Annotated in this window: 105 protein-coding genes and 3 pseudogenes (2 of these 108 cut by a window edge); 50 read left to right on the forward strand and 58 right to left on the reverse strand. The window is 62.0% G+C overall.

Going from position 1 to position 112,890, the window contains the following annotated elements:
* The 7 genes from B9N88_RS03935 to B9N88_RS03965 all read right to left on the reverse strand — a co-directional run.
* On the reverse strand, positions 1-131 hold the 5' end (the start) of the coding sequence (locus B9N88_RS03935) for an ABC transporter ATP-binding protein (RefSeq protein WP_027603401.1). The gene continues 625 nt to the left of window position 1, outside the view; 131 of the gene's 756 nt are visible here — the first part of the coding sequence; its start codon is at positions 129-131; its stop codon lies off the left edge, out of view.
* Positions 125-1,171 (reverse strand): FecCD family ABC transporter permease, encoded by a 1,047-nt coding sequence (locus tag B9N88_RS03940; protein ID WP_027603402.1) that lies wholly within the window; start codon positions 1,169-1,171, stop codon positions 125-127. Before B9N88_RS03940 ends, B9N88_RS03935 begins: the two co-directional genes overlap by 7 nt.
* Positions 1,168-2,322, reverse strand: a complete 1,155-nt coding sequence (locus B9N88_RS03945) for an ABC transporter substrate-binding protein (protein WP_027603403.1) — start codon at positions 2,320-2,322, stop codon at positions 1,168-1,170. Before B9N88_RS03945 ends, B9N88_RS03940 begins: the two co-directional genes overlap by 4 nt.
* A gap of 64 nt (positions 2,323-2,386) precedes the next feature.
* A complete protein-coding gene (locus B9N88_RS03950) occupies positions 2,387-4,801 on the reverse strand; it encodes a TonB-dependent receptor (RefSeq protein ID WP_027603404.1) in 2,415 nt (804 codons plus the stop codon).
* Positions 4,802-4,901: 100 nt separating this feature from the next.
* Positions 4,902-5,879 (reverse strand): FecR domain-containing protein, encoded by a 978-nt coding sequence (locus B9N88_RS03955; RefSeq protein WP_027603405.1) that lies wholly within the window; start codon positions 5,877-5,879, stop codon positions 4,902-4,904.
* Positions 5,880-6,395, reverse strand: a complete 516-nt coding sequence (locus B9N88_RS03960; protein WP_027603406.1) for a sigma-70 family RNA polymerase sigma factor — start codon at positions 6,393-6,395, stop codon at positions 5,880-5,882. It lies immediately after the preceding gene.
* A gap of 117 nt (positions 6,396-6,512) precedes the next feature.
* Complete coding sequence (locus B9N88_RS03965) at positions 6,513-7,742, reverse strand: MFS transporter (protein WP_027603407.1); 1,230 nt, start codon at positions 7,740-7,742, stop codon at positions 6,513-6,515.
* Positions 7,743-7,917: 175 nt separating this feature from the next.
* On the opposite strand from B9N88_RS03965, the gene B9N88_RS03970 reads away from it, so the two are divergent.
* Positions 7,918-10,116, forward strand: coding sequence for a TonB-dependent receptor (locus tag B9N88_RS03970; RefSeq protein ID WP_027603408.1), 2,199 nt, complete (start codon positions 7,918-7,920; stop codon positions 10,114-10,116).
* A 165-nt stretch (positions 10,117-10,281) separates the two neighbouring features.
* Here B9N88_RS03970 and B9N88_RS03975 read toward each other — a convergent pair whose 3' ends face one another.
* Positions 10,282-11,130 carry an SDR family oxidoreductase gene (locus tag B9N88_RS03975; protein WP_027603409.1) on the reverse strand — a complete coding sequence of 283 codons (849 nt, stop codon included), beginning with the start codon at positions 11,128-11,130 and terminating at the stop codon, positions 10,282-10,284.
* An 88-nt stretch (positions 11,131-11,218) separates the two neighbouring features.
* Between B9N88_RS03975 and B9N88_RS03980 the strand changes: the two genes are divergently transcribed.
* Positions 11,219-11,629, forward strand: a complete 411-nt coding sequence (locus tag B9N88_RS03980; protein ID WP_074845758.1) for a winged helix-turn-helix transcriptional regulator — start codon at positions 11,219-11,221, stop codon at positions 11,627-11,629.
* Between the two features lie 66 nt (positions 11,630-11,695).
* On the opposite strand, the gene B9N88_RS03985 is transcribed toward B9N88_RS03980, so the two are convergent.
* Positions 11,696-12,436, reverse strand: coding sequence for an NADPH-dependent F420 reductase (locus B9N88_RS03985; protein ID WP_256221058.1), 741 nt, complete (start codon positions 12,434-12,436; stop codon positions 11,696-11,698).
* 211 nt (positions 12,437-12,647) lie between these two features.
* Positions 12,648-13,406: an SDR family oxidoreductase gene (locus B9N88_RS03990; protein WP_027603412.1), complete on the reverse strand. Its 759-nt coding sequence runs from the start codon at positions 13,404-13,406 to the stop codon at positions 12,648-12,650.
* Between the two features lie 100 nt (positions 13,407-13,506).
* Between B9N88_RS03990 and B9N88_RS03995 the strand changes: the two genes are divergently transcribed.
* On the forward strand, positions 13,507-14,094 hold the full coding sequence (locus B9N88_RS03995; RefSeq protein WP_027603413.1) for a TetR/AcrR family transcriptional regulator: 588 nt from the start codon (positions 13,507-13,509) through the stop codon (positions 14,092-14,094).
* Between the two features lie 53 nt (positions 14,095-14,147).
* Here the strand turns inward: B9N88_RS03995 and B9N88_RS04000 are convergent, their stop codons facing one another.
* The 3 genes from B9N88_RS04000 to B9N88_RS04010 form a co-directional block, all read right to left on the reverse strand.
* The gene (locus B9N88_RS04000) at positions 14,148-15,026 is read right to left on the reverse strand and encodes an isocitrate lyase/PEP mutase family protein (RefSeq protein ID WP_027603414.1); all 879 of its coding nucleotides are present in this window, start codon (positions 15,024-15,026) and stop codon (positions 14,148-14,150) included.
* Positions 15,027-15,149: 123 nt separating this feature from the next.
* Positions 15,150-16,457 carry a C4-dicarboxylate transporter DctA gene (gene dctA, locus B9N88_RS04005; RefSeq protein ID WP_027603415.1) on the reverse strand — a complete coding sequence of 436 codons (1,308 nt, stop codon included), beginning with the start codon at positions 16,455-16,457 and terminating at the stop codon, positions 15,150-15,152.
* Between the two features lie 102 nt (positions 16,458-16,559).
* Entirely contained in the window at positions 16,560-17,729 is a 1,170-nt protein-coding gene (locus B9N88_RS04010; protein ID WP_027603416.1) for a mandelate racemase/muconate lactonizing enzyme family protein, read from the reverse strand.
* 100 nt (positions 17,730-17,829) lie between these two features.
* Here B9N88_RS04010 and B9N88_RS04015 point away from each other — a divergent pair, with 100 nt between their 5' ends.
* Positions 17,830-18,723, forward strand: a complete 894-nt coding sequence (locus tag B9N88_RS04015) for a LysR family transcriptional regulator (RefSeq protein ID WP_027603417.1) — start codon at positions 17,830-17,832, stop codon at positions 18,721-18,723.
* Positions 18,724-18,765: 42 nt separating this feature from the next.
* On the opposite strand, the gene B9N88_RS04020 is transcribed toward B9N88_RS04015, so the two are convergent.
* Positions 18,766-19,476: a hypothetical protein gene (locus tag B9N88_RS04020; protein WP_169899619.1), complete on the reverse strand. Its 711-nt coding sequence runs from the start codon at positions 19,474-19,476 to the stop codon at positions 18,766-18,768.
* A gap of 178 nt (positions 19,477-19,654) precedes the next feature.
* Positions 19,655-20,833: an aldo/keto reductase gene (locus B9N88_RS04025; RefSeq protein WP_043293236.1), complete on the reverse strand. Its 1,179-nt coding sequence runs from the start codon at positions 20,831-20,833 to the stop codon at positions 19,655-19,657.
* 188 nt (positions 20,834-21,021) lie between these two features.
* Between B9N88_RS04025 and B9N88_RS04030 the strand changes: the two are divergent.
* Positions 21,022-22,003, forward strand: a pseudogene (locus tag B9N88_RS04030) (AraC family transcriptional regulator N-terminal domain-containing protein).
* Positions 22,004-22,010: 7 nt separating this feature from the next.
* On the opposite strand, the gene B9N88_RS04035 reads toward B9N88_RS04030, so the two are convergent.
* Complete coding sequence (locus B9N88_RS04035) at positions 22,011-22,520, reverse strand: Lrp/AsnC family transcriptional regulator (protein ID WP_027603420.1); 510 nt, start codon at positions 22,518-22,520, stop codon at positions 22,011-22,013.
* 198 nt (positions 22,521-22,718) lie between these two features.
* On the opposite strand from B9N88_RS04035, the gene B9N88_RS04040 reads away from it, so the two are divergent.
* From B9N88_RS04040 to B9N88_RS04050, 3 genes are all read left to right on the forward strand, one after another.
* Entirely contained in the window at positions 22,719-23,735 is a 1,017-nt protein-coding gene (locus B9N88_RS04040; protein WP_027603421.1) for a 1-aminocyclopropane-1-carboxylate deaminase, read from the forward strand.
* Between the two features lie 128 nt (positions 23,736-23,863).
* The gene (locus tag B9N88_RS04045; RefSeq protein ID WP_027603422.1) at positions 23,864-24,328 is read left to right on the forward strand and encodes a hypothetical protein; all 465 of its coding nucleotides are present in this window, start codon (positions 23,864-23,866) and stop codon (positions 24,326-24,328) included.
* Positions 24,329-24,375: 47 nt separating this feature from the next.
* Complete coding sequence (locus tag B9N88_RS04050) at positions 24,376-24,798, forward strand: hypothetical protein (protein ID WP_081744360.1); 423 nt, start codon at positions 24,376-24,378, stop codon at positions 24,796-24,798.
* A gap of 46 nt (positions 24,799-24,844) precedes the next feature.
* Here the strand turns inward: B9N88_RS04050 and B9N88_RS04055 are convergent, their stop codons facing one another.
* The 7 genes from B9N88_RS04055 to B9N88_RS04085 all read right to left on the reverse strand — a co-directional run bounded on the left by B9N88_RS04055 (position 24,845) and on the right by B9N88_RS04085 (position 32,883).
* Positions 24,845-25,999 (reverse strand): M20 family metallopeptidase, encoded by a 1,155-nt coding sequence (locus tag B9N88_RS04055; RefSeq protein ID WP_027603424.1) that lies wholly within the window; start codon positions 25,997-25,999, stop codon positions 24,845-24,847.
* Positions 25,996-27,420: a M20 family metallopeptidase gene (locus B9N88_RS04060; RefSeq protein ID WP_027603425.1), complete on the reverse strand. Its 1,425-nt coding sequence runs from the start codon at positions 27,418-27,420 to the stop codon at positions 25,996-25,998. The genes B9N88_RS04055 and B9N88_RS04060 overlap by 4 nt, the downstream gene beginning before the upstream one ends.
* Entirely contained in the window at positions 27,417-28,406 is a 990-nt protein-coding gene (locus B9N88_RS04065) for an ABC transporter ATP-binding protein (RefSeq protein WP_027603426.1), read from the reverse strand. Before B9N88_RS04065 ends, B9N88_RS04060 begins: the two co-directional genes overlap by 4 nt.
* A complete protein-coding gene (locus B9N88_RS04070) occupies positions 28,403-29,419 on the reverse strand; it encodes an ABC transporter ATP-binding protein (RefSeq protein ID WP_027603427.1) in 1,017 nt (338 codons plus the stop codon). Before B9N88_RS04070 ends, B9N88_RS04065 begins: the two co-directional genes overlap by 4 nt.
* Before the next feature lie 32 nt (positions 29,420-29,451).
* Positions 29,452-30,354 (reverse strand): ABC transporter permease, encoded by a 903-nt coding sequence (locus tag B9N88_RS04075; RefSeq protein WP_027603428.1) that lies wholly within the window; start codon positions 30,352-30,354, stop codon positions 29,452-29,454.
* A gap of 9 nt (positions 30,355-30,363) precedes the next feature.
* The gene (locus tag B9N88_RS04080; RefSeq protein WP_027603429.1) at positions 30,364-31,281 is read right to left on the reverse strand and encodes an ABC transporter permease; all 918 of its coding nucleotides are present in this window, start codon (positions 31,279-31,281) and stop codon (positions 30,364-30,366) included.
* 81 nt (positions 31,282-31,362) lie between these two features.
* The gene (locus tag B9N88_RS04085) at positions 31,363-32,883 is read right to left on the reverse strand and encodes an ABC transporter substrate-binding protein (RefSeq protein ID WP_027603430.1); all 1,521 of its coding nucleotides are present in this window, start codon (positions 32,881-32,883) and stop codon (positions 31,363-31,365) included.
* A 187-nt stretch (positions 32,884-33,070) separates the two neighbouring features.
* On the opposite strand from B9N88_RS04085, the gene B9N88_RS04090 reads away from it, so the two are divergent.
* Entirely contained in the window at positions 33,071-33,988 is a 918-nt protein-coding gene (locus tag B9N88_RS04090; protein ID WP_027603431.1) for a LysR substrate-binding domain-containing protein, read from the forward strand.
* 198 nt (positions 33,989-34,186) lie between these two features.
* On the opposite strand, the gene B9N88_RS04095 is transcribed toward B9N88_RS04090, so the two are convergent.
* Positions 34,187-35,071: an NmrA family NAD(P)-binding protein gene (locus B9N88_RS04095; protein WP_027603432.1), complete on the reverse strand. Its 885-nt coding sequence runs from the start codon at positions 35,069-35,071 to the stop codon at positions 34,187-34,189.
* A 78-nt stretch (positions 35,072-35,149) separates the two neighbouring features.
* Between B9N88_RS04095 and B9N88_RS04100 the strand changes: the two genes are divergently transcribed.
* Entirely contained in the window at positions 35,150-35,758 is a 609-nt protein-coding gene (locus tag B9N88_RS04100) for a TetR/AcrR family transcriptional regulator (RefSeq protein WP_027603433.1), read from the forward strand.
* A 221-nt stretch (positions 35,759-35,979) separates the two neighbouring features.
* Here the strand turns inward: B9N88_RS04100 and B9N88_RS04105 are convergent, their stop codons facing one another.
* Complete coding sequence (locus tag B9N88_RS04105; RefSeq protein ID WP_027603434.1) at positions 35,980-37,407, reverse strand: aldehyde dehydrogenase family protein; 1,428 nt, start codon at positions 37,405-37,407, stop codon at positions 35,980-35,982.
* A 254-nt stretch (positions 37,408-37,661) separates the two neighbouring features.
* Positions 37,662-38,045 carry a winged helix-turn-helix transcriptional regulator gene (locus B9N88_RS04110; protein WP_027603435.1) on the reverse strand — a complete coding sequence of 128 codons (384 nt, stop codon included), beginning with the start codon at positions 38,043-38,045 and terminating at the stop codon, positions 37,662-37,664.
* A gap of 102 nt (positions 38,046-38,147) precedes the next feature.
* Between B9N88_RS04110 and B9N88_RS04115 the strand changes: the two genes are divergently transcribed.
* Positions 38,148-39,266, forward strand: coding sequence for an NADH:flavin oxidoreductase (locus B9N88_RS04115; protein ID WP_027603436.1), 1,119 nt, complete (start codon positions 38,148-38,150; stop codon positions 39,264-39,266).
* 274 nt (positions 39,267-39,540) lie between these two features.
* A complete protein-coding gene (locus B9N88_RS04120; RefSeq protein ID WP_027603437.1) occupies positions 39,541-40,284 on the forward strand; it encodes a YkgJ family cysteine cluster protein in 744 nt (247 codons plus the stop codon).
* A gap of 63 nt (positions 40,285-40,347) precedes the next feature.
* Here B9N88_RS04120 and gspJ read toward each other — a convergent pair whose 3' ends face one another.
* Positions 40,348-40,953, reverse strand: a complete 606-nt coding sequence (gene gspJ, locus B9N88_RS04125) for a type II secretion system minor pseudopilin GspJ (RefSeq protein ID WP_027603438.1) — start codon at positions 40,951-40,953, stop codon at positions 40,348-40,350.
* A complete protein-coding gene (gene gspH, locus B9N88_RS04130; RefSeq protein WP_027603439.1) occupies positions 40,950-41,411 on the reverse strand; it encodes a type II secretion system minor pseudopilin GspH in 462 nt (153 codons plus the stop codon). The genes gspJ and gspH overlap by 4 nt, the downstream gene beginning before the upstream one ends.
* 68 nt (positions 41,412-41,479) lie before the next feature.
* On the opposite strand from gspH, the gene B9N88_RS04135 reads away from it, so the two are divergent.
* The gene (locus tag B9N88_RS04135; RefSeq protein WP_027603440.1) at positions 41,480-41,911 is read left to right on the forward strand and encodes a type II secretion system protein N; all 432 of its coding nucleotides are present in this window, start codon (positions 41,480-41,482) and stop codon (positions 41,909-41,911) included.
* Between the two features lie 4 nt (positions 41,912-41,915).
* On the opposite strand, the gene gspI is transcribed toward B9N88_RS04135, so the two are convergent.
* Entirely contained in the window at positions 41,916-42,302 is a 387-nt protein-coding gene (gspI, locus tag B9N88_RS04140; protein ID WP_027603441.1) for a type II secretion system minor pseudopilin GspI, read from the reverse strand.
* Between the two features lie 137 nt (positions 42,303-42,439).
* On the opposite strand from gspI, the gene gspG reads away from it, so the two are divergent.
* From gspG to gspF, 7 genes are read left to right on the forward strand one after another with little or no spacing between them, the layout of a single operon-like run.
* Entirely contained in the window at positions 42,440-42,889 is a 450-nt protein-coding gene (gene gspG, locus B9N88_RS04145) for a type II secretion system major pseudopilin GspG (RefSeq protein ID WP_027603442.1), read from the forward strand.
* Between the two features lie 8 nt (positions 42,890-42,897).
* Complete coding sequence (gspK, locus tag B9N88_RS04150) at positions 42,898-43,821, forward strand: type II secretion system minor pseudopilin GspK (RefSeq protein ID WP_027603443.1); 924 nt, start codon at positions 42,898-42,900, stop codon at positions 43,819-43,821.
* Positions 43,818-44,957 carry a type II secretion system protein GspL gene (gene gspL / locus B9N88_RS04155; RefSeq protein ID WP_027603444.1) on the forward strand — a complete coding sequence of 380 codons (1,140 nt, stop codon included), beginning with the start codon at positions 43,818-43,820 and terminating at the stop codon, positions 44,955-44,957. The genes gspK and gspL overlap by 4 nt, the downstream gene beginning before the upstream one ends.
* Positions 44,950-45,459: a type II secretion system protein GspM gene (gene gspM, locus B9N88_RS04160; RefSeq protein WP_027603445.1), complete on the forward strand. Its 510-nt coding sequence runs from the start codon at positions 44,950-44,952 to the stop codon at positions 45,457-45,459. The genes gspL and gspM overlap by 8 nt, the downstream gene beginning before the upstream one ends.
* Positions 45,456-47,786, forward strand: coding sequence for a type II secretion system secretin GspD (gspD, locus tag B9N88_RS04165; RefSeq protein ID WP_027603446.1), 2,331 nt, complete (start codon positions 45,456-45,458; stop codon positions 47,784-47,786). The genes gspM and gspD overlap by 4 nt, the downstream gene beginning before the upstream one ends.
* 46 nt (positions 47,787-47,832) lie before the next feature.
* Positions 47,833-49,251, forward strand: a complete 1,419-nt coding sequence (gene gspE / locus B9N88_RS04170) for a type II secretion system ATPase GspE (protein WP_027603447.1) — start codon at positions 47,833-47,835, stop codon at positions 49,249-49,251.
* Positions 49,251-50,462 (forward strand): type II secretion system inner membrane protein GspF, encoded by a 1,212-nt coding sequence (gene gspF / locus B9N88_RS04175; RefSeq protein WP_027603448.1) that lies wholly within the window; start codon positions 49,251-49,253, stop codon positions 50,460-50,462. The genes gspE and gspF overlap by 1 nt, the downstream gene beginning before the upstream one ends.
* A gap of 57 nt (positions 50,463-50,519) precedes the next feature.
* On the opposite strand, the gene B9N88_RS04180 is transcribed toward gspF, so the two are convergent.
* Positions 50,520-51,662 (reverse strand): pectate lyase family protein, encoded by a 1,143-nt coding sequence (locus B9N88_RS04180; protein WP_027603449.1) that lies wholly within the window; start codon positions 51,660-51,662, stop codon positions 50,520-50,522.
* A 252-nt stretch (positions 51,663-51,914) separates the two neighbouring features.
* Here B9N88_RS04180 and B9N88_RS04185 point away from each other — a divergent pair, with 252 nt between their 5' ends.
* The 4 genes from B9N88_RS04185 to B9N88_RS04200 all read left to right on the forward strand — a co-directional run bounded on the left by B9N88_RS04185 (position 51,915) and on the right by B9N88_RS04200 (position 56,297).
* Positions 51,915-53,177 carry a serine hydrolase domain-containing protein gene (locus B9N88_RS04185; RefSeq protein WP_027603450.1) on the forward strand — a complete coding sequence of 421 codons (1,263 nt, stop codon included), beginning with the start codon at positions 51,915-51,917 and terminating at the stop codon, positions 53,175-53,177.
* A 116-nt stretch (positions 53,178-53,293) separates the two neighbouring features.
* A complete protein-coding gene (locus tag B9N88_RS04190; RefSeq protein WP_027603451.1) occupies positions 53,294-54,631 on the forward strand; it encodes an alginate export family protein in 1,338 nt (445 codons plus the stop codon).
* A 40-nt stretch (positions 54,632-54,671) separates the two neighbouring features.
* The gene (locus B9N88_RS04195; protein ID WP_027603452.1) at positions 54,672-55,775 is read left to right on the forward strand and encodes a polyamine ABC transporter substrate-binding protein; all 1,104 of its coding nucleotides are present in this window, start codon (positions 54,672-54,674) and stop codon (positions 55,773-55,775) included.
* A 42-nt stretch (positions 55,776-55,817) separates the two neighbouring features.
* On the forward strand, positions 55,818-56,297 hold the full coding sequence (locus B9N88_RS04200) for a DUF3237 domain-containing protein (RefSeq protein ID WP_027603453.1): 480 nt from the start codon (positions 55,818-55,820) through the stop codon (positions 56,295-56,297).
* 19 nt (positions 56,298-56,316) lie between these two features.
* Here B9N88_RS04200 and B9N88_RS04205 read toward each other — a convergent pair whose 3' ends face one another.
* Both B9N88_RS04205 and B9N88_RS04210 read right to left on the reverse strand, forming a co-directional pair.
* Positions 56,317-56,928 carry a TetR/AcrR family transcriptional regulator gene (locus tag B9N88_RS04205; RefSeq protein WP_027603454.1) on the reverse strand — a complete coding sequence of 204 codons (612 nt, stop codon included), beginning with the start codon at positions 56,926-56,928 and terminating at the stop codon, positions 56,317-56,319.
* 98 nt (positions 56,929-57,026) lie between these two features.
* Positions 57,027-58,784 (reverse strand): sigma-54-dependent Fis family transcriptional regulator, encoded by a 1,758-nt coding sequence (locus B9N88_RS04210; RefSeq protein WP_027603455.1) that lies wholly within the window; start codon positions 58,782-58,784, stop codon positions 57,027-57,029.
* A gap of 270 nt (positions 58,785-59,054) precedes the next feature.
* On the opposite strand from B9N88_RS04210, the gene B9N88_RS04215 reads away from it, so the two are divergent.
* The 3 genes from B9N88_RS04215 to B9N88_RS04225 all read left to right on the forward strand — a co-directional run bounded on the left by B9N88_RS04215 (position 59,055) and on the right by B9N88_RS04225 (position 62,364).
* Positions 59,055-60,530 (forward strand): benzaldehyde dehydrogenase, encoded by a 1,476-nt coding sequence (locus B9N88_RS04215; protein ID WP_027603456.1) that lies wholly within the window; start codon positions 59,055-59,057, stop codon positions 60,528-60,530.
* Between the two features lie 37 nt (positions 60,531-60,567).
* Entirely contained in the window at positions 60,568-61,335 is a 768-nt protein-coding gene (locus B9N88_RS04220; RefSeq protein ID WP_027603457.1) for a coniferyl-alcohol dehydrogenase, read from the forward strand.
* A gap of 81 nt (positions 61,336-61,416) precedes the next feature.
* Positions 61,417-62,364 carry a SphA family protein gene (locus B9N88_RS04225; protein ID WP_027603458.1) on the forward strand — a complete coding sequence of 316 codons (948 nt, stop codon included), beginning with the start codon at positions 61,417-61,419 and terminating at the stop codon, positions 62,362-62,364.
* Here B9N88_RS04225 and mhpT read toward each other — a convergent pair.
* Positions 62,342-63,550, reverse strand: a complete 1,209-nt coding sequence (gene mhpT / locus B9N88_RS04230) for a 3-(3-hydroxy-phenyl)propionate transporter MhpT (protein ID WP_027603459.1) — start codon at positions 63,548-63,550, stop codon at positions 62,342-62,344. The two genes, B9N88_RS04225 and mhpT, sit on opposite strands and share 23 nt — an antisense overlap.
* A gap of 308 nt (positions 63,551-63,858) precedes the next feature.
* Here mhpT and B9N88_RS04235 point away from each other — a divergent pair, with 308 nt between their 5' ends.
* A complete protein-coding gene (locus tag B9N88_RS04235; RefSeq protein ID WP_027603460.1) occupies positions 63,859-65,184 on the forward strand; it encodes an OprD family porin in 1,326 nt (441 codons plus the stop codon).
* A 5-nt stretch (positions 65,185-65,189) separates the two neighbouring features.
* On the opposite strand, the gene B9N88_RS04240 is transcribed toward B9N88_RS04235, so the two are convergent.
* Positions 65,190-65,678: a MarR family winged helix-turn-helix transcriptional regulator gene (locus B9N88_RS04240; RefSeq protein ID WP_027603461.1), complete on the reverse strand. Its 489-nt coding sequence runs from the start codon at positions 65,676-65,678 to the stop codon at positions 65,190-65,192.
* Between the two features lie 213 nt (positions 65,679-65,891).
* Here B9N88_RS04240 and B9N88_RS04245 point away from each other — a divergent pair, with 213 nt between their 5' ends.
* The 6 genes from B9N88_RS04245 to B9N88_RS04270 all read left to right on the forward strand — a co-directional run bounded on the left by B9N88_RS04245 (position 65,892) and on the right by B9N88_RS04270 (position 73,981).
* The gene (locus B9N88_RS04245) at positions 65,892-66,722 is read left to right on the forward strand and encodes a p-hydroxycinnamoyl CoA hydratase/lyase (protein WP_010567568.1); all 831 of its coding nucleotides are present in this window, start codon (positions 65,892-65,894) and stop codon (positions 66,720-66,722) included.
* A 76-nt stretch (positions 66,723-66,798) separates the two neighbouring features.
* The gene (locus B9N88_RS04250) at positions 66,799-68,247 is read left to right on the forward strand and encodes an aldehyde dehydrogenase (RefSeq protein ID WP_027603462.1); all 1,449 of its coding nucleotides are present in this window, start codon (positions 66,799-66,801) and stop codon (positions 68,245-68,247) included.
* 62 nt (positions 68,248-68,309) lie between these two features.
* On the forward strand, positions 68,310-70,184 hold the full coding sequence (locus B9N88_RS04255) for a feruloyl-CoA synthase (protein WP_027603463.1): 1,875 nt from the start codon (positions 68,310-68,312) through the stop codon (positions 70,182-70,184).
* The gene (locus tag B9N88_RS04260) at positions 70,181-71,422 is read left to right on the forward strand and encodes a thiolase family protein (protein ID WP_027603464.1); all 1,242 of its coding nucleotides are present in this window, start codon (positions 70,181-70,183) and stop codon (positions 71,420-71,422) included. The genes B9N88_RS04255 and B9N88_RS04260 overlap by 4 nt, the downstream gene beginning before the upstream one ends.
* A 35-nt stretch (positions 71,423-71,457) precedes the next feature.
* The gene (locus tag B9N88_RS04265; protein WP_027603465.1) at positions 71,458-73,200 is read left to right on the forward strand and encodes an acyl-CoA dehydrogenase; all 1,743 of its coding nucleotides are present in this window, start codon (positions 71,458-71,460) and stop codon (positions 73,198-73,200) included.
* Between the two features lie 67 nt (positions 73,201-73,267).
* Positions 73,268-73,981 carry a GntR family transcriptional regulator gene (locus B9N88_RS04270; RefSeq protein WP_027603466.1) on the forward strand — a complete coding sequence of 238 codons (714 nt, stop codon included), beginning with the start codon at positions 73,268-73,270 and terminating at the stop codon, positions 73,979-73,981.
* 6 nt (positions 73,982-73,987) lie between these two features.
* Here B9N88_RS04270 and B9N88_RS04275 read toward each other — a convergent pair whose 3' ends face one another.
* The 3 genes from B9N88_RS04275 to B9N88_RS04285 all read right to left on the reverse strand — a co-directional run bounded on the left by B9N88_RS04275 (position 73,988) and on the right by B9N88_RS04285 (position 77,654).
* Entirely contained in the window at positions 73,988-74,938 is a 951-nt protein-coding gene (locus B9N88_RS04275; protein ID WP_027603467.1) for a PDR/VanB family oxidoreductase, read from the reverse strand.
* A 29-nt stretch (positions 74,939-74,967) separates the two neighbouring features.
* On the reverse strand, positions 74,968-76,029 hold the full coding sequence (locus B9N88_RS04280) for an aromatic ring-hydroxylating oxygenase subunit alpha (RefSeq protein ID WP_027603468.1): 1,062 nt from the start codon (positions 76,027-76,029) through the stop codon (positions 74,968-74,970).
* A 137-nt stretch (positions 76,030-76,166) separates the two neighbouring features.
* Complete coding sequence (locus B9N88_RS04285) at positions 76,167-77,654, reverse strand: aldehyde dehydrogenase family protein (protein ID WP_027603469.1); 1,488 nt, start codon at positions 77,652-77,654, stop codon at positions 76,167-76,169.
* A 261-nt stretch (positions 77,655-77,915) separates the two neighbouring features.
* Here B9N88_RS04285 and B9N88_RS04290 point away from each other — a divergent pair, with 261 nt between their 5' ends.
* Together B9N88_RS04290 and B9N88_RS04295 are read left to right on the forward strand one after the other, a co-directional pair.
* Entirely contained in the window at positions 77,916-79,085 is a 1,170-nt protein-coding gene (locus tag B9N88_RS04290) for a p-hydroxyphenylacetate 3-hydroxylase oxygenase component (RefSeq protein WP_027603470.1), read from the forward strand.
* 56 nt (positions 79,086-79,141) lie between these two features.
* Complete coding sequence (locus B9N88_RS04295) at positions 79,142-80,074, forward strand: p-hydroxyphenylacetate 3-hydroxylase reductase component (RefSeq protein WP_027603471.1); 933 nt, start codon at positions 79,142-79,144, stop codon at positions 80,072-80,074.
* Positions 80,075-80,124: 50 nt separating this feature from the next.
* Here B9N88_RS04295 and B9N88_RS04300 read toward each other — a convergent pair whose 3' ends face one another.
* From B9N88_RS04300 to B9N88_RS04315, 4 genes are all read right to left on the reverse strand, one after another.
* Complete coding sequence (locus B9N88_RS04300) at positions 80,125-81,231, reverse strand: class II histone deacetylase (RefSeq protein WP_027603472.1); 1,107 nt, start codon at positions 81,229-81,231, stop codon at positions 80,125-80,127.
* Between the two features lie 34 nt (positions 81,232-81,265).
* Positions 81,266-82,429: an MFS transporter gene (locus B9N88_RS04305; protein WP_027603473.1), complete on the reverse strand. Its 1,164-nt coding sequence runs from the start codon at positions 82,427-82,429 to the stop codon at positions 81,266-81,268.
* A gap of 22 nt (positions 82,430-82,451) precedes the next feature.
* Entirely contained in the window at positions 82,452-83,333 is an 882-nt protein-coding gene (locus B9N88_RS04310; protein WP_143491237.1) for a transporter, read from the reverse strand.
* 132 nt (positions 83,334-83,465) lie between these two features.
* On the reverse strand, positions 83,466-84,443 hold the full coding sequence (locus B9N88_RS04315) for a helix-turn-helix transcriptional regulator (protein ID WP_027603475.1): 978 nt from the start codon (positions 84,441-84,443) through the stop codon (positions 83,466-83,468).
* A 684-nt stretch (positions 84,444-85,127) separates the two neighbouring features.
* On the opposite strand from B9N88_RS04315, the pseudogene B9N88_RS33180 reads away from it, so the two are divergent.
* Positions 85,128-85,370: pseudogene (locus B9N88_RS33180) on the forward strand (PAS domain-containing protein); the annotation flags it as partial.
* A gap of 15 nt (positions 85,371-85,385) precedes the next feature.
* Positions 85,386-85,629 (forward strand): annotated as a pseudogene (locus tag B9N88_RS33185) (methyl-accepting chemotaxis protein); the annotation flags it as partial.
* Positions 85,630-85,713: 84 nt separating this feature from the next.
* Here B9N88_RS33185 and B9N88_RS04325 read toward each other — a convergent pair.
* Positions 85,714-87,042, reverse strand: a complete 1,329-nt coding sequence (locus B9N88_RS04325; RefSeq protein ID WP_027603477.1) for an alginate export family protein — start codon at positions 87,040-87,042, stop codon at positions 85,714-85,716.
* A 291-nt stretch (positions 87,043-87,333) separates the two neighbouring features.
* Here B9N88_RS04325 and B9N88_RS04330 point away from each other — a divergent pair, with 291 nt between their 5' ends.
* From B9N88_RS04330 to B9N88_RS04345, 4 genes are all read left to right on the forward strand, one after another.
* Complete coding sequence (locus B9N88_RS04330) at positions 87,334-88,833, forward strand: APC family permease (protein WP_027603478.1); 1,500 nt, start codon at positions 87,334-87,336, stop codon at positions 88,831-88,833.
* Positions 88,778-89,398: a DUF3156 family protein gene (locus tag B9N88_RS04335; RefSeq protein WP_051429289.1), complete on the forward strand. Its 621-nt coding sequence runs from the start codon at positions 88,778-88,780 to the stop codon at positions 89,396-89,398. Before B9N88_RS04330 ends, B9N88_RS04335 begins: the two co-directional genes overlap by 56 nt.
* A gap of 116 nt (positions 89,399-89,514) precedes the next feature.
* Positions 89,515-90,477: a transcriptional regulator FeaR gene (gene feaR / locus B9N88_RS04340; protein ID WP_027603480.1), complete on the forward strand. Its 963-nt coding sequence runs from the start codon at positions 89,515-89,517 to the stop codon at positions 90,475-90,477.
* A gap of 15 nt (positions 90,478-90,492) precedes the next feature.
* Positions 90,493-91,122: a TetR/AcrR family transcriptional regulator gene (locus B9N88_RS04345; RefSeq protein ID WP_051429290.1), complete on the forward strand. Its 630-nt coding sequence runs from the start codon at positions 90,493-90,495 to the stop codon at positions 91,120-91,122.
* 23 nt (positions 91,123-91,145) lie between these two features.
* On the opposite strand, the gene B9N88_RS04350 is transcribed toward B9N88_RS04345, so the two are convergent.
* The 6 genes from B9N88_RS04350 to B9N88_RS04375 form a co-directional block, all read right to left on the reverse strand.
* Positions 91,146-91,916, reverse strand: a complete 771-nt coding sequence (locus B9N88_RS04350) for an SDR family oxidoreductase (RefSeq protein WP_027603481.1) — start codon at positions 91,914-91,916, stop codon at positions 91,146-91,148.
* Positions 91,909-92,709 carry an SDR family NAD(P)-dependent oxidoreductase gene (locus B9N88_RS04355; RefSeq protein WP_027603482.1) on the reverse strand — a complete coding sequence of 267 codons (801 nt, stop codon included), beginning with the start codon at positions 92,707-92,709 and terminating at the stop codon, positions 91,909-91,911. The genes B9N88_RS04350 and B9N88_RS04355 overlap by 8 nt, the downstream gene beginning before the upstream one ends.
* Positions 92,702-93,523: a molybdenum cofactor biosynthesis F family protein gene (locus B9N88_RS04360; RefSeq protein WP_027603483.1), complete on the reverse strand. Its 822-nt coding sequence runs from the start codon at positions 93,521-93,523 to the stop codon at positions 92,702-92,704. Before B9N88_RS04360 ends, B9N88_RS04355 begins: the two co-directional genes overlap by 8 nt.
* Before the next feature lie 85 nt (positions 93,524-93,608).
* Complete coding sequence (locus tag B9N88_RS04365) at positions 93,609-94,268, reverse strand: helix-turn-helix transcriptional regulator (RefSeq protein WP_027603484.1); 660 nt, start codon at positions 94,266-94,268, stop codon at positions 93,609-93,611.
* Positions 94,269-94,325: 57 nt separating this feature from the next.
* Positions 94,326-94,691: a cupin domain-containing protein gene (locus B9N88_RS04370; RefSeq protein WP_027603485.1), complete on the reverse strand. Its 366-nt coding sequence runs from the start codon at positions 94,689-94,691 to the stop codon at positions 94,326-94,328.
* Positions 94,692-94,722: 31 nt separating this feature from the next.
* Entirely contained in the window at positions 94,723-96,021 is a 1,299-nt protein-coding gene (locus B9N88_RS04375) for an NAD(P)/FAD-dependent oxidoreductase (RefSeq protein WP_027603486.1), read from the reverse strand.
* Positions 96,022-96,260: 239 nt separating this feature from the next.
* Between B9N88_RS04375 and hpaR (B9N88_RS04380) the strand changes: the two genes are divergently transcribed.
* Complete coding sequence (hpaR, locus tag B9N88_RS04380; RefSeq protein ID WP_027603487.1) at positions 96,261-96,683, forward strand: homoprotocatechuate degradation operon regulator HpaR; 423 nt, start codon at positions 96,261-96,263, stop codon at positions 96,681-96,683.
* A gap of 41 nt (positions 96,684-96,724) precedes the next feature.
* On the opposite strand, the gene hpaI is transcribed toward hpaR (B9N88_RS04380), so the two are convergent.
* Genes hpaI through B9N88_RS04420 form a run of 8 tightly spaced genes read right to left on the reverse strand, consistent with a single transcriptional unit; the run spans position 96,725 to position 103,960 of the window.
* Complete coding sequence (hpaI, locus tag B9N88_RS04385) at positions 96,725-97,528, reverse strand: 4-hydroxy-2-oxoheptanedioate aldolase (protein ID WP_027603488.1); 804 nt, start codon at positions 97,526-97,528, stop codon at positions 96,725-96,727.
* Positions 97,529-97,541: 13 nt separating this feature from the next.
* The gene (gene hpaH, locus B9N88_RS04390; RefSeq protein WP_027603489.1) at positions 97,542-98,345 is read right to left on the reverse strand and encodes a 2-oxo-hept-4-ene-1,7-dioate hydratase; all 804 of its coding nucleotides are present in this window, start codon (positions 98,343-98,345) and stop codon (positions 97,542-97,544) included.
* A gap of 12 nt (positions 98,346-98,357) precedes the next feature.
* Entirely contained in the window at positions 98,358-99,662 is a 1,305-nt protein-coding gene (locus tag B9N88_RS04395) for an MFS transporter (protein ID WP_027603490.1), read from the reverse strand.
* Positions 99,663-99,713: 51 nt separating this feature from the next.
* Complete coding sequence (locus tag B9N88_RS04400) at positions 99,714-100,106, reverse strand: tautomerase family protein (RefSeq protein ID WP_027603491.1); 393 nt, start codon at positions 100,104-100,106, stop codon at positions 99,714-99,716.
* Positions 100,107-100,151: 45 nt separating this feature from the next.
* Positions 100,152-101,009, reverse strand: coding sequence for a 3,4-dihydroxyphenylacetate 2,3-dioxygenase (gene hpaD / locus B9N88_RS04405; protein WP_027603492.1), 858 nt, complete (start codon positions 101,007-101,009; stop codon positions 100,152-100,154).
* Between the two features lie 49 nt (positions 101,010-101,058).
* Entirely contained in the window at positions 101,059-102,519 is a 1,461-nt protein-coding gene (hpaE, locus tag B9N88_RS04410; RefSeq protein WP_027603493.1) for a 5-carboxymethyl-2-hydroxymuconate semialdehyde dehydrogenase, read from the reverse strand.
* 5 nt (positions 102,520-102,524) lie between these two features.
* Positions 102,525-103,295, reverse strand: coding sequence for a fumarylacetoacetate hydrolase family protein (locus B9N88_RS04415; protein WP_027603494.1), 771 nt, complete (start codon positions 103,293-103,295; stop codon positions 102,525-102,527).
* The gene (locus B9N88_RS04420) at positions 103,292-103,960 is read right to left on the reverse strand and encodes a fumarylacetoacetate hydrolase family protein (protein WP_027603495.1); all 669 of its coding nucleotides are present in this window, start codon (positions 103,958-103,960) and stop codon (positions 103,292-103,294) included. Before B9N88_RS04420 ends, B9N88_RS04415 begins: the two co-directional genes overlap by 4 nt.
* Positions 103,961-104,121: 161 nt before the next feature.
* Here B9N88_RS04420 and hpaA point away from each other — a divergent pair, with 161 nt between their 5' ends.
* From hpaA to B9N88_RS04450, 6 genes are all read left to right on the forward strand, one after another.
* The gene (gene hpaA, locus B9N88_RS04425) at positions 104,122-105,027 is read left to right on the forward strand and encodes a 4-hydroxyphenylacetate catabolism regulatory protein HpaA (RefSeq protein WP_027603496.1); all 906 of its coding nucleotides are present in this window, start codon (positions 104,122-104,124) and stop codon (positions 105,025-105,027) included.
* 173 nt (positions 105,028-105,200) lie between these two features.
* On the forward strand, positions 105,201-105,623 hold the full coding sequence (hpaR, locus tag B9N88_RS04430) for a homoprotocatechuate degradation operon regulator HpaR (protein WP_027603497.1): 423 nt from the start codon (positions 105,201-105,203) through the stop codon (positions 105,621-105,623).
* A gap of 167 nt (positions 105,624-105,790) precedes the next feature.
* On the forward strand, positions 105,791-106,771 hold the full coding sequence (locus tag B9N88_RS04435; RefSeq protein WP_027603498.1) for a helix-turn-helix domain-containing protein: 981 nt from the start codon (positions 105,791-105,793) through the stop codon (positions 106,769-106,771).
* Between the two features lie 68 nt (positions 106,772-106,839).
* Entirely contained in the window at positions 106,840-107,772 is a 933-nt protein-coding gene (locus B9N88_RS04440; RefSeq protein WP_027603499.1) for a SphA family protein, read from the forward strand.
* 10 nt (positions 107,773-107,782) lie between these two features.
* Positions 107,783-109,015, forward strand: a complete 1,233-nt coding sequence (locus tag B9N88_RS04445) for an MFS transporter (RefSeq protein ID WP_027603500.1) — start codon at positions 107,783-107,785, stop codon at positions 109,013-109,015.
* 16 nt (positions 109,016-109,031) lie between these two features.
* Positions 109,032-110,480, forward strand: coding sequence for an amidase (locus tag B9N88_RS04450; protein ID WP_043293242.1), 1,449 nt, complete (start codon positions 109,032-109,034; stop codon positions 110,478-110,480).
* Between the two features lie 62 nt (positions 110,481-110,542).
* Here the strand turns inward: B9N88_RS04450 and B9N88_RS04455 are convergent, their stop codons facing one another.
* Positions 110,543-111,406, reverse strand: a complete 864-nt coding sequence (locus tag B9N88_RS04455; protein ID WP_027603502.1) for a sensor domain-containing diguanylate cyclase — start codon at positions 111,404-111,406, stop codon at positions 110,543-110,545.
* A gap of 221 nt (positions 111,407-111,627) precedes the next feature.
* Here B9N88_RS04455 and B9N88_RS04460 point away from each other — a divergent pair, with 221 nt between their 5' ends.
* On the forward strand, positions 111,628-112,407 hold the full coding sequence (locus B9N88_RS04460; RefSeq protein ID WP_027603503.1) for a FadR/GntR family transcriptional regulator: 780 nt from the start codon (positions 111,628-111,630) through the stop codon (positions 112,405-112,407).
* Here B9N88_RS04460 and B9N88_RS04465 read toward each other — a convergent pair.
* Positions 112,347-112,890 carry the 3' portion of an NAD-dependent epimerase/dehydratase family protein gene (locus tag B9N88_RS04465; protein ID WP_027603504.1) on the reverse strand. The gene runs 290 nt beyond the window's last position, so the window shows 544 of its 834 coding nt (coding positions 291-834); its start codon lies off the right edge, out of view; its stop codon occupies positions 112,347-112,349. The genes B9N88_RS04460 and B9N88_RS04465 overlap by 61 nt on opposite strands.

Below are 112,890 nucleotides of genomic sequence, written 5' to 3' on the forward strand. Positions count from 1 at the left end.
GACTTGCCCGCCGCATTGGGCCCCACCACCGCGACCACCTGGCCGCCGGTGAACGCGGCGGTGGTAACGCCACGGATGATCGTGCGCTGGCCATAGCGGGCACCCAGGTCTTGCAGCTGAATCTTCACCATGTGTTTTTCTTCCCGCTGAGGATCAGTGATATGAAGAACGGCACGCCGATCAGCGAAGTGACCACCCCGATCGGGAAGATGGCGCCGGGGATCAGGGTTTTGCTCACCACTGAACTGGCGGACAGAATCAGTGCGCCGGTCAGCAGCGAGGCCGGCAGGAAGAAGCGTTGGTCCTCGCCGATCAACATCCGCGCAATATGCGGGCCGACCAGCCCGATAAAGCCGATGGTGCCTACAAAGGCCACGGGGAACGAGGCGAGCAGGCTGACCATGATCAGCGTCTGAAAACGCAGGCTGCGTACGTTGATCCCGAAGCTGGCGGCCTTGTCGTCACCCAGTCGCAGTGCGGTCAGGGCCCAGGCGCGCTTGGCAAAGATCGGCAGGGTGATCACGATCACCAGGCAGATCACCCCGAGTTTGGGCCAGGTGGCTTTGGTCAGGCTGCCCATGGTCCAGAACACCACGGCCGCCACGGCTTGCTCGGTGGCGAAAAACTGCACCAGGGCCAATAACGCGTTAAACGTGAAGACCAGGGCGATACCCAGCAGCACGATGGTTTCCGCGGTGACCCCGCGACGCATGCTCAGGAAGTGAATCAGCAACGCCGACAGCATGGCCATGATGAACGCGTTGACCGGCACCATGTACTGCGCCGCCAACGGAAACAACGCCACACCAAACGCCAGCCCCATGGCTGCACCAAAACTGGCGGCGGCGGAAATGCCCAGGGTGAAGGGGCTGGCCAGCGGGTTGTTGAGGATGGTCTGCATCTGCGCGCCGGCCAGTGACAACGCCGCACCCACGGCAACCGCCATCAGGGCGATCGGCAGGCGGATGTCCCACATCACCACGCGAACCTGTGCCGGCGCACTGTCCGGCGCAAACAGTGCACCGAGTACTTCATTGAAACTGTAGCGCGCCGGCCCCAGGGCCAGGTCAAGCAGCAGACTGCACAACAGCAGCAAGAGCAGGCCACCGAGGATCAGGCGTTTGCGCAGCACCAGGGCCCGGTAGGTGTCGCGTTGGATCACGGCACTCATGGCTTGAGGCTCACGAAGTAACCCGGCTCATAGGGCACCGGCAGGAATCGCTCGTGCAATTGGCGAAACGAGGCTTCAGGGTCCAGGTCGGTAAACAGTGTCGGATGAAACCACTTGGCCAACTGCTGGATGGCCACGAACTGATAAGGGCTGTTGTAGAACTGGTGCCAGATGGCATGGAACGCCTGGTCATCCTGGGCCTTGATCCCGGCATAGGCCGGGCGCTGGGTATACCAGGCCAGTTTGCGCCGGGCTTGGGCCATGTCGGCACCGGGACCCACCCCGACCCAGTGGCCACCGGGGGCAAAGGCTTCCCAGTTGGCACTGGTGACCACCACCTGTTCCGGGTTGGCGACGATCACCTGCTCGGGATTCAGCTGGCCAAAGGTGGTGGGAATAACGTCTCTGGCGATGTTATTGCCCCCCGCCATATCGACGAACAGACCGAAGTTTTCATTGCCGAAACTCAGGCAGCAATCGTCGGTGTAGCCACCGATACGCTCGATGAACACGTTGGGGCGCGAAGGGTGTTGCGCGTTGATCACGTCGGTGACGCGGCGGATCTGCTGGTTGCGAAAGTCGATAAACGCTTCGGCACGCGCCTCTTTGCCGAACAACTGGCCGAACAGGCGCATGGTCGGTTCGGTGTTCTGCATCGGGTGGTTGCGAAAGTCGACGTACACCACTGGAATCCCCAGGGCATCGAGCTTCTCGATATAGCGGGCGTCCTCGGTCGCGTGCTGGGCCTCGATATTGAGGATGATCACGTCCGGGCGCTGGGAGATGGCCTGCTCGATATCGAAGGTGCCGTCTTCAAAGCCGCCAAAGGTGGGGATTTTGGCGATGGCGGGAAATTTACGCAGGTAAGCGCCATAGGTGTCCGGGTCGGACTGGATCAGGTCCTTGCGCCAGCCGACGATTCGCTCGATGGGGTTTTGCGTATCCAGCGCGGCAACCAGGTACAACTGGCGGCCTTCCCCCAGAATCACGCGCCGGACCGGCAGGTGCACCTTGACCTGGCGCCCGAGCAAATCGGTGACGGTGCTGCGTGGTGCCTGCGGCTCGGCGGCCGTCGACGGCAGCGCCCATCCCAACAAACCCGCAAGCAGCAGCCCGGCGAAGGCGTGGCTGCGTCGAACAATGGTAACCATGGTTAAAGCCTTTGCAGTGGTCGGGCCGGGTGGCGGTGCAGCTAGTCGCGCCGGGCCGAAGGTTTCAGAAATCGACCGTGGTCGACAGTAGAAGGGTGCGTGGCGAGCCTTGAGAGAACGCACCATAGGAAGCGACCCCCGACCAATACTCGCGGTCGAACACGTTCTGTACCGTGGCGCGAAAGGTCGTCGGACGCTGGGCGATGCGCGTGCTGTAGCGCACGCCCATGTCGAAGCGGGTCCAGGGGTCCAACTGCTGGGTGTTGGCCTGGTTCACATATTGGCTGCCGGTGTACAACGCCCCGCTGGTTAGCGTCAGCCCCTCGACCCAGGGCACGTCCCACTCGGCCCAGAGGTTGGCTTGCACCTTCGGCACCCCCACCGGGGTGTTGCCCCGGTTGGCCGCAACCGCGCTTTTGGTCAGTTGTGCATCCAGCAGCGTCACCCCGCCGAGCAGGCGTGTGCCTTGGCCGGCCTCACCGGATACGTTCAGCTCCAGGCCCCGGTTGCGCTGTTCGCCTTGTACCGCAAAGGTGGTGCCTGACAGCTCGCCACTGGGTTTGGTGATCTGGAACAGCGCGAGTGTGGACATGACCGTGCCGTAGTCGAGCTTGACCCCCACCTCATGCTGGCGTGAGACGTAGGGGGCAAAGATCTGGCCCGCGTTCGAGGCCGTGGCGGGAGCGATATCGCCTTTGCTCAAGCCTTCCAGGTAGTTGTAGTAGAACGACACATGCTCCCAGGGCCGGACAACTGCGCCGAACAGCGGCGTGGTCCTGCCGTCGTCGTAAGCCGTGGTCGCCGTACCCGCCGCGTCGTAGTTGTTGGAGCGGATGGTCTGTTTGCGCAGGCCGGTCGTCACCTGCAGGCGCTGCTCGAGCATCGACAAGGTGTCGGCAACCGCGACGCCGGACAATTCGGTCGCCGAGACTTTCGGCGTGGCCGGCGTGGCAATGTCGGCCTCGGGTCGTGAGACAGGGTGGTAAATGTTCGACAGGATCGGCGGGCCGGAAATAATGCCGCGCGACAACTCATCGCGATAGCGCGTGACCTGCAGCGTGGTGCTGTGGCTGATCGGCCCGGTGTCGAAACGCAGTCGGGCACCGCTGTCGACCGTGTAGCGCCGTACTTTAAATTTGTAATAGCCGGGGATCGACGAGGTGTCGCCGGCGGTGTTGATGATGGTCGGGGTCTGGTCGGAAAGGCGTGCCACGTTCGACTTCCCACCGCCGGCATGGGCAAACAGGGTCAGTGCGTCGCTCACATCATACTCGCCCCCCAGCAATGCCGACTTGTCGCGGGTCTTGGACCAGCCCCACGCCTGGCTGACGTTGGTACGCCCGTTGGCGGCGTGGGGAATCGGCACGCCGGGCGCGATCAGGAAGGGCCGTGACGCCGCGTCGAATTGCTCTTGCTGGTTGATCAGGTCCAGGCTGGTGCGCAGGCGATCGCCCTGGTAATCCAGGGCGATGGCACTGACCCCGACATCCCGCGATTGCTTGTCGATGACAGTGTCACCCTGCTGCACGCGGCCGTTGACGCGCATGCCGAATCGCCGGTCCTCGCCAAACCGCCGACTCAGGTCGATATGGGTGCCCAGTTGTCGGTCCTGGGCATAGGTGGCCGTGGCGCGGGTCAGGTCCTCGTCCAGGGCGCGCTTGGGGACCACGTTGATCACGCCACCGACGGCGCTGTTGGGGGACATGCCGTAGAGGAGGGCGCCAGGGCCTTTGACCACTTCGATGCGTTCGGCGTAGTCGGTGAATACCCGGTAATTGGAGGCCACGCCGTACACACCGTCGAACGCCAGTTCCCCGAGGTTGCCTTCCCCCACCGGAAAGCCGCGGATAAAGAATGAGTCGACGATCCCCCCCGTCTGGCCGGTGGAGCGGACCGAAGAGTCGCGCTCCAGCACGTCGCCCACGGTGGTCGCCTGCTGGTCTTTGATCAATGATGCGGTATAGGTGCTGATGCTGAACGGCGCGTCCATCACATCCGTATTGCCCAGCAGACCGAGACGCCCGCCCTCGGCTACCTGGCCGCCCGGGTACACCGGCGGCAGGCTATCGGTGTGTTTTTGCGCCGCCTCCACCGTGGTCGCCGACAGCGTCAGCCGGCGCAGTACCAGGGTGTAGCTGCCATCGCTGCGCAATACCATCTCCAGGCCGCTGCCTTCGAGCAAACGCGTGACGGCCTCCTGCGTGGAGTAGGTGCCGTTCAGTTCGGGGCTGGTCAACCCCTCCGTGATCGACGGCTGGAACGACAGGGCGATACCTGCGTCCACGGCAAAGTTCGAGAGCGTCGCGCCGAGCGGGCCGGGGGCGATGTGGTAGGCCTGCACGGCGACCGAATCCAATTGGGCCGGTGCCTCCGCCAATGCCACCGGGCACATGGCACCGGCCAGCAGCAGGCTGAGCACGACGCCGTGCACCATCGGTTTGAGCGGACGAGCCGGACGCAGGGGCCGTGCTACGAGCATGAAAGGATGACCCATGGGCGAGAGGAAAAGGCTGTTCCTGTCTTTGCCAGTCGAGATCGAAAAAAGTATCACCCCGGCCGCCGTTTATTTTTGCGTGGGATCAGGCGGGCGACAGGGTGACCCAGTAACCGCGCAAATGACTGTTCGCCAGCACGGGATAAGTGTGCACCAGCATGCTCAAGGTGCGATCGGTATCACTGATCGGAAAGGCCCCGGAAATGCGCAGGTCAGCGATGGCCGGATCACAGCGCAGGAAACCCCGGCGGTAGCGCGTCAGTTCCGCGACGAAATCCGCCAGGCGCATCTTGTCGGCCATCAACATGCCCTGGGTCCATGAACCGATGTAGCGATCGGTCGGCGCCAGGTCACCAAAGGTCTGTGAGGAGAAGTCGGTGCGCTGTCCTGCATTGACGATCAGCGGCGGGGTCTGGCGGTTATCGGCCAATATCACCCTCACCGCGCCGTCGATGACCGCAAGATGGGTGCGGGTGCTGACTTCACGCACGGTAAACCGTGTGCCCAGCGCCTGCATGCTTCCCTGGCGGGTGCTGATCAGGAACGGTCGGGGCAGGGGGGCGGTGTCCACGGCGGTCTGCACCAGGATTTCGCCTTCGCGCAGGTGAATAAGGCGTTGGCGGTCGTCGAATACGACGTCGATGGCGGTAGCGGTGTTCAGGGTGATGCGCGAGCCATCGGCCAGGGTCAGTTCGCGGCGCTGGCCAACGTCGGTGCGATAGTCCGCTGACCATTGCTGCGATTGCGCCAGCTTCCAGCTCCCCCAACCCGCGGGCGCCAGCGCCAGCAGGATCGCCAGCTTGCCCAGTGCCGCACGACGTTCAGGGCTGTCTGGCCGGTCGAGCGCCGACATCGCCAGGGCGGGCGGCAGGCCGCCGAACTTGCTCTGCAGCAATTGCGCCCGCGACCAGGCGCGATCCCGCTCCGGGCTGCTGACCTTCCAACGCTCCCATTCGGCGCGCTCGTGCTCGCTCAGTTCGCGTTCGCTCAAGCGCATCAGCCACTCGGCGGCTTCTTCGAGTACCTGCGGGTCCAGCGGCGGTTCCCTGCGCAGACCGAGCATTCACTCCACCAGCATCAGGCACTGTACGAAGGCCTGTTTCATGTAGCGCTTGACGGTGATCAGCGATACACCCAGTTGCTCGGCGATGTCGTCGTACTTGAGGCCGTTGATCTGCGACAACAGGAAGGCGCGCTTGACCAGGGGCGCCAGAGTATCGAGCATGGCGTCGATTTCGTGCAGGGTTTCCAGCACCATGAAGTGCGCCTCGGGCGACGGTGCTTCGTGGGTGGGCACGTTCGCCAGCGCATCCAGGTAGGCGCGTTCCAGTGCCTTGCGCTGGTACCAGTTGACCAGGATGCCCTTGGCCACGCAGCTCAGGTACGCCCGTGGCTGGTCAATGACCGTGACCTGTGAGGCGAGGATCCGGGTGAAGGTGTCCTGCGCCAGATCCGCCGCATCCATGGCGTTACCCAGTTTTCTCTTCAGCGTGGCATACAGCCAGCCGTGATGCCCGCTGTACAGGGCCTCGATGGCGCGCAGGTGATTGAGGTGATTCGCGGAAGAGGTTTCGCTCATGGCGGCAGATTTGTTTGTAATTGAGAAGTATTCCCAATGCTAGTTGACAAACCGACGTGAGCGCAAGCGCGATCATGTCCGGTGATCAGGCGTGTGACAGGCGTATCAAGGCGCTAATCAGCGATTGGACGGCGCGGACGCCGACCAGTACCGCAACGCCACCATGGGAACCAGCGCCACGGCATAGGCCAGGCATACGAAAAGATAGGTGTATGGCAGGCCGTAGACCTGGCTCAACAAGCCACCGATGGAGATGCCGGCAATCGAGGCGAACTGCGCGGTACTTTGGGCAATACCCAGTACGTAGCCTTGTCGCGAGCTGTCGGCGGTTTTCGAGACCAGCGCCATCAGCACGGGGGTGGTCGCCCCCAGCAGGACTCCCCAAATGAAGTAGGCGAGGATAAATACCCCGGGGCTGCGCGTTACGCCCGCCACGGCAGTCAGGGCGATGCAGGCCATGACGATATACGTGATGCGTTGCAGGGTTTCTGCCTGGGAACGATGCTCGAAGTAGCGCGACCATGCCGTTGCCGACAGAATAAAGCCCAGCGCCAGCAACCCGTAGCACAGGCCCACGATTGAGTGGCTGACCTCGAAGGTCGAGCTCACGTACAGCGAGAAGGATGTCTGCGGCAGCATGCGCGCCAGCAGCAGGATCCCCATGACGCACAGCAGCGACAGCAGGGGAGAGCCGCGCCATAGGCTTTCGGTGCCTGCGGCCGGCGCGCGGGTGGCCACCGCCGGTTTTTTCGGTACGGGAGGTACATCCGGCAACGTCACGGCGGCGATGACGGTACAGAGTGCACAGAGCACCGAGGCGACGATGTTGATCCAGAAAAACGTCGCGTAATCGAGGATCAGGCCGCCTGCGACCGCACCCAGCAGTGAGCCGACATTGGTCGATATCTGCAGGATCGCGAATAACCGCGCCCGTCGCGACGGCGCTTCGATACTGACCCCGTAAGCCTGCGCCGGGGCTATATAGCCGGCAAAGGCGCCCTGTAGAAAACGCAGGATCAGGATGACCCAGATGTCACTGAAAAACGCCAGTCCGAGCTGGGTCAGGGACAACCCCGCGAGTGCGCGGATCATCATCAGTTTGTGGCCGTAGCGATCGCCGATACGGCCCCAGAATGCACTGGTCAGCATGATGCCCAGCATCGGCCCGACGTACACGGCGATGCTGGCGAAGCTGAATACCGACTCCGAAGAGGCCAGCCCGCGCAGGTGCACGGGCCAGAACGGCCCGCTCATTTCCATCGCACCAATGGAGACCAACTGGATCGCGAACAGAAGATAAATGAGGATTCTTACATGGGAACCCGGGATGGCACCTGCTTGGGACATGCGTACTCCTTGGTCAGCCACAGGGCCATTTCATGCCAGTGTGTGAGGAACGCGGCGTCCAGCACAACCCTGCGCACCGTGCAAAAAAAATCATACGGGGGGGTGATACCTTTTCGCACGTCGACTGGCATTAGGAGTAATTCCCATTTTCCCTCGTTGAAAGGATCCTCTCGTCATGCCTGTTGCCAGTCGGCCCTGCGGTGAACGCGCGTTAACCCTCGCCATTCGAACCGCCCTGTTGAATTTCGTCATGGTCGCAGCGGGCGCCACTGCCTGGGCTGAGACACCAACGCCTGCCGCCACGGATGACAGCACGCCCAGCCTGACCCTCGACACCACCACGATCGACGGCCGCTACAACGGCCCGACGGCGTTGCCCGAAGTCCTCCCCGGTGGACAGGTGGCGCGCGGCGCGCGGCTGGGCATGATGGGCAACAAAGACGTGATGGACACGCCGTTCAGCGTCACCAGCTACACCGCCAAAACCCTCGCCGACCTGCAAACCGTCACCGTTGCCGATGCCCTGGAACGCGACCCGTCGGTGCGCTCGACCGGCCAGACCGGCGGTATCGTCGATTCGTTTTTCATTCGCGGTTTTGCCATCGGCGAAGGCAACCTGGGTGAGCTGGCCTACGACGGTGTGTATGGCGTGGCCCCCAATTACCGGGTCTTTACCGAGTACGCCGAGCGTGTCGAAGTGCTCAAGGGGCCGGGTGCCTTGATGTATGGCATCTCGCCCAACAGTGGTGTGGGTGGGGTCATCAACATCGTTCCCAAACGGCCGCTGGAGGAAGACCTGACCCGGTTCACCGGCAGCTACGCGTCGGACTCCCAGACGGGCGGGCATCTGGATATCAGTCGGCGTTTTGGTGAGGAAAACCAGTTCGGCGTGCGCTTTAACGGCAGCTTGCAGGGCGGTGATACGGCGGTGAACGACCAGCATCGCGACGTAGGGATCGGTGCGATTGCCCTGGATTATCGTGGCGAGCGGCTGCGCCTGAACCTGGACTACATCAGCCAGAAAGAAAGCTTCGACGGTGCCTCACGCCCGTTCACCATCGCGCCGGGCGTTGACGTGCCATCCGCCCCCAATGGCCGCACCAGCCTGCCGCAAAAGTGGGGTTGGTCGGATACCAAGGAACAGTCCGCATTGCTCGGCGGTGAATATGATCTGAGCGACAACCTCACCGTTTTCGCCCATGCAGGGGGCGGCAAGTCGGATGTGAAACGCATGTCCGACCAGGTGCCGCGCATCCTCAATGACGCGGGCGACACCAGCAACGTCCCGGGCTATTACAAATTCAACGTCGACCGTTCTACCGCCGATGTGGGGATGCGCGGGCTCTTCGCCACCGGGCCGGTAACCCATACCACCACGCTGATGGCGACCCGTTACCAGGATGAGCTGTCGCGGGGCATCAACAACGGCACCACGATCCTCTCCAATATCTACCACCCGGTGGACACGCCCAAGCAATACATCAACACGCCCAAGGTGCTGCGAATCTCCGAGTCGGAGCTGTCCGGCGTGGCGTTGACCGACACCTTGGGGATGCTGGATGACCGTCTCCAACTGAGCCTGGGCGTACGCCGGCAGTTTATCGAGTCGCGTAACTACAATGCCGCCGGCACCGTCAGCTCGCGTTACAGCGCCAACGCCACCACGCCGTTGCTGGGTGTGGTGGTCAAGCCCTGGGAGGACGTCTCCCTCTACTACAACTACGTCGAAGGGCTGAGCAAAGGCGATGCGGCACCGGGCACGGCGAGCAATGCCGGGGAAACCTTTGCGCCGTATGAGTCCAAGCAGCACGAACTGGGGGTGAAGTATGAACACGGCACCTTCATGACCACACTGGCGCTGTTCCAGATCGAAAAACCTGCCGGCGAACTGGGCGCCAATGGCGTGTATTCGGTGCAGGCCGAACAGCGCAACCGTGGCCTGGAACTCAGCGTGTTCGGCGAAGTGGCCACCGGCACCCGTTTGATGGGGGGCGTGACCTTCCTCGATGGCGAGCTGACCAAGTCGGCGACTGCCGCTAACCAGGGCAACAAGCCGGTCGGCGTGCCCGATATCCAGGCCAACCTGTGGGCGGAATACGACACCCCCTGGCTGGAAGGTTTCACCCTCACGGGTGGTGCGATCTACACCGACAGCCAATACGTCAACCAGGCCAACACCCAGGAACTCGACGCCTGGACCCGCATTGACGCCGGTGCGCGTTACGCCACCAAGATAGAAGGGCGGCCGACGACATTCCGCGCCACGGTACAGAACGTGTTCGACCGTGAGTACTGGTCCGGCGTGGCCTCCTATGGTGCGTTTTCCCCGGGGTATCCGCGTACCTTGCAACTATCGGCGACCGTCGATTTTTGACGGGCGCCGGTTTGGAGCAATCATGCACCAGCAATAACCTTAAGCCTGGCTGGTCGCCCGATCGTCAATGACCCGAATTCGCCATTGCTCAACGGTGCGCAGGGGGTTACAGCCCTTGCGCTCTTTGTTGGCGTGGCTGCTCGGCGGCGCCACGGTGTCCTGCGATCATTGCCCTTTGAGTGCGATTGCCACTGCTGCTGAAAGTGAAGTCGTGGCCCTGCCGGTCAGCGTCGAAAGCTGATGGCTATCATCGAAAAGTGCGCCTTGGGATGCGTTGACATCGTAGCCCGCCAGGGCCTGTGCGAGTGGCTCCGGGAGGCCGAAATTGATTAACGCAGAGGCGTAGTCAGTTTCAGGCAAGTTCTTGTAGGGAATGTTCCTACCCGTTTGCCGAGAAACCTCGGCTGCGAGTTCCGATAACGTCCAGGCGCTGTCACCCGCCAACTCGTAGACCTTCCCCTCTTGATCGTCGCGGGTGAGCACGACGGCAGCGGCCTGGGCGAAATCTTCCCGTGTCGCCGCAGAAATCTTTCCGTCACCTGCGCTGCCGATAAATTCACCGGCCGATAACGCGCCAGCGATAAAGCCGGTGTAGTTCTCGGTATACCAACCATGACGCAATATCGTGAATGCCAACCCCGATGCTGTGAGCTCGGCTTCCGTTTGCCGATGCTCCTCGGCGAGGTTCAATGAAGAGGTATCCGCGTGCAGTACACTGGTATAAACGACGCGACCCACACCGGCCTGCCTTGCTGCGTTGATGACATTTCGATGCTGTGAGAGTCGCTTACCTATTTCGCTTGAGGAAATGAGTAGAAGCGTGTCGACTCCGCTGAGCGCCGCGACCAGGATTTGCGGATTGTCATAGTCGGCAACACGTGCCTCCACGCCTAGATCACTCGCCTTGTCAGGGCTGCGCACCAGCGCGACCAGGTTGGACGCGGGTACTTTTTGCTTGAGTTGCTGGACAACGAGGCGGCCAAGTTGGCCGGTGGCTCCGGTGACGGCGATCATGAGGGATTCCTTTTACAAAAAGTGATAGAGCAGGCAGAGTAGGGCCTTAACTAACTTTTCGTAAGTACGTACCTAAAGGTAAGTAAGCATGCCGGATTCGGAGCCCTCTGGAGCAACCCGTCCCGCAACAGTGGCCAACCGACTGCGCAGCGGTGAATTATTCGACCCGGATTGTCCCTCGAGGGTCGTGCTCCAGCACGTCAGCAGCCGCTGGGGAGTATTAGTATTGGTGGCCTTGCTCGCGGGTACGCATCGCTTCAGCGATCTGCGTCGCAAGATTGGAGGGGTCAGCGAAAAGATGCTTGCGCAGACCCTCCAGTTTTTGGAACTCGATGGTTTCGTCCTGCGCAAATCCTATCCGGTCGTGCCACCCCACGTTGAGTACAGCCTCACCCCTATGGGAACTGAAGTAGCCCGCCATGTCGAAGGCCTGGTTGACTGGATCGAAGGCAATCTGCCAAAGATTCTGGAGGAACAACGCTCTCGCCAGATTTCATAACGGGCTTGCGACCTCTGATTGATCACTCAGGCGGGACCTTAGGCAAGAGTCCCTCCAATCCGATAGTCAGGCGGTCAGTTCCCGATTCATGGCAACAATGTCCTCGTGTGTGAAATGGCCACCGGGCGTCATGAACGTGACCATCAGGGCATCCCGGTTTTGAGGCGCCCTCAACTTATCTGCCGCGCACAAGGCCGATTTCAACGCTGGCAACTTGAGTTCGGTGCAATAGGCAGGTGTACCTGGTTGCTGACGCCACGAGTCTTCCAGGCCACCAGCGGCAAGCGCGGTGAAGCCGGTATCCTCTACTAGATCTTGCGCGATCCTCTGAGCATTGATGTCACCGCCAGCCACAGGTAAGGCTATGCGTGAGGAGGACCCGACGGGTTGGCCGTGATCGGCAAGCGTTGCTGCGAGGACCGCGTTCCATGCCTTAACAACCGGGTGGCCAATCTGCTCGCTTACCCAAACGCTTTCGGGCTTGCCGTCGTCCACTTCTTTGATCGCCCCGTCTCGTTCGGGATAGTAATTGGAGGTGTCGATGATGACGACCCTCTCGGGAATACGGCTCAATGTTTGCCGCAGATCCGGGGACTTTGCAAAGGGGATCGAGAGGATCACGGCTTCCACGTCGGACACTGCATCTTCTTTGGTCACCGCGTGTACACCGATTTTGTTGGCAAGGTTCTCAAGGGTATGGGGACTCTTCGAGTTTGCCAGTTTGACTTCATGGCCGCACGCAGCGAGCTTTCGAGCAAGAGTTGCGCCAATGTTGCCTGCGCCGATAATTCCGATTTTCATTTCAATCGCATCCTCACCTACGAACAATAATCAAGCTATTAAGCGGTGCCGATCAATTCTTGAGCGCTGCGAATGAGCGCTTCAAATTGATTTTCCATGGCACCTCTCTCGAGATCCATCATGGCGACGGCGAACTTATCTGTTTAAAACTGAGCACGCTGAGCGAGCACCCATTGAGTGTCCAGGTAAGCAGCAGAGGCTACTCATACGGTTGACGTCATTCTGCCGGTGGTTTGTAGCCCGCAAGCATTTTCAAGACCTCATCATGTGATCCGCTCGCTTCAGCAAACCGTAAGGGCTTGGCGCGTTCGACGACAAGTTCCCGTGGGGTCGGAGAGATTTCGAGCAGTTCGAAGACTTCATCCAAAAACTCCTCCAGGGGCATGGCGTGTTCGTCGTTTTCCTGCCCCAGTAAAGTGGTACGCACCCCCGGCGGCGCAAGCTCTATAACCTCAACCGGCGAGCTCTCTAGCTGCACTCGAAGACTTTGAGTGAACGAGTGAACTGCAGCTTTGGTTGCGCTATAGGTAGGTGTTGCAGGCAGCGGGACAAATGCCAAGGCCGAACTGACATTCACAATCGTTGCACTGGGCTGCTTGATCAACTGGGGAGTGAACGCGTAAACCATACGAATCGTGCCAAGTAAGTTCGTGGTCACGATATCTTCGGCCGTGCTCAGGCTTTGCGGATCAGTCAGATCCTCCCAGTGCATGATCCCGGCGTTGTTTATAAGGACGTTCAGATTCGGATGGCTGGTCGCAAGCGCTGTGCAGCTGCGCTGGATGGATTGTAGATCGCAGACGTCCAGCACGACGGATTCAATCCCCGGATGCTCCGACACGATCTTGTCGAGCAGAGCCTTGCGACGTCCTGCAATGATGACGGTGTTGCCCGCCTTGTGAAGCCTGAGCGCCAGACCGAGGCCGATGCCTGAGGTGCCGCCAGTAACCAGAATCGTGTTGCCAGTGCTGTTCATAGTAAACTCCAGGAACCACGCCTAAACGGACAAGTGTCCGCTTGATCAAAATTACCGGACAATTGTCCGATTAGCAATGCAATGAAGGAAAACTTTGCCCATGACCGACGAATTGGTGATGCGTTCTGACGCCAAGAAAAACCGCGAACGGATACTGGAAGTCGCTGTGCTCGAGCTGACCAGCGATCCTGCGGTTGCGTTGAGCACGATCGCGAAGAAGGCCGGGGTGGGGCAGGGCACGTTCTATCGCCACTTCGCCACCCGAGAGAAACTGGTATTCGAGGTCTATCAATTCGAGATGCAACAGGTGGCATCGTTGGCGGAACAGCTTCTCGCGACAAAACCGCCCAAGGAGGCCCTGCGGGAATGGATGGACAGCCTCGCTGAATACGCAATGACAAAGGCAGGACTCGCTGCTGCGATTCAACAAGCTGCGTCTGTTTACGAGTTCCCAGGGAAATCGGGATACGCTCCAGTCCAGGCCGCCGCCGAGTTGCTTTTGAGGGCGAATGAAAAGGCCGGAACTATTCGTAGCGGGATTACCAACGACGATTTCTTTCTAGCCATTGCTGGCATATGGCAAATGGATGCCCAGAGTGAATGGCGCTCGCGTCTCGCCAGATTGATGAACCTGGTGATGGATGGTCTGTGCGCTGGCAGCCCCGAGAGCCTGAAGAAAAACGTGTAGCCTTTAGGGCAGGCCTATTACCAGCAACCTTGTGGTCACTCTGCCCGCCTGTTTCAGGGGCAATTTGAATCGTACCCTGACTTCAAGTAGGTCTTGGCCCACTCACGATAGTTATCCGAGAGCGTGTATTTTGAAAGCAGCTCAGGAAGGGAAAGCTCGCTTGCGTGTGTGCCGCTTTGTTCGCGCAGCGCCTCGTAGGTCGCTTTGATTGCGGACAAATAAGGGGCATGCCCATTGACCACGACCCGCACATTGGCGGCACTCAGTTTCTCGACATCGCTCAGGGCCGGATTGCCGTAGTTGATCAGCATGATTGGCACGCTGAGGTGTGCCGTGAGTGCTTCCAGGTGCTGGAAATCCTTAACGCCAACCAGGCAAATCGCATCTGCTCCGGCCTTCTGATAGGCCGCAGTGCGAGCGATGGAGTCTTCCAACGTGGTAGCGGCCACATTCGTTCTGGCAATGATGCTGAGCGCATCATCTGAACGGGCAAATCGTGCAGCGTAGATCTTGGCTGCGGCTTCTTGCCTTTCGATAAGCACGTTCGACTGCTCGTCGTACTTGGCCGGTAGGTGGGTGTCTTCCAGCGTCAGGGCGGCAACACCGGCTTTCTGAAGCTCGGTCACTGTTCGCATGACATTAAGTGCGTTACCGAACCCATGATCAGCATCGCCGATGATTGGGATTTGACTGGCCCGCCCGACTCTAGAAACCTGTTCGACGTACTCATCAAGCGTGAGCAGTGCAATGTCAGGTGCCCCGAGCACTTGAAGCGAGGCGACGGAACCACCTTGGATGGCAACCTCAAAGCCAAGGTCGGATGCCATGCGAACCGAGATAGGATCGAATACGGACGCGGCAAATTTACAGGCGGTTCCGTGAAGTAAGTCACCAAACGTCTTGCGCAATTCATGATGAGATCGCTCGATCATTTTTTCGGCTCCATCCACTTCATTCGCGGTCTTCGTTGGGATCGTCCCGCGTTGAACGAGACCTGGAAATCACGACCGGTCATGGCCATGGTTGACGCGCAAATGACCGGTAAGCTGTGCTGATTACTTTTGCGGCAACAGTGCTTTGCGCACTGCTTTTTGGTGTTTCATTGCGGCAATTTCATGCTCGCAGGCTTCGACGTCAAAGGAGTTGTCCCATTTGGCAATGGCGATGGTGCCGATACCGTTGCCGATCAGGTTGGTCACGGCACGCGCTTCGTTGAGGAAGCGGTCGATGCCCAACAGCAGGACAAGGCCTACCAGCGGAATGGAGTGGATGGTCGTGAGCGTTGCCGCAAGGGTTATGAACCCGGCACCCGCGACGCCAGCGGAGCCTTTTGAGGTCAGCAGGAAGACACCCAGCAGAATCATCTGATCCATAAACGTCAGGGGCGTATTGGTTGCCTGTGCGATAAAAATCGCCGCCATGGTGAGGTAAATGCAGGTGCCATCTGCATTGAACGCATATCCAGTGGGTAGCACCATGCCCACCACTGACTTCTTGCAGCCCAGCTTTTCAAGTTTCACCATCATTCGCGGAAGCACGGCCTCGGTTGAGCAGGTGCCAAGTGTGATGAGAATTTCATCTTTGAAATAACGCAGAAATTGCATAAGCGGCATGCCCGACCATCTAGCGACCGTCCCCAGTACGACCACGATGAAAATCAAGGTGGTGATGTACAGCGCGACCAGCAACTGGCCGAGTGACAGCAAGGTACCAATTCCGTACTTGCCTATCGTGAACGCCATCCCGGCGCCGGCGCCAATCGGCGCCAGGCGCATAACCATTGCTACGATCTTGAACAGCCCTTGCAGAAACAAGTCGATGGTATTGATCAGCGGTTTGCTGGTTTCACCCATTTGAACGAGGGCGATGCCCATCAATACCGAAATCAAGATGACCTGAAGCATGACGCCATTCGAGAATGCGCCAATGAAGGTGCTCGGGATGATGTTGAGAAAGAAATCGATAGTCCCGCCCTGCTCACTGGCGGCTTGGCTGTACTTGGCGATAGCGCTGGCATCAAGCGTGGTAGCGTTGATATTCATCCCGGCGCCTGGCTTTACGACATTGACCACAATAAGGCCGATGACCAGCGCAATGGTTGAAAGGATTTCAAAGTAGAGCAGCGCCTTCACGCCGATCCGCCCAACCTCCTTGATGCTGCCCATCTTGGCGATACCCACCACGACAGTACCGAAAATAATCGGCGCCAACAGCATTTTGATGAGTTTGATAAAACCATCCGCAAAAGGTTGAAGCTTGGCTCCGAATTGCGGTTCAAAGTGACCGATTGCAGCGCCGATGACGATACCGATCAGCACCTGCACATACAGCTGGCTGTACCAGCGGGACTTGGACATTTCCACGGAAGCACCTCATTTTATTTTTGTGATGGGCATGTGGTTTGGCGTCAGTGGATGACGCCTGAGTCTGCGGCCCCTTTAAAAGAAACCGCAGGCCGAGGTTGATCAGCCTTCGCCTAGCTCGCGCATGACTGCGTACAAGGCGGACTTGGCTTCGAAACCAACACCTGGAATATCCGGCAGGCCGACATAACTATTTTCCACCTTGATTCCGTCGGCGAAGCCGCCGAAAGGCTGGAACACGTCGGGGTAGGATTCGTTGCCGCCCAGGTGCAGGCCGGCTGCGATGTTCAGGGACATCTGGTGGCCACCATGGGGAACCACGCGGCGGGAAGACCAACCCATGTCTTCCATCACTTTCAGGGTGCGCATGTACTCCACCAGCCCGTATGACAGGGCGCAGTCGAACTGGAGGAAGTCGCGATCAGGGCGCATTCCACCGTGACGCAGAAGGTTACGGGCATCCTGGTGGGAGAACAGGTTTTCCCCGGTGGCCATGGGCAGCTCATAGTGATTGGCGAGCTCAGCCTGAAGTGCGTAGTCCAGCGGGTCGCCGATCTCCTCGTACCAGAAGAGGTTGTACTGCTTGATGGCTTCCGCGTAAGCAATACCGGTCTGTAGATCGAAACGACCGTTGGCATCGACCGCCAGTCGACGACCGTCACCCACCACTTCAAGCACCGCTTCGATGCGACGAATATCCTCATCCAGCGGTACTGCCCCAATCTTCATTTTGACGACGTCGTAGCCACGATCCAGATAGCTCTGCATTTCTGCTTTGAGCTTGGTCTGGTCTTTACCTGGGTAGTAATACCCACCGGCTGCGTAAACCCAGACCTTGTCATCTGCCACGCCGTTACGGTAGCGGTCAGCCAGCAGGCGATACAGAGGTTTGCCCTCAATCTTGGCGACGGCATCCCATACAGCCATGTCGATGGTGCCAACCGCGACCGAGCGCTCGCCGTGGCCGCCTGGCTTTTCGTTGGTCATCAGGGTTTTCCAGATGGCGAACGGATCCAGGTTGTTGTTTTCATGGTCGACGAGCGTGTCAGGATCAGCTTCCGTGATACGCGCCAGGAAACGATCCCGCATCAGAGCGCCTTGGCCATAGCGGCCATTGGAGTTGAAACCGTAACCGATGATGGGTTTGCCATCGCGAATCACATCGGTGATGACCGCGACGACCGAGCAGGTCATCTTGGAAAAATCGATATAGGCATTGGCAATCGGGGAGGCAATGGAAACTGTTTTTTCACGGATGTCTACGATACGCATGACGGGCTCCTCTTGTTGTTTGTGGCCCCACGTTATGCTTTGCGATGTCACCCGCCCAATGCTATTAATGCCGGACCCTATGCACAGGAGGCATGGCCCCTTGGAACTCGTTTGGCTTGAAGATCTTTCAGCGCTTGCGGAGTACGGCAGCTTTGTCCGTGCCGCTGAGGCACGCCATGTTACTCAGCCAGCCTTCAGTCGAAGAGTACGCTCACTGGAGAATTGGATGGGCGTCGAGTTGTTTGTGCGCACACCACAAGGCGCAACCCTTACCGAGGCCGGAAGGCAAATTTTGCCCAGTGCTCAGGAAGCGGCCCGACACTTGTACAGGATGCGCAACGAGGCTCAAGAGGTAGCAGGAATCGCCGCCAAGTCGTTGCAATTCGCGGCAACTCATTCGCTGTCGTTTACGTTTTTTCCCAAGTGGCTTCGAAGCTCAGAAAACGGTGCCCCCATTGAGGCAGTGAAACTGCACTCGGACAGCATGGCCGTTTGTGAGCAGATGCTGATACATGGTCAGGTTCAGTTCCTGCTCTGCCACCGCCATCCCGACGTTCCGCCTTTACTGGCGCCTGATCAGTTCACCGGCAAGAAGGTGGGGGAGGACGTCCTCGTTCCGCTTGCGAGTGCTTCCACTCACTTCGGCACCTCGCCCGCGGCATTGCCATACCTCGCATACACCCATGAGTCTGGACTGGGACGTATCGTCGCCCACAGGTTGCGTGGCAAGGAAGATTACCTTCACCTCAAGCCGCTTTTCAGCAGCCACCTTGCAGCGGTACTCATGTCCATGGCCCTGGAAAGCAAAGGTGTGGCGTGGCTGCCCAAGAGCCTTACCGAGCAGGAAGTTCTTGATGGGCGCTTAGTCAGAGCGCTCGACGAAAGCTGGGACATACCTCTGGAAATTCATCTGACCCGCCCGAAAGCAATCCTCAGTCAATCTGCTGAAGAGTTTTGGAGCCGGGCGGGTAGTGACCCGCAAGCTCCCACATGACGAGCGCCCAGTTACACGCAATGCCCAAGCGGGTCTTTATCTTCACGTCGGATGACTGAGCGACGGAGGTTTTCTGGTTCCCGCGGCAGAGTTTAACCAGAGCAGCATTGCGGCGAGAGAGGCGGCGACTATCAGCGTAAGCCACATGATGACCAGCAGGGTGAAGGTGACACTGTTGTTTAACTCACGAAAAATGCCGAAGGCAAAAGCCGTGTACCAAGACACCCCCGAAACTGCACCGGAGGCGAGAAACAAGGCCGCTCTTTTGCGGGACACGCCAAAGAGCAGGGGGCGACTCAGGTCGCGTAGGGCTTCTGGCAGCACAAGCGCGTGGATGATTATTCCATTGATAGTCAGCACGATCACCACAATGACTTTCGCCCAGAGTTTGGGGTTTTCAAACTTTTCCGGCGACTCCATCGCGTAAAGGGCAAGGAAACCAAGGCCTGAAAGCCACAGGAGGCAGAGTCCAATAGTGACTGCGTCGCTGATGAAGTGAAAGGTGCGTCCGATTTCAACCGGGAGGCTGCCCCGGCGCATCCAACGCAAGATCCAGAGGTCCAGCATCGTCGCCCCACCGAGACCGAAGCACATGCCGAGCAGGTGTATACCTATAAGGAGTGTCAGCACTTTTAGCTGTGGGAGTGGAGCCGGCAATGGAACGCTCAGCGCGAGTGTGTCGGCGAGTAAGTAGCCACTGCCGGACAGCGCAAGCAGGCCGCCTAAAATCATGAAAGACGTGCGTATCTTCATTTATTGCGGCCTTGGACGAGTGTTTTTAGTTGGACGCGTGCGCAGTTTGTTTACTGGAACAGGCGGATCAAGCGGCTGCTATCTGCAGCGTTGCTGCAACCAGGAAGATAGGTTTCGGGTTAAATGAGGCCAGCGACGCTAGCGTCACATCAGCAGGTTGCACGGGCGTAGACCCTGCTCAGGAAGGGACCGGTGCTTGGGCATCGATCAGGTTCCGGCTCTTGAGCTCCTCCCAAAAGGCTGCCGGGATGCCGACCTTCATCGCCTGCACATTGGAAACGATCTGCCCCGGCGTGCGGGCACCCGGAATGATCGCTGACACTTGCGGATGTGCTGCCGCGAACTGCAGGGCGGCAGTATGAATATCGATGCCATGTCGTTTGGCAACCGCCATGATTCGCGCGCGCTTTTCCACCGCTCCGGCAGGCAGGTCCAAACTGAAGTTGTATCGGCTGCGTCCTCCCAGGAATCCATCGTTCAGTGGTGTTCCAACCACAACGCTGGTGCCCTTCCTGCTCAACGCCGGAAAGGTGTTGCGCAACGCATCGCCGTGCTCGAGCAGGGAATACTGGCAGGCAAGCAACACGATGTCGGGAGTCGGGTCATCACCGGCCATTGCCTGGACCACAGCATTCGGCGTATTGACGCCGAAGCCCCATGCCTTGATGAGCCCCTCGTCACGCATCTTTTCAAGCTCGACCATCGCCCCTGTGCGCGCAATGCGATACGCCGCTTCCCAACCGCCTTCCAGTTCGCTGTTATCGGGCGAGATGTCATGGATAAACACGATATCGATACGCGGCAGCCCCAGCCGCTGCAGGCTGTCTTCCACGGAACGCCGTGCGCCTGCTGCGGTGTAGTCATACCGGTAGTTGAAGGGCGCGGGTGACTTCCAGATGGCATGGTCCGCGCGCGGGCCACCCGCGGCAGTCAAAACCCGTCCTACCTTGGTGGAGACCACATAGTCGTTCGGATTTTTGCCGTGCAGAAAGCGGCCTACCCGATATTCACTCAAACCAAACCCGTAGAACGGCGACGTGTCGTAAAGCCTTACACCCGCGTCCCAGGCGGCCTGTAGAACCAGGCCCGCCTGCTCGTCGCTGAGCGGCGCAAAGATATTGCCAATCTGTGTCCCGCCCATGCCAAAGCGTTGAGGCGTCATGTATCGCAGGGTAGGCGAGGGTGAATTGAGGGGCAGGCCTGTGCGCACTGGCCGGCCTTCCGTACGCATCACGCTCCCGCGCTCTGTCAGTAAAGAGGGCGCTGGGGCTGTCGAACTGGCGACACTCGAGGCTGGCAGCAAAGCGGCTGCAACAGTGCCCACTGCCGAGTAAGTAAGAAAATCTCGTCTGTCCATCCAACGTTCCTTTCGCGACCGAGGTTTCACGGGATCATCGAAGCCGGTATTCGTACTGGAAGTTAGAACAACGAGGGGTGGCCGGGTGACCCTAATACGCCATATTTTTTGCACAATCCTGCCGATGCGCTTGTGTTGGTTACGCACTCTCAGCAGACTCGAACATTCCGTAAACAGGGGCGCATGTGATGACGAGCGGTTCCTTCTCGCAGTTCGGTTCCGGCCACCTGCATTCTCTGACGTTGCGCGATCCCATACAGCCCAACGAGCGTCTCCAGGCACTGGGACGGCTGATCGAAAAAGTCACCCGGCAGATTGGTTTGAACGAGGTCTGCAAAACATCGATTCCAGGCCTGGCCTTTTATCGAATGGCTGAGCTGGGTACGCCCACTTACTGCATTTATGAGCCTTGCGTGGCCATCATTCTGCAGGGGGCGAAGGAGATCACGTTCGGCGAGGAGGCCTGTGAGTTCGGGCCGGGGGCGTTCTTCGTCACGTCGGTCGACATCCCCACATTGGCCCGCGTTACCGCCGCCAGCGAGGCAACCCCCTATTTATCCGTGGTGTTGAAGCTCAACCTTTCCATGCTCAACGAGGTGATCCAGACCTTGGCCCCCCCCCGCGCAGGAAATAGCTACAGAAGCGCGGGGCTTCGTATCGGGTGCGGCGTCGAGTGAGATGCTCGATGCATTCGCTCGACTCGCTACGCTGATCGAACGGCCGCTTGAAGCAGGCTTGATGTCGGATCTGATCAAGCGGGAAATATGCGTTCGGCTGTTGTTAAGTGGTGCAGGACAGTGGTTGCGCAGCGTCACCCGCGACGGTTACCGAGACAAGGGCATCGTGAGAGCCATTGAATGGCTGAAACATCACTACGACAAACCGCTGCACGTGGCCGATCTCGCCGAACGATCAGGAATGGCCAGCTCTACGCTGCATCACAGTTTTCGCAAGCTGACAGGCACCAGCCCCGTTCAGTATCAAAAGGCGTTACGGCTGCAAGCCGCACGCAGCCTGATGTTGACCGATCGTGTTGACGTGAACACCGCCGCGTTGCGCGTCGGCTATGAAAGTGTCGCTCAATTCAGCCGTGAATATGCCCGGCGTTTCGGAGCCCCGCCTTCGAGAGACATCAAGCACGTACGGGAGCAGGGCGGACTGCTCGACTAGCGACGCTTCAAAGGGGAATGTGGGTGGTCGACAAGACCTGACGCAAGCCCATGAACGATCGAATCTGGCGAACCCCAGGCAGGTAAAGCAACTGTTCCGCGTGGAGCCGGTTGAAACTGTTGCTGTCCTTGGTTCGTATCAACATGAAGTAGTCGAACTCCCCCGTCACCACATGGCACTCCATGCAGCCGGACACTTTTTGTGCGGCTGCCTCGAATGCGGCGAAGGATTCCGGTGTGGAGCGGTCCAGCACCACGCCGATCAACACCACCATCCCCGCATCCAGCGCGACATTGTCGAGCAGCGCGACTATGCCTTTGATCAGGCCGACCTGCTTGAGCCGCTCGACGCGCCTGAGGCACGCCGGTGCACTCAATTTCACCTTCTCTGCCAGCGCCACATTGGAGATGGAAGCATCTCGTTGCAGGGCCTTGAGAATGGCGCGGTCGGTTCGATCCAGCGGCTGCGGCACCGGGGCTGATACGCTTGGCTTCTTGCGAGTGTTTGTTGCGTTCATGACTGTTTATTCGCAATTAAAGTATGTTCGATATTTATAGCGAGAAATTATAGTTCTTTAAGTGCTAGAAGTTTGCAACACATCTTTTTGGAAAACTTCTTAATATTGAACTCATCGAAGCCCGACTGAAAGAACCTGGAAGGCAACCTTTGCCTTTCGGTCTGGCGCTTTGATGTCCAGTAATCAAGGAGCAGCGTCATGAACCTGAATCGTTTTAAACGTTATCCGTTGACCTTCGGTCCTTCTCCCATCACGCCCTTGAAGCGCCTCAGTGAACACCTGGGTGGCAAGGTCGAGCTGTATGCCAAACGTGAAGACTGCAACAGTGGCCTGGCCTTCGGCGGGAACAAAACGCGCAAGCTCGAATACTTGATTCCCGAAGCGCTCGAGCAAGGCTGCGATACCTTGGTTTCCATCGGCGGTATCCAGTCGAACCAGACCCGCCAGGTGGCCGCCGTTGCCGCTCACCTGGGCATGAAGTGTGTGCTGGTGCAGGAAAACTGGGTGAACTACTCCGATGCGGTGTATGACCGCGTTGGCAATATCGAGATGTCGCGCATCATGGGCGCCGACGTACGACTGGACGCCGCCGGGTTCGACATTGGCATCCGGCCCAGTTGGCAGAAGGCCATGGACGATGTGGTGGAGCGGGGTGGCAAACCGTTTCCAATCCCTGCCGGGTGTTCCGAACACCCCTACGGCGGCCTTGGGTTCGTCGGCTTTGCCGAGGAAGTGCGAGAGCAGGAAAAACAACTGGGGTTCACGTTCGACTACATCGTGGTCTGCTCTGTGACCGGCAGTACCCAGGCCGGCATGGTCGTCGGTTTCGCCGCGGACGGCCGTTCGAAGAACGTTATCGGCATTGATGCCTCGGCCAAGCCGGAGCAAACCAAGGCGCAGATCCTGCGTATCGCCCGGCACACCGCAGAGTTGGTGGAACTGGGCCGTGAGATCACCGAAGACGACGTGGTGCTCGATACACGTTTTGCCTACCCGGAATACGGTTTGCCCAACGAAGGCACGCTGGAAGCCATTCGTTTGTGCGGGAGCCTGGAAGGCGTGCTGACCGATCCGGTGTACGAGGGCAAATCCATGCACGGGATGATTGAAATGGTCCGCCGTGGTGAGTTCCCCGAAGGCTCCAAAGTGCTGTATGCGCACTTGGGTGGGGCGCCTGCGCTGAATGCCTACAGCTTCCTGTTTCGCAACGGCTGATTAACGCCAAAAAACCAGGGAGCTCACGACGCGATGGGTGAGTCGGCATCAATATTGAATGTCACGATCCCATCGTCGAATCGCCACCCGGAGCACGTTGCTCCTATCCAACCGCCGGGAGTACCGCCATGCATGCGATAACGCAATCCGCAGTCTGGATCAAGGAGCCTTCGGCGGATGCCGGAGTGGTGATCGTTACCAGCGCCGCGTTGCCCCCGTACATGATCGACAAGCTGCATGTGGCGATAGATGAGTGGGACCAGGTGGCTTATCTAGCCGTCAAACAGTCCGAGGCGTTGAGGCTCGATTGGTTGCAGGTCGGGTCCAGCCCGGAGCCGTCCGACGGGGCCTACGCGTGCCATGCCAGCCAACTGTTGCGCGGCGTCTCCCACGGCAGCTTTTTACTGGATGTCGAAACTGGCACGAATTGCGGCATGACGTGGCTGGGGTCCGTCTTTGGTCATCCGCTGCGCGTGGTCGAGCTTGGAGAAGTAGCCTCCTCCACTGCACAGATGGATCAACAGGTGGAGGCGGTGTTAGCGGCGACCCGAAGCCTGGCGAAAAGCGTGTTGCAGGCACGCGGCGTCATTTAACCAATGACCTGGTCCATTCGCCGGTTGGAACCATAAAGGCATCGATTATGAGCCAAGCTGTCGATTGTCGTCCCAACGCCATGAAGTGGATGCGCGAGCCATCAAGTTGCACGCGCATCGTGGTCATCGTGTGCGGGCTTGATAGCGCTCATATTGACTTGATCCATCAGGGGTTCAGCTGTTTTGACAATGTTGCGCTGCTCCATGTCGATGCGGTGGACACCGTGCCTGGCAAGCGCGTTGATGTGCAAGTGACCAGAAGTGACTGTTCTTTTGTCGTGCTCGGTGAACTGGATGAGCCTGTATTGCATAGCCTTTCCATGGGTAAGCGATGCCTCTACTCCATAGCGCCAGACGGGTCGGCCGAATGCTCGGTGATTGCAGCAGTAGAACAGGTCAAAAATTTCGCCCGAGTGAGCCATTCCCGTCACCTTGAAGCGATACCCGACAGCGCCAGGAGCTGCCTGTGAACCTGTCGGATACCCTGACCTCGGCGACGCGTAGAAACCCATGACCTCAAACGCTGTCGCCGACCGCCAGAATGGTCGCCACCAGGGCCAGGGCGCGAGGTACCAGGGTGTCCAGCTCCAGGTATTCACGATCGGTGTGGACCTTGCCACCCACCGGGCCGAGCCCGCACAGGGTTGGAACGCCCAGGCTGGCGGTAAAGCCGGAGTCGGCGCAACCGCCGGTGAATTCGCCTTCGACGCTGAAACCCAATGCCCGTGCTTTTTGTTGGTAGAGATTCAGCAGTCGTTCGCTGTGGCGTGCTTCCATCGGTAGAAAGGTCGTCGCTTCCTTGAGGACGGCGCGGGTGCCGATCAGTTCTTCTTCGGCGACGATGGCCTGGATTGCGCTGAAGATCCGATCCCAGTGCTTGAGTTCGATGAAGCGCACGTCCAGCCGCGCGCAGGCGCTGGGCGCGACGGTGTTGCTCGATGTACCACCGGATACCAGCCCAACGTTAGTGGTGACGCCGGCCGGGTAATCGGTCAAGGCATGCAGCTTGACGATCTTGCGTGCCAGGGCCTCGATGGCGCTGGCCCCGTCGGCATGGTTGACCCCGGCATGCGCCGCGCGGCCACTGACTTCGATGATCAGCGTGGCCCCGCCTTTGCGTGCGCTGACCACGTTGCCGCTGGCCCGGCCAGGTTCGGTGTTGAGCACGGCGCGGGCGGCACGGGCGGCGTTTTCGATATGGGGCCTGGCGCTGCCGGAGCCGATTTCTTCGTCGCCGGTGTACAGGACCTGCACCGGATAGGGCAACCGGCCGGCGCGCTTGAGTGCTTTGAGCGCGAAGCAATTGAGCACCAGGCCGCCTTTCATGTCGGCGACGCCGGGGCCATAGGCGAGGTTGGCGTCGCGGCTGTAGCCGCGAGTCGTGGTGGTGCCCTTGGGGAAGACCGTGTCGCGATGGCCCAGCAACAGCACCGGTTTTCCAGGATCGCCTGGCACTTCGGCGAGCAGCACGTCACCAAAACCCTCGGCCGGTATGCGCTTGAGCAGGATGCCGTCGGCCTCCAGTTCAGCCGCGAGCAGCGCGCCCACGGCGTCGACACCCGCCTTGTCATAGCTGTTGGAGTCGGTGTCGACGATACGCCGCAGCAGCGCTTCCATGGCTGGGCGCTGGTCGGCAAGCCAGTCCAAGGCCTGTTGTGGCGTGGCGCTCATTGCGCCTGCTCCCGTAACTGATGTTCCCGCGTCAGGCGTGCCGCGTCGTTGCCCAGGTCCCAGAACAGCCCGGCCATGATTTGCAGGCTTTCCTTGACCACCGGCGCCAGCAAGTGTTCGTTCGGCGCATGTTGTGAACAGGCCGGGTACGAGTGCGGCACCCACAATGTCGGCAGGCCCAGCACGTCCGCGAACACGTCGTTGGGCAGCGAACCACCGAGGTTTGGCAGCAGCGCAGGTTTTTTGCCGGTGGTCTGTGCCAGGGAGCCGAGCGCCCAATCGACCCAAGGGCTCTGCGGGTCCAGCCGAGTGGCATGCATCACATCGATGCGGCTTTGCTTGACCTCGACATTGCTGAAGCCATGCGCATCCAGGTGGGTACGTACCGCCGGGATAAAGGTCGTGTAGTCGCTGTCGACCACGAAGCGGATATGGCAGTGGGCGTTAGCCTTGCCGGGAATCGCATGCACCGGGGCGTCTGGGTTGCCGGTCTTGAAGGCGATGACGTCGAGGGTGTTCCAGCCGAACACCTTTTCGCTCAGCGAGAGCTGCGGGTTACCCCAATTGGCGTCGATGTCCGGATCGCCCGGTCCGCCACCCACGGCAATATCGGCCAGCGCCTGCCGAACCGGCTCCGGCAGTGTCTCGGGCATCAGGCCGGCCACTTTCACCCGACCGTGTTCATCGACCATGCTCGCGATGGCATTGGCCAGGATGATGCCAGGATTGGCCAGCAACCCGCCCCAGTTGCCGGAGTGATGGGCGCCTTCACGTAAATTGACCACCAGCTCGAAGTTGAATACCCCGCGCGAGCCGAGAAAAATCGTCGGGCGTGATGCCGCCAGGCGCGGGCCGTCCGAGGCGATGAAGATATCCGCCGCAAGCTCTTTGCTGTGGGCGGCACAGAATGCGTTCAAGCCCGGCGAGCCTTCCTCTTCGCCCATTTCCAGCAGCAGCTTGACGTTGAAACCCAGCTGGCCATCGCGCGCCTTGAGCGTTTGTTCCAGCGCGGTCAGGTTGATCAGGTGCTGGCCTTTGTTATCCGCCGTGCCGCGGCCGTACCAGCGATCGCCTTCGGCAATGACGTGCCACGGCGACAGGCCTTCGCGCCATTGCGCCTCATAGCCGCGCACCACATCACCGTGGCCGTAGCTGAGCACGGTCGGCAGGTCCGGGTGTTCAATGCGCGTGGCGATCATGAAGGGGCCGCGCTCGGCCACGGGGTTGTCATAGATCTTGACGCTGAAACCCATCGCCTCGACATGTGGGGTGATGAACTCATTGAGGTAGCGATACAGCTCGGGCTGGCTGTCCGCTGCCTGGCTTTCGGTGTGCAGGGCGACGCTGCGTTGGAGCAGATTGAAAAACTCGCCATTGTCGAATTGCGCTGTGGTGTTGCTGATAGCCAGTGAACGACTCATGAGTGGACAAGCTCCAGTGTTTGGGCAGAAGTGTCGTGAAGGTGGCAACGCACGTTGCCGCCGATAAGCGGACCATTGGCCGGGTAGGCCGTTTTGCAGGGGGCGAAGCAGCTCGGGCAGCGCGGGTGGAAGGCGCAGCCGGACGGCGGTGACATGGGGTTGGGGAAGGTGCCGTGCAGGCCGATCTCGGGAATGCCCAGGCGCGGATCGGGCGTGAGCACCGAATCCAGCAAGGCGCGGGTATATGGGTGACCGGGTTGAGCGAACAACGATTCGCGCGTGCGTTCTTCGACGATGCGCCCCAGGTACATCACGGCGACCCGGTCGGCGAGGTGTTCGATGACCGCCAGGTTATGGCTGATCAGCAGATAGGTCAGGCCGAATTCGCGCTTGAGGTCCTGCAGCAGGTTGAGAATCTGCGCCTGCACCGACACATCCAGCGCTGAGGTGGGCTCGTCGCAGATCAACACGTCAGGGCGCATGATCAGCGCCCGTGCAATCGCCACCCGCTGGCGTTGCCCGCCGGACAGCTGGCTCGGGTAGCTGTCGATCACCCGCTTGGGCAGGCCGACCACATCAAGCATCGCTTCGGTCTTCCTGCGGCGCTCGGCGGTACTGCCGATGTCATGCACGATCAGCGGCAGGGTAACGATTTCGCGCAGGGTCTTGCGTGGATTCAGCGAGGAATACGGGTCCTGGAAAATCGGCTGGATATGCCGGGACATTTCCTTGCGATCAGTCGCCGCCAGGTGTTTGCCATTGACCAACACGTCGCCGCTGGTGGGCGGCAACAGACCGAGCAGCATCTTGGCCAGGGTACTTTTGCCGCAACCGGACTCGCCCACCAGACCGAGGGTCTCGCCACGCATCAGGCGCAGGGAAACACCATCCACGGCCTTCAGGGTGGCGGCGGGTTTGAAAAAGCCCTGGTTGATCCGAAACTCACGGCGGATGTCACACAGCTCCAAAGCGATGTCTTTTTTCATGACCTTGCACGCTCCTGAAGGCGAATCGGTGCCGGGGCCGGTGCGGCGAACAGGCAGCGCGCCATGTGCCCGTCCTGTTCGACTTCGGGGATGTGTTGCGCGCAGGCCGGGATCGCCTGACCGCAACGATTGCGGAACGCACACCCTTGCTGTTCGCCGACCAGGCTCGGCACCAGGCCTGGAATCGAACCCAGCGCCTCACCCGGTTTGGTCCGGCCAGGGATTGGAATACTCGCCAGCAGCCCCCGGGTGTACGGATGCTGCGGATTCTCGAACAGTTGCAGGGCAGGGGCGGTTTCGACGATTTCCCCGGCATACATCACGGCGACCCGGTCGGCGATCCGTGCCACCAGCCCAAGGTCGTGGGTGATGAAGATCACCGCCAGGCCGAGTTCTTTCTGGATGTCGCGGATCAAGCGCAGGATCTGCGCTTGAATGGTCACGTCCAGCGCCGTGGTGGGCTCATCAGCGATGATCAGGTCCGGTTCGCACATCAAGGCCATGGCGATGATCACCCGCTGGCGCAGCCCGCCGGAAAGTTGATGCGGATACTGGCGCAGGCGCTCGGTGGCATTGCTGATCCCGACCTTCTCCAGCATCTGCGCGGCGCGCCCCAGGGCCTCCTTGCGTGAGACCTTGCGATGCTGGGTCAGTACCTCGCTGAGTTGATCGCCAATGCTGTAGGCCGGGTTCAGCGAGGTCATCGGCTCCTGGAAGATCATCGCCAGGCGGTTGCCGCGCAGGTCGCACATGCGCCGCTCGCTCTGGCCGAGCATGTCGATGCCGTCCAGCGTCAGCCGGGACGCGGTGCGTTTGGCCTTGCGTGGCAACAGGTCCATCAACGCCAGCGAGGTCAGGGATTTGCCGCAGCCGGATTCCCCGACGATGCACAGCATTTCACCGCGCTCGACTTCAAAACTCAGGCCGCGTACGGCATGCAGCATGTCATCCGGCGTCGGGCTGTTGCCCATGGGGATGTCCACGCGCAGGTTTTCCACATGGAGTAGTGCCATGTTCGGTTCCCTCTATCAGTTACGGCGGTCTATCAGTTACGGCCGTCGGGCAGGATCAGATCGCGCAGGCCATCGCCGACGAGGTTGATGCCCAGCACCAGAATCATCAGGGCGACGCCGGGAATGGCGATGACCCACGGGGAAAAGAACATGTAGGGCTTGCCTTCCGCGATCATCAGGCCCCAGGACGGCGTCGGTGGCTGCACGCCAACCCCGAGGAACGAGAGGGCCGACTCCAGCAGGATCGCGTGGGCCATTTCCAGCGTCGCGACAACGATCAGTGCGCCGATCAGATTGGGCAGGATTTCACTGACCAGAATGCGCAGGGTCGAGCAGCCGAGCGCCTGGGCCGACGCCACATATTCAGCATCGCGAATCTGTTGCACCGAGGCCCTGACCACCACCGCGAAGCGATCCCATAACAGGCAGCCGAGCAGCACGATCACCACTTTCAGTGAGCCGCCCATCAGCGAGGCCGAGGCCAGCGCGACCATCACCACCGGCATCGCCAGCCGGGTGGTGATCAGGTAGCTGATAAACCCATCGACCTTGCCGCCGTAGTAGCCCGCCAACAGCCCCATGAGCGTGCCGATAAAGCCGGAAATCAGCGCCGCTGCAATGCCGATGAACAGCGAAATACGTGCGCCGTAGAGCAGCCTCGACAGGTAGTCACGGCCCAGCTTGTCGGTGCCGAGCACGTATTCCCAGGTGCCGTTGGCCATCCATACCGGTGGTTTCATGCGCAGCATCACGTCTTGCGCATAAGGGTCGTAAGGTGCCAGCCACGGCGCGAACAGTGCACCTGCGAAGATAATCAGCAACAACACCGCGCCGATGGCGAAACCCCGATGCCGCAAGCTCTTGCCAAGCACTCGGCTCAGGCTGCTCGGTGGTGGCAGGTAGTCATTGATCGCGAGGGTAGTGGGGGTGCTCATGTAGGCCTCCTAGCGCACGCGAATACGCGGGTCGAGCAGTGCGTTGAGCACATCGGCCAGCAACGTGAGGATGATGTAGATCACCGCAATCAACAGGACCACGGCCTGTACCACCGGAAAGTCGTCACGGGCGATGGCGTCCCAGGCAAGTTGCCCGATGCCTTGCAGGGAGAATACGGTTTCGATCACCACCGAGCCGCCGAGCATGAAGCCGAACTCCACCGCCGCCAGCGCGACGACCGGAATCAGCGCGTTGCGCAGCGCATGCTTGAACAGCACGCGGGCAGGGCGCAGGCCCTTGGCGCGGGCGGTGCGGATGTAATCGGAACTGAGCACATCAAGCATGCCGGCGCGGGTCAGGCGCATGATTGCCGGCGTCGCGTAGTAGCCCAGGGCAATGGCCGGCATGACGAAGTGCAGCAGGGTCGCGTTGCCGGACACCGGCAGCCACTTGAGCGTCACCGCGAACACCACGATCAGCATCAGCGCAAACCAGAAACTTGGCATCGCCTGACCCAGCACCGCGATGCTCAAGGCCAGCCGGTCAACCCAGGTGTCGCGTTTGACCGCGGCCAGCACGCCCAGTGGAATGGCCACCAGCAAGGCGATCCCCAGCGCCATGGCACCCAGCCCCAGGGTAATCGGCAAGCGGCTGGCGACGAGGTTGTAGACCGATTCCTGAAAGAAAAACGAGTTGCCCAGGTCCAGCCGCAGCAAATCGCCCAGCCAGTTGAAGTACTGGGTCGGCAGCGGTTTGTTCAAGCCGTACTGCACGCGAATCTGTTCGATCTGTTCGCTGGTGGCTTCCGGTCCGCCAATGGCAGTGGCGAGGTCGCCGGACAGGTGCAAAAGAGAAAAGCTGATCACCGACACGGTAATGGCAACGCAAATGGCGATGCCCAGGCGGCGCAGAAGGAATCCAAGCATGGCAAGTTTCCTCATATCCAATGAATGACAAGTGTGAGGACGTGTCCGTGGCGCACGAGAGTCCGTGCGCCCGGTTACGTATTACTTCCACGTGGACTCGACGAAACGCGGCAGCTCATCCGGGTACGGTGTGAACGCGAGTTCCGAGGTGTAGGCGTAGTTCATCGAGTAGTTGAACAGCGGCGCCCAGTAGGCCTGCTCGCTGATGCGCTGCAAGGCCTTGCGGTAGTTGTCCTTGCGCACTTGCGGGTCGAGGGCATTGTCGGCGGTCTGCAACCAGCCCTGGACTTGTGGGTCCTTGATATTGTCGTCCGGATTGCCCTTGAACCAGGTACCGGCCGACGCCGAGGTGTCGAGGATCGAGAACGAGCCCCAGGCCTGAAACGACATGGGCACCTTGCCGCCACGTTGCTGATCGCGCAGGGCGGCGTACTTCAAGTAGCGCAGCTTGGCGTTGATGCCCACTGCGCGCAGGTTGCCGATGATGGCTTCGACGTAATCACGGTCGCGATAAGCGAAGATTTCTGTCTCGAAGCCATTTGGGTAACCGGCTTCGGCGAGCAGCGCCTTGGCCTTGGCGGGGTCATAGTCGTAGACCGTGGCCGCAGTGGTATCGCAACCGAACTGACCGGGATAACAGGCAACCTGCAAGGGCTTGGCTTCGCCCCCCACCAATTGCGTGGCCAGCGCATTGCGGTTGATCGCATGGTTGATGGCCTGGCGCACCTTGAGGTTCTTCATCGGTGAGTTTTCAGTGGAGGTGCCCCGTGCATCAAGAATCAGGAAACCGATGCGCATGGTTTCGCCACTGGTCACGGTCAGGTTCGGCATACCCTTGAGGTCGACCGCCTGATCCGAGGTCACACGCCAGGTCCAGTCGACACCGTCGGTCATCAACTCGGCCAGACGGGTTTCTGCATCCGGGATCACGCGGAACTTGAGGTGGCTGATATGGGGCTTGCCTTGTGGGCTGTCCGGGAAGTAGTCCTTGTTGATCTCCATGGTCACGCCTTCGCCGGCCACCACCGACACGGCTTTATACGGCCCGGTGCCAATGGGCTTGCGACTGAATTCGGCCAGGCCGACCTTCTCGAAGTACTGCTTGGGAAACATCGGAACGGCGTTGGACAGGTATTCCAGTGCCGGCGGGAAAGGCTTCTTCAAATACAAGCGGACGCTGTAGTCACCGGTTTTTTCGGCGCCCTTGATCCAGTCTACGTTTTGCACGGTAACGACTTTCGCTTCGGGCGACACCACGTAGTTGAGGGTGAACACCACGTCGTCGGCGGTGAAGGCGTCGCCGTTGTGAAATTTGACGCCCTTGCGCAGCTCAAAGTCGAGGGTGGTGTCGTCGACCTGCTTCCAGCTGGTGGCCAGCATGGGTTTGTATTCGCCGCTTTTGGGATCGCGGTAGATCAGGTTGTCCCAGATCAGCCGGCCGAGAATCACGCCTTCGCGTAAATCGTTGTGATAGGGGCTGATGTTTTCAGGCTCGCTGTCGGAAGCGTAAACCAGGGTGTCGTTGGCTTTGCCGGCATGTGCCGGAAAGCTGCTGATAAGGCCCATCAGCGCGATACTGCAGGCGAAACCTTTGATGCCCATGCCGTCGTCTCCGTTGGCGAGAGTGGTTGAATCAAAGGGCAGCGAATCGCAAATGCGTAGAAGGAGGAGGAAAAGGTCGGGCGCTGTTTTTTTTGGTCTGGACACGAATGTAGGGAAGGGCTATCAATGCCACAAGCACAATATTTCGATACTTCCTTTGCCGAAAAGGCAATCCTTGGAGGCTCCGATGCAGCTGTATGGCGTGCAGTCCACGGCACTGCGCTATTTTCTTGAGGTCGCGCGATGCGGATCAATCAGCGAGGCCTCAATGCGGCTGAATGTGGCGGCATCAGCGGTGAGTCGACAAATTTCCAAGCTTGAGTTGGCCCTGGATGCCAGCCTGTTTGAGCGTCGTGCCCGCGGCATGGTGCTCAGCGAGGCGGGGGCGCGACTGGCGGCTTATGCGCGCAAGTCGCAGCTTGAGGCCGAGCAGGTGGTGCTGGAAATTACCGAGTTGCATGGCTTGCAGCGCGGTCATGTGCATGTTGCCTGTTCGGAAGGATTTGCCTTGGAATACATGCCCAGGAGCATCAGCGCGTTCAGGCGTGAGTATCAGGGCATTCATTTTACGTTGGAGGTCTGTGCGCCCGCTGAAGCGACCGAGAAGGTTCGCTCCGGTGAAGCCGACCTGGCGATGACGTTCAGCCTGACGCCGCAAAAGGAAATCAAGGTCGAGCATGTCCTGAGCGGGGCGATTTTTGCCGTGGTCTCCAATGCCCATCCCTTGGCCGGGCGGGAGTCTGTCAACCTCGCCGAGTTGCAACCCTGGCCCATTGCGTTACCCAAGGCCGACACTACGATACGGCAACTCTTCGACATCTGTTGCGGCGTCCAGGGGTTGTTGTTCGACCCGGTATTGACCACCAATTACGTTGCCGCGCTCTACAGTTTCGTCCGTGAAGAGGGAGGCATCAGCCTGGCCAGCGAAATGACCTTGCACCAACAGGTGGCGGACAAGCAGTTGCAATGCTTGCCGATCCTTGATGAAGGCATGCAGGCGCGGCGCATCGAACTGCAAAGCATGGCTGGGCGCAATCTACCGGCGGCGGTTTCGGCGTTCAGGGATTTTCTGATCGCTGAGCTGGCGAAGGCGAAGCGGCTTTGAAAAGATGAGGTTACTCCCATCTTCCGCCTTGGAAGATCAGCGAGTTTTTCTGTGCTGACTGATGCTTAACGCATAGAGAACACGCTCAAGGATGAACTCCCTGGCTTCCGGATGTTTGAATGCCCTCATGAACAGCAACCTCTAGTTTGAGATTTAAAAGGTGTGCGTCTGCTATCGAGTTCTAATGCTCGGTAGTTCCTATTTCTTGAAGGCCTCAAGGTTTTCACGGAGCCAGGCGGACAGCGAACGGGGTGGGGTACCCGTGAGGTCTTCAACCGTAAAGGTTCGTTCTGTCAGTATGGAATCATGGAAGATGCGATCAAGCCCCACGAGAATCTCGGCTACAAACGGGGAGAGTCCATCGGCAACTAGCGCTGAATGCTGTGCGGCTGGAGACCGATGGGTATAGGCGACTGTGTGGCCTAACAGACTGGATAATTCCTCGGCAACTTGCGGCATTGTCCAGTTTCGCGGCCCTGTCAGGTGATACGCACGTTGTGAGCCTTCTGCTACCTCCTCCAGTAATGCTATGCGCGCCGAGTCCGCTACATCTCGAGTGTCTATCAGGTTCACACTTCCATGGCCTGCGGCGCCGGCCCAAGTGCCCGTTGCAACAGCGTTGCCAGCACGCTTGAGCACGTCCATGAACGTGGTAGGTCTCAATACGGTAGAGGCGATAGGTTGTTGACCCAGGTGGGCTTCTATCAATGAATGCCAGGCAAATGGATTGATAGGGGTCGATGGTCCCATGACCGAAAGCTTTACGATGTGCTGCACGCCCATTTCTACGGCAGCGTCAATAAGGGCAATCTCGTTGGCGACTTGTTGGGGTGAAGTGCCGTGAGCAATGAACAGTTTCTCGACACCGGCAAGCGCTTTTCTGAGCGTTGCCGGCTGATCAAAATCCAACTCGGCAGCGACCACCCCTGGGGCAAAAGCGGTGGATGATTTTTGCCGTGTGAGCGCCAGCAGGGTGACTGGGTCTTGCGCTAACTGACTGATCAATCGCCTGCCTACGCGGCCTGTCGCGCCAGCAACGGCGATGCTCAGTGATTGCGTCCGTTTGGTCGATTGATTGAGCATGATGAAATCTTCCTATATGGTGGAACGATCAGTCCAAGTATCCTGGTCTGATCGTTCCATGTTGTCAACGGAGGATTTATGAGCGGTAAACCGCAATATGACGAACGTGCAGTCCTGAAGGCGGCGACGGCTGTTTTCTGGCGGCATGGGTACGCAAACGCATCGGTCAGCGATCTGACTGAGGCAACGGGGTTGTCTCGATCAAGCCTGTACCAGCGGTTCCATGATAAGGATGGGCTCTTCAACGAGACGCTTCAGCTATATACCGACCGTGTATTAACGCGAATGAGATCGACCCGGGCACAGACCTCCAGGGCGAGCATAGACGCGCTGCTACGAGAGTTTCTTCCGAAGGAATTTGGCGTGGAGCGTCCGCCTGGTTGCCTGATATCTCGCAGTAACGCTGAGCAAGAAGACCTCACTGCCACAGGAAAGAAAACCGCGAATTTTGCGGCTTGTCAGCAGCGACAGATTTTTGTGGATATTTTGACTCATGGCCGGTTGGAGGGTGAGATAGGGCAGCATGTCGATTTGGATCTACTGGCTTGGTATTACTTCGGAATACTGCAGGCTGTGGTAAATCTGCCTTCAGTCGGGGCGACTAACCAGGTACTTGGCGGCCTCATTGATGTCGCGATGTCAGCATGGCCTGAGAGCCAAGATAGTTCGGGTACTGAAACGATATGAGTGAGTAACCCCGATGGTCGGGGTATCTTTTCCGCAGTCGCGCCTGGGCATCTGATAAGTCTGCCCCGTGCTAAATAACGGTGAGTAGCGGTACGTGATCATACCGCTACGTCATCTAAGCCATAGGTGCCGATTTATAAAGCGTAACCGAATGTCCTGGCATGGTTGGTTGGTGTTTGACGGTTACTCTGCCCATGGCCGCATGGCCGGCAGCAGGCATGTCACACCGCCCGGCGAAAGCCGACGATCGCTTTGGTTTCGAGAAAATCGCCGAACGCAACTTCTCCCCATTCACGACCGTTACCCGACTGCTTGTATCCCCCGAACGGGGCCGCCAAATCCATGTCGGCATAATTGAGCGTGACTTGTCCGGCCCGAAGTTTACGCGCCACTGCCTCGGCGGCTGCATGTTCGCCTTGAACATAAGCGGCAAGGCCGAATACGGTGTCATTGGCGATCGCCACGGCGTCGGCTTCATCGGCATAACCGATGATGACAAGCACCGGGCCGAAGATCTCCTCGCGGGCGATAGTCATGTCATTCGTCACGTTGGAGAAGACGGTCGGCTGCACATAGAAACCGGTGTCGAGCCCTTCGGGTCGGCCGAGACCACCTGTTATCAGCGTTGCACCTTCTTCGATGCCGACCTGGATCAGGTTCTGGATCTTGCGCCACTGTGCCTCGGAGGCGACCGGACCCATTTTCGCGTTACTTGCCGGGTGTCCGACAACCCACTGCGCTGCCGCCGTGCGCGCGAGATTGGCTACCTCATCCATTCGTGTAAATGGAACAAGCATCCGTGACGGCGCATTACATGATTGACCGCTGTTGAGCATCATTTGAGCCACGCCTGCCGCCACGGCTGACGGAAAATCGGCACTCGGCAAAAGGATGTTCGGCGACTTTCCGCCCAGTTCCTGGTGTACGCGTTTCACCGTCAGTGCAGCATTGCGCGCTACCTGGATGCCGGCGGGGGTGGATCCAGTAAACGAGACGAGATCGACTTCAGGATGGCCCGTCAGTGCGTCGCCAACACCTTTGCCGTCTCCATGTACCAGATTAAAAACACCGGCTGGTACACCGGCATCATGCATGATTTCGGTAAAGATCGTCGCCGAGAAGGGCGACACTTCAGAAGGCTTCACCACCATCGTGCAGCCTGTCGCCAACGCTGCGGCCACCTTGCAGGTCAACTGGTTGAGCGGCCAATTCCATGGCGTGATCAACGCACAAACGCCAATCGGCTCGCGTACGATCTCAGTGGTGCCCATCTCGTGTTCGAAGCTGTATTTGGCTAACGCGGCGCGAGCGATTTGAATGTGGGCCAGGCCGGCCGTGACTTGCAATTGCTCGGCAAGCCATAGCGGTGCGCCCATTTCGTCGGACACTGCTGTCGCAAGATCCTGTGCGCGCAACTGGTAGGCCGCGATGATTCGATCAAAGAGTGCAAGACGCTCCTCAACCGATATTTGCGAGAACGTCTGGAAGGCGGCTCTTGCCGCCGCGACCGCTTTATCGACATCGAGGGGGCCGCCGAGCGCAACCTGGCCGGCAACCGTTTCGTCAGCCGGATTAATGACATCCATTACGATATTGCCAGCGGGCTCCACCCACGAGCCATCGATGTAAAACTGAAGATTTTCGCGCATTTTAGTCCTCGTCATATTGGGCTTTCCAAAACAGGTCAGGCCGTTGGGATCAGCGCTGCCGCGTCGATATCGAAGGCGCTTGGCCAATCGTCGAGAGTCGCAGAGAGGCGTTGATCAAAGGTCGCAATAAGGCATCGAAATGCGGCCATCTTGGGCGACCCTTACAAGGTATACGCGATAAACCTGGAGTCAATTAGGCACTTAAAGTAGCGTTGGTAGGTTCAGGGATACCGCGGGCAAACCTGCGAAGGCATTCACTCCGCCAGGCTTACCTGCGCGGCCTCGTCAAACTTCAACCGGGCCGTTTCAACCTCAGGCAATTTGTCGAGCGTCCATTTATGCAATTCGCGAAATGGCTGCTGCAGTGTTCGACCCAGTTGGGTGATCTCATACTGGACTGCCACGGGCGAAAACGAGATGACCTGGCGCGAGACAAGACCATTTCGTTCCAGTCGCCGCAGGCACTGTGTCAGGGCCTTCTGAGTGACGCCCTCGAGGCGACGCTTGATGGCGTTAAAGCGATGCGGCCCGTCATCAAGTACCGCCAGAACCATCATCGACCACTTGTCTGCGATTTGGTCGAACAGCGCCCGGCTTGGGCACTCCGACGAAAAACATTGCGGCTTTAATTCCAGCATCGAAGTTTCCTCATGTATACCTAGGCGATTCTAGGTGCCTAATTGACATTTAGTTTACAAAATATACTTATATGGTTTCCAAAAGCAAATGGAGTCCATCCAATGTCAAACCCAGATACCAGCGTTTTATTTCGTCCTCTTTCCATCCGCTCGCTTGAACTGAAAAACCGGATTGTCATGTCGCCGATGACCAGGCAATTTTCCCCAGAGGGCATCCCTGGTGAAGGTAGCGCTGCCTACTACCGGCGGCGGGCTGAGGGTCGGGTCGGATTGATTTTGTCAGAAGGCACCGTCATTAATCGTCCCGCTTCACGTAACGGTCCCGGTATTCCTTTTTTTCACGGTGAAGCAGCGCTGGCCGGATGGAAGAACGTGATCGATTCTGTTCACGCTGCCGGGGGCCGTATGGGGCCGCAACTCTGGCACACCGGCGCAGTGCGTGACGTCAGCGGCTGGGAGCCTGATGCGCCGGTTGAAAGCCCGTCTGGCCTCGATTCGCCAAACGTCCCTCGCGGTGTGGCGATGAGCGAGGAGGATATTGCAGACGCAGTTGCTGCGTTCGCCCAGGCGGCGGCGGATGCCAGGCGCCTGGGTTTCGACACCGTTGAGATCCATGGGGCGCATGGTTATTTGATCGATCAGTTCTTCTGGGCCGGCACCAATCTGCGCACCGATCGTTATGGCGGACCGACGATCAAAGAGCGCTCCCGTTTTGCCGCTGAGATCGTGTCTGCTGTGCGTCATGCGGTCGGGCCCGAATTCCCCATCATCATGCGCGTCAGTCAATGGAAGCAGCAGGACTTCGGGGTGCGCCTCGCCGAGACGCCTGCACTGATGGAAGACTGGCTGCTGCCGCTGGTTGAAGCGGGTGTGGATGTTCTGCATTGCTCACAGCGACGCTTCTGGGACCCTGAGTTCCCCGAAATTGATGGTGAGAACGGGCTGAACTGCGCGGGCTGGGCGAAGAAAGTCACTGGCGCCACGACCATCAGCGTCGGTTCGGTCGGGCTGGATAATGATGTTACTCACGCATTCGCCGGCAAGGGATCGACCCCTGCGAGCCTGGATCGGCTTGTCGAGCGAATGGAGCGCGAAGAGTTTGATCTGATCGCAGTAGGGCGTGTTCTGCTGAGTGACAAGGATTGGGTCGCCAAAGTGGAAAAAGGCGATTACGCAGATCTGAAGGGCTTCAATCCGGCATCTTTAGCCGAATTGGTTTAAGCCTTGGACCGGATTTCGGGCATCTACGTGCGAGTCGTAGAGGCCCGGAGTCCGGGTGATACGGCGTCGCCACGGATGATGCCGAGCGATCTGGCAAGCGGTGGCGACCTGTCATGGGAAGGGGTGTTCAAGTATACCAGGTAGGGATTCAGTGCCTGATTGAAGCCAGGTATACAGCCTATATCATTGGTTTCTTTAACCATCGCCTCTACTGGAAGTTTGGAAGCGAGAAACAGGATTGATCATGACACCTATAAGCCAATCAGTGACGCCCATGAAAAACAACGTCACGCGGTTTACCTGCAATGGGTGTGGAACTTGCTGTAAAGAACGTCTTATCCCTCTGACGCTTCAAGAGGCCGAGGAATGGTTAAATCGCGGTGGTAACGTCGCAGTCATACTCGAAGCTTTCGACACATCAGTCTTCCCGTTGCCAGGGCACTACAACCACAGCGTGCAACGCGCGGTCGATGTGGCCAGTGGAGAGGCACGTATTCAGGTCATTGCCATTTTTGCGGGTAACGCACTGACCCAGTGTCCAAGTCTAGGGGAGGATAATCGCTGCACGATCTATGAAGATCGACCGCTGGTGTGTCGAATCTATCCGATGGAAATCAATCCATTTCTAACCCTGCGCCCCGAAGAAAAGGTCTGCCCGCCGGAAGTCTGGGAGTCGGGAGAGGTACTATGGTCTGACCGTGTAGTTGATCCTGTCCTGGAGGATCAGATTCAACGCTCCCGGCAGGCTGACCGCGACGATGCCAAGGCAAAAGTTTCAGTCTGCGCGGCGCTGGGGATAAGTGTTGCCGCTTGGAAAGGCAACGCGCTGGCTGTTTACTTAGCCGACCGTGCGCAATTGCAGCAGGCCATCAGTCTCGTTCGCGCGGGAGGCGACGTACCGGCCAATGTGTCCTGGAAAGTCCGCGTCGATGATGCAGACCTTCACACTCGTCTGCAGGGGGCAGGTGTTGAACTGGATCTTCGTGCACAGACTGAATACATCTTTCACTCGCTTTAGTCGGAGAGCTCAGTGCTTTGCCCGCTCCAGGGCGTGTGGATACCTTGGTCGTCGCTGACTCGCTTATTGCAGCGGCCCCACCACTTGCCGATAACGTTCTTCCCCCTGCGGCGTCTGGCGGGTCAGGCTGATTTCCAGGCCGATGGGATCGGCTTTACGGTTGCCGGCCAGCTGACGCCAGCCTTGGCCCGGTTCCCAGATGCGCACTTGCAGGTCGCTGACACCGGATAAGACGGCCACTGCTTTTTTGGGCGCAGGTAACGGGTATCGATCACTGGCTGCGGATGTGGCGCGGTACAGCGTGTCACCCTCCAGCCACCAGCGCACCCGTTGCAGACCGTTTTCGGGAAGGGCTGCGTTACGAATCACGTTCAGTTGAAAATCATGCTGGTCGGAGCTGCGAACGCTGATTGCGGCGAGACCGTCGGGCTGTTCGTCATCGTTCAAGGCTGGCGTTCTCAGTTCAACGCTGGCGCGCAGGGCCAGGTCGCGGTCCAGCTGGTTGAGTGTGCGCAACAACGCTTCGGTTTGTTCAGTGCTGGCCTGCAGATGGCTGTCGGCACGGCTCACGCTGTCGAGGCCGCGCCAGGCAATCAGGCTGACAATGGCCATCAGCATGATCGCCACCATGACTTCGATGAGGGTAAAGCCGCGCTGGTGAGTTTTCATGGTGCATTTGCCACGCGTATCTGGCCGGTCGCCGTGCGTTGAATGTCGAGGCGGTGCTGGCCATCCGAAAGCTGCAGTTGCAAGGGCGAGGCAAACCATTCGGCATTCAGCACCACCGATTGCCTGGGGGTTACCCGCACGCTCATCGAGGGGGTTTCCCAGGCACGGGGACGCAGTTGCGGGTCGCTCATGAAGTGATCCCAGCCCTGGCCAGACTCGTGGCGCCGACTGAAGCGAAACCCTTTAGTGTCGGCCCGCCACGTGATGGGGCGGCCGTCGGCCCGGGCTTCGGCCTGGGCGATCTGCAGCATCTGGACCACGCGGTTGGCGTCCTTGCGCAGCAATTGCAACGGGTCGGGTTTGATGCTCAGGCTGATCGCCGCCGAGGCGATGCCGATGATCACCAGCACCACCATTAATTCGATCAGGGTGAAGCCTTGTTGATTGGCCTTGGTCATGACACAACGCTCCTTCGTCGTGGGTCTCTCCTGTAGACTGCCCGGCAGGACAACAAGGAGGTTTTGTCTTGGTCGCTATTTTTCGTTTGACCGCGCCGCGAGTGGTGCAGGCAGTGGCATTGGCCACGGCGCTCGCGGGGGTGCTGGTCTGGTCCTCCGTGTTGCTGACATCGGCCGAGTCCCAGGTGCCGCCGGTCGAGCCGCCGGTTTTGGCCGCTCGCCCGGATACCCCTGCGTTGCAGTGGTTTTCCAACCAGCCGGCGGTGGTGGACATCAAGGTCTCCGGCCTGATGGCCGGCGCGCGCGGGGCGGTGGCGATCCTGAGCCTGAACGAGGGGCCGCCGCGCAGTTTTCGGGTGGGCGAGTCATTGGCCCAGGGTGTGCGCCTGGCGGCGATCGAGGGCGATGCAGTAGTGATTGAGCGGGGCACGCAGCACACCCGCATCAAGGTCAGCACGCTGCCGGACTCGGTGGTGCTACCGCGCTTGACCCGACCCTGAACGCTCATTGGGGCGTTGCCTTCGGCGGGTTGAGCAGCGTTTCCACCCGCGCCAGCGGCGGCGCCTCGCGCTTGCGCTCCGACACCAGCAGGGTGACGCGCATCAGGCGTCCATCGGCGCTCGGTGCGATGCTCTGTTCGCAACGCAACAGCAAGCGGCCCTGATCACAGTCAAACGCTTTGTGCCCCCTGGGCAGGCGTCCCTCCAGGCGCAGTTCGGCGAGCCTGCCCTGGGCCGACAGCAGCGCCATCGAGCGGTCGCGCAGCAACCCATTGCTCTGGGTCATCAAGCCTGCAACGCGGACCGCCGCCGCCATCGCCACGGCAATGATCGCCAAGGCCACGAGCACCTCGATCAATGTAAAACCCTGCTCCTTGCGCGACAGCTCCATGGGTCACTCTTGGCGTAAAAACACGCCGTAGAGTAGCACTCAGGGAGCCGCGGGCAGAGGCCAATTATTTTTGCTATCCAGATAGTTAGTTTTGTTACACTGCGCGCCGAATTAGGATCGAGCCAAGGATGGTGGATATGGATTTCGCGCGCATCAAATATGGGCCTCGCGCCCGCCACGCTCAGCAAGGGTTCACGCTGATCGAGATCATGGTGGTGGTGGTCATCCTCGGCATTCTGGCGGCGATTGTCGTGCCTAAAGTGCTGGACCGTCCGGACCAGGCCAGGGCGATTGCGGCCAAGCAGGACGTCGCCGGCCTGATGCAGGCGCTCAAGCTTTATCGCCTCGACCACGGCACCTATCCCAACATGAACCAGGGCCTCAAGGTACTGGTCGAGCGCCCGGCAGATGCAAAAAATACCAACTGGCGTTCTTACCTGGAGCGCCTGCCCAACGACCCCTGGGGCCGTCCTTACCATTACTTGAATCCCGGCGCGAACGGCGAAGTCGACATCTTCTCCCTCGGTGCCGACGGACAGCCTGATGGCGACGGTGTGAATGCCGATATCGGATCCTGGCAGCTCTAAGCGCGGCCATGAAATCACACTCGCCCACCGGGGCGAAACAGCGCGGCATGGCGATTATCAGCGCGATGCTGATCGCGGCGGTGGTCGCTGTGTTCGCCGCCGGCATGCTCACCCGCCAGAGCGTTTTTACCCGTTCGCTTGAGGCCGAGCAGGCGCGAGTGCAGGGCAGTGCATCACTGCTGGGCGGCCTGGAAGTCAGCCGACGATTGCTCCGGGACGCCCGCGAGCAGGATGTGCTGACGCGGCTTGACCAGCCATGGGCCCGGCCGATCAACACCGCTCAGGACGGCGAATTCGAAGGCCGCCTTGAGGACCTGCAAGGCAAGTTCAACCTGCGCAATTTAATCGCCCAAGAGTCTGTTGATCTCGGGCAGATGCGCAGCTTTGAGCGGTTGTGCGAGATGATCGGTGTCGAGGCCCGCCTGGCGCAGCGCATCAGCCAACGCGTGATTGCAGCCTACCCACATAGGCCGGTTGCCTCAACAGTGGGGCAGCCGCCCCCGCCATTACCCGCCACCCAGCCGATGCTGCGCAGTCTTGATCAATTACGCGGTATCGAAGGCCTCAATGAGCGGGTCCTGGCGCGGCTCGAGCGTTACGTCAGCATTCTTCCGGTCAACACCTGGGTCAACGGCAATACGGCCAGCGCTGAGGTGCTGGCCGCGGTGGTGCCGGGTTTGTCCTGGGCGCAGGCCAAGGCGTTGGTCGCCGAGCGCGATCGCGGCCAGTGGTTTATCAATCGCGGCGACTTCGTTAACCGTGCGCGATTGCCCAACTTGAACGTGGATCACCTCAACGTTGGGATCACCAGTGAGTGGTTCCTGCTCCAGGGGCAGGCCCGCCGCAATCAGCGCCGTGTGCACCTGGCTGCGCTGCTGCATCGTCCGGAAGACGCAATGCCCAGGGTGATCTGGTCGAGACTGGGCGTATGACGCGCCTGCGCCTTGCCTTGCCGCCGCTGGAGTCCTTGACGTCGGACACCGAGCTTGAGTTCGCGCAACTGGACCGCAAGGGGCACGTCAGCCATACCGGCATCAGCACCCTTGGCCAGCTGGGACAACGGGTCAAGTCTCAGGCCGTCGAGTGTTTCCTTCACCCCATGGACACGGTACTTACTCGCATCGAGCTACCGCCGCTGTCAGCGTCCCGTATCGATGCGGCCGTTACCTGCGCTGCGCAGGCGTTGATCCTGGGGCCCAGCGAGCAGATGCATGTGGCGCACAGCGCTCGCGATACCGATGGACAGGTGCACCTGAGCTGGCTGCCCAAGGCTGTACTGGATCGCCTCGGTCAGTTGCTTGGCCTGCACGGATTGAAGCTGGGCGGCCTGTATCCGGCGCCTTACCGCTTAGCCGTGCCAGCGGCCGGGCAGGTCAATGGGTGTGTGGTAGAGGGCCAGTTGCTGCTGCGTTTCAGCCTCGCCCATGGGGCGGTGGAACCGTTGGTTGAGGACCGTCTGGAAGCGCTCGCCGCCAGCGGCGAAAGTGTGCTGTGGCCCGTGGACCACCAGCGCTGGAACGGCGCTGCCCCTGGCTGGGGATTGCACGCCGGGGTCGGCCGGCGCACTGTACCGGCGGCCGGTTGGGGGCGGGCGTTGGGCTGTTGTGCGTTGGCCGTGGGTGTCTGGGTGGCCGGGCTCAACCTTTACGCCGCCCGCGAGGTTGCGCAAGGGCAGCAGCTCAAGCAGCAGATGAGCCAGCGCGTGAAGCACGCATTTCCCGAGCTGCCGGTGATTCTCAACCCTCTGCAACAGGCCCGCCAGCAGTTGGCGATCCGGCAAGGGGGCGGGCCCGCGCAGCTCAATCACGACTTTGCTTACCTGGTGCAGCAAGCCGCCATGGCGCTGCCGTTCATGGCTGGCAGCGTCCAGCAGCTGACCTTCAGCGAGCGCCAGTTGCAGCTGCAGATGACCGCCGAAGCCACTCCCGCTGCCGACGGCGCTGTACAGGCTGCGCTGAGCCAGGCGGGCCTTTCCGCCCACCGCAACGAGCGTATCTGGACGCTGAGCGCGCTGGCCGAACCCGCGTCGGGAGAGGGTGATTCCAGCGTGGAAAACGACGATGAATAATCCGCGGCTGATGGCCTTCAAAGGGCGCTGGAAAGCGCTGGCCCCGCGGGAAAAAACCATGCTCAGCGGTGCGGCGGTGTTTCTCGCCAGCCTGTTGGTCTGGCTGTCGCTGATCCAGCCGGCGCTCAAGAACATTGACTATTGGCAAGCCGAAACCCCGAAGCTGCGCGCCCAGAGCCAGGCACTGGCGCTGTTGCTTCGCGAGGTCACCACGCCTGTCGGGCTGGACCTTGAGCACTCATTGCGGCAATCCCTCGACGCCGCCGGACTGGCGGGACACTACCGGTTGCAGGCCCAGGATCTGTCCTGGCAACTGACACTGGACGCGGCCCCCGCCGATGCGGTGCTCGGCTGGTTATTGAGTGACCCCAGGCAATTTTCGCTGGACGTGGTGGAGGCCCGTTTGCAACGCGCCAGCGAAGCCTCGGCCGACAACACGGCAGGCACTCTCACAGGAACCGTCCGTATGGATCGGATGCACGGCGCTAAGGAAGCATCATGAAGTGGTCAGGTTCCCATTATGTACGCACGGCTGCGCCGTTTCTGTTGCTCGCACTGAGTGCGTGCAGCGCGCAGCCCACGGCGGATTTACCCCAGGACAGTGAGCTCGGCCTGCCCCTGGCCACCACCCAGCGCAGCGGCGATGCCCTGGTAGACCGGCAGCGTGCGCAAGTGCAAATCGAACGGCAGTCGCGGCCCTTGCACAAGGTTACCCACCCCGCACGTGGCGGCGGTGCCGATCACAGCGGCGTGGCGCCGAACAAACCCTTGGGCGATCAACCGGTCACGCTGAATTTCGTCGAAGCCGACATTCAAGCCGTGGTGCGGGCGTTGTCCCGTGCGACGGGGCAGCAGTTCCTGGTCGACCCGCGCGTCAAGGGCTCCCTCACGCTGGTTTCCGAAGGGCAGGTGCCGGCGCATCAGGCCTACGACATGCTGCTGGCGGCACTGCGCATGCAGGGCTTCAGCGTGGTGGATGTGGGAGGTATCGCGCACGTGGTGCCCGAGGCCGATGCCAAGCTGCTCGGCGGGCCGATCTACAGTGCTGACAAGCCGGGCGGCAGCGGCATGCTCACGCGCACCTTCCGCCTGCAATACGAAAACGCGGTGAACCTGATCCCGGTGCTGCGCCCGATCGTTTCGCCGAACAACCCGATCAACGCCTATCCGGGCAACAACACCATCGTTGTCACCGACTACGCCGAGAACCTGGCGCGGGTGGCGCAGCTTATCGACGGTATCGATACCCCGAGCGCCATCGACACCGACGTGGTGCAGGTTCAAAACGGGATCGCCGTGGATATCGCCGAGATGGTCTCGCAACTGCTGGAGCAGCCGGGCAGCGATCCGACGCAGAAAATCACGGTGGTGGGCGACCCGCGCTCCAACGCGATCGTGATTCGTGCCGGCAGCCCGGAGCGGACCGAGTTGGCGCGTAACCTGATCTACAAGCTGGATAACGCCCAAGCCAACCCAAGCAATTTGCACGTGGTGTACCTGCGCAACGCCCAGGCCGCGAAACTGGCGCAGTCGTTACGCGGTTTGCTGACCGGTGAAAGCGACAGCGGTGGCGGTGACAATGCGCGGTCGGCCCTCAGCACAATGGGTGCCAATATCTCCGGCAGCCAGACCGGGCAGGGCAGTGGCCAAGGCAGTACCACCAGCGCCAATGAGTCGGCGCAGACGACCGGCAGCTCGAGCAGCCAGCCCGGCGGGCAAACGAGTGAGCAAAACGTCGCCTTCACCGCCGGTGGCGTGACCCTCCAGGCCGACTCGACCACCAACACCTTGCTGATTTCTGCCCCGGAGCCGCTGTACCGCAACCTGCGTGAAGTCATCGACATGCTCGACCAGCGCCGCGCCCAAGTGGTGATTGAAAGCCTTATCGTTGAAGTCGGCGAGGACGATGCCAATGAGTTCGGCGTGCAGTGGCAGAGTGGCGACCTGGCCGGCAAAGGCGTGATTGGCGGGACTAACCTGGGCGGCGCGGGGTTCAACCTGAATGGCAAGACCAGCGTTGACGTGCTGCCCGGCGGGCTCAGCCTCGGCTTCATCAACGGTACCGTGGATGTGCCCGGCATTGGCAAGGTCATGGACCTCAAGGTGTTGGCCCGCGCGCTTAAAAGCAAAGGCGGCAGCAACGTCCTGTCGACGCCGAACCTGCTGACCCTGGATAACGAGGCGGCCAGTATTTTTGTGGGCCAGACTATTCCGTTTGTCAGTGGCAGCTACGTGACCGGTGGCGGCGGTACCAGCAATAATCCGTTCCAGACGGTCACCCGTGAAGAGGTCGGCTTGAAGCTGAATGTGCGCCCACAAATCTCCGAGGGTGGCACGGTCAAACTCGATATTTACCAGGAAGTCAGCAGCATCGATGAGCGCGCGTCCAGCAGCGCCGCGTCGGCCGGCATCGTCACCAACAAGCGCGCGATCGACACCAGTATTTTGCTCGACGACGGGCAGATCATGGTCCTCGGCGGCCTGCTCCAGGACGGTTACAGCCAGAGCAATGAAGCCGTGCCGTGGCTGTCGAGCATTCCGGGGCTGGGTGTGCTGTTTCGCAATGAGCGCCGGGCGGTCACCAAGACCAACCTGATGGTGTTCCTGCGCCCGTATATCATCCGCGACAGTGGTGCCGGACGCGCGATCACCCTAAACCGCTATGACTACATGCGCCGTGCCCAGGGCCATTCCCAGCCGGAACACAGCTGGGCGATGCCGGATGTGCAGGCGCCGCAGTTGCCGGTGGTGGAGAAGGGGATTCCGGGCGGGCAGCAGCAGGGGCCGAGGGCGGTGATTCGGGCGGTGCCTGTAGGTGCACGACCGTGAGCCTGCTCTACGCAGGACCAAATCTGTATTCCTGTGGGAGAGGGGTATGAGCCTGCTGCCCTACGCCTGGGCCAAATCCCAACGCATCCTCCTGCGTCCGGGCGACGACGGCATGCTGCTCACCGTCTGCCCCTCCACCCCCGGTTGGTCCATCAGCGAAGTACGGCGCCAGTTCGGCCAGGCCCACCTCGAGCAGGTACGCGACGATGAACTCGACGGCCTCCTCGCCAGCGCTTATGCCGATACGGGCAGCGCCGCCGCCGTGGTGGGCGCGGCGGAAAACGAGGTCGACCTCGACCGCCTGATGCAGGACATGCCCGAGATCACCGACCTGCTCGACACCCAGGACGGCGCGCCGGTGATCCGTATGATCAACGCCTTGCTCACCCAGGCCGCGCGGGACGAGGCCAGTGATATCCATATCGAGCCCTATGAAACCCACTCCGTGGTGCGCTACCGCGTCGACGGCACCCTGCGGGATGTGGTGTCGCCGCGCAAGGCGCTGCATGGTGCGCTGGTGTCGCGGATCAAGATCATGGCCCAGCTCGACATCGCCGAAAAACGCTTGCCCCAGGACGGTCGTATCGCCCTGCGCGTGGCCGGGCGGCCGATTGATATTCGTGTGTCGACCGTGCCCACCGGGCATGGCGAACGGGTGGTGATGCGCTTGCTCGACAAGCAGGCCGGGCGGCTGCAACTGGAGACCCTGGGCATGGAGCCGCAGCTGCTGGCGCGCCTCGACACCTTGATCCGCCAGCCCCATGGCATCGTGCTGGTCACCGGGCCTACGGGCAGCGGCAAGACCACCAGCCTGTACGCCGCGCTGGCGCGGCTGGATGCGAGCACCAGCAATATCCTCACCGTGGAGGACCCGGTGGAATACGACCTGCCGGGCATCAGCCAGATCCAGGTCAACGCCAAGATCGATATGACTTTCGGCCTGGCCCTGCGGGCGATCCTGCGCCAGGACCCGGACATCATCATGATCGGTGAAATCCGCGACCTGGAGACCGCGCAAATCGCGGTGCAGGCCTCGCTCACCGGGCATTTGGTACTCGCTACGTTGCACACCAACGACGCGGTATCCGCCGTCAATCGCCTGCTGGACATGGGCGTCGAGCCGTTTTTGCTGGCGTCTTCAATGCTTGGGGTTCTGGCGCAACGCCTTGTGCGTCGTCTCTGCCCGCAATGCAAGGAAGAAGACCCGGCCAGCCCGGGCACCTGGCGTCCACTGGGGTGTTTGGCGTGTAACCACACCGGCTATAGCGGTCGCACCGGCATTCATGAACTGTTCTGCATTGACGACGCGATTCGCGCGCTGATTCACCAGGGCGCCGGTGAGCAGGCGCTCAGGGCCGCAGCTCGCAGCGCCGGTATGTGCAGCATGCGTGAGGATGGCGAACGCTGGGTCAACAGCGGCGTGACGGCACCCGAAGAAGTGCTCCGCGTGACACGGGACGCCTGATGAATCGCTACCGTTTCGAAGCCGCCGACGCCATGGGCAAGATCGAGAGCGGACACCTGGAAGCCGACAGTCAGCGCGAGGCGTTCGGGATTCTGCGCCGGCGTGGCTTGACGGCCTTGTCGGTGCACCTTGAGCAAAATACGGCCTCGGGGGCTGGCGCGGGCCTGTTCAGCGCCAAGCTGTCGGACAACGACCTGGCCTGGGCCACGCGGCAACTGGCGAGCCTGCTCAGCGCCAGCCTGCCACTGGAGGCCGCGTTGAGTGCCACGGTGGAACAAGCCGAGCGCAAACACATCGTCCAGGCCCTGAGTGCGGTGCGTGCTGATGTACGCAGCGGCATGCGCCTGGCGGATGCCTTGGCCGCGCGGCCACGGGACTTTCCGGAGATCTACCGCGCGCTGATTGCGGCGGGAGAGGAGTCCGGCGACCTCGCCCAGGTGATGGAGCGGTTGGCCGACTACATCGAAGAACGCAATAACCTGCGCAGTAAAATCCTCACCGCGTTTATCTATCCTGGAGTGGTAGGGCTGGTCTCGATCGCCATCGTGATCTTCCTGCTCAGCTACGTGGTGCCCCAGGTGGTCAGTGCGTTTTCCCAGGCGCGCCAGGACTTGCCCGGGCTGACATTGGCGATGCTCAATGCCAGTGATTTCATTCGCGGTTGGGGTTGGCTGTGCCTCAGTGCTTTGATCGCGGGTTTCTGGGGCTGGCGTGTGTACCTGCGCAACCCGCTGGCGCGTCTGGGTTGGCATCGTCGCGTGTTGCGCCTGCCGCTGATCGGGCGTTTTGTACTCGGGCTCAATACCGCACGGTTTGCCTCGACCCTGGCGATTCTCGGCGGCGCCGGGGTGCCGCTGTTGCGTGCACTGGAAGCGGCACGCCAGACCTTGTCCAACGACTGCCTGAGCCAGTGCGTCAACGACGCCACTGCCAAGGTGCGCGAAGGCGTCAGCCTGGCCACGGCGCTGGCGGCGGAAAAAGTATTTCCGCCCCTGCTGATCCACCTGATAGCCAGCGGCGAAAAGACCGGCTCGCTGCCGCCTATGCTCGATCGCGCCGCGCAGACACTGTCCCGCGATATCGAGCGCCGGGCGATGGGCATGACCGCACTGCTGGAGCCACTGATGATCGTGGTGATGGGCGCGGTGGTGCTGGTGATCGTGATGGCGGTGCTGTTGCCGATCATCGAGATCAACCAACTGGTGCAATAGCTGCACAAAAAAGCCCTCGTCACCGAGGGCTTTTCATTTCACAGATGACAGTGCTGCTTAGAGCTTACCGGCGCCGGCCTTGGCCTTGACGTCGGCGGCGACCTTATCGGCAGCCAGCGGAGTGTAGCTGTACGGTGGGGTCCAGCCGATGCTCGAACTCCACGAGCAGCTCAATGCGCTGCCGTTGAGGGTCGAGCCGGTGTCGCGGTAGACGCTGCCACCGTAGTCGCCGGCGATCTTGTCGCAACCGCTGATACCGGCGATCTCAAAGGCGTTACGCTCGGAGAAGATCTTCGAGTTCTTGCCCACACCGTGAGCGTACGAGAACGGGTACACCTTATGGCTGGTGCTGCCCACATGGTAGTTGTTGTACAGATGCACCTGGCCGAAACGCACGCGCGGCGCACGGGCAGAGATATTCTCAAACAGGCTGTTGTGGATGGTGACCTTGAGCTTGCCGTCATCGGTGGTGCGGCTGTCGCTGGAACCGATCAGGTTGTTCTTCTCGTGCGACTTGAACGCCGAGTACGAGATGGTCACGTAGTTGGCGCCGTTTTTAACATCCAGCGCGCCGTCGTGATGCTGCTTCGGACGGCCGTTGGCACTGCCGTTCTGGTCATCGGTACGGCGGCCATCGGTGAAGGTCACGTGATCGACCCACACGTTGTTGGCGCCCTCGATGGTCAGGCCATCGTATTCCGAGTTCCAGTTGCCGGCGCTGCCGTCCGTGGGGTCCCACTTCGGCTCGGGATCCCACGGGTTTTCGATGGTGATGTTGCGGATGATGACGTCGTTTTCCTTGGCATAGAAGAAACCCTCACGGATCTCGGCATTGCTGGTGGTACCGACGATGGTGGTTTTGCCAGGAATATCCAGGCGACCGCGTACCTTCATATCAGCAGTCGTCGTATAAGCCTTGCCTTCGCTGATATCGATGATGCCGGTGATTTTGATGATACGGCCGTTGGTGCCCACCGAAGCGCTCAGTGCGGTTTTCAGCTCAGCCGCGTTTTTTGCCGTGTAGATATTATTCGCCGCAGCTCGCGAGCCGCCCTTGGTGCCGCCGTTCTGAGTGGCCCAACCGGTGGTGGCCGAATCCAGCCAGATGTCCGCGGCATGCGCAGGAACGCTGGAAAACAGCAGGGCACCGATAACGGCACTGGCCAGTTTGGAGGCAGTGAAGGTTGAGGGTTTTGTCATGAGTAATCAGATCCTTGATTAACTTGAGTGTTTAAACGCGCACAGGCATGCGCGTTTCTCGAGCGGACGTCCTTGCCACTGGTGCAGCGAATCGAACGTCCGCTGCATGAGAAATCCTATCATATGGAATTGCGTTGTCGTACAACTGATTTCAAGGTTAGCGAGTAAAAAGTTTTATTGACTAAAATAAAATATCGGATAATTATTCCTGTGCATCTGCTCTCATGCAGAGTCATCTTCAGGGTTATCCCGATGAGTGTTAAAACCCCGTCTGTACTGGCGACTCTTTACGTCGAGGCCAATGAATCGTCACCGGCAGCGCGCGTGGCTCCTGTCCTGATGCAGGGCTTCCCGGCCGAGCCGAAACACCGAGTAACGTGGCACAACTGGATGCGCGCGCCCTTCAGCCAGTGGGGGTTCCGTCATCTGGCGCGGTTGCGTCCCACGATTGATGTGGCGGCGGGTTCAAGGCCTGCCGCTCAGCTCAAGGAAGCGCCCACAGCGCTGGACCAACTGTGTTTTGACAGCGAATGCGGGCTCAGCATCAGCGTGATCGAACACCTTGTTGCCAGCCAGACCGACGCCTTTTTGGTGATGCAGGGCGACACGGTGTTGTTCGAGCGCTACTTCAACGGCCAGCGCGCGGATGACCGGCACATCATGTTCTCGGTGACCAAGTCGCTGATCGGCACCCTCGGCGAACAACTGGTTTCCAACGGCCTGCTCAAGCCCGAGCTGTCTGCCGCGTACTACGTGCCTGAGCTGGTGGGCAGTGCGTTTGGCGATGCCACCGTGCGCCAGTTGTTCGATATGGCCGTGGGCATCGACTACAACGAGGTGTATGACGATCCCGCCTCCGAGAGTTCGCAGTACGGTTATGCCTGCGGTTTCCAGCCGGCACCGGCGCCATACGCCCAGTTTGAATCGCTGTACCAATACCTGCCGTCACTGAAAAAACGTGGCGCACACGGCGGCTTTTTCCATTACGTGACCGCCACCACCGAAGTCCTGGCATGGGTCATGGAACGGGCCTCGGGCCAGGCGTGCAGTCAGATGCTGGAACAGATCTGGGGGCGCTTGGGCTGCGAGCGCGACGGTTATTTCATGGCCGATCCCTGGGGCCGTAACGTTGCCGGGGCGGGCTTCAGTGCCACCTTGAGAGACATGGCGCGCTTCGGTCGCCTGCTCGCCAACGACGGTCGCCAGGACGGGGTCGAGCTGTTGTCGCCCGAGACCGTAGCGCGTATCGCCGCCGGTTCTGATCCGGCGATCTACGCGCAAAATGCCGAGTTCTCCAGCTGGACGCCGGGTGCGTCCTATCGCAGCCAGTGGTACGTGTTCAACGACCACAGCCAAGCCCTGATGGCCGGAGGGATCCACGGCCAATACCTGTTCATCGACAAGCCGTCGGGTGTGGTGATCGTCAAGCAATCGTCACTCACCGATGCGGTCAGCCCGTTCGATACCGACAGCGTGCGCATGCTGCGCGCGATCGCCGCCCACCTGAGTCGCTGATCCACGCCAAACAATAAGAGTCTTGCGTTCTATTCACCTGGCTTGCCCAGGTGTTGGCGGCGCCCTGCGTCGCCATTGACTGCCCTGTAACAACAATAATTCCACAGGAGCTTCTTATGGTTTTCACCAAGCGTTTCTCTCGAGCGCTGTTAGCGCTCGGCTTACCCTTGACCACCCACGTCGCGTTGGCGGGCTACACCTTTGAGGACGGCGATCTCAAGGGTGAAGTCAATCTTACCGTGGGCGGGGCGACGCTGTTTACCCGTGGCGTCAACTTCGGCAGCGGCCAGGTCGATGCACGCAGCGGCAAGAACGGCGGCGCCCGCATCAACTGGCAAGAGGTCTACGTAAAGCCGGGGGTCAAGCTCGAGTATGCGTTGCAACCGGATTTCAGCCTGCTGGCCGGCGGTTCCCTGGTGGCGGCGAGCACCTTCGGCGATGGCGATGCGGGAGGCTTCACCCGCAGCTCCGACGGCAAGGTCGCAGCCGAAGAACTCTACGGCGGTTTTCGCGCCGGCGAGTGGAAGTTCACCGCCGGCCGCCAGAACTACATGATCGGTACGGGGTTCATCGTCATGGACGGTAACCTCGACCAGTACAAAGACGGCGCCTACTGGCTCGGCCCGCGAACCGCCTTCAAGGATTCAGCGATCCTGGCCTGGGACCATGGCGCGCTGAAGTCCCAGGTATTCACCCTGCGCACCGATGATGACCTGGGCGATTTCCGCATGACCGGCGTCAACCTCGACTACAACCTCGATGACCAGGTGACGCTCGGTGCCATGGCCATGAAGGTCAATGCCCTTGGCCCCAAAGGCAGCACGCTGCCGCGCCGTCGGGACGGGATGCAGGTGTACAACGTCAGGGCGCTCAACGCCAAGGTGCCCGGCGTCCAGGCGCTGACCCTGAATGCCGAGTACGCGCTGGAGCGCGGCAGCGGCGAGGGTGTCGACTACGATGCCAACGCCTGGTACGCCCAGGCCGACTACGCCTTCAGCACCGTGCCGCTGACACCGATCCTCGGCTATCGCTACGCGAGCTTTTCCGGCGACGACAACCTCACCGACAACCGCCAGAAAGCCTGGGATTCACTGAGCAAGGGCTTCGTTGACTGGAGCACCTGGCTGGTCGGGGATGTGGTCGGCAACTACCTGCTGTTCAACAGCAACGAAAACGTCCAGCAGTTCTCCCTCAAGACCCACCTCAACGACACCCTGACCCTCGGCGCGATTCACTACCAGTTCTGGCTGGACGAGAAAAACTACATGGGCGCACCGGTCAGCGATCGGCGCTTTGCTGACGAAAGTGTGGTTTTCCTCGACTGGACACCCACGCCGTCGTTCTATACGTCCCTGTCCTACAACTGGGTCAAGCCACTGGCCGCCGCCAAACAGGTGTTCGGTAACGACCAGATGTTCAGTGCGCTGGAACTGTATTTCACCTACCGCTATTAAGTGCTGCGAGCCATCGCGGCCGCGCTGGAGTGTTTTGATCATGAACAGATTTTTGCGTAACACCGTGCTGGGCACTGTCGCCTCGTTGCTCATCAGTGGTTTTTGCCTGGCTGAAGAACGCACCGTACGGATCTACAACTGGATCGAATACCTGCCACCCGAAGTGCTCAAGAGTTTCCAGGAAGAAACCGGCATTCGCCCGATTTACGATGTGTTCGACAGTGCCGAAACCATGGAGTCCAAGCTGCTGACGGGCAACTCAGGGTATGACGTGGTGTTTCCCGGCACCGCCAACCTGGGGCACTTGATCACGGCCGGGGCCGTGCAGCCGCTGGACCGCCAGCAGTTGCCGAACTGGCAGCACCTGGACCCGCAGTTCATGCAATCCCTGGAAGCCGTGGGTGACACCGGCAACCGCTACGCCGTGCCTTACCTATGGGGCACCACATTGATCGGCTACAACGTCGACAAGGTACGCAAGGCCCTGGGCCCCGACGTGCAGATGAACAGCTGGGACATCATCTTCAAGGAAGAAAACCTCGCCAAGCTCGCCAGTTGTGGCGTGGGTTTCCTCGACGCCGGCAACGAGATCCTGCCGATTGCCCTGCACTACAAGGGCCTCGACCCCAATAGCCAGAAGCGTGAAGACTATGTGCAAGCCCAGGCCGTGATGATGAAGATTCGCCCTTACGTCACTTACTTCAACTCGTCGCGCTACGGCATGGACCTGGCCAACGGTGATATCTGTGTGGGCGTGGGCTGGTCCGGCGGTGTTGCATTGGCCACGCGACTGGCAGATGCCGCCGGCAAGGGCGTCAAGGTCGAGATGGCACTGCCCAAGGAAGGCGCGCCGATGTGGGCGGACGTGATGATGATCCCGGCCAAGGCACCCGATCTGGCGGAGGCCCATGCGTTCATCAATTACATCCTGCGCCCGGACGTGATTGCGCGCATCAGCAACAAGATCGGCTACCCCAACCCGAACAAGGACGCCACTGCGCTGGTGGACGCCAGCATCCGCAACGACCCCAACATGTATGTGCCGGAGGAAGCGCGCAAGACCCTGTTCGCCCTGGAACCGATTCCGGCCGCCGTGGAGCGCATCCGTACCCGCACCTGGACGGCCATCAAGAGCAACCGCTGATCAGTGTGGCCCGGTGCGTGCGCGCCGGGCCTGGAGCTTGCCATGACTGAACGGATGGACATTGCCCCCAACTTGCAGCGGGTGCTGACCCTGCGCGTCGCGATAGGGCCGGGTGTGACCCTGGGCGACAGCGTTGAAGGCCTGCGCTGCAACTACCCGATTATGGGCGGGGACTTCGATGGGGTCGGCATCAGCGGCCAGGTCCTGGCGGGCGGAGACGATTGTTTTGTTTTGCGCCCGGATGGCATCGGTCAACTGGATGCCCGCTACAGCCTGAGGACCGACGAAGGCGAGGTGATCAACATCCGTAACCGCGGCGTATTGACCATGACTGAGTACGGGCGCCAGCTGGAGCGCGACGGTCAATGGCCGATTCCTGAGACGGAGTACCGCTGCACCTGCACCCCGCTGTTTCAGGTGCCTAAGGGGCGGCTGGACTGGCTCACCCGTTCAAGTTTTATCGGCCTGGTGCATTACCCGGGCGCCGACCAGGTGGTGATTCGTTGCTATCGCTTTTACTGAGGCCCGGCCCTGGAAGCTGTCAGGCCTGCATGCCGTAGAACAGCAGCTCGGTGATGCGCCGTACCTGCGTCGAGTGCGCGTCGATATCCGGCTGTTCCTGGTTCACCAGCCTGAACAGTTGCAGGTGCGAATAGTCGTTCAACAGGAACGCGGCCAACTCCACATCGAGTTGCGGGCGCAGCTTGCCGGCCCGTTGCAGTTCCCGCAGCAGTTCGCTGATTTCCGCCCTGAGCGCATCGTTCATGGCGCGATAACCGGCCGGCAGTTCATTGCTGCCGCCGAACAGGATCAGCGGCAGCAGTTCACGCCACAGGCTGGGGTGCATGACTTCCAGGGCATAGCCGGTGAGCAGGCTTTCCAGGTGGCACAGCGCTTCGACCGGATCGTCCATTGTGTGGATCTCGCGGCGGGTGTCACTGATTGCGCGCTGATCGGCGTGATGCAGGATTTCCAGGATGATTTCCTGCTTGTTGCCGAAGTACTTGAACACCGTCGGCGGCGACACCCCGGCCTGGCTGGCGATCTGTTCGATGGTGGTGTTCTGGAAACCCTGGCGTTCAAACAGCTCGATCGCGGCCTGGCTGATAGCTTGCCGGCGTTCGGCTTTCTGACGTTCACGCAGTCCGCTCACAGGAGATCCTTGTCACGAGTAAAAAGAGGGGCGCTTATCGCCCCGGTATCCCTGCAAAATACTTAATTGGGTAAAGCTTTTAAAGCACTAATTGGCATTCAAGGGATTTGCCGCTGATGCTTCTTCAACCGGTAGGCAAATTGAGCGCGGCTGAGCCCCACAAGCCTGGCAGCGGCGGCCAGGTTGCCGGCGTTGCGTTGCAGGGCTTCGTTGAGCAGGCGCGATTCAAGGCCTTCGATGGAAAACCCCGGTTCCAGTTGGCCAAGGGTGTCGAACAGTGCCAGGCACGGCGGCGGTGCGCTGTTGGACAGGCTGCCGTGGTCGTCCAGGCCGTAGGGATCGGCCGGCATCGGTTCGTTGCGAAACAGGTGCACCAGGTCGATGGGTTGGCCTTCGTCACTGGCGATCAGGCCGCGTTCGATCAGGTTTTGCAGTTCGCGCACATTGCCCGCGAAGTCATAGCGCAGCAACACCTTCAGGGCGCGCATGGTCAGGCCCGCCGGCGTTCGCGCGTATTCCTGGCAGAAGCGCGTGAGGAACGCATTGATCAACAGCGGGATGTCGTCCCGGCGTTCGCGCAGCGGGGGCAGGGCGATGGGGTAGACATTCAGGCGGTAGAACAGGTCTTCACGAAAGCTGCCGTCAGCCACGGCTTTACGCAGGTCGATATTGGTGGCGGCCACCACGCGCACATCCACCTTGATCCCGCGCACCCCGCCGACCCTTTCGATTTCCCGTTCCTGCAAGGCTCGCAGCAACTTGCTTTGCCCGGCCAGGCTGAGGCTGGTGATTTCATCCAGAAACAGCGTGCCGCCCTGGGCCCGTTCGAAACGTCCAGGCCGCGAGTGCGTCGCGCCGGTATAGGCGCCGCGTTCGACACCGAACAGTTCGGCCTCGATCAGGTTGTCCGGAATGGCGGCGCAATTGAGCGCCACGAACGGGCTGTCCTGGCGGCGGCTGAGCTGGTGCAACTGGCGCGCAAACATCTCCTTGCCGACCCCGGACTCGCCGCTGATCAACACCGTTGCCGGGGTCAGTGCGACACGTTGCAGGGCTTGTGTCGCGGCGTTGAAGGCCGCACTCGCACCCACCAGTGTTTGCGGCGGGTTGGCCCTGGCACTGTGGTTCACCGGGTGGTCGGGCGTGGGCGCGACCGTGGCGTTGGTGACGGCCTGGGACACATTCAGGTAGCGCAGGTCCTGCTCGACGTCACCCCATTGCTCCGCGGTCTTGCCGATCACCCGGCAACAGCGGTGGCCCATGCCCCGGCATTCCACCTCGCGGAAAATCACCATTTGCCCGAACAGGCCACTGACAAAACCGATGGCATAGCCGGTTTCAGTCCAGCACACCGGGTCCTGGCCGATGCCGTAGGCACCCACGTGTTCATCGGCCTCGCAGGAGTGGTGCCAGAGGAACTCGCCTTCATAGAACCCCGAGTCGGCATCGAACTTGAAGTGCAGCGGTTCGACCTTGGTCATGCCTTCCAGGGTGTGCAGGTGGGTCCCGGCGCGAAACACGGCGGCGGCATCGGCCTGTGGCCAGCGCTCGCGGATCAACCGCGCGTCCCGCGCGCCGGAGACATAACCGGTGCGGGTGAACAGGCCACGCGCCTGCTCCAGCCCCAGGCGTTCGATGACCTCCGCGCGCAGGGCACCGAACGACGAACCGTGCAGCAACACCATGCGTTGATCGTTGAGCCAGATACGCCCGTCTTCGGGCGAGAAGAACAGGCAATCGGTCAGTTCCGCCGGGGTGGGCGAACTGCTCTCACTGAGTTGGCGGCTGTCGCCGCGCGGATGGTAGGGCGCGCTGGCCACCCGGTCGTCGGGCAGCGCGCTGTGGGGATTAGTCATTGTTATGCCCCTGCAAAGCGAGTGATCGATATGAGTAACTGCTCAGATAGTTATTAAACATAACCTTATCAATTGAACAAGTGGCGGTGCCGCGGTTTTTGCAGCCGATGGGGCGGTGAGGCGTGGGCGCCCCGTGGCAGGCCTCGTCCCAGAGCCCTCGGTCCTTTATGTCTGCGTCGTTGGGTGCAAGCGGCACAGCCTTTGCTCAAGGCTTGATGCGGCGTTTGCACCCTGTGCAGGCGATGACAATTACAAGAACCGGGAGTTGCCATGTCAGTACCTGAAACCACCCACTTGCTACAGCGGGCCATTGCGTCCGAATGCCTGTTCAACGGCGATTGGATACCTGCCTCGGGGTCCGTGATCGCGGTGATCGAACCCGCCACCGGCGAACCCCTGATGCGCTGTGCCATGGCCAACCCGGCCGACATCGCCGTCGCCTGCCGCAGCGCGGCCCTGGCGCAGCCGGCCTGGGCAGCACTCGGCCCACGGGAGCGCGCCGAGGTGTTTCGCAAGGCGGCGGACCTGGCCCAGCAGTCCTTTGCCGAACTGGCGCTGTACGTCGCGCGGGAAACCGGCGGCGCGTTGTTCAAGGGCGAGCACGAAGTGCGCGAGGCGATTGTGCTGCTGCATCAGGCGGCGGGGCTGTTGTCCCAACCTCACGGGCTGGTGCTGCCCAGTGCGGCAGGTCGCCTGTCCTATGCCCGGCGTCAGCCCCATGGCGTGGTCGGGGTGATTTCACCGTTCAATTTTCCGCTGGTGCTCTCACTGCGCTCGGTGGCCCCGGCCCTGGCGGCGGGCAATGCGGTGGTGCTCAAGCCCGACCCGCAGACCCCGGTCAGCGGTGGTTTTCTGATCGCCCGGCTGTTCGAAGAGGCGGGCTTGCCCAAGGGCCTGCTGCAGGTATTGCCCGGTGCCGCGCCGGCGGGTGAGGCGCTGTGCCGCGATCCGAATGTGCAGATGATTGCGTTCACCGGGTCGACGGCGGCGGGGCGCAAAGTCGCCGAAGTGGCCGGACGACACCTGAAAAAAGTCGCGCTGGAACTGGGCGGCAAGAACCCGCTGATCATTCTCGAAGACGCCGACCTCGACCTGGCCGCGAGCAATGCCGCCTGGGGCGCCTGGCTGCACCAGGGGCAAATCTGCATGGCCACCGGCTTGATTCTCGCCCATGAATCCATCGCCGAACGCCTCACGCGCAAGTTGGTGGACAAGGCTCGGGCGTTGACCGTGGGCAATGCCGCCCGCGGTGAAGCCGCGCTCGGCCCGTTGATCAACCAACGGCAATTGCAGCGCGTGCACGAGATCGTCAGCGACAGCCTGCAAGCGGGCGCACGGTTGGAGGCGGGTGGCGAATACGACCAATTGTTCTACCAGCCCACCGTGCTCAGCGGTGTGCGGCCAGGCATGCGCGCGTTTGAGGATGAAATCTTCGGGCCGGTGGCCACGGTGGTCAGTTTTGCCACCGACGAGGAGGCCATCGAGCTGGCCAACCGCACCGAGTACGGCCTCTCGGCCGCGATCATCTCGCCTTCGGTCGGGCGTGCCATGGCCATCGGCGAGCGGCTTGACTGCGGCCTGCTGCACATCAATGACCAGACCGTCGCCGACGAATGCATCAACCCCTTTGGTGGGCGCGGCGCTTCCGGTAATGGCGGCAGCGTAGGCGGGCCGGCCGACTGGGACGAGTACAGCCAGTGGCAGTGGGTCACGGTGAAGAACACTGCACCTGCCTATCCGTTTTGATCCACCTATGCCTATACAAAAACAAGAGGGCTTGAACATGAACCTGCACAACAAAACCCTGGTCGTCACCGGCGTCGCCTCCGGCATTGGCGCCGAGCTGGCGCGGCTCGCGCGCTTCCAGGGCGCCACGGTGATCGGCGTTGATCGCCATGCACCGCAACTGACCCTGGATGGCTTCTTCCAGGCTGACCTGGGCGATCCGGCCAGCATCGATGCCCTGGTGGCGCGCCTGCCGGCACGGGTCGACGGGCTGTGCAACATTGCCGGCGTGCCCGGTACCGCGCCCGTGCAAGCGGTGGCCACGGTCAACTACCTGGGGTTGCGGCACCTGACTCAAGCGCTGCTGCCACGCATGGCGGCGGGCGGCAGCATCGTCAATGTCGCTTCGGTGCTCGGTGCGCAGTGGCCGCAACGCCTGGAGCTGCACAAGGCCCTGGCCGCGACGCACAGCTTCGAGGCCGGGCAGCAGTGGCTGGCGGCCAATCCGGTGGAGCAGGCCAGCTGTTATCAGTACTTCAAGGAAGCGCTGATCGTGTGGAGCTTCCAGCAATCCCAAGGCTGGTTTCGCGATCACGCGGTGCGTATCAACTGCGTGGCGCCGGGGCCGGTGTTTACCCCGATTCTCGACGATTTTGTCAGCATGCTCGGGCCGGAGCGGGTGGCCGCGGACAGCCAGCGCATGACCCGTCCGGCCCTGGCCGATGAGGTGGCGGCGGTGATCGCCTTTCTTTGCTCCGACGCCGCGCGCTGGGTCAACGGGGTCAATCTGCCGGTGGACGGTGGGTTGGCGGCGACCTACGTGTAGGGGTTGCTACAGCGGTAAACCCCGGTGCGGATCCACCGTGCCGGGGGTCTTGAACAACAACAAAAATACAGGACATACAAGATGCTCAAGCCTATCTTGCGGACGGTTGCGGCCGGGACCTTTATCGCACTGTCATCGACTGCACATGCTTACGACTTGCCCGGCCTCAACCTGGGCAGCACCAGTTTCTACGACGGCTCACCGGCACCCGCTGGCCCGGGCTGGTACCTGGAGGAATACCTGACGTACTCCCGGGCCAGCCGTTTCAATGATGCCAACGGCCACAAGCTGGCACTGCCCAACCAGGACGTGGAAGTGGTGGCGCCTACCACACAGATCATCTACCTCGGCCAACCCTTGGCGAATGGCGCGATGCCCGGATTCACCCTGATCAACACCTCCCTGGCCCATGTGGATGTCGACGACGGGTTGAACAATGCGGCCCTGAGTTCTCGCGCCGGCTTTGGTGATGTGATTGTGGGGCCCTTCCTGCAACTGCCGACCCTGAGCCGCGCCGATGGCAGCCCGCTGTTGACCCAACGTATCGAAGCCGATATCTCGGTGCCGGTGGGCGCCTATGACCGCAAGCGCTCGATCAACCCAGGCAGCAACTTCTGGTCATTCAACCCGTATTACGCGGCGACGTACTGGTTCAGCCCGAAGTGGTCGACGAGCGGGCGGTTCATGTACCTGTGGAATGGCAAGAACGATGATCCGCAGGCAGGCTTCGGGGATGTTTCCGATACCCAGGCCGGGCAGGCGTTGCATGCCAACCTGACCCTGCAATATGCCGTGAGCCAGCAACTGAGCGTGGGGGTTAACGGCTACTGGTTGAAGCAGATCACCGACACCCAGGTCGATGGGCACGCCGTGAGCGGGCGTCGGGAGAAGGTCTGGGCCATCGGCCCAGGCCTGGTCTACGGGTTCAGCAAGGAAGACGTGCTATCGGTAAATGCCTACTTCGAGCAGCAGGCGGAGAACCGCACGCAGGGCAACAAACTGGTGCTCAATTGGCTGCATAAGTTCTAGTGGGCGCCGTACGCACCATCACGCTGATGATGGTCAGTGCGGCAATCACCACCCCGGGGGAGGTCGCCAGCAGTACCCCGGCGGTGCCGGCGCCGGCGGCGAGCAGTTGCCCGGCCGCCAGCGGCCCGGCCACCGAACCCAGGCGGCCGACGGCCACCGCGGCACCGACACCGGTGGCGCGTACCGAGGTCGGGTAGGAGGGCGGTGCCGATGCGTACAGCACCAACTGCGCGGCCATCACGAACAGGCCGGCGGCAAAACCGGCGATGGCCATGGGCACGATGCCCACCGACAACCCGACTCCGGCCAATGCCGCCAGCAACCCGGCATACACACCCAGCACCACTTTGACGGCATTGCAGCGGTCCAGCAGCACGCCGCCGAGCAGTGAGCCGAGGGCGCCGCCGATATTGAAGAGCATCTGCACCATGCCCGCCTGGGGTTTGCTGAAACCCTGCTCCAGCAACAGCGACGGCAGCCAGTTAAGCAGCATGTACATCACGGTCAGGGTGAAGAAATAGCTGAGCCACAACGCCAACGTGGTGCGGGCGCGACCTTCGCCGAACAGCGCCTGGCCGGTAGAAGGGCGGGCGCCGTGCGTAGTGTCGCGTTGTTGGCGAAAGGCGCTGGACTCCGGCAGCAGCAGGATCATCAACGGCACGGCGAGCAACGGCGCCAGGCCACCGATGATAAAGGTGGTCTGCCAGTGCTCACTGGAAAACATCGCCACCACCGCGGCCAATGCGCCACCCAGCGGCACCCCGCAGTACATCACGCTGATGGCCGTGCCCCGGTTGCGTTCGCTCACTGCTTCGGCGCACAGCGCGATCAGGTTGGGCAGTGCGGCGCCCAGGCCCAGGCCGGTGAGAAAGCGCACCAGCAACAGGCTGGCGTAGCTGTCGACAAACGCGGTGCTCAGGGAAAACAGCCCGAACAGCAGCACGGCACCCACCAGGATTTTCTTGCGCCCTATGCGGTCGGCGACCCAGCCGCCGAAGAACGCCCCCGGCAGCAGGCCGATGATGCCGACGCTGAACACCCAGCCGAGCATCTTCGGATCCAGGGCGAACGTTTGACGTAACCCGGCGGCGGCAGTGCCGGCGGCCTGCAGATCGAACCCTTCGATCAGCGCAACGATAAAGCACAACGCAATAGTCAGCGTCGAACGACGCGATGGACTGTCCATGGGCAAACCTCATTGTTGTTTTTGTTGTGGTGACGAGCGCGAGTGGCTGCTGGTGATTAAGATAACAAAGATAACTAAAAAATGAATCGTGGATTAATCCGCCCATAAAACATAAATAAATCCATGTAATTCATTGGCTTGCGATGTTGATTCATATGCAACTAAAAAATAGATAGCTTTATTAATGTTCGATTATCGCTCAGTTGCGGTTGACGGGCACCGCCGGCTGTTTCCATTCTTGGCTCGCGAAGCCGACCGGGCCGAGCGTGTGCCACCCCAAAAACAACAACAAAAAATGGACATCGAACATGCCAGAACTCCCTATGGAGCAAGCCGTTGCAGCGGCGCCCGTCGCCTGTGTGTCGAACAATACCCCACGCCTGCTCATGGCATGCCTGGCCTTGAGCGTGTTGCCCACTTCGCTATGGGCCGCAGGCTTTATCGACGACAGCCACGGCACCTTGACCTTGCGCAATTACTACCTGGACCGCGACTACAAGGACGACGGAGCGAAGACCGCCGCGCGGGAATGGGCCCAGGCGTTCATCCTCAACCTGGAATCGGGCTACACCCCGGGCCCGGTGGGCTTCGGCCTGGATGTGCGCGGGTTGATGGGGGTCAAGCTCGACTCGTCGCCGGACCGCAGCGGCACCGAGTTGCTGCCGGTATCGGCCAGCGACAAGCGCGCCGCCGATGAGTACTCGCGCCTGGCCCCGACTGCCAAGCTGCGGTTTGCGCAAACCACGGTGAAGGCCGGCGATGTGTCGATCTTCCTGCCGTTCGCCTTTGCCAGCCCGTCGCGCCTGTTGCCGCAAACCTTTCGCGGCACCACCTTGAGCTCCAAGGACATCGATGGCCTGACCTTCAACACCGGCTACATCGACCGCATCAACAAGCGCGACTCCACCGACTACCAGGCCATGACCATCGCTTCGCCCAACCGGCGTTTCAACGCCACCGCCACCACGTCGCACCTGGCGTATGTGGGCGGGGACTATCAGGTCAACAAAGACCTCAGCCTGCGCCTCTATCACTCCCAGGTCGCCGACCTCTACCAGCAGGACACCCTGGCGCTGTTGCACAACCTGCCGCTGGGCGATGGCGTGCTCACCAGCGACCTGCGCAGTTTTTTCAGCCGCGAGGATGGCAGTGCCAAGGCGGGCAAGGTGGATAACCGCAACCTCTCGGCGCTGTTCGGCTACCGCCTCGGCGGCCATCGCGTCAGCCTTGGCTACATGCACTCAAGCGGGGAGACGGCCACACCCTATATCTCCGGCACCGAGTTGATGGGCATGAGCGAGCTGACCATGAGCTCGGACTTTCTTAACGCCAAGGAGCGCACCTGGCAAGCCATCTATGACTACGACTTCGCCGCAGCGGGTGTGCCGGGGCTCAAGAGTCGGCTGCGCTATGTGCGCGGCGACAACATCGAACTGGCCGCTTTCAATGCCGAGGACCGCAAGGAGCGCGAGTTCCAGATGGAGTTGGGGTATGTGATCCAGGACGGCCCGCTGAAGAACGTCGGGTTCATGGCGCGCAAGTCGATCTACCGCAATGACTTCCCGAGCGGCGCGGCGTTTCGCGATGAAAACCAGACCCGTTTCCTGGTCCTCTACACCGTGGCGCTCTGGTAGGCCGCTCAGTCCTGATAGACCTTCTTCAGCAGGCGCAGCAGCTCTTCGCGTTCCTGGGCGTCAAGGGCGGCCGTGGCGTCCAGGTCACTCTGGGCGGCGATGGCCTTGAGTTCCTTGAGCAGGATTTCGCCGCTCTTGCTGAGGAAGATCCCGTAGGAGCGCTTGTCCGGCTTGCAGCGCACCCGCACGGCGAGGGCGCGGCTTTCCAGCTTGTTCAGCAACGGCACTACCTGGGGCGGCTCGATGGCCAGGGCGCGGGCCAGGTCGGCCTGCATCAGCCCGGGGTTCTGCTCGATGATCGCCAGGGCCGAGAACTGTGCAGGGCGCAGGTCGTGGTCCGACAGCCGGCCGATCAGGTTCTGGAACAGCTTGAGCTGGGCGCGGCGCATGGCGTAGCCGATCAGATCGTCCAGGGCTGAATCCAGCGGCGGCCGTACCTCGTCGTTGTCGGGCAGGGCCTGGCTGGCGGCGGCGATGGTGGAAGGCTTGGCCATTGGCAGTGCAATCCTCAGAAGGTGGAGGTTAAGAAGGCTATCTAGTTTGCCGGGGTTGGCGCGTCATGGCTATGCCGGCTTTTCACAACGCCTGGAAAACACAGGTTTCATCGCGTAAAAATATTGGTTATCCAGATTAATAGTTAATTGACATAACTATATTTGCGGTTTAATTTCGACTCATCTTCAAACCCAGAACAAGAGCGTACCGCCATGAGCAATTACGAAGGCCGTTGGACCACCGTCAAGGTTGAGATCGAAGAAGGCATCGCCTGGGTCATTCTCAATCGTCCGGAAAAACGCAACGCCATGAGCCCGACCCTGAACCGGGAAATGATCGACGTCCTCGAAACCCTCGAGCAGGACCCTGCCGCCGGCGTGCTGGTGCTGACTGGCGCGGGTGAAGCCTGGACCGCCGGCATGGACCTCAAGGAATACTTTCGCGAAGTGGACGCCGGCCCGGAAATCCTCCAGGAAAAAATCCGTCGCGAAGCCTCGCAATGGCAATGGAAACTGCTGCGCATGTACGCCAAGCCGACCATCGCCATGGTCAATGGCTGGTGCTTCGGCGGTGGCTTCAGCCCGCTGGTGGCCTGCGACCTGGCGATCTGTGCGGACGAAGCGACCTTCGGCCTTTCGGAAATCAACTGGGGCATCCCGCCGGGCAACCTGGTGAGCAAGGCCATGGCCGACACTGTGGGCCATCGCCAATCGCTGTACTACATCATGACCGGCAAGACCTTTGGCGGGCAGAAAGCCGCCGAAATGGGCCTGGTCAACGAAAGCGTGCCGCTGGCTCAACTGCGTGAAGTGACCATCGAACTGGCGCGCAACCTGCTGGAGAAAAACCCGGTGGTGTTGCGTGCCGCCAAGCATGGCTTCAAGCGCTGCCGCGAATTGACCTGGGAGCAGAACGAGGATTACCTCTACGCCAAGCTCGATCAGTCGCGCCTGCTCGATACCGAGGGCGGTCGCGAGCAGGGCATGAAACAGTTCCTCGACGACAAGAGCATCAAGCCTGGCCTGCAGGCGTATAAACGCTGAAGGGCGCGGCCGCCTGGCCGCGCCGTTGTACCCTGCTTGAACGTATTCCCGATAAAGACAATAAAGAGGAATCACCATGCTGGACGTGCCCCTGTTGATCGGCGGCCAGTCGTGCCCCGCCCGTGACGGTCGAACCTTCGAGCGCCGCAACCCGGTGACCGGTGAAGTGGTCTCGCGGGTGGCCGCCGCCACCCTGGAAGATGCCGACGCCGCCGTAGCGGCCGCCCACGCCGCGTTCCCCGCGTGGGCGGCGCTGGCACCCAACGAACGCCGCACCCGCCTGCTCAATGCCGCCGAGCAATTGCAGGCGCGCAGCGCCGAATTCATTGCCGCCGCCGGCGAGACCGGCGCCATGGCCAACTGGTATGGCTTCAACGTGCGCCTGGCGGCCAATATGCTGCGCGAAGCGGCGTCGATGACCACCCAGATCACCGGTGAAGTGATCCCCTCCGATGTCCCCGGCAGTTTCGCCATGGCCTTGCGTCAGCCTTGCGGCGTGGTACTGGGCATCGCGCCGTGGAATGCCCCGGTGATCCTCGCCACCCGCGCCATCGCCATGCCGTTGGCCTGCGGCAATACCGTGGTGCTCAAGGCCTCGGAGCTGAGCCCTGCGGTGCACCGCCTGATTGGCCAGGTGTTGCAGGACGCCGGCCTGGGCGATGGCGTGGTCAATGTCATCAGCAATGCCCCGGCGGATGCCGCTGCGATTGTCGAGCGGCTGATCGCCAACCCGGCCGTGCGCCGGGTCAACTTCACCGGCTCGACCCATGTGGGGCGGATTGTCGGCGAACTCTCGGCGCGTCACCTCAAGCCGGCCTTGCTGGAACTGGGCGGCAAGGCGCCGTTGCTGGTGCTCGACGACGCCGACCTCGACGCGGCGGTGGCAGCGGCGGCCTTTGGCGCCTATTTCAACCAGGGCCAGATTTGCATGTCCACCGAGCGCCTGATTGTCGATGCCAAGGTCGCCGATGCGTTCACCGCCAAGCTGGCGGCCAAGGTCGCGACCCTGCGCGCAGGCGATCCCATTGCAGCGGATTCGGTTCTGGGTTCCCTGGTGGACGCCGGCGCCGGCACACGCATCAAGGCCCTGATCGACGATGCCCTCGCCAAGGGCGCGCGGCTGGTGGTGGGTGGCCAACTGGACGGCAGCATCCTGCAGCCGACCCTGATCGATGGCGTTACCGAGCATATGCGCCTGTACCGCGAAGAATCCTTCGGTCCGGTGGCGGTACTGCTGCGCGGTGACGGGGATGAAGCCTTGTTGCGCCTGGCCAACGACTCCGAGTTCGGCCTCTCGGCGGCGATCTTCAGCCGTGACACCGGGCGTGCACTGGCCCTGGCCCAGCGTGTCGAGTCGGGCATTTGCCATATCAACGGCCCGACCGTGCATGACGAGGCCCAGATGCCGTTTGGCGGGGTCAAGTCCAGCGGCTACGGCAGCTTCGGCGGCAAGGCCTCGATCGAGCATTTCACGCAATTGCGCTGGGTGACCTTGCAGAACGGGCCACGGCATTACCCGATCTGAGCAGGCGTCGCGACATAACAATAACAAGGCGGCATTGACCCGCCTTGCTGGAGGACACCCTTGTGAGTTCCGAATTCAGACCGCAACCCCAGCCCGCACCGCGATACCGCGAGGTCTCCATCGGCCACGCAGCGGTGGCGGTCACTGAAGAACACGGCGTGCTGCATATGCGCTCCCTGGAGCCCCTGGCCGAGTTGCCGGCGCGCCTGCTCGATCGCCTGGTGCATTGGGCCCGGGTGCGCCCCGAGCAGACGTTTATCGCGGCCCGCCAGGCCGGTGGTGATTGGCGCCGGGTCAGCTACCGCGAGATGCTCGACAGCGTGCGTGCGATTGCCCAGGGCCTGTTGAGTTACGGGCTCTCGGCGCATAAGCCACTGGCATTGCTGTCGGGCAACGACATCGAGCATTTGCAGGTTGCCCTCGGCGCGATGTACGCCGGTATTCCTTACTGCCCGGTGTCGCCGGCGTATTCGTTGTTGTCCCAGGATTTCGCCAAGCTGCGGCATGTGTGCAACCTGCTGCAACCGGGGCTGGTGTTCGTCAGCGATGCGGCGGCTTACCAGCGCGCCATCGACGCCGTCCTGCCGGCCGAGACCCCGCTGATCAGCGTGCGCGGCCACGTGCCTGGGCGCACTCAGGCCAGCTTCGCCAGCCTGCTGCAAACGCCGGGCGCCGCCGAGGCCGACGCGGCGTTCCAGGCCACCGGCCCCGACAGCATCGCCAAGTTCCTGTTCACCTCGGGTTCGACCAAGTTGCCCAAGGCGGTGATCACCACCCAGCGCATGCTTTGTGCCAACCAGCAAATGCTGCTGCAGACGTTCCCGGTGTTCGGTGAGGAACCGCCGGTGCTGGTGGACTGGCTGCCGTGGAACCACACCTTCGGTGGCAGCCATAACGTCGGCATCGTGCTCTACAACGGCGGCACCTTTTACCTCGACGACGGCAAGCCGACCGCCCAGGGCTTTGCCGAGACCCTGCGCAACCTCAAGGACATCTCGCCCACGGCCTACCTGACGGTGCCCAAGGGCTGGGAAGAACTGGTCAACGCCCTGGAACAGGACGCCGAGTTGCGTGAACGCTTTTTTGCGCGGATGAAACTGTTCTTCTTCGCCGCCGCCGGCCTGTCGCAAAGTATCTGGGATCGCCTCGACCGCGTGGCCGAACAGCACTGCGGTGAACGTATCCGCATGATGGCCGGGCTGGGCATGACCGAAGCCGCGCCGTCCTGCACCTTCACCACCGGGCCGTTGTCCATGGCCGGCTACATCGGCTTGCCCGCGCCGGGCTGCGAGGTGCGCCTGGTGCCGTTGGACGGCAAGTTCGAAGGGCGCTTTCGCGGGCCGCACATCATGCCGGGGTACTGGCGGGCGCCGGAGCAAACCGCCGAGGTGTTCGACGACCAGGGTTTCTACTGTTCAGGTGACGCGATCAAGCTCGCCGACCCGCACCAGCCGCAATTGGGGCTGATGTTCGACGGGCGGATTGCCGAGGATTTCAAGTTGTCTTCCGGGGTGTTTGTCAGTGTCGGCCCGTTGCGCAATCGCGCGGTGCTCGACGGCGCGCCCTATGTGCAGGACCTGGTGATTGCCGCGCCGGACCGCGAATGCCTGGGCGCCCTGATATTCCCCCGGCTCTACGAGTGCCGTCGGCTGGCCGGCTTGAGCGCCGACGCCAGCGACGCTGAGGTGCTGGGCAGCGCACCGGTACGCCAGTGGTTCGGCGACTGGTTGCAGCGCCTCAACCGCGAGGCCACCGGCAATGCCAGTCGCCTGGAATGGATTGCCCTGCTCGACGAGCCAGCGTCTATCGATCGCGGGGAAATCACCGACAAGGGTTCGATCAACCAGCGCGCCGTGCTGCAATGGCGTGCGGCCAGGGTCGAGGCGCTGTATCGCGGTGAAGACCCTGCGATCCTGCGCGCCGGGCCCAAGCCTTGAACAGCGCCGGGCAGTACTCGGCGTTTGCCGATGCGGCGATTTTCGCGGCGGTGCGCACGCCGTGGGTCGACCTTGGCGGTGCACTGTCCCAGGTGTCGCCTATCGATTTGGGAATCAAGGTCGGCCGCGAAGTGCTGGCCCGGGCCGGCATCGACCCCCTGGCGGTGGACAGCGTGCTGGCCGGCTCCATGGCCCAGGCCAGTTTCGATGCCTACTTGCTGCCCCGGCATATCGGCCTGTACAGCGGGGTGGCGCAAGCAGTCCCGGCACTGGGGGTGCAGCGCATCTGCGCCACCGGTTTCGAGCTGCTGCGCCAGGCCGCTGAACAACTGCGCGACGAGGTGCAACTGGCGCTGTGCGTGGCCAGTGAATCCATGTCGCGCAACCCGATTGCGGCCTACACCCATCGGGATGGGTTTCGCCTCGGCGGCGAGGTGCAATTCAAGGATTTTCTCTGGGAGGCCCTGTACGACCCGGCCCCCGGCCTGGACATGATCGCCACCGCCGAAAACCTGGCGCGCCGTTATGGCCTGAGCCGCAAGGCCGTGGACCGCTACGCCTGCGACAGCCACCAGCGTGCCTTGCAGGCGCAACGTGACGGCGCGTGGGCGGAAGAAATCGTCACGGTCGATAACCAGGTGTTCGAGCTTGACGGGTACCAGCCCAGGGGCATCAGCCTCGCGCGCCGGGCCTGTGCCGTCAGCGCCGACAGCCACCCACGACCCACTGACCTTGAAGCCCTGACGCGCTTGCGCGCCGTGCATCCAGGCGGCGTGCAAACCGCCGGCAACAGTTGCGCGGTGGTCGATGGCGCGGCGGCGGCTTTGGTGGGGCGTGCCTCGGCCTGCACGCGCCCGGCCCTGGCGCGGCTGCTGGCCAGCGCGGTGGTCGGTGTGGCCCCCGAGTTCATGGGCATCGGCCCGGCACCGGCGATCCGCCTGCTGCTGCAACGCAGCGGCTTGAACCTGGGCGACATCGGCCGCTTCGAAATCAACGAAGCCCAGGCCGCCCAGGTACTGGCGGTTGCCCATGAACTGGAGCTGGACAGCAGCCGCCTCAACGTCGAGGGCGGCTCCCTTGCCCTGGGGCATCCGTTGGCTGCCACCGGCCTGCGCCTGGTGATGACCCTGGCCCGGCAACTGCGCCAGCACAACCTGCGCTACGGGATTGCCGCGGCGTGCGTGGGCGGCGGGCAGGGCATGGCGTTGCTGATCGAGAACCCTGCCTACCGGGCTTGAAGCGCACGATTCTTTTTTGTCGATGAGGTGTTCCGATGTGGAGCTATGAGGCGCCCCTGGGCGATATGCAATTTGTCCTGGAACACTGGCTGCAGGCGCCCGATACCTGGCAGCGCCACCCGGCATTCGCGGCCCTGGACCTGCCGCTGGCGGTACAGGTGCTGGAGGAGGCGGCACGCTTCAGCCAGGGCGTGCTGGCGCCGTTGAATAGCAGCGGTGATCGCCAGGGCTGCCGCTGGCAGGCGGGCCGGGTCAGCACCCCGGACGGCTTCGTCGAGGCCTATCGCGCCTATGTCGAGGGGGGCTGGCCGGCGCTGGCGTGTGCCGAGGAGCAGGGCGGGCAGGGCTTGCCGCAACTGCTCGATGCGGCGCTGCAAGAGATGCTCTATGCCAGCAACCACGCCTGGGCCATGTACACCGGGATCGCCCACGGTGCCTACCTGTGTCTCAAGGCCCACGCCGCCCCATGGTTGCAGGCACGCTACCTGCCCGACATCGTCAGTGGCCAGGCCTTGCCCACCATGTGCCTCACCGAGCCCCAGGCCGGCAGCGATGTCGGCTTGCTGCGCTGTCGCGCGCAGCCCCAGGCGGATGGCAGTTATCGCCTCAGCGGCAGCAAGCTGTTTATCTCCGGCGGCGAGCACGACCTCACGGCGAATATCCTGCACCTGGTGCTGGCGCGCCTGCCCGATGCGCCGCCGGGCAGCCGTGGTATTTCACTGTTCCTGGTGCCCAGGCAGCTGGACGATGGCCAGGCCAATGGCGTGCACTGCGACGGCATCGAACACAAGATGGGCATCAAGGGCAGCGCCACCTGTTCCCTGGTGTTCGACGCCGCCCAGGGCTGGCTGGTCGGCGAGCCCAATCGCGGCCTGGCGGCGATGTTTGTGATGATGAATTCGGCGCGCCTGCATGTAGGCCTGCAAGGCCTGGGGCATGTCGAGGCGGCCTGGCAGAACGCCCGCCAGTACGCCGCCGAGCGCTTGCAGATGCGTGCGCCGTCAAGGCCGGAAGAGGTGGTGGCCCAGGCGGCTGACCCGATCCGTTATCACCCGGCCATGCGCCGCGTGTTGCTGGAGCTGCGCACCACCAGCGAGGGCATGCGCGCCATCGGCTATTGGGCGGCGCACCTGCTTGATCAGGCCGAGCACGGCCAGGACCCGTCGGCGGCGCAGTTGGCGCCGCTGCTGACCCCCATCATCAAGGCGTTTTTCACCGAACAGGGCTTTCGCCAGGCCAGCCAGGGGCTGCAGGTGTTCGGCGGTTACGGCTACGTCACCGAGTTCGCCATCGAGCAAACCCTGCGGGACAGTCGCATCGCGATGATCTACGAGGGCAGTAACGAGATCCAGGCCAATGACCTGTTGCTGCGCAAGGTGCTGGGGGATGAGGGTCGAGCCTTTGGCCTGCTGCTGGCCGAGTTGCGCGCCGAGGCCGGGCAGGGCGCGCAGTATGAGGAATGCGCAGGCTTTTCCGGCGCGTTGGCCAACCTGTGCGACGCGTTGGCCAGTGTGGTGCACGCCATCCGTGAACGCACCCATGAGGACAGTGAATACCCCTATCGGGCGGCGCCGGATTTCCTCCAGCTCTGTGGCGTGGCGTTGCTGGCCTTTGCCTGGGCGCGGGCCGCGCGGGTCTCCAGGGCCCTGCGCGAAGACGATCCGCTGCGTGCCGCCAAGCTGCAAAGCGCCGGGTTCTTTTTCGATTACCTGCCGTCGCGGCTGGCGCAGCACCTGGGCGCCATAGACGGGGCACGGGCAGCGCTGGCGTTCATCTGACGCGGCCAGGTGCTTGCGGTACTACTTGCGGTACCATGGCGGCTCACGTTTTCTGGAAGTTGCCTGGATGAGTAAACCCGGTCAATTGGTGCTGGTTGCACTGCGCAAGATGATTGCCAGCGGGGAGTTGGCGGCGGGCGAGCGGCTGATGGAGATTCCCACGGCGCAGCTGTTCGGCGTGTCGCGCATGCCGGTGCGCATGGCCTTTCGTACCCTTGAGCAGGAAGGACTGCTGGTGCCGTTTGGCGGGCGTGGCTATCAGGTGCGCTCGGTCAGCCCCAGCGACATTGCCGGCGCCGTCGAAGTGCGCGGCGTCCTGGAAGGCCTGGCGGCACGGCAAGCCGCCGAGCAGGGCTTGTCCGCTGCGGCGCGTGCGGCGCTGGAGCGCTGCCTGGTGGAAGGCGATCAACTGTTCGAAAAGGGCTACGTGACCGAGGATGACCTTGAGGTCTATCACGACCTGAACATGCGCTTTCACCAGGTCATCGTCGAAGGCAGCCACAACCCGGCGATCGCCGACGCGCTGGCCCGCAATGATCACCTGCCGTTCGCCTCGGTGACCGCGCTGGCGGTGGATCGCGAGGACATGGCCCGCGAGTACCGACGCTTCAACTATGCCCACATGCAGCATCATTCGGTTTTCGATGCCCTGGTCAATCGCCAGGGCGCGCGGGCCGAAGCCATCATGCGCGAACACGCCAATGCGACGTTGCGCTATGCCGAGATCTTCAGCTCAGCCACCGCCGCCGCGCGCATGAAGGTGATTTTGCCCGCGTCGTGAACCCTGTCAGATATCGAGTACCAGCAGCGGGGTTTTCGAGCGCGAGCAGCAGGGGGTGAACTGGTCATTCAGGGCCTGTTCCTGTTCGGTGAGGAACAGGTCGCGGTGCTCCGGTATGCCCTCCAGCACACGGGTCAGGCAGGTGCCGCAAATCCCCTGTTCGCAGGACACGGCAATCTCTATGCCGTGGCTTTCCAGGACCTGGACCACGGTCTTGTCGGCGGGGATTTCAAAGACCTGGCCGCTGCTGCCGAGCTTCACCGAAAAGCCGCCGTCGAGGCTGCTGTCCACCGGTGCCGCGCTGAAGTATTCGCGGTGCAGGCAGTCTTCCTGCCAGCCCTGCGCGCGTGCGCTGTCGAGCACATGCTGCATGAACCCGCCGGGGCCGCAGACATACAGGTGCACGTCATCGGCGGGCGCTGCCAGCACTTCGGCGATGTTCAGCGCGGTGTGGGGCTGCTCATCGAAATGCAGGAACACCCGCGCGGCAAACGGCGACGCCTCGAGCCGCTGCACAAACGCCGCACGCTCACGGGCGCGGGCGCAGTAATGCAGCTCGAAGTCGGCACCTACATGGGCCAGGCGCTCGGCCATGCACAGGATCGGGGTGATGCCGATGCCACCGGCAAACAGCAGGCTGCGTCGCGCGTTGTCGGCCAGGGGAAACAGGTTGCGCGGTGCGCTGATGGTCAGGCGGGCGCCCTCGTGAACCTGCTCGTGCAAGCTGCGCGAGCCACCCCGGGACGCCGGGTCCTTGAGCACGCCGATCAGGTAGCGATGACGTTCCTCGGGGTGATTGCACAGGGAATATTGCCGGATAACCCCATCGGGCAGGTGCACGTCAATATGCGCGCCGGCACTGAAGGCCGGCAGCGGCTGGCCATCGACACTGGCCAGCTCATAGCTGCAAATGTCCTGGGCTTCGTTGTTACGGGATACCACCACCACATCGATCATGTTCAGTCCTCGCAAAGTTGTCGCGCTGTTCAGGCGGTGGTGGTGGCGATCAGTTGCGGTTCGAGGGCGCGTTCCTTGGCAATCAGTCGCTCCAGGATCTTGCGTGACTGCACGCCACCCGCGTCGATATTCAACTTGAGCAGGTTGCGCTGCGGATGGGCCAGCAGGTTCTGTTGCTGGCGTTCGAGCATCTCCAGGTCTTCGCTGAAAATCTTGCCCTGGCCCTCGCGAATGCTTGCGGTCAGTGCCTCATCATGGGGGTTGAAGTTGCGCGCCATGCCCCAGAAGTACCAGATCGAGGTCTCGGTTTGCGGGGTGATGAAGTCGACCACGATGCTCGCAGCCTTGTGTTCGGGGGCGGCGTTATAGCCACCTTTGCCGGCGTGGGCCACGCCGACTTCGATCAATACATGGCTGGGCGGGGTGAAGCGGCAGATCTGCCAGCGGTCCACCGGCACGTCATCGGCCAGGTTATTGCCGCGCAGGGCCATGCGCCAGAACGGCGGGGCCATGATGTTTTCCATGTGCCGGGCCGTGACCACTTCATCGCCGTCCACCGTGGTCACGGGCGGCGCTTCGTCGATTTCCTTCTGGCCGATGCTGGAGGCGTGCACATAGGTTTCGTGGGTCAGGTCCATCAGGTTGTCGATCATCAGGCGGTAGTCGCATTGGATATCGAACAGCCCGCCGCCATAGGCCCACTGGTCACTCACGGCCCATTCCAGGTGGTGGATCAGCGCCGGGTCGGCCTGGGCCTGATCGCCGGGCCATACCCAGATGAAGCCGTAGCGTTCAACGGCGGCAAAGGTCTTGTTGCAGGGAAAACCACGTACCCGCTGGCCGGGCATTTCCACGGTCTTGCCGTCGCCGCCCATGACCAGGCCGTGGTAGCCGCAGACCAGGTTGCCGTTCTCGACATACCCCAGTGAAAGCGGCGCGCCGCGATGGGGGCAGAAGTCCTCGACCGCCACCACGGCGCCTTCCTGGCCACGATAAAACACCATCTTTTCGCCGCAGATCTGTCGACCCAGGGGCTTGTGTGCGATTTCATCGGGGGTGCAGGCGACATACCAGGTGTTCTTGGGGTACATGATGACTCTCCAGGCGGCGGATTGTTTTTATTTAATGGATCCATTAAATGGCTGGCCTGATGGAGAGTCAATCTATTGTGGTTGCTTTATTGGGCGATTATCGGACGATTACGTTTCAATGGATCCACTGGTTGGATTCAGTAGCGAATCATCACTGACTTCAACTCGGTGTAGTCCTCGATGAAGGCGCTGCCGAACTCCCGGCCTATCCCCGAGGACTTGTTGCCGCCAAACGGCACCGCCGGGTCCAGCATCGTGTGCATGTTCACCCACACCGTGCCGGCCTCGATGGCGGGCACCATGCGCAGGGCTTTGCTGAGGTCGTTGGTCCACAGGCTGGCGCTCAAGCCATAGGGGGTGTTGTTCATCAAGGCCAGCAGTTCTTCTTCGCTGTCGTACGGCAAGAACGTGGCAATGGGGCCGAAGGTCTCTTCGTTGAGCAGGGTGTCGTTGACGCTGTTGGCGAGGATGATCGTCGGCTCGACGTAACAGCCCGGCCGGTCGATCAGGTTGCCACCGTGAATGATGCGGTTGTTTTCGGCACGGGCCTTGGCGAAGAACTCGCCGAGTTTGAGCTGGTGCTGGCGGTTGGTGACCGGGCCGAATTCGGTGCGCTCATCCAGGGGCGAGCCGATGTTCAGCGTGCTCAGGCGCTGGGCCAGTTTGCCCATCACCGTTTCGATCTGTGAACGATGCACAAAGAAGCGTTCGGCGGCGGCGCAGATTTGCCCGGAGTGCAAAAAGCCTGCTTCGATGATGCCGTTGACGGCCTTGTCCAGGTCCACATCGGGCAGGAACCCGGCCGAGTTCTTGCCGCCCAGTTCAAGGGTGGCGCGGGTCAGCCCGGCGCCCATGGCACTCTGGCCCACCGCAATCCCGGTCGGCACGGAGCCGGTGAACGACACCTTGTCGGTGCCGGGGTGTTCGATCAGGCCTTTGCCGACGCTGCCGCCGCCGGTCAAGACGTTCAGCGCACCGGCGGGAAGGCCGGCGGCAATCGCCAGTTCGGCGATGCGCAGGATGGTCAGCGGCGTGAACTCGCTGGGCTTGATGATGATGCTGCAACCGGTCACCAGCGCCGAGGCGAGTTTCCAGATGGCGATCATGGTCGAGAAATTCCACGGCACGATGCCGACCACCACTCCGACCGGCTCGCGCAGGGTGAACGCGGTGTAGCGCTCGCCGGCGAAGGAGGGCAACGATGGGGTGATGGTCTGGCCGCTGATCTTGGTGGCCCAGCCGGCGTAGTAACGCAGGAAGTGCGCGGCCTGGTCGACTTCGAAGGCGCGGGAAATCTGGATGATCTTGCCTGACTGGCAGGTTTCGATCTGTGCCAGTTCTTCGCGGTGTTGCTCCAGCAGGTCGGCCAGTTTGAACAGCACGTTGCCGCGCACCGCCGGTGCGACCTGCGACCACTGTTTGAAGCCTCGGCTCGCGGACGCCACGGCCGCGTCAATGTCGGCCGGGTCGGCGTCGGCGACATCGGCGATGACCTGGCCGGTGGCCGGGTTGATCACCTCCAACCGCTGGCTGGAATGGCTCTCGACGTAGCCACCGTCAATGAACAACCCATGGGTTCGACGGAGGAAGGCTTCAACCTGGGGCAGCAGTGGAATATCGCTCATGGGGTTTCCTGGTGGCAGAGATTGAAAAGCCCGAGGTTAATCCCAGTGGCCGGAACGGGCTTGACTGTGGCTGCCCAGTGGCATGTCTGTGGCTGCCAGCGCCTGTGCACGACGGATCAGCCTGAGCCTTTGGAAAGTACAATCTTGACTCTGGAAGGTGCATGTCCTGCCAGGAAGGCACGCTCCATACTGGCCCTGCATCCGGTGCCGCGCCTTGATTTCTGGCGCTGCCCGGACATCCAATAATAAGCAGGGCCATCCATGAAAAAGCCAAACCCGCTCCTTGAAGATCTCAAGTCCATCCTGCCGACCATCGCCGCCAATGCCTTCGTGGCCGAGCAGGACCGCCAGGTGCCCGCCGAGAATATTGCGCTGCTCAAGAGCATCGGCATGCACCGTGTGTTTCAGCCGAAAGTGTTCGGCGGCATGGAGTTGTCGCTGCCGCAGTTTGCCGACTGCATCGCCTTGCTCGCCGGGGCCTGCGCCAGCACGGCCTGGGCCATGAGCCTGTTGTGTACCCACAGCCATCAATTGGCACTGTTCTCGGCCCAACTGCAGCAGGAGGTCTGGGGCACTGACCCGGATGCCACGGCCAGCAGCAGCATCGCGCCGTTCGGGCGCACCGAGGAAGTCGAGGGCGGCGTGCTGTTCAGCGGGGAAATGGGCTGGAGCAGCGGCTGTGATCACGCCGAGTGGGCGATCGTGGGGTTCCGCCGCAACAACCCCCAGGGCTCCCAGGATTACTGCTTCGCGGTGCTGCCGCGCAGTGACTACCAGATCCGCGATGACTGGTTTGCCGCCGGCATGAAGGGCAGCGGCACCAAGACCTTGATCATCGACAAGGCCTGGGTGCCGGAACACCGCATCCAGAAAGCCAAGGACATGATGGAAGGCAAGTCCGCCGGCTTCGGGCTGTACCCCGACAGCAGGATTTTCTACTCACCGTACCGGCCGTATTTTGCCAGCGGTTTTTCCACCGTCAGCCTGGGCGTCGCCGAGCGGATGCTCGAGGTGTTCCGCGAAAAGACCAAGACCCGCGTGCGCGCCTACACCGGCGCGGCGGTCGGTGCCGCGACCCCGGCGTTGATGCGCCTGGCCGAGTCGACGCACCAGGTGGCCGCCGCGCGCGCCTTCCTCGAAAAAACCTGGGACGAACACGCTGAACACAGTGAGCAGCAGCGCTACCCCAGCCGCCAGACCCTGGCGTTCTGGCGCACCAACCAGGCCTACGCGACCAAGATGTGCATCCAGGCGGTGGACCGTCTGTTCGAAGCCGCCGGCGGCAACGCCTGGTTCGAGCACAACGAGATGCAGCGCCTGTTCCGCGACTCGCACATGACCGGCGCCCATGCCTACACCGACTACGACGTCTGTGCACAGATCCTCGGCCGCGAGCTGATGGGCCTGGAGCCCGATCCGAGCATGATCTGAAGCTGCTTTTGAAAACAACAATCAGGGCTGCGCCTGACGCAGCCCGGGAGTCTTGCATGTCTGAATCGACCTTCGACCCACGCGCCTTTCGCCGGGCCCTGGGCAACTTTGCCACGGGCGTGACCGTGGTCACCGCCGCCGACGCCTCCGGCCGCAAGGTGGGCGTTACCGCCAACAGCTTCAACTCGGTGTCCCTGGACCCACCGCTGGTGCTGTGGAGCATCGACAAACGCTCCAGCAGTCACGGGGTATTCGAGGAGGCCAGCCACTTCGCGGTCAACGTGCTGGCGGCGGACCAGATCGACCTCTCGAACAATTTTGCCCGGCCCAAGGACGACCGCTTCGCCGAGATCGCCTATGCACCGGGGGAGGGCGGGGCGCCGGTGTTCGCCGATTGTGCGGCACGTTTTCACTGCGAGAAATACCAGCAGGTGGATGGCGGCGATCACTGGATCATGATCGGCAAGGTGGTGGCCTTCGACGATTTCGGGCGCTCGCCGCTGCTCTACCACCAGGGCGCCTACTCCATGGTCCTGCCCCATACGCGCATGACCAGGCGCGACGAAAGCCAGCCGCCGAGCAGCCACTTCCAGGGGCGCCTGAGCCATAACCTGTATTACCTGATGACCCAGGCGGTACGCGCCTACCAGTCCAGCTACCAGCCCCGGCAACTGTCCACCGGCCTGCGCACCAACGAGGCGCGGATGCTGATGGTGCTGGAGAATGATGCCCGCCTGAGCGCTGGCGACCTGCTGCGTGAAGTGGCGATGCCGGTGCGGGAAATCGACGACGCCGTGGCCAACCTCAAGCGCAAGGGGTTGGTCGACGACGATGAGCACGGCGTGCGCCTGACCGCGGCGGGTATCGAGCAGACCGAAGACCTCTGGGCCATTGCACGGGAACAGCAGGAGAAGGTGTTCGCCGAGTTCAGCCAGGACCAGATCGACACCTTCAAGACGGTGTTGAAGGGACTGATCAGCCACTGCTGACTGGCCAAGATCCGATGCCGGCAACGGCATCGGATTTTTTTGCGTCACGCTCAGCGGGCTTCGGCCAACTCATCGACTACGCGCAACTGAAACGCCGCCAGCGCTGCGTTCGGTTGCTGCAACTGCACAAACTCCAGCATGGGGTCGCCGACCTGTGTCCTGACGCCCACCAATTCCTCAATGGTCGCCAGCCCGCAAAACGGTACATAGGCTTCGGAGTAGCCGCCTTCGTGCACCAGCACCAGGCGGCCCTGGCACAGGCGTTCGGCTGCTTGGCGTACAAGACGGGTCATGTGCCGGAACGAGTCACTGTGCAACAGCATTCGCGCCAGTGGGTCGACCGCGTTGGCGTCGTAGCCGCAGGCAACAATGATCAATTCCGGCTCGAAGCGCTCCAGCGCCGGAATCACGATACGCTCCATCGCGTGCAGATATGCCTCATGACCGCTGCCGGGGGGCAGCGGGATATTGATATTCGCGCCCAGCCCCGCGCCGCGCCCGCGATCGGCTTCACCGCTGTAACCTGCCGGGAAACAGCCGTCCTGATGCAGGGAAATCGTCAGCACGTCGCCGCGCTCTTCGAAGATCGATTGGGTGCCGTTGCCGTGGTGCACGTCCCAGTCGATCACCGCGACGTTGCCCAGGCCACGCCGTGCTTTTGCAGCTTCGATGGCGATGGCGATGTTGGCCAGGAAGCAGAAGCCCATGGCGTTGTCGGCGAGGCAGTGGTGGCCGGGTGGGCGTGACAGAGAATAGGCATTGTCGACTTCGCCGCACAGCACCGCATCCACTGCCGCCATGGCCAGCCCGGCGGAGAGCCTGGCTATTTCATAACTGCCTGGCCCGATGGGCGCGTGGGGCCCCAATTCGCCGCCCCCGGCATCGCTCATCGCCTTGAAGCGTTGCAGGTAGTTGGGCGTGTGCACCCGCAGCAGGTCTTCAGCGGTGGCCGCGTTGGCACTGCGCACCTGTAAGTGGCGGGTCAGGCCGGAAACGTCCAACAGGCTCTTCAAGCGACGCTTGGTTTCCGGTGACTCGGCGTGGCCGGCGGCGGCAGGCGGCTGCACCCACCCGCCCACCGGTAAGGTCAAGGCGTGCAACCCGGCGCTGTGCCAGAGGCTGAGTTCGTCGAAGAAAAATGCACTTTTTCGGCTCATCGTCTTTCCATTTTCGTTGGGGTAAAAGGGCCTGTCAGGCATTTGGGCGGCTGCCCAGTATCAACACCAGGGACAGCACGGTGATGCACGCCCCTGCGATCAGCAGTGATTGGAAGCCGCCGCTGGCTTCGATCATCCGGCCAGCCACGGTCGGGCCGATGGCCAGGCCGCCACCGATCACCAGGTTGGAGGTGTTCATCAATTTTCCGGAGCGGTCGAGGTCGGCCAGGCAGGCCAGGACCAGCGGCAGGATGAACGTCCAGGTGAACTTGAAGAGCAGCGCCGCCACGGCAAAACGCAGCATGTCGGGCTGGCCCAGCAGCAACAGCACGGCGCCTGCCATCAACGCGTACCCCAGCAGTAACAGCAACAGGCGTGGCAGACGGTCGCCGATCAGCGAGGCACAACCGGCCCCGACGATGCCCATCACCGTGGCGAGCGCCAGAATCTCGCCACTGGCCTCGGCAGAGAGGCCGGCATGGCTGCTGATGGAACCGATAAAGGTCCAGACACCGCTCAGGCTGACGTAGAAACTCAGCAGGCCCAGAATGCCCAGTGCGGCTTTCCACCGGGAGGCGAGGGCGATGCGCTCGGCGGCTTTTTCAGGCGCCGGGCTGCCCTGGGGAAAGTGCCGTGCCAGGGGCAGAAAGAGCGTCATCAAGGCGGCGAGGATCAGGTAGCAGGCTGACAGCCCGTAGTGCTCGAACAGCCGGGGCAGGATGCTCAGGCCGATCGCCCCGACCACCAGTTGCCCCATCACCCATAACCCGTAGACACGCCCGGGATTGGCCGTGGAGGCCGCACTGGACAGGCAGATGATCATCAACGAGCCACCGGCCAGGGCGCTGCAAAAGCGCAGTGCCAGGAGTATCGGGTAGTCGCGGGCCAGCATTGAAAGCAGGTTGGCGGCGATGAACAGCAACCCGGCCAGCAAGGCGGCGCGGCGCCAGTCGACACGCTTGAGCCACCACAGTGCGGGCAGGGTGGCCAGGCTCATGGCGCCGAGTTCGGTGGAGAACAGGTCCCCGATCTGTGACGGGCTCAACTGCCATTGCGTCGCCAGTTGCGCAGCCACGGCCGGTGCGGTCATGAGAATGGTCGGGGTGATGGCAGCGAACAGCACAATGGCTGCCAGCAATGCCAATGGGGATGAGGCGTGGGCGCGTTTATCGGTCAGCGGTTGGGTCTGGGTGTTCATGGGCAAGCTCCGATGAGGGGATTCAGAACACATGGACCAGACGCAGCAGCGCGTCGGTACCGTGATAGCCGTTGTCGGTGGCGACGTTCTGCGAGAGGCCGAACATCAACTGGTTCTGTTTATCCAGCCAGTGACCAACCTCGAAGCCCACCTGGGTGTAGCGCTTGTGGGTGTTGTCGATGCGCTGGTCATTGATCCGCAATTCGCCACCATCGGCGTGGATCAGTCGCAGTGCGCCGTAGGTGCTGGGTGTGAAGTCGTAGGAAGCAAAGGCTTGCAGGCGATACAGCGGGTCCTGTTTCAGGTCGCTGCCGAAGTAGTTGTCGTTCTTGCCGTAGAGCTGGGCTTCGAGGTTGGCTTCCAGCACCCACTTTTCGCCGATGCCCTGGGTGTAGTTGTAGACAAAGGTGGTGCCCCAGCGATTGGCACCGGGCGATACATCGGGATTGTTACCGTGGTATTCGCCCACAGGCAGGGTGATCAGGGTCAGTAGGCCGCTGTAGGTGCGCGAGGCCGGATCGTTGATGAAAAACACCGTGCCGCCGACCTGGGGATCACCGAAACCGCTTTCTGCGCTGCGTTGGCCGGCACCCGGCAGGCGGGCGTTGATGTCGGCGAAAGGCACGATGAACTGTGGGGTACAGAGGGTGCCGCAGAGGTCGGTGAAGAACACTTGGCGGTACGCCACGGCGTTGACCTTCAGGTCGGCCTTGCCGGTGCTGTCGGCCGGGCCGTGGAAGTCACTGGCGCGGCTTGCCGGCAGGTACAGCACGCCCAGGCTGGTGCCCGAGGGGGCGCCGAAAAAGTCCCGGGCGTTGAGGTCGGCCGCACTGGCGTGCAGGCTCGACAGGCCGCCGAGCAGGGCCAGTGTGGTGGTGCGGGTGAAGGTGTGGATCATGGGCATGGCATCTCTTCTTTGAGGTGTTGTGTGGCGAACGGCTCGCCCGTGGGTGGCAGGGGGGACAAAAAAAGCGCACAGGTGTCCCGTGGCCGTCAAAACGACAGCGAAAAAGTCAGCGCGGGTCAGTGGTGCCGATCAATCAGGCGGGGCGTGCAGCAGGTGGGCGATTCGGGCTTTGTCCTTGACCCCGAGTTTGCTGTAGATGGCGCGGATGTGATGGCGCACGGTATTGGGCGACATGCCCAGGTCGCGGGCGACTTCCTTGTAGGTCTTGCCTTCGCCGAAACCCTGGGCCACCGCATTCTCCCGAGGGCTCAGTTGCATCAGCACCGTACGGCTGCGGGCCGCCAGCAGGAGCAGGTCGCCGACCGTCGAGGCCTCGACCTGCAGGTGCTTGCCGTCATAGCCCTCGGCGTCCATCGCGACCGGCAGGCAAGGGCCGGTCCAGTCCGGCCATTCGCTCAGCAGCAAGTCGACGAAGCCACGTTCCGTACAGTGCAGGGTGCCGCGCTGGTCGCACACGGCAAGTGCGAGATTGCGCGGGTGGGTGAGGGCTTCGCGCATGGCGACCAGGGTACGAATCTGATTGGCCGAGACCGCCGCCACCAGGTGCCGCATGAGGTTGTTCAGCAGCAGGCAGTCCTGCTCGGTAAAGCGTGGGGCGTCGGGCGCACGGTAGAGCGTGAGGTGATCGCTGAGGTGGGTTTGCGGGTCGATGTACACCACGCACAGTAACTCACCGATCGCGTAGCACGAGCCGAGCCAGTTGAGCCCCGGGCCGTTGGCGGGGTTGCGCATGTCGACGATGACCGCTTGCCCCGGCACGTCGTTGACCCTGGCAATGGTCACATCGATATGGCGAATCGATTGCCAATCGGCCAGGTAGCTGCGGGGCAGGTTGTAGAGGTAGGAGCTGTGTTCTTCCGGCAGGCCGTCAATCAGCGCAGCCCGGCCCCACCAGGCGCTGTCGAAGGGCAGCAACTGTCGGATGCAGCTCAGCGCCGCTTCGTGGAAGTGTTCTATGTCTTTGTCCTGCGCCAGGCGTTGGAGCTCCAGTGTCATCGCGCTGAATGCCTCCAGCAGGCTGGCGTGACCATGATCATGACGGCTCATTCGTATGTACCTCTGTGCGACATTCTTATTGTTTTCGTCACGAAGTCATTAAGGGCCGGAACGTCGTTTGGACGTGGGCAGGGCCTGGGGACAAGTATCGACGGGTTGAAAGCCGATCACCATCCTACAGATGCACGATAGCGCCCGACGCAGGGCTTTTTTGGATGGCAGCCACGCGCAAAGGCCTTGCAGGCTCGTACAAGCAATCACGCTCGGTTTGCGATCAGATCCGGGGTTTCGACTCGATCAGAAAGGGCCAGGCCGATGTTCTTCAAGAAAAAACAGCCGATGCAGGACCTTGCCGCCGTCCTCAAGCAACTGCTGGCGGGGGAGGTGTTGGGAACCCAGGCACTGCACGCTTGTCCGTCGGTGCAGGCCGACCTGGAGCAACTCGCCACACAACGTGCGCAGGCTGCGCGGCAGTTGCTGTTGCTCGAGGAATCAGCCCGCGATCAGGCTGCCGACGGGGCGCGCAGCGAACAGGCACTTGCCGTGCTTCGCCGGCAACTGGAGCAGGCCGGGCAGCGTGAACAGGCGCTGGAAGCCGAGTTGCGCGAGCATGCGCAGCGCGCCCTTGCGCATCAGCACGAGACGCAGATCTGGGAGCTGCTGCTCTGCACCATGACCGAAGGCTGCTGGGACATCACCGTGGTCAACGGTGACGTGCAGGACCCCGCCAGCCGCATGCGGATTTTCAATCAGTTCCGCCTGCTCCTGGGCTACGCGCCCCATGAGCTGCCCGATGGCTGGGACGCGCAGGTCAGCATCACCCACCCCGATGACCTGCCGAAGATCATGGCGATCTTCGACCGGGAAATCCTTGCGCCCCAGGGCAGCGGTGAGTACGTGTTTGAATACCGGATGCGCCACAAGACCCGTGACTACATCTGGTGCCGCGAGCGTGGGCGAGCGGTGCGCGATGCCCAGGGGCGTTTGACGCGGGTGATCGGCGCGGTACGCGATATCAGCGATGAGCAGTCGGCGAAGACCACCCATCAACAGCTGCTCGCACACAATCAGGCCACCTACGGCCAGATCGCCACGGTGGTGAGTGTGATCAAGGGCATTGCCGACCAGACCAACCTGCTGGCCTTGAACGCCGCCATTGAGGCGGCCAGGGCCGGCGAGGTCGGGCGCGGGTTCTCGGTGGTGGCCGATGAGGTGCGCAAGCTGGCGGAAAACACCCGTCAGGCGACCCATCAGATCCAGACGATGCTGCACCAGCACGAACGCTAGGACGGAGCTGCGTCGCGCAGCTCCTGAAACGGGGTCAGAAGGGCACGGCCACGGTCAGCTGGCTGTAGAGGTTGGTGCCGTTGCCACCCACCTGGTTACCACCGGTGTCGGCATCCTTCTTGGGTTGGTAGATGCCCACCAGCGGGCTGATGATCAGGTGGCTGTTGACCGCCCATTCGGCGTACAGGTCCAGCTCCCGGGCGTCGAGGTTCAGCGCGTCGTGTTTGCGCAGGGTATTGAAGTCGAAGTACAGCGCGCCGACCGTCAGGTTCTCCAGGGGCGTCGCCTTGAGGCCGACGTGATGGATGCCGGTATTGCTGTTGAACGGGCCGGCATAGTTGGAGGCGACTTCACCCTGGAACCAGGTGCCGTAGCCGGTGCTGAGCCCGGTGAACAGCGGGTCCCATTTTTGCGAGTAGCGGGTGTAGCGGTAGGTCACTTTTGGCGACCAACCGACATCGGCGAAGGTGTAGCCGGCCTCGGCGTACCAGGCTTTTTCCGGCCCCGCGTCCTTGTCTTGCCAGGCGTATTCGAAGGCGAAGCTGGCGTTGTCGATACCGGCGCTGCCTTCGCCGCGCACGCTGTAAGTGTCCAGGCCCTCACGCTGTTTCTGGAAGTCGCTGGCCCACTGGTCGGTGACGTTCATGCCGTGGACCCAGGTCAGCCCCAGCGTTCCGGCGGCGGCCGTGTAGTCGAGGGTGCCCGCCGCCAGTTCGGTTTCGGCCTGGGCGCGGTTGTCCGACTTGAGCCACAGCACCGAGCCGTGCAGGCCCTCTTGCCCGCCCAGGCGCAGCACCGCCGTGCGGTCGAAGGCGTGGCGTGCCGCCAGGTAATAGGCGCCGCCACGGTTCAGTGTACCGTCAGCCGGGCCTTTGCCGAGGTTGGGTCCGTCGTCGTTGATCAGGAAACCCCGGCCGATCTTGACCACCTGGCGCCCGACGGAAAAATCCACACCGTCCTTGCCCAGCGCCGGAAACAGGTCGGCCGAGCGCCATCCCAGGTAGGCGTCTTCGATTTTGGTGGTGCGTTCGCTGCCATCGGTGTTGCCCGCCGCATCGCCGTCGCCCCAGGTGCCGGAGCTGACCCAATTGAGCGCGCCATACGCGGTGCCGTGCCCGGCCAGGCCCTGGTCGCCGCTCACCCCGTACTTGATGAAACCCTCGCGCCAGGTCGAGCCGCCCGCTGTGCCGTCGTAGTTGTGACGGCTGTTGAACAGGCCGTAGACCGCCAGGAAGTCCGCATTCAGGTGGGTGTCCTCGTCGGCGTACAGCTCATAGGCCTGGGCCGGTGAATGGCCGATCAACAGCGCGATACCCAGGCCGACGGCCAAGGATTGCGTGCGTATTTTCAAGGTGTGCTCCATTGTTATAGTCCCCAGCTTGGTTAAGTCGAGGGCGCATTAAGATGACCCCAGGCGGAGGAAGTCTTTCACCTGCGTGCCACGTAATTGATCCTGCCCGCCAAGCCGCATGCCTTGGCAGGCAGCAACAAAAGCCACGGCAGACATGGGCAAGACGCTCGGTGCTCGGGAAGTGCACAGTGATTTTGCGCACGATGCCGTTTCGATCAGGGACTGGCTGGGGAGGGCTTTATCGCCGGCTCCTTGAACGGCTCGATGCATCCACTCAGAAATCCGCTTTCGAGGATCCGCACCATGTCGATCAATGACCGGCTCACACAGCATTTGAAACGCGGCAGCGTCGGGTTTCCGACCGCGCTGGCCAGCACCATCGGCCTGATCATGGCCAGCCCGGTGATTCTCACCGCGACCATGGGCTTCGGTATCGGCGGCAGCGCCTTCGCGGTGGCCATGCTGATTGCGGTGGTAATGATGCTGGCCCAGGCGACCACCTTCGCCGAGGCCGCCTCGATCCTGCCGACCACCGGCTCGGTCTACGACTACATCAATTGCGGCATGGGCCGTTTCTTTGCGATCACCGGCACCCTGTCGGCGTACCTGATCGTGCACGTGTTCGCCGGCACGGCCGAGACGATTCTGTCCGGGGTCATGGCCCTGGTGAACTTCGAACACCTCAATACCCTGGCGGAGTCCGCCGGCGGCTCCTGGTTGCTGGGGGTGGGGTTTGTCGTGGTGTTCGGTGTTCTCAATGCCTTTGGCGTCAGCGCCTTCGGCAGGGCCGAGATCATCCTGACCTTCGGCATGTGGACCACCCTGATGGTGTTCGGCGTGCTCGGCCTGATCGCGGCCCCTGCGGTGCAGCTGGAGGGCTGGTTCGGCGTGTCGCTGGTGGGTACCGACCTGGTCACCATTCTGTCGCTGGTGGGCATGGCCATGTTCATGTTCGTCGGTTGCGAGTTCGTCACGCCGCTGGCCCCGGACCTGCGCAACTCGGCCAAGGTCATGCCCAAGGCCATGATTTTCGGTTTGTTGAGCGTAGCCACCTGCATGTTCATCTATGGCGCGGCGATGAAGCGCCAGGTGGAAAACGTGGTGCTGGATGCCGCCACCGGCGTGCACCTGCTCGACACGCCCATGGCGATCCCACGCTTTGCCCAGCAGGTCATGGGCGATATTGGCCCGCTGTGGCTGGGGATCGGTTTCCTGTTCGCCGGTGCCGCCACCATCAACACGCTGATGGCGGGCGTGCCGAGGATTCTCTACGGCATGGCGGTGGACGGCGCGTTGCCCAAGGTCTTCACATATTTGCACCCGCGCTTCAAGACGCCGCTGCTGTGCATCCTGGTGGCGATGCTGATTCCGTGCCTGTATGCCCTGTGGCTGGGCGGCAACACCGATAACATCATGCACCTGGTGCTGGCGGCGGTGTGTGCGTGGAGTTTCTCTTATCTGCTGGTGACGCTGTCGGTGGTGATCCTGCGCATTCGCCGTCCGGACCTGCCACGGGCCTATCGCTCGCCGTTCTTTCCGTTGCCACAGATTCTTTCCAGCGTCGGCATCTTGCTGGGCATGTGGTTCATTACCCCGCCGGGCATGAACCCTGCGGACATTTATGTGCCGTTCGGGGTGATGCTCGGGATCACGGCTTCATACGCGCTGTTCTGGACACTGGTGGTACAGAAGGTCAATCCATTCAAGCCGGCTTCGGTAGAAGAAGTGCTGGCCAAGGAGTTTTCCCATGAGCCTGGCAACCCTCACGACCCTTATCTCGAGCAGGCTGCAAAAGCTGTCTGAGCTGTTCAGCGCCCAACGGGCCCCGTCCGGTTACCGGCCTGGGGTCACGCTTGAGTACGTGCGGCGCAACCTCGGGCTGGCGAGTTTCACCTCGACGGGGCCAGCCCAGGCAAGGTTTTGCCTGGACGACATCGGCCTTCAGGTCGACGTGGCCGAGCGCACCGAAGCGCAATTGCTGATGCACCTGGTCATGACCGAATTCATGTTCACGGTGCCCGCCTCAGAGCAGGGCAGTGCGCGCTTTGAACTGCACCACAGCGGGTCGGTCCGGCGCACGGGGCTGGCCTGCCGGCAACGGGCGGGCGCGCCGGATTTGCGGGCCAGGCTCCAGGCGGCCTTGAACGATGACCCCGACCTGCATCAAGCGTTGATGGGGCTGGACTTCAAGCGCCTGCACCTCGATTTGAGCGGGCAGCAATGGCACGTACGGCTTGAACACATGGGCGGCAGCGAGGTGGTCAACCGCATGCCGGCGTTCCGGCGCTACATCCCCTTGAGCGGCGCGCAGCGTGATGGGCTGTTGACGGTGCTGGCGGGTTTGCAGCGGGTATTGGGCGCGATCTGAGTTGAGGAATTGGCATCATTAGTGCTTCTACAGTCGGTATCACGGACTTGTTGCGCCTATATAGATAACATGTTAACTATTAGCCAACAAAAACAAGAAACCATTGTGGAGATGCCATGAGCACCTATCAGTCTGCGCACTATGGGTTGGAAACCTGGACTCGGGATCTGCGAGCGGCCTGCGGCCATTTCGACACGGAACTGGCCTTCAACCGCTCACTGTTCATCGGTGAAGTGTCCAAGCACTCCCGGGGCGGCCTGTCACTGGCCAACCTGCGCACCAACGCCGGCCTGATCAAACGCGAGCGACCCAATGCCGATCACGATATGGACCAGCATTGCTTCCTGGTCAGCCAGCGCAGTGGCTATTGCCAGATCACCCAGAACGGCCAGGTCATTCAATTGGCCCCCGGCGATATGTTGCTGATGGACTCCACGGGTTCGATCGAGATCAGCCCCTTTGGCCTTATCGAACATGCCTCGCTGTCACTCTCGCGCAACGAAGTGTGCAAGCAACTGGGCAGCGCCTCGAAAACCTTCGGCAAGATCTCTTCGAGCAAGGCCTGTGGGCGCATGCTCCACGTGTTGATGGACCAGCTGTGCCGCGAGGGCCTGGAGGGGCAGGATTCGATTGAAGAGGCCGAGGCGCTGCAAGCGGCGTTTGTCTCCCTGCTCGGTTCAGCCTTTGAACTGCATGACGCCCCAGGCGACAGCGGCGTGTCCTTGCAGGGCAGCAACCTGCGCAGTTATGTGCAGAAAGTCATCGACGAGTCCCTGACCCAACCCGGCCTCAGTCCGGTAGGCCTGGCCAGCCGCCTGAACATCTCGGTGCGGCATTTGTACCGCTTGTTTGAAGAGCAGGACGACAGCGTCTGCCGCTACATCCAGCGTGCGCGGCTCAAGCGCAGCGCGGACGATCTGACCAACCCGTTCCTCAAGAGCGAGTCGATCACCTCGATTGCCTACAAGTGGGGCTTCACCGATTCCGCGCACTTCAGCCGCTCGTTCAAGAAGCAATTCGAGCTGTCGCCCAAGGATTTTCGTTCCACTCATCTGCAGCAAGCGGTCGGTGCGGCGTAGGGTATCGATGGATCAATGAAACCGCTCACCCTGTCGGCCCATAACATTTGCGCAGTCGCGGTCGAACACTTTGCCGCCCATGGCTATGACGCTTCATCGCTGAACGAAATCGCGGTCGGGGCGGGCATGCGCAAGGCCTCGCTGTACGCGCACTTTGTCAGCAAGGACGCGCTGTTTCAGACAGTCTTCGAGATTGCCCTGGCCCATGAACACCAGTACATCGCGCAGTGCTTCAAGGAAGAGGCCGGGCACCCCGGCGTGCCTGGGCAATTACACCTTGAGCGATTGCGCGGGCGCTATGCAGGGTCGGCGCACCTGCGCTTCCTGTTGCGCACGGCCTACTTTCCGCCGGCGGATATTCGCAGCGTCATTACGGCAGGATTTGAGGGGTACCTGGCGAGCATTCGCGAGGATTTCCAGCGTGCCGCGCAAGGGCGGTACCGGATGGTACGACCCGAGGCGCTTGAGGTGTTTTGTGACGCTTACCTGGGTATCGTCGACAGCCTGCATGTGGAGCTGATCTATTCGACGCCCCAGGGTTACGTCAAACGGCTTGCGGCGTTGTCGCGGGTGTTCAGTGATTCACTGTCGCTGCTTGAAGGGGCGAGCGCTATTCAACGGATACACCGCCCCTCCCAGATTTGATCCGGTTTACATCCCGACAGAGGTCATTTCACCTCAGGCAACGTCGAGCCGCCGTCCACCACGATGGTCTGCCCGGTGATGTAGGTCGCCAGGTCGGAGGCCAGGAACAGCATGGCCCCGGCAATATCCTGAGCGGCACCGAGGCGTCCCAGGGGCACGCGGCTGGCGATGTCGGCATTGACCTGGCTGTCGCCCAGGTTATCCATGGCCGGCGTGGCAATCATCCCTGGCTCGACGCCGTTGACGCGCACCTGGTAAGGCGCCAGCTCCAGCGCGGCATTGCGGATAAAACCGTTGACCCCGGCCTTGGACGCCGCGTAGTGGCTGAGCCCCGCATAGGCGACCCGTGGCCCGGTGACCGATGAGGTGACCAGCACGCAGCCACCGCCCTGGCGTTGAAACATCGGCAAGGCGGCCTGGGACAGCCAGAACAGGGCCGAGAGATTCACCGCCAGCGTGCGTTCAAGAACGGCCGGGGTGATCTGCGCGAACGCTGTCAGCGGAAAGTAGCCGGCGTTGTGCACCAGGATATCCAGGCGGCCCCAGTCCTGTTCTATAGCCTTGATGCCTTCGAACACCGCCGTCGCCTCGGCCAGGTCCAGTGCGATGGCTTCGACCCGGCAGCCGCGCGCACGCAAGCCCTCGGCCAATGCCTGGGCTTGTGCCAGGCGCAGGTCGGCGATCATGACGCGGGCGCCACGCCAGGCGAACGCCTCGACGATGGCCTGGCCGATACCCTGGGCGCCGCCGGTGACCAGCACGGTCTTGCCGCTGAAATCCAAGTCTTCAGGCATGTGCACGCTCCATATGGACGTAAGCCAGCGTGGGTACATCGACAATGCTCGAACCGCCATCGGCGACCACGCTGGCGCCGGTGATGATCGCGGCATCCGGGCTGGCCAGGAAGCGGCACACCTTGGCGATTTCCTCGGCGCTGGCGGGGCGCCGCAACGGCACGTCGGCGCATACGCGGGCATAGGCTTGCGGCAGGGTGTCGCCGTGGAAGCTCATCAGCGGCTGCATTTCCTCGTCGGCCATGGGCGTGGTAACCCAGCCGGGACACACCGCGTTCACCCGCACACCGCGTGGGCCGTAATCCCGCGCCAGGGAGCGATTGAGCCCGAGCAGCGCATGCTTGGCGGTGGTGTAGCCGCATACGTCGGGTCCGGCGGCCAGCGAGGCGATGGAACCGAGCAGCACGATATTGCCGGCGCTTTCGATCAGCAGCGGCAGGCAGGCGCGAGCGCTGTAGAACGCGCTGTCCAGGTTGCTGCGCAAGGCCGCCTCCCAGGTGTGTGGGCTGGTCTGGGTGGCGCTGCCCACGCCATGCCCGCCGGCGCAGGCCAGCAGCACATCGAGGCGGCCGTAGCGCTGAGCAATCTGCGCAACGAAACCCTCCCAGGTGGCCGGGCAGGCCGCATCGCCGACCAGCACCAGGCCGCCGGTGTCCTGTGCAACTTGCTCCAGCGGCTCGCGGCGACGGCCGATGAGCACCAGGTTGGCGCCTTCGGCGGCGTATAAGCGCGCGCAGGCGGCCCCGATGCCCGTGCCGGCACCGGTGATGACAACGGTACGTGGATCAGGCATCGGGATACTCCGTGCGGTTGAGCACTTGGCAGTAGGAGCTGACCGGAAAGTTCGACAGCTCATCGAACGACGCGCCGGCATAGCCGAAGATCTTGCCGTCGCTGCGGTGCTGTTGCAGGTCGATCAGCACCAGGCCGAGGGTCGGGATGATCTTTTCGCGCCAGACGAACAGGTACAGCTGATCGGCGATCTTGTAGTAGTGGCAGCGGTCGGTATCGCACAGGCCTTGCTCCACGCCCTTGAGGCATTGCCAGGCATAGAACTGATTGTTCAGGTAGATGTGCTCGTAGACTTCGCTGGGGCTGTAGCGATACAGGTTGCGCAGGCCGGTCAGTTCCTGGGTGGGCGCGTGGGGGCATTGGCCCGGCTGCCAGGGTTGATCCAGGCTGCCGTGGAGGAAGTCCACGTCCACCGAGGTCAGGGCCTTGCCGGCCAGGGCGCGGCTGTAGAGGCCTTGCTCGGTTTGTTCGCGGTCCGGCATGCGCCCGATCACGGCGGTGAACGACGACGTGGTGGTGTCCAGCACCAGGCTGATCGACCAGGCCTGGCCGGCTTCATGCTTGATGAAGTCGACCAGGTACAGGCCCGGGCGGACCGAGGTGGCGCGGTAGGCGGCCGAACCGCTGGAGTGACCGTCGGCGGCGTGCCAGTGCAACTGCTCGGTGTCGAAGCGATGCTCGATCTGCCAGCCGTTGGCGAAGTGCAGGGTGAAGGCCTTGCCGTTGAGGTCGGCAAGGTTGGGCAGGATAAACGCGTCGGGGGCAAACCCGTCGGCGAGAGCGCCTACGGTGATCCAGTCGGATGAAGTGGTCATTGCATGGCTCCGGTTGAGGGAATGGACACCCCGGATCATGCGGTTGGCAACCTGGCGTGCCTATCAACCAAAGGGTTGAGGCAACTTAAAGAAACAGCGCGGCGACCAGTTCGGTACGGCTGCTCACACCGGTTTTGCGAAACAGGTGGATCAAGTGCGTCTTGATGGTCGGCAGGCCGACATCCAGCTCCAGGGCCAGTTGCTTGTTGCTCGCACCCTGGCGTAATAACCAGGCAATCTCGCGCTCTTTGGGCGTGAGCCCGGCCAATGCATCGTCGCAGGGCTGCATATTGGCCACGGCCATTTGCAGCAACGCCTGCAAGGCATTGAGCTGAGCCAGTTGGTCGGGGGTAAACACCCCTTGCTCCGCCGTGCGCAGCAAGGAGATGGCCGCCTGGGGCTGGTCCGCGCGATGGGCGACGATCTCCACCACATCGACCACACCGTAGCGTTGCAGGAAGTCTTGATAGCGGCGGCTGTCACGCAGGGGCTGGCGGGCCATGGCGAACCCCAGCGGCACCACCGCCAGCCCGCTGGACAGGCAATTGCGCGGTTGCAACGGGTCGAATTGGCGGTAGTTGTCGAGGTAGTCGCGGTGCATCTCACCGCTCATGCCTTGCAGCCTGAAATCACGGGCCTGCAACTGGCGGTCGACACAATAGAACGCTGCCTGGCTGGCGGGCACCAGTTGAGTGAAAGCCTGCAGGCAATGGCCGGCGACTTCCTGAGCGGGGATGGCGTGCATGGTCAGTCACCTGCGCCGGAACAAACGCTGCCGGCCGAAGCCGGCAGAGGGGAGCGATCAGACTACCGCGAAATAGTGCTTCACAAAACTCTCGCTCACCACCTCCCACAGCACCGGCGTGCCCTGGGTCACGAACCAGCTGTCGCCGGCCTTGTAACGGGTGCTCTGGCCAGTACTTTCGTCGGTCAGCACCACTTCGCCGGTGACCACCGTGGCTTGTTCGGCGAACGGGTAGACCATCCGGAACTTGCCTTGGGTGGTGCCGAAATAGGCGCTGCTGACGGCGTCGGTCGGGGCGCCGAAGGTCATTTTGCCAAAGGCTTTGACTTCGCCCTCGAGGATCTCGGAGCCGAGGTCGGCAACGGTGCCCCAGGCATCGAGGTCGGATAATTGGATGTCTTTCTTCAGGGGGGTAACGGGCATGGCAGTTCTCCTGTGAATGAAACAGCGGGGCTCAACGGCGACCGTTGAAGTAGCCCGAAAGTTGATGAAGGCTTTTGCCGGCCGTTAGCAGCAGCGGGCGGATATGGTCCTTGCCCAGGATCTGCGCATGCTTGACCGCGCTGATCAGGTCGTAGCGCGACGAGCCTTCGCTCATGCCCTCGGCCAGGACCTTGCAGATGATGTGGCTGGGCGTGACCCCGAAGCCGGCGTAGCCCTGCACATAAAAGGCATTCGGACGCCCGCTGAGCGTGCCGATCTGCGGGAACAGGTTGGCCCCGGTCGCCATCGGCCCGCCCCACGCCAGGTCGATCTTCACGTCCTTGAGGTAGGGGAAAATCTTCAGCATCAGGTTGCGGTTCCAGGCCTTGAGGTCCAGCGGGATGTGCTCGACGAAAGGCGTGGCGGCACCGAACAGCAAACGGTTTTCGTTGGTGACCCGGTAGTAGTCGATCACCGGGCGGATATCGCTGTAGGCGCCGCGAATCGGGCTGATGCGGTTGATCAGCTCGTCGGATAGCGGTTCGGTCATCAACTGGAAGGCATAGGTATTGACGGTGGTCTTGTGCAGTTCCGGTTCCAGCTTGTTGAGGAAGCTGTCGCAGGCCCACAGCAACTTGGAGGCCTTGACCGAGCCTCGGCCGGTGCGCACGGTGATGCGTTCGCCATAACTGACTTCCAGGGCCGGGCTGTGCTCAAAGATGCGCACGCCGTGGCCGGCCAGGGCCTTGGCTTCGCCCAGCAGCAGGTTCAGCGAGTGCACGTGCCCGCCGCCCATGTGCAGCAGCGCGCTGGTGTAGGCGTCGGAACCGATGATCTGCTTGACCTCGGATCCCGCCATAAAGCGGATTTCGTCCTTGGTGTTGATTGACTTGAAGTCCTTCTCCCAGGCGCGCAGGGTTTTTTCCTGGCGGGCGTTGAAGCCCATGTAGCCGTAGCCGTGGCAGAAGTCGGCGTCGATCGCGTACTTGGCGATGCGATCCTTGATGATGCCGGCGCCCAGCTCGCTGATTTCAAAGATCTGGCGCAGGCCTTCGTCGCCGACCTGGTTCTTGATTTTCTCCAGGTCATGGCCGATCCCCGCCATGATCTGCCCGCCATTGCGACCCGTGCCGCCGAAACCCAGGTAGCGCGCTTCGAGCACCACAATGTTGGTGATGCCTTTTTCGGCCAGTTCCAATGCGGTGTTGATGCCGGAGAAACCGCCGCCAATCACCACCACATCGGCTTCCACGTCCTGTTCGAGGGTGGGGAAACTGAGGTTGTATTTCTTGGTTGCCGAGTAGTAGGTCGGCGTTTCGATATTGATCATGGCGCAGCCTGGAAAAGTGAAGGGAAACTCACTGCAGAGCCGACACGAAGCTCTGTGCCTGTTGGGGTGTATTAGGTGCCTTCCGCGCGGTAGGTGTCTTGATTCTGTGTGCCGCCGCTCTTGACCGTGGCTGCCAATCATCCACCCTGAATCCGGCCGCGCGGTAAAGCCGCACACGGGCAACAATCGCCAATGCTAGAATGTTGTTAATCTGTTAACTAATTGCGACGCCGCCATCCATGTCCAAACCGCGCCAATCCCTGACCCTCACTTTGCTCCATGCGCGTGAAGCCGCCATGGGGTTTTTTCGCCCTTCGCTCAATCAACACGGGCTGACCGAGCAGCAATGGCGGGTCATTCGGATCCTCAGCCAGCATGAGGAGCTTGAGATCAACCGCCTGGCCGAGCTGGCGTGCATCCTCAAGCCGAGCATGACCGGGGTGCTGGTGCGCATGGAAGCGGCAGGCATGGTGGAGCGGCGCAAGGCGCAACAGGACCAACGCCGCGTGCTGGTGCGGCTGGCCGAGAAGGGGCAAGCCTGTTTCGACTCCATGAGCCAGAGCATGGAAGCCAATTACCAGCGCTTGCAGGCGGGGTTTGGCGAAGAGAAGTTGCAGACCTTGCTGACCTTGCTCAACGAACTGAAAACCCTCAAGCGCTAGTTGAGCTAGCCCCACAGCTGCCGAGCGCAAGCGAGGCTGCGTCAGTAGACGCCGCCGGCTGTGACGGCAGGCGCCGGTGAGTCCTTGAAGGCCGCCGCCAGGCTTTGCAGCCCGCGCATCAGCACGGTGGTGTCCACGCCCACCGCCACGAACGCCGCGCCCAGTTCGATGTAGCGCCGCGCCAGTGCCTGGTCGGCGCTGAGAATGCCGGCGGCTTTGCCGGCGTTGCGGATGCGCGCGATGGCGTCTTCGATGGCGGCCTGCACCTCGGGGTGGCCGGGGTTGCCGCGATGGCCCATCGAGGCGCTCAGGTCCGCCGGCCCGATAAACACCCCGTCGACGCCTTCCACCGCCGCAATCGCCTCCAGGTTGGCCAGGCCCTCGCGGTTTTCGATCTGCACCAGCAGGCACATCTGCTCATCGGCGTGGTCGAGGTAACCGGCAATGCTGTTCCAGCGTGAAGCCCTGGCCAGCGCACTGCCGACGCCGCGCACGCCCTTGGGCGGATAGTGGATGGCGTTCACCAGCGTACGCGCCTGTTCTGCGCTCTCCACCATGGGCACCAGCAAGGTCTGTACGCCAATGTCGAGCACTTGCTTGATCAACGCGGTGTCGCCGATCACCGGGCGAATCACCGGCTGGCTGGGGTAGGGCGCCACGGCCTGGAGCTGGCCGAGCAGGCCGCGCAGGTCGTTGGGCGCATGTTCGCCGTCGATCAGCAGCCAATCGAAACCGGCATTGGCGGCCAGTTCCGCGCAATAGGCATCGGCCAGGCCCAGCCATAGGCCGATCTGGGCTTCACCGCTGCGCAGGCGACGTTTGAAGGTGTTGATAGGCATGTCCATGAGCACTCTCCCGTTAAACGAATCGGCAGGCAATCGAACCCAGCATGTCGTAGTCGACATGGAAGGTATCGCCAGGGTTGGCCGCCACCGGGCGGGTGAAGGAGCCACCCAGGATGATTTGTCCGGGTTGCAGGGTGACGTCATAGGCGGCCAGTTTATTCGCGAGCCAGGCCACGCCCTTGGCCGGGTGATTGAGCACGGCGGCGGAGACGCCGGACTCTTCGATCACGCCATTGCGGTAGAGCACCGCGGGCACCTTGCGCAAGTCGATCTCGGTGGGCCGCACGGCCCGCCCGCCCATGACCACGCCGGCGTTGGCGGCGTTGTCTGAGATGGTGTCGAACACCTTGCGGGTCGCCTTGGTGTGCGGGTCGACCTGCTGGATGCGCGCATCGATGATCTCCAGCGCGGGGATCACCCATTCAGTGGCGTCGAGCACGTCGAACACCGTCACGTTCGGGCCTTTCAGCGGTTTGCCCAGGATAAACGCCAGCTCCACCTCGACGCGCGGCACGATAAAGCGCTCGAAGGGGATGTCGGTGCCTTCATCGAAGAACATGTCGTCCAGCAACGCGCCGTAATCCGGCTCGGTGATATTGGACGAGACCTGCATGGCCCGGGAGGTCAGGCCGATCTTGTGGCCGACCAGCTTGCGCCCGTCCCTGATTTTCTGTTCCACCCAGGCGCGCTGGATGGCGTAGGCGTCTTCGAGGGTGATCGCCGGGTGATCGAGGGAAAACTGACGCACCTGTTCGCGTGAACGTTCGGCCTGGTCGAGGCGCGCGGCGGCTTGCAAAATGAGCGATTGATCAAGCATGGCAAGAGTCTCTTATTGAGGGTTGACGATGGCCGCCCGTGTGCGCAGCACCAGCAGGCCACCGAGAGCAATCAGCAGCGCCAGGACGTACAGGGCCAGGCTGGCGCTCTGGGTGGTGTCGCGCATCCAGCCGATCAGGTAGGGCGCGAAGAATGACGCGATGCTGCCGAACGAGCTGATCAGGGCGATCCCGGCGGCCTGGGTGTTATTGGCGAGGAACGCGGGAGGCAGTTGCCAGAACATCGGCAACGCCGCGCTGGCGCCCATGCCGGCGACGATCAGGCCACCCAGCACCACGGCCGGGTTGGCGGGGGCGAGCCCGGCGATGGCAATGCCCACGGCCGACATCAGCAAGGGCACGCACAGGTGCCAGCGGCGTTCACGCTGGCGGTCGGACGAGCGCCCGCAGCCGATCATGAAAAAACACCCGGCCAGGTACGGCACCGCACTGAGCAGGCCGACCTTGCCGTCGCTGCCGATGCCGGCGCCGTGGATCAGCGTCGGCATCCAGAACGCCAGGGTGTTGACCGCCAGCATCACCGCGAAGTACACCGCCACCAGCAGCCACACCTGTGGGTTGCTGAGAATGGCGGAAAACGAGGTGATGGATTTGCGGTGTTCTTCCCGGTGCAGTTGCTCGCGCAGGTGTTGCTTCTGTTCCGGCGCCAGCCACTTGACCGTCTCGAAGCTGTCCGGCAGGCACTTGAGCACCACCAGCCCGAGCAGAATCACGGGGGCGCCTTCGATGACGAACATCCATTGCCAGCCGCGCAGGCCGCCCAGGTCGTGGAAGTGTTCAAGGATGCCGCCGGACAGCGGGCCGCCGATCACCCCGGCCATCGGCACCGCGATGGCAAACAAGGCGGTGACCTGCGCGCGACGCCCGGCCGGGTACCAGCGGTTCAGAAACACCAGGATGCCCGGGAAGAAACCGGCCTCGGCCACCCCCAGCAAAAAGCGCAGCACATAGAAGCCCATGGCGCTGTCGATCAGGAACATGCAGGTCGACAGCACGCCCCACACCACCATCAGCGTGGCAATCCACCGCCTTGGGCCGACACGGTCCAGGGCCATGTTGCTGGGGACGCCGAACAGCGCGTAGGCCACGAAGAACAGGCCGGCGCCGAAGCCATAGACCGTGTCGCTGAAGTTCAAGTCCGCGCTCATCTGCATCTTGGCGAAGCCGATGTTGATGCGGTCGAGATGGGCGAAGAGGTAGCAGACCAGCAACAGCGGCATCAGCCGCCAGGTGATGGTGCTGTGAGTACGGTCGCGTGCGACCTGGCCGAGGTTGTCGGCGGTATGGGCTGTGCTCATGGTCTTATACTTTTTATCTGAGAGGCCGAGGGTGTGAACGGGCAGGGCGCCTTAACCGACCTGCGCCTTGAGGAACGCATGCACGTTGTTCTGCTTGAAATTGAGCTGCTCGTGCAGTTCGAGCATTTCAAACGACAAGGCCAGCAGGCGCTGGGCCTGAAGCGCGGCGAAGTGCTCGGTGATGACCTCGAACAGGCGCTCGGCGACGTGCTGCCGTGTCGCCAGGTCGCGGCCATGGCCGACCTTCAACGTCATGTGCACGAACGCGTAGTCATGCTTGCCATCGGCCATGCGCCAGGTGTCCAGGCGCACGCCACGGCTGCGGATGCCGCCCAGGGGAAACACGCCGCTGTCGCCCAGGCTGGCGTGGACTTTTTCAAACAGGCCCGGCAGGTCTGCCTGCTGTTCGATGTTGTCGGTGTATTCAGCGATGAAGTGGGGCATGAACGGCTCCTTCAGGCCGCGCGGGGATGCCGCGCGGCCATGCGGTCAAACAGGGAAAATGGCGTTGATCTGCCCGGTGCCCGAGCTGCCGAAGGGTTCGGTGATGATCTCGGCCGGCTTGTCGTAGTCCGGCCCGCCGAGCAAACCGAGAAGCATGGCGGTGTCGTGCATCTTGCCTTCGCCAAAGCAATGCTCGGCGTAGTCCGGGAGCATGGCGCAGAACTCTTTCCAGCGGCCCTGGCGCCACAGTTCCACCACATGCAGGTCGACCTGTTTGTCGAATTCGCGCGTCCAGTTATGGATATTGGCTTCGGCATTGCGGTCGTCGGAGAAGCGGTGCGACAGCGAACCCGAGGCCAGCACCACGACTTTGCGATCGCTCTTCTCGATGGCCCGGCGCACGGCGGCGCCGAAGGTGAAGCTGTCTTGCAGGCGATGCCAGGCACACCAGGCGGCAATCGAAACGACGTTGAAGCTCTGCTCGTCCGGTACGCCCATGTGCATGTAGCGCATCGGCACCAGGGTGCCGTACTCCAGCTCCAGGCTCGGGATGTTGTGGGCCAGGGTACGCACGTCGGCGGCGTTGGCCTCGGCGGCGATCAGTTCGCCCAGCTCCGGGCAGCCGGGGTATTCGTAGGCCATGTTCTTGATGAAGTGCGGCAGTTCGTTACTGGTGTAGATGCCCTTGAAGTGCTCGCCGCTGTTGACGTGATAGGCGCTGTTGACCAGCCAGTGCACGTCGAACACCACGGCGGTATCGGCGCCCAGCTCGCGGGCGCGCCGACCGATTTCCTTGTGCCCGGCAATCGCCGCTTCGCGGCAGCCGTGGTGCTTGCCAGGCAGCTCCGACAAATACATCGAGGGTACGTGGCAGATTTTCGCCGCCAGGACGACTTCGCCCATGATGATGCTCCTGAAATTGTTGTTGTTGTCATCGGGGGACTGGTGTTGCTCAGACGCCCCAACGTGGAATGTGATGGCTGCCCATCGAGATACACACGTTCTTGATCTCGGCGAACACTTCGAAGCTGTACTGGCCGCCTTCACGGCCGGTGCCGGAGCCCTTCACGCCGCCGAACGGTTGGCGCAGGTCGCGCACGTTCTGGCTGTTGATGAACACCATGCCCGCTTCGATGCCATAGGCCAGACGATGCGCCTTGCCGATGTCCTGGGTCCAGATGTAAGACGCCAGGCCGTACTCGGTGGCGTTGGCCAGTTGCAAGGCTTCGGCTTCGTCTTTGAACGGAATCAGGCACACCACGGGGCCGAAGATCTCTTCCTGGGCGATACGCATGGAGTTGTTCACGTCAGCGAACACCGTGGGCTGGATGAACTGGCCCTTGCTCAGATGCGCCGCCAGGTTGGCCGGGCGCTCGAGGCCACCGGCGAGGAGAGTGGCGCCTTCTTCGAGACCGATCTTGATGTAGCCGGTGACCTTGTCGTAGTGGGCCTGAGTGATCATCGAGCCGACCTGGGTCTTCGGGTCTTGCGGGTCGCCGACGATCAGGCGTTTGGCGCGCGCGGCAAACTCGGCGACGAACTGCGGGTACACGCTTTCCTGGATAAAGATCCGGCTGCCGGCGGTGCAGCGTTCGCCGTTGAGCGAGAAGATGGTGAACAGCGCGGCGTCGAGGGCGCGTTTCAGGTCGGCATCTTCGAAGATCAGCACCGGCGACTTGCCGCCCAGTTCCATGGAGTACTTCTTCAGCCCGGCGGTCTGCATGATTTTCTTGCCGGTGGCAGTGCCGCCGGTGAAGGAAATCGCGCGGACATCGGGGTGACGCACCAGGGCATCGCCGGCGGTCGCGCCGTAACCCTGGATGACATTGAGCACGCCTTTTGGAATCCCGGCCTCCACCGCCAGGCGCCCCAGTTCGTTGGCGGTCAGCGGCGACAGCTCGGACATTTTCAGCACCGCGGTATTGCCCAGGGCCAGGCACGGCGCGGTTTTCCAGGTGGCGGTCATGAACGGCACGTTCCACGGCGACACCAGCGCGCAGACACCCACCGGCTGATACAGGGTGTAGTTGAGCATCTGGTCATCGACCGGGTAGCTGTGGCCGTCCATGCGCGTGCAGACTTCGGCGAAAAAATCGAAGTTGTGCGAGGCGCGGGGAATCAACACGTTTTTGGTCTGGTGAATCGGCAGGCCGGTGTCGAGGGTTTCCAGTTCGGCCAGGTGCGGCACGTTCTGTTCGATCAGTTCGCCGAGCTTGCGCATCAAGCGCGCCCGTTCCTTGGCCGGGGTGCCGGCCCATTTCGGGAAGGCTTCCTTGGCCGCCGCCACGGCTTGCGCGACTTCCTCGGCGCCGCCGCTGGCGACTTCTCCGATGGCTTCGCCGGTGGCCGGGTTGTAGTTGACGAACACGTCTTTGCTTTCGACCTCACGGCCGTTGATCCAATGTTTGATCATGCTGCTCAAGCCTCTTTACGGGCGCTGAAGAACGCCGCTTCGCTGACAATTCGGTTAACCAGGCGGCCTACGCCTTCGACTTCCACAATCACTTCATCGCCCGGCACGACGTCCGCCAGGCCTTCGGGCGTGCCGGTGGCGATCATGTCGCCGGGTTGCAGGGTCATGAAGCTGGACAGGTATTCGATCAGGTAGGGAATGTCGAAAATCATGTCCCTGGTGCTGCCTTCCTGGCGCAACTCGCCGTTGATCCAGGTGCGCAGTTTCAGGTTGCTCGGGTCCGGCACATCGGCCACATCGACGATCCATGGGCCGACGGGCGTGGTGGCGTCGCGGTTTTTCACGCGCAGGTTGGGCCGGTAGTAGTTTTCCAGGTAGTCGCGAATCGCGTAGTCGTTGCACACCGTGTAGCCCGCCAGGTAATCCAGGGCGTCTTCGCGCTTGACGTTGCGCGCCGGCTTGCCGATGACGGCCACCAGCTCGCACTCGTAGTGCATGTAGGCGACGTTATCCGGGCGCCAGGTCACCTGGTTGTGGCCGGTGTAGGTGCCCACGGACTTGATGAAGGCCAGGGGTTCGGTCGGCGGCTTGAACGCCAGTTCAGCGGCGTGGTCGGCATAGTTCAGGCCCAGGGCGAACATGCTGCCGGTGGCCGGTGGCAGCCATTGCACCTGGTCTTCGGCCAGCAGGCGGCCGTCGGCCAGGCGCACGGCGTTTTCAGCTTCGACCTGTACCGAATGGACTTCACCTTCAAAGCGAATACGGGCGTGTTTCATGGGAGCTCCTCTGCCTTGATGTGGTTGACCAGGCGGCCGAGGCCACTGATCTCGACCTCCACGGTGTCGCCTGGCTGCACATCCACCCGGCCTTCGGGCGTGCCGGTGATCAGCACATCGCCCGCGTGCAGGGTCATGAATTCGCTGATCTCGGCGATCAGCAATGGAATATTGCGCACGAAGTTGGCCGTGGTGTTGTGCTGGCGAACCTCGCCGTTGACGTACAGCGTGATCGCGAGATTGTGCGGGTTCGACACCTGTGCGGTGGGTATCAGCTCGGGCCCGATGGCGCAGAACCCATCGCGGCATTTGGCTTTGACGGCGGGGCGGTAGTAGCTGTCTTCCGGCAGGCTGAACTCATTGGCGAGGGTGTAGCCGGCCACGTAGTCGAGGGCTTCGGCCGCGCTGACGCGACTGGCGCTCTTGCCCATCACCACCCCCAATGCCGGCCCAGGCTGCAGGCGCTCGCCCTGGCCGGGATGCACCACCTCGGCGCCGTGCTGGTTGCGGGTGTTGGGCGTCTTGATGAACAGCACCGGCTTGACCGGCGGTTTCTGGTACGGCGGCTGTTCGAATTCGGCGAGGCGCTGCTTGAGCAACCCCTGGTAGTTCAGCGCGACACCGAAAAGGGTGCCGGTCGCGATGTCATGCAAGGCACGGCTCATGGGTTCTCCTGGCAGGGCCATGGCGGCCTTGCATTTAGTTAATGTGTTAACAGTTATAATTAAGATGTTAACTATCGTCAAGGGTGTAGACTGTCCACGGGGTGCTTGCAGGGTGAGCACCGCTGCATCAGGGCAATCACAATAAAAACGAGTAGCGTGCGATGAGCGACCGTCAACCCATCCCGAACATCAACATTGGCCAGGTGTACGACCAGCGCTACAGCGACGCCGAAGTCCATTACGACAAGCTGGCCAACCTGGCGGATTTCTTCGGGCGCAACATGCCCGTTCACCGGCATGACCGGTTCTTCCAGGTTCACTACGTAAAAAGCGGCACCGTGCGCGTGTACCTGGACGACCAGCAATACGTCGAGTCCGGGCCGATGTTCTTCCTCACGCCACCCACGGTGCCGCACTCGTTTGTGACCGAGGCCGACAGTGACGGGCATGTGCTGACGGTGCGTCAGCAACTGGTGTGGCAACTGATCGAAGCCGACGCCAGCCTGGCGCCGGCCGGTGTGCAATTGCCGGCCGCGTGTGTCGCCCTGACGCAGTTGGCGCCGCAATACGCGGGCGATATCCGCCGCCTGGATTATCTGTTCGAGGAACTGCGCGAAGAGGTAAAAGCCCAGCGTTCCGGGCGCAGCGCAGCCCTGGACAGCCTGACGCGGTTGATCATGATCAGCCTGTTGCGGCTGTGTTCGAACTCGTTGAAAGCCACGCCCGCCCGCCACGAAGACTTGAAAATCTTCCACCGCTTCAACGAGCTGATCGAAGCGCACTACCAGCAACACTGGCCGTTGTCGCGGTATGCCCAGGGCATTGGGGTGACAGAAGCACGGCTCAATGATGTGTGCCGGCGCATTGCCGACTTGCCGTCCAAGCGCCTGATCCTGGAGCGCCTGATGCAGGAAGCCAAGCGCCTGCTGCTGTTTACCGGCAGCTCGGCCAACGAGATCTGCTATCAGCTGGGGTTCAAGGACCCGGCCTATTTCAGTCGTTTTTTCCAGCGTTACGCCCAGCTCACTCCGGGGGAGTACCGCCAGCGCCAATCGGGATTGCGTTGAGCCAGGCATAAGGTAGGTCTTGTTGATCTTGTGCGGATCATCATGAGCATCGCCGCGGTGCAACAGAATGGCTTTTACGCCGAACCGATTGTACTTTTCACAGCCCCCAGGCTGCTTGCAGCGGTTGGCCGGCGACACTAAGCTGCCGACTCGCCCATCCAATTGGTGCCGATATGGCCAACCCCAGACCTTCGCTGACCCTGACCCTGCTGCAAGCCCGTGAAGCCGCAATGGCGTTCTTCCGCCCGGCACTGAACAAGCATGCCCTGACCGAGCAACAGTGGCGGGTCATTCGGATCCTGCGCCAGCAGGGCGAACTCGAAAGCCACCAGCTCGCCCAGCAGGCCTGCATCCTGAAACCGAGCATGACCGGAGTGTTGACGCGCCTGGAGCGCGACGGCCTGGTGCGCCGGCAGAAGTCCAGCCAGGATCAGCGCCGGGTGTTCGTGGGCCTCACCGAGCGCGGCCAGCAGTGTTTCGTCTCCATGAGCGAGGGCATGGAAAGCAACTACCAGAAAATCGAAGCGCAGTTTGGCGCGGAGAAAATGCAGCAGTTGCTGGACTTGCTCAATGAGCTGAAAAACATCAAGCCTTGAAGGTGAAAAAATTCATTAACAGGTGAACGTATTTGCCCGAGGCTGGCATCGCCGGCGCACATCCTCACTATCCATTTTCGGCACACATGCACGCGCTGCCCCGGGTTCGGAATGGAACTTGCGTGCGATACGACCTGTAAGCCTTGCAACTGAAAAAGGTTAGGTCAATGAACAATAATAATGTGCAGATGCCTGCGGCCTCGGTGGTGCTTCCACCGGCGTTACCCCTCCAGCGTTTCCTGACCAGCGACATCGACGAGCACGCTCGCAATATGGGCGGCTGGCAGGTTCGCTACGATCAGTTGTCACCTGGCTCCTTTGCCGGTGAGTTGCTGGAGTTCCGCTCGGACTGGATGCAACTGGTGCGCGACCGCTCTAATCAGGCCATGGTCAAGAGTGGTGTGGCCTGGAAAGGTGCGATCACCTTCAGCATTCCCTTGAGTGCCGACGGCCCGGTGTATTGCTCGGGGCATCCGATCCACGAGCCCAGCCTGTTGGTGGCCCACGGTGAAAACCTGCCCGAGCTGCACACTCCACAGCACTTGGACCTGCTCGGCGTGGCCATCGAAGAGCACGCCCTGGAACATGTGCTGGAGTGCCAGGGCATTCAGTTTCGAATTACCGATCTTCCCAGGTGTTACCGCTTGGGTGATTCACCCGTGCAACGTGACCTCGCGGCGTTGTTCGACGAGCTGGCGGGCTGCGATGCCGTGCTCGGGCATGACTCGATCCGCCGCGGCATCCGCGATGCGGTGATGCTGCATATGCTGGAGTTGATCGCCCCGGACCAGGCGCCACCCCTCAACCCCACGGCGCGCAAAAGGATGGTCGATCGCGCCCGCGAATATGCATTGAGTCACCTCGACGAGCCGCTGTCGATCCTCGACCTGTGCAACCACATCGGCGCCAGCCGGCGCAAACTCCAGTACTGTTTTCAGGAGACGCTGGGCATCAACCCGGTGGCCTATCTGCGGGCACTGCGCCTCAATGCGGTGCGCCGCGAACTGCGAACCAGCACCCAAGCCCACGGCGTACAGGAAGTGGCGGCGCGCTGGGGCTTCTGGCATTTGAGCCGGTTCGCAAGCGATTACCGCACCATGTTCGGCGAAAGCCCTTCCCAGACCCTGCGTCGCACGCAACTCTGCTGAAAACGGATAACCGCCTCACTCTGCGCGTTACTAGGATGGCCCACACCACTTGATGGGAGGGGCATTCGATGATTCACCACAATAATGCAAGCGCCACACGCATGACGCTGTTCACCCTGGGGCTGCTGGGTTGCTGCGCCGGTGTCCAGGCCACCGAGAACGGTGCGCCGACCACCGCTGTCGGCGTGTACGATTTCGGCGCGGGGATGATGCCGCCGGCCACGCCGTTCGGGACCGTGGGACTGCGCACGGCGTTTTACTCGGCCAATGTGCAGAAGGACCGTAACGGTCGCTCCGTCGACAACCACTTCTCACTGGATGTGTTGTCCATCGGCGTCGCCTACATGCGCATGACCGATCACACGGTGCTGGGCGCCAACTATGGTTTCGGGGTGGTGGTACCGTTCTTCAAGATGGACGCTTCCGTCAAGGTACCGACCCCGGCCGGCCCGCTGAGCCTGGAGGCCGATCCGTTTCGAATGGCCGACATGCAGTTTCTGCCGGTGATCCTGCAATGGAACCTGTCGCCGAACCTGTTTATCAACACGCAACTGCAGATCCAGGCGCCCACCGGTGACTACGACAAGAATCGTTTGATTTCCCCAGGGCTCAATCACTGGACGTTCTCGCCGATCGTCAACGCCACCTACATCACCGACAGTGGCTTCGAGGTTTCCTCAAGCGTTGAGGTGGACGTCAATACCCGCAACCCCGCGACCGACTACAAGAACGGTGTCGAATACCGCCACGAATTTGCCGTGGGCCAGCATGTAGGGCCGTGGACCCTGGGCCTGGGTGGTTACTACTACCGCCAGTTCAGCGATGACGACGCCCCGGGGTTGCAATCGGGCAACCGGGCGCGGGTGCTGGCTGTCGGGCCGGCCGTGAGTTACTTCAAGCCCGGCCTGCCGCCCATTTGGCTGCACGCCTACAAGGAAACCGATGCCCGCAACCGTGCCGAGGGTTACACCGTGGCACTGCGCATTTCTCAAAGTTTCTAAGGGGCTGGCCATGAACTCATCACATTCCGATTCCCCCTCGCCGCGGCAAGCCACCGGGCGCCGTGAAGGGCTGGTGCTGATGTTGGGCAGCAGCCTGACCATCATGGGCGCGGCCATGGTCGCGCCGATCCTGCCCAAGCTGGGCGCCGAGTTCGGTGCACTGGAACCGCGCGCCGACCTGCTGGTGCCCTTGGCGGTCACCGGGCCGGCACTCGCGATTGCGCTGTGCGCGCCCCTGGCCGGCTGGTTGGCCGACCGGGTCGGGCGCAAGGCGTTGCTGATAATCGCCACGCTGTTGTATGCCGTGCTCGGGGCCATCCCGGCGCTGCTGGATAACTTGCCCGCCATCGTCGCTGTACGCCTGCTGTTCGGCGCGGCGGAGGCGGCGGTGATGACCTGTTGCGCGACGCTGATTGCCGACTATTGGCACGGCGAGGAACGGCTGCGCTACATCAATCGGCAAGTGGTCACCATCGGTTTGGTCGGCTCGCTGTTCTATGTCGTGGGCGGCGCGTTGGGCGAACACTCCTGGCGTCTGCCATTCCTGCTGTACCTGCTGCCACTGCTGTTGGTGCCGATGATGATCAAGGTGCTGTGGGAACCCGCCGCCGCTCGCCAGCCCGTCGAGGTGGCTGAACAGGGCAGGGTGGCCGTGCTGCCGTTGGTGCTCGGTTATCTGCTGATCCTCAGTGGGATGGTGCTGAGTTTTATCGTGCCGATCCAGGCGCCGGTTTTACTTGTCAGCCTCGGCATCACTTCAAGCACGATGATCGGGCTGTCGGCGGGGGGCAGTCTGCTGGCGACCTTGGGCGGTTCGTTAGCCTGGCCGCTGCTGCGCCGGCGCATCGGCATCCCCGGTTGCAATGCGCTGTTGCTGAGCCTGCTGGGCCTGGGGTTGTGGCTGCTGATGCGCGCACCGAGCTACAGCATGGTGCTGGTGGCCGTGCTGATCCATGGCCTGGGCGCCGGGCTGCTGGTGCCCAACGCGATGGCGCCGGTGATGAATGCCCTGAGCGCGAAAACCCGCGGGCGCGGCTTGGGTGGGTTCACGGCGTTTCTGTATTTCGGTCAATTTGTCAGCCCGCTGGTGGTGGCCGTGCTCAGCGTTTATTCGGGTGACGTGCGTCGTTCAATCCTGTGGCTGGCCTGCGCCAGTTTTGCCTCGGCCCTGGCCTGGGCACTGGCAGGCCTGCAAGCACGGCGCAAAGCGCTGACCCAGGCATTCGGATCAAGTCATTCGTAATCAAGAGGAGATAGGCATGGACATCCACAACCTGCTGGACAGCGAAGACGCCACCGGTTTGGCCGAATGGGTCAGGCGCGGTGAGGTGCAGCCCGGCGAACTGCTGGAAGCGGTGATCGAGCGTATCGAACGGGTCGAACCGCAGCTGAATGCGGTGGCCGAGCGGCTTTACGATTCGGCCCGCCAGTCGGTACGCGCGTCGCGCCCCGGCCCCGGTGTGTTTGCCGGGGTACCGACCCTGATCAAGGATCTGTTTTCGCCGGTCAACGGCGCGGCGATGACCCATGGCTCGCAGGCGTTGGGAGGCGCTCGCGCTGACTTTGACGCCGAACACGTAAGCCGTATCCGCCGTGCCGGGTGCGTGATTGTCGGTACCAGCACCTCACCCGAATTCGGCACCTCGTATTCCACCGAGTCGAACCGCTTTGGCGCCACGCGCAACCCCTGGAATATCGGCCACAGTGCCGGCGGTTCCAGCGGCGGCGCGGCAGCCTTGGTGGCGGCGCGCGTCGTACCGTTTGCCCATGGCAACGATGGCGGTGGTTCCTTGCGTGTGCCGGCGTCCTGCTGTGGGGTGTTCGGCCTCAAGCCCAGCCGTGGGCTGTTGCCTTCCGGGCCGATGATCGGCGAGGGCTGGGCCGGCATGGGCAGCCCCCATGCGATTACCTTGTCGGTACGTGACAGCGCCGCGCTGCTGGATGCCACGGCCGGGATCGACCTGGGCGCACCTTATGCCGCGCCGCTGCAGGCGCAGCCCTATGTCACCGCGCTGCAGCAGGACCCTCGGCCGCTGCGGATCGCCCTGGTCGAGCAGCTCGGGCCTTGGCCGACCTCCGGCGAAAGTGTGCAAGCCGTACGCCAGGCCGCCAGGTTGTGCGAATCCCTGGGCCACCGCGTTGAACCGGTCAATTTGCCGGTGGCGCTGCCGGCATTTCTCGATCAGGTCTTCACCATCATCGGTGCAAGCACGCGTCACTACGTCGATGTGTTGGGGCAGATGCGCGGTTTCGCCGTACAGCCTGAGGAGCTGGAAGCCCGCACCCGCATTATCCTGCGCTGCAAAGGGGCTGTCAGCGGTGCGCAGTACGCCGGTGCCGTGGAATGGATTCATGCCTTGGGCCGGCAGTTGGCGGTGTTCATGCAGGATTACGACCTGATCCTCACGCCGACCCTGGCCCGCGAGCCGGTGCCGATCGGGGAGCTGGACCTGCAAGACGATCGCTTGAGCCTGGAGGAACTGATCGAACGGTTCCACAGCTACTCACCGTTCACGGCGCTGTTCAATGCCAGCGGGCAACCGGCAATGTCGGTGCCGTTGCACTGGAGCGCTGCCGGCCTGCCGATGGGCGCCCACTTCGCCGCTCGCTTTGGCGAAGAAAGTACCCTGCTGGCCCTTGCGGGGCAGCTGGAGCGGGCCCAGCCCTGGCGCGGCCGGGTTCCGCCGGTCAACGCCTGTCGGTTGTGAGCCTCTGAGGGCTTCTGCATCGGGCGGGTGGACCGACCTGCCTGATGCAAAACGCCTTCTGGTCATTCAGCCGCGAATCGCTGCCGTTTTATCCGGTACATATCACCGTCCGCATGGCTGAGCAGGGTATCGGCATCTTCCCCGTCCTGGGGATAAACCGCCACGCCGATGCTGCAGGACGGCATCTTCACCCCACCAAACTCGGGCCCCAGCGGCTCGGCCATGACCACGAGTATCTGCACCACCCTGGCAGAAATAGCCTCCCGCGACGGGATGTCGGTCAACAGCACCGTGAACTCATCACCGCCCATCCGCGCCACCAGGTCGCTGTCGAGTACGCAGCGTTCCAGGCGTCGGGCAATCGCACACAGCACGCGATCGCCCATGGCATGGCCATGCACATCGTTGATGCCCTTGAAGTCATTGATGTCCAGGAACAGCAATGCCAGGCCGCGGTTGTGGGACTGCGCACTGTGCAGGGCCTGGTCCAGCCGATCATTGAACAGTGAGCGGTTGGTCAGGCCCGTCAGCGGATCATGGTGGGCAAGGAAGCGCAGTTCTTCTTCGGCCTGGGTGAGCGCCGTCACGTCCCGTGCGACGCCGATGCGCGCGCCCACCTCTTTGGACCAGAAGGCCGCCCACAGGATGTGCACCACGCTGCCGTCCTTGCGTATGTAGCGGTTGCGAAAGTCGACATGGGAGTGGCCATTCATGACCCGCACAATCGAGGCTCGGGTGCGCGCCAGGTCTTCCGGGTGCATGTATTGGGTGATCAGGGTGCCGACCAGTTCGTCGGCACGGTAGCCGAGCAGGGCCTCGCAGCCATCGCTGACGAAGACAATCTGGCTGTCGCCGTCGACGACAAATACCGTATCCAGCATCAGGTGGATCAGTTTCGGGTACAGCGCTTGCAGGTCAACGGGCATGGGGCATCGGGCGTCCGGTTCATATCGGTCGATCATAGCCCGATCATGAGCTGGGGCGTCGAGCAATCCTGCACATTTTTTAGTCCGCTCGGCAGTTGCCGAGGGCGGTCTGGCAGGGGCTTTTCGCGTTGTGGGACGCGCTGGGAGCCACAGGGAGAGTTGTCGTACAACCGAATGCGCTATGATGCGCGTTCCTCCGCCAACCGAGATACCCGTTCTTGATGGACAACCCGAACGTCCAGCCCACCGTTCGCCGCCGGCACCGCAGCCTGGCCGAAGAACTGGTCACCGAGCTTTCCCGGCGCATCTGTTCCGGTGAGCTGCCGCGTGCCACCAAGCTGCCCACCGAATCCGAAGTGATGGCCGAACATGGGGTGAGCCGCACGGTGGTGCGCGAGGCCATTTCGCGCCTGCAGGCCTCGGGCCTGGTGGAAACCCGGCACGGCGTCGGCACCTTTGTGAAGGATATCCCGAGCCCCAGCGGGTTTCGCATCGACCCGGACAGCATCGTGACCTTGCAGGATGTGCTGGCCGTGCTGGAGTTGCGCATCAGCCTGGAGGTGGAGGCTGCCGGCCTGGCGTGCGTGGGGCGGACCGACGAGCAATTGCAGGTGATGCGCGACTCGCTGGATGCGCTCAACTCGCGGGCGGTGAGTGCCGACTACGCGGTGTCGGCAGACTTTCAGTTCCACCAGCAAATCGCGTTGGCCACGGGCAATCGTTACTTCACCGACATCATGTTGCACCTGGGGCTCAACATCCTGCCGCGTACACGCCTGCACTCCAAACGCCTGGCCAACGCCAACAAGGAGCCCTTCCTGGAGCGCTTGAGCCGTGAGCATGAGGACATCTACAAAGCCATCCTGCGCCGTGACGCCGATGCGGCTCGGGCGGCGATGCGCCTGCACCTGTCCAACAGTCGCGAGCGTATGCGTCGGGCCTATGAAGCCGCCGCCGCCGAGTTGTCGAACGGCCCGGCCGCGGTGAACGCGCCGCCCTGAAGCCGGCTGCCCGGTTCATCGGCCGGCGCTGGCGGTTGTTGCTCGACCTTGGCGCGAAACGCTTCCGAACTGTCCTTGGGCGCAAAGCCCAGGTGCTCGGTGTGCCGGGTGCTCCACCAGCGATCGCGATTGGCCGAGACGCCATACACCACACTGTGTCCCACATCCTTGGCCAGCAGGGCGCGCGCCACCAGGTGGTCCAGGTCGGTGTAGCTCAGCCAGGTCGACAGCATCCGCCGGTTGCGCGGCTCGGGGAACGACGAGCCGATGCGCAAGCTCACGGTTTCAATCCCATAGCGGTGAAAGTAGAACGCCGCCAGGTCTTCGCCGTAAGCCTTGGAGAGGGCGTAGTAGCCATCCGGACGGCGCGGTGAGTGCACGTCCAGTTCAACGTCCTGGAGATAGAAACCGGTGACGTGGTTGGAACTGGCAAACACAATCCGCTTGACCCCCTGCTGTCGCGCCGCCTCGTAAATGTGGAAT

Origin of the sequence: Pseudomonas sp. LAMO17WK12:I1 (assembly GCF_900177315.1) — a bacterium.
Taxonomy (GTDB): domain Bacteria; phylum Pseudomonadota; class Gammaproteobacteria; order Pseudomonadales; family Pseudomonadaceae; genus Aquipseudomonas; species Aquipseudomonas marginalis.

Excerpts from the sequence above, each read along its gene's own strand:
- B9N88_RS04200 (WP_027603453.1), top strand. The coding sequence starts at position 55,818 with ATGACTGAACGGATGGACATTGCCCCCAACTTGCAGCGGGTGCTGACC.
- B9N88_RS04300 (WP_027603472.1), bottom strand. The coding sequence starts at position 81,231 with ATGAGCCGAAAAAGTGCATTTTTCTTCGACGAACTCAGCCTCTGGCAC.
- B9N88_RS04220 (WP_027603457.1), top strand. The coding sequence starts at position 60,568 with ATGAACCTGCACAACAAAACCCTGGTCGTCACCGGCGTCGCCTCCGGC.
- B9N88_RS04035 (WP_027603420.1), bottom strand. The coding sequence starts at position 22,520 with ATGAACGCAACAAACACTCGCAAGAAGCCAAGCGTATCAGCCCCGGTG.
- gspL (WP_027603444.1), top strand. The coding sequence starts at position 43,818 with ATGACGCGCCTGCGCCTTGCCTTGCCGCCGCTGGAGTCCTTGACGTCG.
- B9N88_RS04445 (WP_027603500.1), top strand. The coding sequence starts at position 107,783 with ATGAACTCATCACATTCCGATTCCCCCTCGCCGCGGCAAGCCACCGGG.
- B9N88_RS04085 (WP_027603430.1), bottom strand. The coding sequence starts at position 32,883 with ATGGGCATCAAAGGTTTCGCCTGCAGTATCGCGCTGATGGGCCTTATC.
- B9N88_RS04330 (WP_027603478.1), top strand. The coding sequence starts at position 87,334 with ATGTCGATCAATGACCGGCTCACACAGCATTTGAAACGCGGCAGCGTC.
- B9N88_RS04370 (WP_027603485.1), bottom strand. The coding sequence starts at position 94,691 with ATGCCCGTTACCCCCCTGAAGAAAGACATCCAATTATCCGACCTCGAT.
- B9N88_RS04295 (WP_027603471.1), top strand. The coding sequence starts at position 79,142 with ATGTCTGAATCGACCTTCGACCCACGCGCCTTTCGCCGGGCCCTGGGC.
- B9N88_RS04310 (WP_143491237.1), bottom strand. The coding sequence starts at position 83,333 with ATGCCCATGATCCACACCTTCACCCGCACCACCACACTGGCCCTGCTC.
- B9N88_RS04090 (WP_027603431.1), top strand. The coding sequence starts at position 33,071 with ATGCAGCTGTATGGCGTGCAGTCCACGGCACTGCGCTATTTTCTTGAG.
- B9N88_RS04190 (WP_027603451.1), top strand. The coding sequence starts at position 53,294 with ATGGTTTTCACCAAGCGTTTCTCTCGAGCGCTGTTAGCGCTCGGCTTA.
- B9N88_RS03995 (WP_027603413.1), top strand. The coding sequence starts at position 13,507 with ATGACCGACGAATTGGTGATGCGTTCTGACGCCAAGAAAAACCGCGAA.
- B9N88_RS04245 (WP_010567568.1), top strand. The coding sequence starts at position 65,892 with ATGAGCAATTACGAAGGCCGTTGGACCACCGTCAAGGTTGAGATCGAA.
- B9N88_RS04055 (WP_027603424.1), bottom strand. The coding sequence starts at position 25,999 with ATGAGCGCCACGCCACAACAGGCCTTGGACTGGCTTGCCGACCAGCGC.
- gspF (WP_027603448.1), top strand. The coding sequence starts at position 49,251 with ATGAATCGCTACCGTTTCGAAGCCGCCGACGCCATGGGCAAGATCGAG.
- B9N88_RS04095 (WP_027603432.1), bottom strand. The coding sequence starts at position 35,071 with ATGCTCAATCAATCGACCAAACGGACGCAATCACTGAGCATCGCCGTT.
- B9N88_RS04280 (WP_027603468.1), bottom strand. The coding sequence starts at position 76,029 with ATGTACCCCAAGAACACCTGGTATGTCGCCTGCACCCCCGATGAAATC.
- B9N88_RS03965 (WP_027603407.1), bottom strand. The coding sequence starts at position 7,742 with ATGTCCCAAGCAGGTGCCATCCCGGGTTCCCATGTAAGAATCCTCATT.
- B9N88_RS04120 (WP_027603437.1), top strand. The coding sequence starts at position 39,541 with ATGAAAAACAACGTCACGCGGTTTACCTGCAATGGGTGTGGAACTTGC.
- B9N88_RS04270 (WP_027603466.1), top strand. The coding sequence starts at position 73,268 with ATGAGTAAACCCGGTCAATTGGTGCTGGTTGCACTGCGCAAGATGATT.
- B9N88_RS04180 (WP_027603449.1), bottom strand. The coding sequence starts at position 51,662 with ATGACAAAACCCTCAACCTTCACTGCCTCCAAACTGGCCAGTGCCGTT.
- B9N88_RS04460 (WP_027603503.1), top strand. The coding sequence starts at position 111,628 with ATGGACAACCCGAACGTCCAGCCCACCGTTCGCCGCCGGCACCGCAGC.
- B9N88_RS04375 (WP_027603486.1), bottom strand. The coding sequence starts at position 96,021 with ATGATCAATATCGAAACGCCGACCTACTACTCGGCAACCAAGAAATAC.
- B9N88_RS03975 (WP_027603409.1), bottom strand. The coding sequence starts at position 11,130 with ATGATCGCCGTCACCGGAGCCACCGGCCAACTTGGCCGCCTCGTTGTC.
- B9N88_RS04355 (WP_027603482.1), bottom strand. The coding sequence starts at position 92,709 with ATGCCTGATCCACGTACCGTTGTCATCACCGGTGCCGGCACGGGCATC.
- feaR (WP_027603480.1), top strand. The coding sequence starts at position 89,515 with ATGAGCACCTATCAGTCTGCGCACTATGGGTTGGAAACCTGGACTCGG.
- gspE (WP_027603447.1), top strand. The coding sequence starts at position 47,833 with ATGAGCCTGCTGCCCTACGCCTGGGCCAAATCCCAACGCATCCTCCTG.
- B9N88_RS04080 (WP_027603429.1), bottom strand. The coding sequence starts at position 31,281 with ATGCTTGGATTCCTTCTGCGCCGCCTGGGCATCGCCATTTGCGTTGCC.
- hpaR (WP_027603487.1), top strand. The coding sequence starts at position 96,261 with ATGTCCAAACCGCGCCAATCCCTGACCCTCACTTTGCTCCATGCGCGT.
- B9N88_RS04275 (WP_027603467.1), bottom strand. The coding sequence starts at position 74,938 with ATGATCGATGTGGTGGTGGTATCCCGTAACAACGAAGCCCAGGACATT.
- B9N88_RS04105 (WP_027603434.1), bottom strand. The coding sequence starts at position 37,407 with ATGCGCGAAAATCTTCAGTTTTACATCGATGGCTCGTGGGTGGAGCCC.
- gspD (WP_027603446.1), top strand. The coding sequence starts at position 45,456 with ATGAAGTGGTCAGGTTCCCATTATGTACGCACGGCTGCGCCGTTTCTG.
- B9N88_RS04060 (WP_027603425.1), bottom strand. The coding sequence starts at position 27,420 with ATGAGTCGTTCACTGGCTATCAGCAACACCACAGCGCAATTCGACAAT.
- B9N88_RS04315 (WP_027603475.1), bottom strand. The coding sequence starts at position 84,443 with ATGAGCCGTCATGATCATGGTCACGCCAGCCTGCTGGAGGCATTCAGC.
- B9N88_RS04325 (WP_027603477.1), bottom strand. The coding sequence starts at position 87,042 with ATGGAGCACACCTTGAAAATACGCACGCAATCCTTGGCCGTCGGCCTG.
- B9N88_RS04440 (WP_027603499.1), top strand. The coding sequence starts at position 106,840 with ATGATTCACCACAATAATGCAAGCGCCACACGCATGACGCTGTTCACC.
- B9N88_RS04100 (WP_027603433.1), top strand. The coding sequence starts at position 35,150 with ATGAGCGGTAAACCGCAATATGACGAACGTGCAGTCCTGAAGGCGGCG.
- hpaR (WP_027603497.1), top strand. The coding sequence starts at position 105,201 with ATGGCCAACCCCAGACCTTCGCTGACCCTGACCCTGCTGCAAGCCCGT.
- B9N88_RS04240 (WP_027603461.1), bottom strand. The coding sequence starts at position 65,678 with ATGGCCAAGCCTTCCACCATCGCCGCCGCCAGCCAGGCCCTGCCCGAC.
- gspM (WP_027603445.1), top strand. The coding sequence starts at position 44,950 with ATGAATAATCCGCGGCTGATGGCCTTCAAAGGGCGCTGGAAAGCGCTG.
- B9N88_RS04075 (WP_027603428.1), bottom strand. The coding sequence starts at position 30,354 with ATGAGCACCCCCACTACCCTCGCGATCAATGACTACCTGCCACCACCG.
- B9N88_RS03945 (WP_027603403.1), bottom strand. The coding sequence starts at position 2,322 with ATGGTTACCATTGTTCGACGCAGCCACGCCTTCGCCGGGCTGCTGCTT.
- B9N88_RS04450 (WP_043293242.1), top strand. The coding sequence starts at position 109,032 with ATGGACATCCACAACCTGCTGGACAGCGAAGACGCCACCGGTTTGGCC.
- B9N88_RS04070 (WP_027603427.1), bottom strand. The coding sequence starts at position 29,419 with ATGGCACTACTCCATGTGGAAAACCTGCGCGTGGACATCCCCATGGGC.
- hpaA (WP_027603496.1), top strand. The coding sequence starts at position 104,122 with ATGAGCGACCGTCAACCCATCCCGAACATCAACATTGGCCAGGTGTAC.
- B9N88_RS04335 (WP_051429289.1), top strand. The coding sequence starts at position 88,778 with ATGAGCCTGGCAACCCTCACGACCCTTATCTCGAGCAGGCTGCAAAAG.
- hpaI (WP_027603488.1), bottom strand. The coding sequence starts at position 97,528 with ATGGACATGCCTATCAACACCTTCAAACGTCGCCTGCGCAGCGGTGAA.
- B9N88_RS04010 (WP_027603416.1), bottom strand. The coding sequence starts at position 17,729 with ATGCGTATCGTAGACATCCGTGAAAAAACAGTTTCCATTGCCTCCCCG.
- B9N88_RS04050 (WP_081744360.1), top strand. The coding sequence starts at position 24,376 with ATGAGCCAAGCTGTCGATTGTCGTCCCAACGCCATGAAGTGGATGCGC.
- B9N88_RS04235 (WP_027603460.1), top strand. The coding sequence starts at position 63,859 with ATGCCAGAACTCCCTATGGAGCAAGCCGTTGCAGCGGCGCCCGTCGCC.
- B9N88_RS04360 (WP_027603483.1), bottom strand. The coding sequence starts at position 93,523 with ATGACCACTTCATCCGACTGGATCACCGTAGGCGCTCTCGCCGACGGG.
- gspH (WP_027603439.1), bottom strand. The coding sequence starts at position 41,411 with ATGACCAAGGCCAATCAACAAGGCTTCACCCTGATCGAATTAATGGTG.
- hpaD (WP_027603492.1), bottom strand. The coding sequence starts at position 101,009 with ATGGGCGAAGTCGTCCTGGCGGCGAAAATCTGCCACGTACCCTCGATG.
- B9N88_RS04400 (WP_027603491.1), bottom strand. The coding sequence starts at position 100,106 with ATGCCCCACTTCATCGCTGAATACACCGACAACATCGAACAGCAGGCA.
- B9N88_RS04195 (WP_027603452.1), top strand. The coding sequence starts at position 54,672 with ATGAACAGATTTTTGCGTAACACCGTGCTGGGCACTGTCGCCTCGTTG.
- B9N88_RS03990 (WP_027603412.1), bottom strand. The coding sequence starts at position 13,406 with ATGAACAGCACTGGCAACACGATTCTGGTTACTGGCGGCACCTCAGGC.
- gspG (WP_027603442.1), top strand. The coding sequence starts at position 42,440 with ATGGATTTCGCGCGCATCAAATATGGGCCTCGCGCCCGCCACGCTCAG.
- B9N88_RS04395 (WP_027603490.1), bottom strand. The coding sequence starts at position 99,662 with ATGAGCACAGCCCATACCGCCGACAACCTCGGCCAGGTCGCACGCGAC.
- hpaH (WP_027603489.1), bottom strand. The coding sequence starts at position 98,345 with ATGCTTGATCAATCGCTCATTTTGCAAGCCGCCGCGCGCCTCGACCAG.
- B9N88_RS03955 (WP_027603405.1), bottom strand. The coding sequence starts at position 5,879 with ATGCTCGGTCTGCGCAGGGAACCGCCGCTGGACCCGCAGGTACTCGAA.
- B9N88_RS04225 (WP_027603458.1), top strand. The coding sequence starts at position 61,417 with ATGCTCAAGCCTATCTTGCGGACGGTTGCGGCCGGGACCTTTATCGCA.
- B9N88_RS04305 (WP_027603473.1), bottom strand. The coding sequence starts at position 82,429 with ATGAACACCCAGACCCAACCGCTGACCGATAAACGCGCCCACGCCTCA.
- B9N88_RS04040 (WP_027603421.1), top strand. The coding sequence starts at position 22,719 with ATGAACCTGAATCGTTTTAAACGTTATCCGTTGACCTTCGGTCCTTCT.
- B9N88_RS03980 (WP_074845758.1), top strand. The coding sequence starts at position 11,219 with ATGCCGGATTCGGAGCCCTCTGGAGCAACCCGTCCCGCAACAGTGGCC.
- B9N88_RS04115 (WP_027603436.1), top strand. The coding sequence starts at position 38,148 with ATGTCAAACCCAGATACCAGCGTTTTATTTCGTCCTCTTTCCATCCGC.
- B9N88_RS03940 (WP_027603402.1), bottom strand. The coding sequence starts at position 1,171 with ATGAGTGCCGTGATCCAACGCGACACCTACCGGGCCCTGGTGCTGCGC.
- gspI (WP_027603441.1), bottom strand. The coding sequence starts at position 42,302 with ATGGAGCTGTCGCGCAAGGAGCAGGGTTTTACATTGATCGAGGTGCTC.
- B9N88_RS04265 (WP_027603465.1), top strand. The coding sequence starts at position 71,458 with ATGTGGAGCTATGAGGCGCCCCTGGGCGATATGCAATTTGTCCTGGAA.
- B9N88_RS03970 (WP_027603408.1), top strand. The coding sequence starts at position 7,918 with ATGCCTGTTGCCAGTCGGCCCTGCGGTGAACGCGCGTTAACCCTCGCC.
- B9N88_RS04350 (WP_027603481.1), bottom strand. The coding sequence starts at position 91,916 with ATGCCTGAAGACTTGGATTTCAGCGGCAAGACCGTGCTGGTCACCGGC.
- mhpT (WP_027603459.1), bottom strand. The coding sequence starts at position 63,550 with ATGGACAGTCCATCGCGTCGTTCGACGCTGACTATTGCGTTGTGCTTT.
- B9N88_RS03960 (WP_027603406.1), bottom strand. The coding sequence starts at position 6,395 with ATGAGCGAAACCTCTTCCGCGAATCACCTCAATCACCTGCGCGCCATC.
- B9N88_RS04285 (WP_027603469.1), bottom strand. The coding sequence starts at position 77,654 with ATGAGCGATATTCCACTGCTGCCCCAGGTTGAAGCCTTCCTCCGTCGA.
- B9N88_RS04455 (WP_027603502.1), bottom strand. The coding sequence starts at position 111,406 with ATGCCCGTTGACCTGCAAGCGCTGTACCCGAAACTGATCCACCTGATG.
- B9N88_RS04025 (WP_043293236.1), bottom strand. The coding sequence starts at position 20,833 with ATGGACAGACGAGATTTTCTTACTTACTCGGCAGTGGGCACTGTTGCA.
- B9N88_RS04250 (WP_027603462.1), top strand. The coding sequence starts at position 66,799 with ATGCTGGACGTGCCCCTGTTGATCGGCGGCCAGTCGTGCCCCGCCCGT.
- B9N88_RS04365 (WP_027603484.1), bottom strand. The coding sequence starts at position 94,268 with ATGCACGCCATCCCCGCTCAGGAAGTCGCCGGCCATTGCCTGCAGGCT.
- B9N88_RS04020 (WP_169899619.1), bottom strand. The coding sequence starts at position 19,476 with ATGAAGATACGCACGTCTTTCATGATTTTAGGCGGCCTGCTTGCGCTG.
- B9N88_RS04185 (WP_027603450.1), top strand. The coding sequence starts at position 51,915 with ATGAGTGTTAAAACCCCGTCTGTACTGGCGACTCTTTACGTCGAGGCC.
- gspJ (WP_027603438.1), bottom strand. The coding sequence starts at position 40,953 with ATGAAAACTCACCAGCGCGGCTTTACCCTCATCGAAGTCATGGTGGCG.
- B9N88_RS04345 (WP_051429290.1), top strand. The coding sequence starts at position 90,493 with ATGAAACCGCTCACCCTGTCGGCCCATAACATTTGCGCAGTCGCGGTC.
- B9N88_RS04065 (WP_027603426.1), bottom strand. The coding sequence starts at position 28,406 with ATGAAAAAAGACATCGCTTTGGAGCTGTGTGACATCCGCCGTGAGTTT.
- B9N88_RS03950 (WP_027603404.1), bottom strand. The coding sequence starts at position 4,801 with ATGCTCGTAGCACGGCCCCTGCGTCCGGCTCGTCCGCTCAAACCGATG.
- B9N88_RS04420 (WP_027603495.1), bottom strand. The coding sequence starts at position 103,960 with ATGAGCCGTGCCTTGCATGACATCGCGACCGGCACCCTTTTCGGTGTC.
- B9N88_RS04215 (WP_027603456.1), top strand. The coding sequence starts at position 59,055 with ATGTCAGTACCTGAAACCACCCACTTGCTACAGCGGGCCATTGCGTCC.
- hpaE (WP_027603493.1), bottom strand. The coding sequence starts at position 102,519 with ATGATCAAACATTGGATCAACGGCCGTGAGGTCGAAAGCAAAGACGTG.
- B9N88_RS04000 (WP_027603414.1), bottom strand. The coding sequence starts at position 15,026 with ATGATCGAGCGATCTCATCATGAATTGCGCAAGACGTTTGGTGACTTA.
- gspK (WP_027603443.1), top strand. The coding sequence starts at position 42,898 with ATGAAATCACACTCGCCCACCGGGGCGAAACAGCGCGGCATGGCGATT.
- B9N88_RS04110 (WP_027603435.1), bottom strand. The coding sequence starts at position 38,045 with ATGCTGGAATTAAAGCCGCAATGTTTTTCGTCGGAGTGCCCAAGCCGG.
- B9N88_RS04290 (WP_027603470.1), top strand. The coding sequence starts at position 77,916 with ATGAAAAAGCCAAACCCGCTCCTTGAAGATCTCAAGTCCATCCTGCCG.
- B9N88_RS04415 (WP_027603494.1), bottom strand. The coding sequence starts at position 103,295 with ATGAAACACGCCCGTATTCGCTTTGAAGGTGAAGTCCATTCGGTACAG.
- B9N88_RS04210 (WP_027603455.1), bottom strand. The coding sequence starts at position 58,784 with ATGACTAATCCCCACAGCGCGCTGCCCGACGACCGGGTGGCCAGCGCG.
- B9N88_RS04435 (WP_027603498.1), top strand. The coding sequence starts at position 105,791 with ATGAACAATAATAATGTGCAGATGCCTGCGGCCTCGGTGGTGCTTCCA.
- B9N88_RS04045 (WP_027603422.1), top strand. The coding sequence starts at position 23,864 with ATGCATGCGATAACGCAATCCGCAGTCTGGATCAAGGAGCCTTCGGCG.